This window comes from Ensifer aridi, from assembly GCF_002078505.1.
Classification (GTDB): domain Bacteria; phylum Pseudomonadota; class Alphaproteobacteria; order Rhizobiales; family Rhizobiaceae; genus Sinorhizobium; species Sinorhizobium aridi.
On the sequence record NZ_LUAV01000038.1, the window covers coordinates 1 to 113,992 of the forward strand.

Annotated in this window: 108 protein-coding genes and 1 pseudogene (1 of these 109 cut by a window edge); 32 read left to right on the top strand and 77 right to left on the bottom strand. The window is 60.0% G+C overall.

Annotated elements, in window-relative coordinates:
- Positions 1-70 precede the first annotated feature (70 nt).
- Positions 71-477, bottom strand: a pseudogene (repC, locus tag AYK65_RS28625) (plasmid replication protein RepC); the annotation flags it as partial.
- A gap of 244 nt (positions 478-721) precedes the next feature.
- Between repC and AYK65_RS28630 the strand changes: the two are divergent.
- Complete coding sequence (locus AYK65_RS28630) at positions 722-1,528, top strand: hypothetical protein (RefSeq protein WP_338031546.1); 807 nt, start codon at positions 722-724, stop codon at positions 1,526-1,528.
- A gap of 357 nt (positions 1,529-1,885) precedes the next feature.
- Here AYK65_RS28630 and AYK65_RS28635 read toward each other — a convergent pair whose 3' ends face one another.
- Entirely contained in the window at positions 1,886-2,392 is a 507-nt protein-coding gene (locus tag AYK65_RS28635) for a hypothetical protein (protein ID WP_081162714.1), read from the bottom strand.
- A 293-nt stretch (positions 2,393-2,685) separates the two neighbouring features.
- On the opposite strand from AYK65_RS28635, the gene AYK65_RS28640 reads away from it, so the two are divergent.
- Positions 2,686-3,168 (top strand): methyltransferase family protein, encoded by a 483-nt coding sequence (locus AYK65_RS28640; protein WP_081162716.1) that lies wholly within the window; start codon positions 2,686-2,688, stop codon positions 3,166-3,168.
- Between the two features lie 243 nt (positions 3,169-3,411).
- On the opposite strand, the gene AYK65_RS28645 is transcribed toward AYK65_RS28640, so the two are convergent.
- From AYK65_RS28645 to AYK65_RS28680, 8 genes are all read right to left on the bottom strand, one after another.
- Entirely contained in the window at positions 3,412-4,509 is a 1,098-nt protein-coding gene (locus tag AYK65_RS28645) for a nucleotidyltransferase family protein (RefSeq protein ID WP_081162719.1), read from the bottom strand.
- A gap of 577 nt (positions 4,510-5,086) precedes the next feature.
- Positions 5,087-5,800: a GntR family transcriptional regulator gene (locus tag AYK65_RS28650; RefSeq protein WP_081162721.1), complete on the bottom strand. Its 714-nt coding sequence runs from the start codon at positions 5,798-5,800 to the stop codon at positions 5,087-5,089.
- Between the two features lie 177 nt (positions 5,801-5,977).
- On the bottom strand, positions 5,978-6,712 hold the full coding sequence (locus AYK65_RS28655; protein ID WP_081162724.1) for an aspartate/glutamate racemase family protein: 735 nt from the start codon (positions 6,710-6,712) through the stop codon (positions 5,978-5,980).
- Positions 6,713-6,723: 11 nt separating this feature from the next.
- Positions 6,724-7,446: an ABC transporter ATP-binding protein gene (locus AYK65_RS28660; RefSeq protein ID WP_081162726.1), complete on the bottom strand. Its 723-nt coding sequence runs from the start codon at positions 7,444-7,446 to the stop codon at positions 6,724-6,726.
- A gap of 3 nt (positions 7,447-7,449) precedes the next feature.
- Positions 7,450-8,229 carry an ABC transporter ATP-binding protein gene (locus tag AYK65_RS28665; protein ID WP_046118992.1) on the bottom strand — a complete coding sequence of 260 codons (780 nt, stop codon included), beginning with the start codon at positions 8,227-8,229 and terminating at the stop codon, positions 7,450-7,452.
- Positions 8,230-8,231: 2 nt separating this feature from the next.
- Positions 8,232-9,218 carry a branched-chain amino acid ABC transporter permease gene (locus tag AYK65_RS28670; RefSeq protein ID WP_081162728.1) on the bottom strand — a complete coding sequence of 329 codons (987 nt, stop codon included), beginning with the start codon at positions 9,216-9,218 and terminating at the stop codon, positions 8,232-8,234.
- Positions 9,219-9,222: 4 nt separating this feature from the next.
- Positions 9,223-10,089: a branched-chain amino acid ABC transporter permease gene (locus AYK65_RS28675; RefSeq protein ID WP_081163094.1), complete on the bottom strand. Its 867-nt coding sequence runs from the start codon at positions 10,087-10,089 to the stop codon at positions 9,223-9,225.
- Positions 10,090-10,201: 112 nt separating this feature from the next.
- Positions 10,202-11,401, bottom strand: coding sequence for an ABC transporter substrate-binding protein (locus AYK65_RS28680; RefSeq protein ID WP_046118989.1), 1,200 nt, complete (start codon positions 11,399-11,401; stop codon positions 10,202-10,204).
- Between the two features lie 385 nt (positions 11,402-11,786).
- On the opposite strand from AYK65_RS28680, the gene AYK65_RS28685 reads away from it, so the two are divergent.
- Entirely contained in the window at positions 11,787-12,041 is a 255-nt protein-coding gene (locus AYK65_RS28685) for a type II toxin-antitoxin system VapB family antitoxin (RefSeq protein ID WP_046118988.1), read from the top strand.
- Positions 12,041-12,427, top strand: coding sequence for a type II toxin-antitoxin system VapC family toxin (locus AYK65_RS28690; protein WP_046118987.1), 387 nt, complete (start codon positions 12,041-12,043; stop codon positions 12,425-12,427). The genes AYK65_RS28685 and AYK65_RS28690 overlap by 1 nt, the downstream gene beginning before the upstream one ends.
- Positions 12,428-12,635: 208 nt before the next feature.
- Here AYK65_RS28690 and AYK65_RS28695 read toward each other — a convergent pair whose 3' ends face one another.
- From AYK65_RS28695 to AYK65_RS28710, 4 genes are read right to left on the bottom strand one after another with little or no spacing between them, the layout of a single operon-like run.
- Positions 12,636-15,281 (bottom strand): adenylate/guanylate cyclase domain-containing protein, encoded by a 2,646-nt coding sequence (locus AYK65_RS28695; RefSeq protein WP_275531698.1) that lies wholly within the window; start codon positions 15,279-15,281, stop codon positions 12,636-12,638.
- Entirely contained in the window at positions 15,266-16,453 is a 1,188-nt protein-coding gene (locus tag AYK65_RS28700) for a TfuA-like protein (protein WP_244560142.1), read from the bottom strand. Before AYK65_RS28700 ends, AYK65_RS28695 begins: the two co-directional genes overlap by 16 nt.
- A 2-nt stretch (positions 16,454-16,455) precedes the next feature.
- Positions 16,456-17,676, bottom strand: coding sequence for a YcaO-like family protein (locus AYK65_RS28705; RefSeq protein ID WP_244560143.1), 1,221 nt, complete (start codon positions 17,674-17,676; stop codon positions 16,456-16,458).
- A 4-nt stretch (positions 17,677-17,680) separates the two neighbouring features.
- Positions 17,681-17,884 (bottom strand): hypothetical protein, encoded by a 204-nt coding sequence (locus AYK65_RS28710; protein ID WP_046118985.1) that lies wholly within the window; start codon positions 17,882-17,884, stop codon positions 17,681-17,683.
- A gap of 225 nt (positions 17,885-18,109) precedes the next feature.
- On the opposite strand from AYK65_RS28710, the gene AYK65_RS28715 reads away from it, so the two are divergent.
- Entirely contained in the window at positions 18,110-18,814 is a 705-nt protein-coding gene (locus AYK65_RS28715) for an iron-containing redox enzyme family protein (RefSeq protein WP_244560144.1), read from the top strand.
- A 398-nt stretch (positions 18,815-19,212) separates the two neighbouring features.
- Here AYK65_RS28715 and AYK65_RS28725 read toward each other — a convergent pair whose 3' ends face one another.
- From AYK65_RS28725 to AYK65_RS28740, 4 genes are read right to left on the bottom strand one after another with little or no spacing between them, the layout of a single operon-like run.
- The gene (locus tag AYK65_RS28725) at positions 19,213-20,010 is read right to left on the bottom strand and encodes a 3-methyl-2-oxobutanoate hydroxymethyltransferase (protein ID WP_081162735.1); all 798 of its coding nucleotides are present in this window, start codon (positions 20,008-20,010) and stop codon (positions 19,213-19,215) included.
- A gap of 47 nt (positions 20,011-20,057) precedes the next feature.
- The gene (locus tag AYK65_RS28730; protein WP_081162737.1) at positions 20,058-21,284 is read right to left on the bottom strand and encodes an NAD(P)/FAD-dependent oxidoreductase; all 1,227 of its coding nucleotides are present in this window, start codon (positions 21,282-21,284) and stop codon (positions 20,058-20,060) included.
- Positions 21,285-21,332: 48 nt separating this feature from the next.
- Entirely contained in the window at positions 21,333-21,650 is a 318-nt protein-coding gene (locus AYK65_RS28735; RefSeq protein WP_026620402.1) for a MocE family 2Fe-2S type ferredoxin, read from the bottom strand.
- 50 nt (positions 21,651-21,700) lie between these two features.
- Complete coding sequence (locus tag AYK65_RS28740; protein ID WP_081162740.1) at positions 21,701-22,792, bottom strand: fatty acid desaturase family protein; 1,092 nt, start codon at positions 22,790-22,792, stop codon at positions 21,701-21,703.
- A gap of 209 nt (positions 22,793-23,001) precedes the next feature.
- Here AYK65_RS28740 and AYK65_RS28745 point away from each other — a divergent pair, with 209 nt between their 5' ends.
- On the top strand, positions 23,002-24,033 hold the full coding sequence (locus AYK65_RS28745; RefSeq protein ID WP_081162743.1) for a LacI family DNA-binding transcriptional regulator: 1,032 nt from the start codon (positions 23,002-23,004) through the stop codon (positions 24,031-24,033).
- A gap of 78 nt (positions 24,034-24,111) precedes the next feature.
- Here the strand turns inward: AYK65_RS28745 and AYK65_RS28750 are convergent, their stop codons facing one another.
- The gene (locus AYK65_RS28750; protein ID WP_081162745.1) at positions 24,112-24,642 is read right to left on the bottom strand and encodes a c-type cytochrome; all 531 of its coding nucleotides are present in this window, start codon (positions 24,640-24,642) and stop codon (positions 24,112-24,114) included.
- Positions 24,643-25,231: 589 nt separating this feature from the next.
- On the opposite strand from AYK65_RS28750, the gene AYK65_RS28755 reads away from it, so the two are divergent.
- The gene (locus AYK65_RS28755) at positions 25,232-25,438 is read left to right on the top strand and encodes a hypothetical protein (RefSeq protein WP_026614451.1); all 207 of its coding nucleotides are present in this window, start codon (positions 25,232-25,234) and stop codon (positions 25,436-25,438) included.
- Positions 25,439-25,478: 40 nt separating this feature from the next.
- Here AYK65_RS28755 and AYK65_RS28760 read toward each other — a convergent pair whose 3' ends face one another.
- Genes AYK65_RS28760 through AYK65_RS28785 form a run of 6 tightly spaced genes read right to left on the bottom strand, consistent with a single transcriptional unit; the run spans position 25,479 to position 30,859 of the window.
- Positions 25,479-26,378, bottom strand: coding sequence for an N-acetylneuraminate lyase (locus AYK65_RS28760; protein ID WP_026614452.1), 900 nt, complete (start codon positions 26,376-26,378; stop codon positions 25,479-25,481).
- A gap of 14 nt (positions 26,379-26,392) precedes the next feature.
- Positions 26,393-27,328, bottom strand: a complete 936-nt coding sequence (locus tag AYK65_RS28765; RefSeq protein ID WP_081162747.1) for a dihydrodipicolinate synthase family protein — start codon at positions 27,326-27,328, stop codon at positions 26,393-26,395.
- Positions 27,325-28,605: a TRAP transporter large permease gene (locus AYK65_RS28770; RefSeq protein WP_081162750.1), complete on the bottom strand. Its 1,281-nt coding sequence runs from the start codon at positions 28,603-28,605 to the stop codon at positions 27,325-27,327. Before AYK65_RS28770 ends, AYK65_RS28765 begins: the two co-directional genes overlap by 4 nt.
- Positions 28,606-29,124 (bottom strand): TRAP transporter small permease, encoded by a 519-nt coding sequence (locus tag AYK65_RS28775; protein ID WP_026614455.1) that lies wholly within the window; start codon positions 29,122-29,124, stop codon positions 28,606-28,608.
- A 33-nt stretch (positions 29,125-29,157) separates the two neighbouring features.
- A complete protein-coding gene (locus AYK65_RS28780) occupies positions 29,158-30,129 on the bottom strand; it encodes a sialic acid TRAP transporter substrate-binding protein SiaP (protein WP_081162752.1) in 972 nt (323 codons plus the stop codon).
- Between the two features lie 28 nt (positions 30,130-30,157).
- Entirely contained in the window at positions 30,158-30,859 is a 702-nt protein-coding gene (locus tag AYK65_RS28785; RefSeq protein ID WP_026614457.1) for a transcriptional regulator NanR, read from the bottom strand.
- 177 nt (positions 30,860-31,036) lie between these two features.
- On the opposite strand from AYK65_RS28785, the gene AYK65_RS28790 reads away from it, so the two are divergent.
- The 3 genes from AYK65_RS28790 to AYK65_RS28800 all read left to right on the top strand — a co-directional run bounded on the left by AYK65_RS28790 (position 31,037) and on the right by AYK65_RS28800 (position 32,940).
- Positions 31,037-31,264, top strand: a complete 228-nt coding sequence (locus AYK65_RS28790) for a CopG family transcriptional regulator (protein ID WP_139015690.1) — start codon at positions 31,037-31,039, stop codon at positions 31,262-31,264.
- Complete coding sequence (locus tag AYK65_RS28795; RefSeq protein ID WP_081162755.1) at positions 31,261-31,698, top strand: TA system VapC family ribonuclease toxin; 438 nt, start codon at positions 31,261-31,263, stop codon at positions 31,696-31,698. The genes AYK65_RS28790 and AYK65_RS28795 overlap by 4 nt, the downstream gene beginning before the upstream one ends.
- A 159-nt stretch (positions 31,699-31,857) precedes the next feature.
- The gene (locus AYK65_RS28800) at positions 31,858-32,940 is read left to right on the top strand and encodes an ROK family protein (protein WP_046117690.1); all 1,083 of its coding nucleotides are present in this window, start codon (positions 31,858-31,860) and stop codon (positions 32,938-32,940) included.
- A 197-nt stretch (positions 32,941-33,137) separates the two neighbouring features.
- On the opposite strand, the gene AYK65_RS28805 is transcribed toward AYK65_RS28800, so the two are convergent.
- The 5 genes from AYK65_RS28805 to AYK65_RS28825 all read right to left on the bottom strand — a co-directional run bounded on the left by AYK65_RS28805 (position 33,138) and on the right by AYK65_RS28825 (position 37,046).
- On the bottom strand, positions 33,138-33,611 hold the full coding sequence (locus tag AYK65_RS28805; RefSeq protein ID WP_026614461.1) for a DUF2269 family protein: 474 nt from the start codon (positions 33,609-33,611) through the stop codon (positions 33,138-33,140).
- Complete coding sequence (locus tag AYK65_RS28810; RefSeq protein WP_046117689.1) at positions 33,611-34,900, bottom strand: SDR family oxidoreductase; 1,290 nt, start codon at positions 34,898-34,900, stop codon at positions 33,611-33,613. Before AYK65_RS28810 ends, AYK65_RS28805 begins: the two co-directional genes overlap by 1 nt.
- Positions 34,901-35,164: 264 nt before the next feature.
- Complete coding sequence (locus AYK65_RS28815) at positions 35,165-35,506, bottom strand: hypothetical protein (RefSeq protein ID WP_046117688.1); 342 nt, start codon at positions 35,504-35,506, stop codon at positions 35,165-35,167.
- A gap of 62 nt (positions 35,507-35,568) precedes the next feature.
- Positions 35,569-36,009 carry a DUF2267 domain-containing protein gene (locus AYK65_RS28820; RefSeq protein WP_026614464.1) on the bottom strand — a complete coding sequence of 147 codons (441 nt, stop codon included), beginning with the start codon at positions 36,007-36,009 and terminating at the stop codon, positions 35,569-35,571.
- Between the two features lie 161 nt (positions 36,010-36,170).
- On the bottom strand, positions 36,171-37,046 hold the full coding sequence (locus tag AYK65_RS28825) for a LysR family transcriptional regulator (protein WP_081162758.1): 876 nt from the start codon (positions 37,044-37,046) through the stop codon (positions 36,171-36,173).
- Positions 37,047-37,135: 89 nt separating this feature from the next.
- On the opposite strand from AYK65_RS28825, the gene AYK65_RS28830 reads away from it, so the two are divergent.
- Both AYK65_RS28830 and AYK65_RS28835 read left to right on the top strand, forming a co-directional pair.
- Positions 37,136-37,372 carry a hypothetical protein gene (locus AYK65_RS28830; RefSeq protein WP_046117686.1) on the top strand — a complete coding sequence of 79 codons (237 nt, stop codon included), beginning with the start codon at positions 37,136-37,138 and terminating at the stop codon, positions 37,370-37,372.
- Between the two features lie 330 nt (positions 37,373-37,702).
- Positions 37,703-38,404, top strand: a complete 702-nt coding sequence (locus AYK65_RS28835; RefSeq protein ID WP_172402082.1) for an SGNH/GDSL hydrolase family protein — start codon at positions 37,703-37,705, stop codon at positions 38,402-38,404.
- Between the two features lie 94 nt (positions 38,405-38,498).
- Here the strand turns inward: AYK65_RS28835 and AYK65_RS28840 are convergent, their stop codons facing one another.
- Genes AYK65_RS28840 through AYK65_RS34005 form a run of 5 tightly spaced genes read right to left on the bottom strand, consistent with a single transcriptional unit; the run spans position 38,499 to position 39,793 of the window.
- Positions 38,499-38,696, bottom strand: coding sequence for a hypothetical protein (locus tag AYK65_RS28840; RefSeq protein ID WP_026614467.1), 198 nt, complete (start codon positions 38,694-38,696; stop codon positions 38,499-38,501).
- Positions 38,697-38,705: 9 nt separating this feature from the next.
- Positions 38,706-38,885: a hypothetical protein gene (locus tag AYK65_RS33405; RefSeq protein WP_077068107.1), complete on the bottom strand. Its 180-nt coding sequence runs from the start codon at positions 38,883-38,885 to the stop codon at positions 38,706-38,708.
- Complete coding sequence (locus AYK65_RS32655; RefSeq protein ID WP_081162762.1) at positions 38,878-39,114, bottom strand: hypothetical protein; 237 nt, start codon at positions 39,112-39,114, stop codon at positions 38,878-38,880. The genes AYK65_RS33405 and AYK65_RS32655 overlap by 8 nt, the downstream gene beginning before the upstream one ends.
- 15 nt (positions 39,115-39,129) lie before the next feature.
- Positions 39,130-39,615 carry a GFA family protein gene (locus AYK65_RS28855; RefSeq protein ID WP_338031551.1) on the bottom strand — a complete coding sequence of 162 codons (486 nt, stop codon included), beginning with the start codon at positions 39,613-39,615 and terminating at the stop codon, positions 39,130-39,132.
- Positions 39,536-39,793 carry an NAD(P)-binding domain-containing protein gene (locus AYK65_RS34005; protein WP_081162766.1) on the bottom strand — a complete coding sequence of 86 codons (258 nt, stop codon included), beginning with the start codon at positions 39,791-39,793 and terminating at the stop codon, positions 39,536-39,538. The genes AYK65_RS28855 and AYK65_RS34005 overlap by 80 nt, the downstream gene beginning before the upstream one ends.
- Positions 39,794-39,923: 130 nt before the next feature.
- Here AYK65_RS34005 and AYK65_RS28865 point away from each other — a divergent pair, with 130 nt between their 5' ends.
- Positions 39,924-40,265, top strand: coding sequence for a winged helix-turn-helix transcriptional regulator (locus AYK65_RS28865; protein WP_081162769.1), 342 nt, complete (start codon positions 39,924-39,926; stop codon positions 40,263-40,265).
- A gap of 271 nt (positions 40,266-40,536) precedes the next feature.
- On the opposite strand, the gene AYK65_RS28870 is transcribed toward AYK65_RS28865, so the two are convergent.
- From AYK65_RS28870 to AYK65_RS28900, 7 genes are all read right to left on the bottom strand, one after another.
- The gene (locus tag AYK65_RS28870) at positions 40,537-40,980 is read right to left on the bottom strand and encodes an SRPBCC family protein (RefSeq protein WP_046117681.1); all 444 of its coding nucleotides are present in this window, start codon (positions 40,978-40,980) and stop codon (positions 40,537-40,539) included.
- Positions 40,981-41,247: 267 nt separating this feature from the next.
- Positions 41,248-42,222 carry a DUF3618 domain-containing protein gene (locus AYK65_RS28875; RefSeq protein ID WP_081162770.1) on the bottom strand — a complete coding sequence of 325 codons (975 nt, stop codon included), beginning with the start codon at positions 42,220-42,222 and terminating at the stop codon, positions 41,248-41,250.
- Positions 42,219-42,632 (bottom strand): phage holin family protein, encoded by a 414-nt coding sequence (locus AYK65_RS28880; protein ID WP_026614473.1) that lies wholly within the window; start codon positions 42,630-42,632, stop codon positions 42,219-42,221. Before AYK65_RS28880 ends, AYK65_RS28875 begins: the two co-directional genes overlap by 4 nt.
- Positions 42,625-43,221: a hypothetical protein gene (locus tag AYK65_RS28885; protein ID WP_046117679.1), complete on the bottom strand. Its 597-nt coding sequence runs from the start codon at positions 43,219-43,221 to the stop codon at positions 42,625-42,627. The genes AYK65_RS28880 and AYK65_RS28885 overlap by 8 nt, the downstream gene beginning before the upstream one ends.
- Positions 43,222-43,630: 409 nt before the next feature.
- Positions 43,631-44,368, bottom strand: coding sequence for an adenylate/guanylate cyclase domain-containing protein (locus AYK65_RS28890; RefSeq protein WP_081163099.1), 738 nt, complete (start codon positions 44,366-44,368; stop codon positions 43,631-43,633).
- A 225-nt stretch (positions 44,369-44,593) separates the two neighbouring features.
- On the bottom strand, positions 44,594-44,785 hold the full coding sequence (locus AYK65_RS28895) for a DUF6494 family protein (RefSeq protein ID WP_026614477.1): 192 nt from the start codon (positions 44,783-44,785) through the stop codon (positions 44,594-44,596).
- A 376-nt stretch (positions 44,786-45,161) separates the two neighbouring features.
- Positions 45,162-46,295, bottom strand: a complete 1,134-nt coding sequence (locus AYK65_RS28900) for a flavin-containing monooxygenase (RefSeq protein WP_026614478.1) — start codon at positions 46,293-46,295, stop codon at positions 45,162-45,164.
- A gap of 170 nt (positions 46,296-46,465) precedes the next feature.
- Between AYK65_RS28900 and AYK65_RS28905 the strand changes: the two genes are divergently transcribed.
- On the top strand, positions 46,466-46,648 hold the full coding sequence (locus AYK65_RS28905; RefSeq protein ID WP_034885212.1) for a hypothetical protein: 183 nt from the start codon (positions 46,466-46,468) through the stop codon (positions 46,646-46,648).
- 161 nt (positions 46,649-46,809) lie between these two features.
- Here AYK65_RS28905 and AYK65_RS28910 read toward each other — a convergent pair whose 3' ends face one another.
- On the bottom strand, positions 46,810-48,144 hold the full coding sequence (locus AYK65_RS28910; protein ID WP_026614479.1) for an MFS transporter: 1,335 nt from the start codon (positions 48,142-48,144) through the stop codon (positions 46,810-46,812).
- 717 nt (positions 48,145-48,861) lie between these two features.
- Here AYK65_RS28910 and AYK65_RS28920 point away from each other — a divergent pair.
- Positions 48,862-49,662, top strand: a complete 801-nt coding sequence (locus AYK65_RS28920; RefSeq protein ID WP_081163100.1) for an alpha/beta hydrolase — start codon at positions 48,862-48,864, stop codon at positions 49,660-49,662.
- A gap of 70 nt (positions 49,663-49,732) precedes the next feature.
- Here AYK65_RS28920 and AYK65_RS28925 read toward each other — a convergent pair whose 3' ends face one another.
- The 3 genes from AYK65_RS28925 to AYK65_RS28935 all read right to left on the bottom strand — a co-directional run bounded on the left by AYK65_RS28925 (position 49,733) and on the right by AYK65_RS28935 (position 53,854).
- On the bottom strand, positions 49,733-50,482 hold the full coding sequence (locus AYK65_RS28925; protein WP_026614482.1) for an FkbM family methyltransferase: 750 nt from the start codon (positions 50,480-50,482) through the stop codon (positions 49,733-49,735).
- A 102-nt stretch (positions 50,483-50,584) separates the two neighbouring features.
- Entirely contained in the window at positions 50,585-51,049 is a 465-nt protein-coding gene (locus AYK65_RS28930) for a cyclic nucleotide-binding domain-containing protein (protein WP_026614483.1), read from the bottom strand.
- Positions 51,050-51,142: 93 nt separating this feature from the next.
- Entirely contained in the window at positions 51,143-53,854 is a 2,712-nt protein-coding gene (locus AYK65_RS28935; protein WP_026614484.1) for an ABC transporter transmembrane domain-containing protein, read from the bottom strand.
- Between the two features lie 283 nt (positions 53,855-54,137).
- Here AYK65_RS28935 and AYK65_RS28940 point away from each other — a divergent pair, with 283 nt between their 5' ends.
- Entirely contained in the window at positions 54,138-54,812 is a 675-nt protein-coding gene (locus AYK65_RS28940; RefSeq protein ID WP_046117673.1) for a class I SAM-dependent methyltransferase, read from the top strand.
- Positions 54,813-54,866: 54 nt separating this feature from the next.
- On the opposite strand, the gene AYK65_RS28945 is transcribed toward AYK65_RS28940, so the two are convergent.
- The 10 genes from AYK65_RS28945 to AYK65_RS32200 all read right to left on the bottom strand — a co-directional run bounded on the left by AYK65_RS28945 (position 54,867) and on the right by AYK65_RS32200 (position 67,470).
- Positions 54,867-56,027: a glycosyltransferase family protein gene (locus AYK65_RS28945; protein ID WP_081162773.1), complete on the bottom strand. Its 1,161-nt coding sequence runs from the start codon at positions 56,025-56,027 to the stop codon at positions 54,867-54,869.
- Positions 56,009-57,256 (bottom strand): glycosyltransferase family 4 protein, encoded by a 1,248-nt coding sequence (locus AYK65_RS28950; protein ID WP_046117671.1) that lies wholly within the window; start codon positions 57,254-57,256, stop codon positions 56,009-56,011. Before AYK65_RS28950 ends, AYK65_RS28945 begins: the two co-directional genes overlap by 19 nt.
- 6 nt (positions 57,257-57,262) lie before the next feature.
- Positions 57,263-58,474, bottom strand: a complete 1,212-nt coding sequence (locus AYK65_RS28955; RefSeq protein WP_046117670.1) for a glycosyltransferase family protein — start codon at positions 58,472-58,474, stop codon at positions 57,263-57,265.
- 81 nt (positions 58,475-58,555) lie between these two features.
- Positions 58,556-59,731 carry an ABC transporter permease gene (locus AYK65_RS28960; RefSeq protein ID WP_026614489.1) on the bottom strand — a complete coding sequence of 392 codons (1,176 nt, stop codon included), beginning with the start codon at positions 59,729-59,731 and terminating at the stop codon, positions 58,556-58,558.
- Entirely contained in the window at positions 59,728-60,726 is a 999-nt protein-coding gene (locus AYK65_RS28965; protein WP_026614490.1) for an ABC transporter permease, read from the bottom strand. The genes AYK65_RS28960 and AYK65_RS28965 overlap by 4 nt, the downstream gene beginning before the upstream one ends.
- Before the next feature lies 1 nt (position 60,727).
- A complete protein-coding gene (locus tag AYK65_RS28970) occupies positions 60,728-62,629 on the bottom strand; it encodes an ABC transporter substrate-binding protein (RefSeq protein WP_081162776.1) in 1,902 nt (633 codons plus the stop codon).
- Positions 62,626-64,518, bottom strand: a complete 1,893-nt coding sequence (locus AYK65_RS28975) for an ABC transporter ATP-binding protein (protein ID WP_081162779.1) — start codon at positions 64,516-64,518, stop codon at positions 62,626-62,628. Before AYK65_RS28975 ends, AYK65_RS28970 begins: the two co-directional genes overlap by 4 nt.
- A 223-nt stretch (positions 64,519-64,741) precedes the next feature.
- On the bottom strand, positions 64,742-65,707 hold the full coding sequence (locus tag AYK65_RS28980; protein ID WP_081162781.1) for a polysaccharide lyase family 20 protein: 966 nt from the start codon (positions 65,705-65,707) through the stop codon (positions 64,742-64,744).
- Between the two features lie 7 nt (positions 65,708-65,714).
- A complete protein-coding gene (locus AYK65_RS28985) occupies positions 65,715-67,064 on the bottom strand; it encodes an adenylate/guanylate cyclase domain-containing protein (RefSeq protein ID WP_081162784.1) in 1,350 nt (449 codons plus the stop codon).
- A 139-nt stretch (positions 67,065-67,203) separates the two neighbouring features.
- On the bottom strand, positions 67,204-67,470 hold the full coding sequence (locus AYK65_RS32200; RefSeq protein WP_139793383.1) for a hypothetical protein: 267 nt from the start codon (positions 67,468-67,470) through the stop codon (positions 67,204-67,206).
- On the opposite strand from AYK65_RS32200, the gene AYK65_RS28990 reads away from it, so the two are divergent.
- Positions 67,470-68,807 (top strand): nucleotide sugar dehydrogenase, encoded by a 1,338-nt coding sequence (locus AYK65_RS28990; RefSeq protein ID WP_081162786.1) that lies wholly within the window; start codon positions 67,470-67,472, stop codon positions 68,805-68,807. The two genes, AYK65_RS32200 and AYK65_RS28990, sit on opposite strands and share 1 nt — an antisense overlap.
- Here the strand turns inward: AYK65_RS28990 and AYK65_RS28995 are convergent.
- Complete coding sequence (locus AYK65_RS28995; protein WP_081162787.1) at positions 68,797-69,996, bottom strand: DUF3095 domain-containing protein; 1,200 nt, start codon at positions 69,994-69,996, stop codon at positions 68,797-68,799. The genes AYK65_RS28990 and AYK65_RS28995 overlap by 11 nt on opposite strands.
- Positions 69,997-70,348: 352 nt before the next feature.
- Here AYK65_RS28995 and AYK65_RS29000 point away from each other — a divergent pair, with 352 nt between their 5' ends.
- Complete coding sequence (locus AYK65_RS29000; protein ID WP_026614496.1) at positions 70,349-71,179, top strand: MBL fold metallo-hydrolase; 831 nt, start codon at positions 70,349-70,351, stop codon at positions 71,177-71,179.
- A 512-nt stretch (positions 71,180-71,691) separates the two neighbouring features.
- Here AYK65_RS29000 and AYK65_RS29005 read toward each other — a convergent pair.
- The 10 genes from AYK65_RS29005 to AYK65_RS29050 form a co-directional block, all read right to left on the bottom strand.
- A complete protein-coding gene (locus tag AYK65_RS29005; RefSeq protein WP_338031552.1) occupies positions 71,692-72,861 on the bottom strand; it encodes an aldose epimerase family protein in 1,170 nt (389 codons plus the stop codon).
- Positions 72,862-73,005: 144 nt separating this feature from the next.
- A complete protein-coding gene (locus AYK65_RS32835) occupies positions 73,006-73,260 on the bottom strand; it encodes a hypothetical protein (RefSeq protein WP_139812163.1) in 255 nt (84 codons plus the stop codon).
- Positions 73,261-73,392: 132 nt separating this feature from the next.
- Positions 73,393-74,439, bottom strand: a complete 1,047-nt coding sequence (locus AYK65_RS29015) for a glutathione synthase (RefSeq protein ID WP_081162791.1) — start codon at positions 74,437-74,439, stop codon at positions 73,393-73,395.
- 9 nt (positions 74,440-74,448) lie between these two features.
- On the bottom strand, positions 74,449-76,347 hold the full coding sequence (locus AYK65_RS29020; RefSeq protein ID WP_081162793.1) for a flavohemoglobin expression-modulating QEGLA motif protein: 1,899 nt from the start codon (positions 76,345-76,347) through the stop codon (positions 74,449-74,451).
- Positions 76,344-77,174, bottom strand: coding sequence for an N-formylglutamate amidohydrolase (locus tag AYK65_RS29025; RefSeq protein ID WP_081162794.1), 831 nt, complete (start codon positions 77,172-77,174; stop codon positions 76,344-76,346). Before AYK65_RS29025 ends, AYK65_RS29020 begins: the two co-directional genes overlap by 4 nt.
- 555 nt (positions 77,175-77,729) lie before the next feature.
- Positions 77,730-78,503, bottom strand: coding sequence for a polysaccharide deacetylase family protein (locus tag AYK65_RS29030; protein WP_081162797.1), 774 nt, complete (start codon positions 78,501-78,503; stop codon positions 77,730-77,732).
- Positions 78,500-79,597: a glycosyltransferase family 4 protein gene (locus AYK65_RS29035; protein WP_081162800.1), complete on the bottom strand. Its 1,098-nt coding sequence runs from the start codon at positions 79,595-79,597 to the stop codon at positions 78,500-78,502. The genes AYK65_RS29030 and AYK65_RS29035 overlap by 4 nt, the downstream gene beginning before the upstream one ends.
- Before the next feature lie 98 nt (positions 79,598-79,695).
- A complete protein-coding gene (locus AYK65_RS29040; RefSeq protein WP_081162802.1) occupies positions 79,696-81,810 on the bottom strand; it encodes a mechanosensitive ion channel family protein in 2,115 nt (704 codons plus the stop codon).
- A gap of 583 nt (positions 81,811-82,393) precedes the next feature.
- A complete protein-coding gene (locus AYK65_RS29045) occupies positions 82,394-83,212 on the bottom strand; it encodes a class I SAM-dependent methyltransferase (RefSeq protein ID WP_244560145.1) in 819 nt (272 codons plus the stop codon).
- Positions 83,213-83,573: 361 nt separating this feature from the next.
- Positions 83,574-84,752, bottom strand: coding sequence for a glycosyltransferase family 4 protein (locus AYK65_RS29050; protein ID WP_081162808.1), 1,179 nt, complete (start codon positions 84,750-84,752; stop codon positions 83,574-83,576).
- 485 nt (positions 84,753-85,237) lie between these two features.
- On the opposite strand from AYK65_RS29050, the gene AYK65_RS29055 reads away from it, so the two are divergent.
- Positions 85,238-86,080, top strand: a complete 843-nt coding sequence (locus AYK65_RS29055) for a sulfotransferase domain-containing protein (protein ID WP_026614504.1) — start codon at positions 85,238-85,240, stop codon at positions 86,078-86,080.
- Between the two features lie 159 nt (positions 86,081-86,239).
- On the opposite strand, the gene AYK65_RS29060 is transcribed toward AYK65_RS29055, so the two are convergent.
- From AYK65_RS29060 to AYK65_RS29075, 4 genes are all read right to left on the bottom strand, one after another.
- Positions 86,240-87,433, bottom strand: coding sequence for a DegT/DnrJ/EryC1/StrS aminotransferase family protein (locus AYK65_RS29060; protein WP_081162810.1), 1,194 nt, complete (start codon positions 87,431-87,433; stop codon positions 86,240-86,242).
- A gap of 94 nt (positions 87,434-87,527) precedes the next feature.
- A complete protein-coding gene (locus AYK65_RS29065) occupies positions 87,528-88,214 on the bottom strand; it encodes a PIG-L deacetylase family protein (RefSeq protein ID WP_026614506.1) in 687 nt (228 codons plus the stop codon).
- 157 nt (positions 88,215-88,371) lie between these two features.
- On the bottom strand, positions 88,372-89,058 hold the full coding sequence (locus AYK65_RS29070) for a sugar transferase (RefSeq protein WP_081162813.1): 687 nt from the start codon (positions 89,056-89,058) through the stop codon (positions 88,372-88,374).
- A 68-nt stretch (positions 89,059-89,126) separates the two neighbouring features.
- Positions 89,127-90,380: a polysaccharide biosynthesis/export family protein gene (locus AYK65_RS29075; protein ID WP_046117654.1), complete on the bottom strand. Its 1,254-nt coding sequence runs from the start codon at positions 90,378-90,380 to the stop codon at positions 89,127-89,129.
- A 306-nt stretch (positions 90,381-90,686) separates the two neighbouring features.
- Here AYK65_RS29075 and AYK65_RS29080 point away from each other — a divergent pair, with 306 nt between their 5' ends.
- From AYK65_RS29080 to AYK65_RS29100, 6 genes are all read left to right on the top strand, one after another.
- On the top strand, positions 90,687-92,042 hold the full coding sequence (locus AYK65_RS29080; RefSeq protein WP_081162815.1) for a lipopolysaccharide biosynthesis protein: 1,356 nt from the start codon (positions 90,687-90,689) through the stop codon (positions 92,040-92,042).
- A gap of 739 nt (positions 92,043-92,781) precedes the next feature.
- Positions 92,782-93,621: a sulfotransferase family protein gene (locus tag AYK65_RS29085; protein ID WP_081162817.1), complete on the top strand. Its 840-nt coding sequence runs from the start codon at positions 92,782-92,784 to the stop codon at positions 93,619-93,621.
- 3 nt (positions 93,622-93,624) lie between these two features.
- Complete coding sequence (locus tag AYK65_RS32205; protein ID WP_139793387.1) at positions 93,625-93,831, top strand: hypothetical protein; 207 nt, start codon at positions 93,625-93,627, stop codon at positions 93,829-93,831.
- A gap of 60 nt (positions 93,832-93,891) precedes the next feature.
- Positions 93,892-94,206, top strand: coding sequence for an ATP-binding protein (locus AYK65_RS29090; protein WP_081162819.1), 315 nt, complete (start codon positions 93,892-93,894; stop codon positions 94,204-94,206).
- Positions 94,203-94,862: a response regulator transcription factor gene (locus AYK65_RS29095; RefSeq protein WP_026614512.1), complete on the top strand. Its 660-nt coding sequence runs from the start codon at positions 94,203-94,205 to the stop codon at positions 94,860-94,862. Before AYK65_RS29090 ends, AYK65_RS29095 begins: the two co-directional genes overlap by 4 nt.
- 188 nt (positions 94,863-95,050) lie before the next feature.
- Entirely contained in the window at positions 95,051-96,196 is a 1,146-nt protein-coding gene (locus tag AYK65_RS29100; protein ID WP_172402083.1) for a glycosyltransferase family 4 protein, read from the top strand.
- 76 nt (positions 96,197-96,272) lie between these two features.
- On the opposite strand, the gene AYK65_RS29105 is transcribed toward AYK65_RS29100, so the two are convergent.
- Complete coding sequence (locus tag AYK65_RS29105) at positions 96,273-97,904, bottom strand: glycosyltransferase family 39 protein (RefSeq protein ID WP_081162825.1); 1,632 nt, start codon at positions 97,902-97,904, stop codon at positions 96,273-96,275.
- A 516-nt stretch (positions 97,905-98,420) separates the two neighbouring features.
- Here AYK65_RS29105 and rfbF point away from each other — a divergent pair.
- The 7 genes from rfbF (at position 98,421) to AYK65_RS29140 (ending at position 107,558) form a co-directional block, all read left to right on the top strand.
- A complete protein-coding gene (rfbF, locus tag AYK65_RS29110; protein WP_046117826.1) occupies positions 98,421-99,257 on the top strand; it encodes a glucose-1-phosphate cytidylyltransferase in 837 nt (278 codons plus the stop codon).
- Position 99,258: 1 nt separating this feature from the next.
- Entirely contained in the window at positions 99,259-100,347 is a 1,089-nt protein-coding gene (gene rfbG, locus AYK65_RS29115; protein WP_046117648.1) for a CDP-glucose 4,6-dehydratase, read from the top strand.
- Between the two features lie 21 nt (positions 100,348-100,368).
- Entirely contained in the window at positions 100,369-101,607 is a 1,239-nt protein-coding gene (locus AYK65_RS29120) for a DegT/DnrJ/EryC1/StrS family aminotransferase (protein WP_034885219.1), read from the top strand.
- Between the two features lie 185 nt (positions 101,608-101,792).
- A complete protein-coding gene (locus AYK65_RS29125) occupies positions 101,793-102,794 on the top strand; it encodes an NAD-dependent epimerase/dehydratase family protein (protein ID WP_172402084.1) in 1,002 nt (333 codons plus the stop codon).
- Positions 102,795-102,804: 10 nt separating this feature from the next.
- On the top strand, positions 102,805-103,785 hold the full coding sequence (locus tag AYK65_RS29130) for a glycosyltransferase family 2 protein (protein ID WP_081163103.1): 981 nt from the start codon (positions 102,805-102,807) through the stop codon (positions 103,783-103,785).
- Positions 103,785-104,186 carry a GtrA family protein gene (locus AYK65_RS29135; RefSeq protein WP_081162830.1) on the top strand — a complete coding sequence of 134 codons (402 nt, stop codon included), beginning with the start codon at positions 103,785-103,787 and terminating at the stop codon, positions 104,184-104,186. The genes AYK65_RS29130 and AYK65_RS29135 overlap by 1 nt, the downstream gene beginning before the upstream one ends.
- Positions 104,187-104,345: 159 nt before the next feature.
- Positions 104,346-107,558 carry a calcium-binding protein gene (locus AYK65_RS29140; RefSeq protein WP_081162833.1) on the top strand — a complete coding sequence of 1,071 codons (3,213 nt, stop codon included), beginning with the start codon at positions 104,346-104,348 and terminating at the stop codon, positions 107,556-107,558.
- A gap of 239 nt (positions 107,559-107,797) precedes the next feature.
- On the opposite strand, the gene AYK65_RS29145 is transcribed toward AYK65_RS29140, so the two are convergent.
- The 5 genes from AYK65_RS29145 to AYK65_RS29165 form a co-directional block, all read right to left on the bottom strand.
- A complete protein-coding gene (locus AYK65_RS29145; RefSeq protein ID WP_046117823.1) occupies positions 107,798-109,273 on the bottom strand; it encodes a hypothetical protein in 1,476 nt (491 codons plus the stop codon).
- 41 nt (positions 109,274-109,314) lie between these two features.
- The gene (locus tag AYK65_RS29150) at positions 109,315-110,241 is read right to left on the bottom strand and encodes a sulfotransferase family protein (RefSeq protein WP_172402085.1); all 927 of its coding nucleotides are present in this window, start codon (positions 110,239-110,241) and stop codon (positions 109,315-109,317) included.
- A 561-nt stretch (positions 110,242-110,802) separates the two neighbouring features.
- Positions 110,803-112,113, bottom strand: coding sequence for an O-antigen ligase family protein (locus AYK65_RS29155; protein ID WP_081162835.1), 1,311 nt, complete (start codon positions 112,111-112,113; stop codon positions 110,803-110,805).
- 30 nt (positions 112,114-112,143) lie between these two features.
- Positions 112,144-113,343 (bottom strand): glycosyltransferase family 4 protein, encoded by a 1,200-nt coding sequence (locus AYK65_RS29160; RefSeq protein ID WP_046117645.1) that lies wholly within the window; start codon positions 113,341-113,343, stop codon positions 112,144-112,146.
- A 238-nt stretch (positions 113,344-113,581) separates the two neighbouring features.
- Positions 113,582-113,992, bottom strand: partial view of a GumC family protein gene (locus AYK65_RS29165; protein ID WP_081162837.1) — the final stretch only. The gene runs 1,587 nt beyond the window's last position; the window shows 411 of its 1,998 coding nt (coding positions 1,588-1,998); the start codon falls outside the window, past its right edge; its stop codon occupies positions 113,582-113,584.

Here is a 113,992-nt window from a genome sequence, read left to right on the forward strand (position 1 = left end):
AGCGGCGCGGCTGATCACCTGAGACACGACTGCCTTGGTTCACCTTCCGCGGGCAGGCATCTAGCCTCAGTCATGACGCCTTCCGCCCGGCCGACGCATTCGCCCGCATCAGGGCCATTAGCATCGCCCCGAGCGAAAACTCGCCGCGCGCCGCCTTTCGCGTGAGATCACGCAGGTAGCCGCCGGCATTGTTGATATGCCCTGCCCTTTCGAGGATGCAGGCGACAGCAACCGCGGCATTCTGCTGCCCATGACCTCGCAGGCGTCCTGATAGGCTGACGGGCTGACCCCCAGCATCGATCGAACGACGACCGCCGCCGACATCAGGTCGCGCCAGCTGCCAACCGCGCCGCCCGGCCCATAATCGTTGATCTCTGGGCAAGCCTTCAGCACCATACCAGACGGGAATGCCTTTATCGGCTCGCTAGGCGGCCGGCTGGTCTGGTTCGACTTCGCGCCCTGCTCGGTTCCAGATGTCATTTGGCATTTAAACGGGTTGCCATGGCACTTAATTTGAGAATGGGCACTTAACTTGAGAATCCAACTTGGATTTTGTCACTTAATGTGAGAATCAGGCGGTCGACGTAATCGACGGTGTTTCTGCAATGAGTGACCCATTTCCCGACGAGGTCGACGAAGCGCTTGGGATGAAGCTCGCCGGCGCGCAGACGCAATTCGGGAATTCCTGAAGCACCGGACTGGCAAGATGACAGCCGGAGATGTGGCACTGCTTGCGACCGAGCTCGAAATCAGTCAGGCAACCGCGTACCGCCTTATCAAGCTGTTTCGGACCGGTGGGACGGTCATGTCGCTGGTGGACCGCAAGCGGGGCCGACCAGAGGGCCACCGGGCGCTGGATGACAGGCGGGAAGAGATCATCCGTACGACGATCAGCCGATACTACCTGACGCGAAACCGTCCGACCGTTTCGCAGTTGGTCCGGGATGTGCAAACGAACTGCATCTCGGCCGGGCTCAAGCCGCCGCATCGCCGAACGATCAATGCTCGAGTCGAAGAGATCGACCTGCAGAAGCGCGCCAAACGGCGCGGCGAAAACGAGACCGTGAAGCAGACACAGGCGGTTACTGGGGTGTTTGCCGCCTCCCGGCCTTTGCAGGTCGTTCAGGTCGACCATACGAAGGCGGATATCTTCGTCGTTGACGGGGAAACCCGGCAGCCGATCTGCCGCCCGTGGCTGACGCTGGCGATGGATGTCTGCAGCCGTATGGTGACGGGATTTTACTTGACGATGGGCGCACCTTCCCGGCTGTCGACCAGTCTATGCGTGTTGCACTCCGTCTTCGACAAATCGGCTTGGTTGCGGGAGCGCGAGATCACCGAGGCGTGGCCCGTCGCCGGTCTGCCGGAAATACTGCACGTCGACAACGACGCCGACTTCAGCCTGCCCGCCGTGGCAAGCCGACCCCCCCGGGCTCCTGCCGGAAGAACGGCTAGCTGCCGACTGCTACACCACTCCCTGGGACGTCATCGCAGGAAGCGCAAGCGTCCCGAACTTTCCCTGCCGTAGACCGGTCATTCGAGGGCATGCACCGCGGCGGCGGCAGCAAAAATCGTCTGCTGCGGGACCCATAGGAGACAGTCCCGCGACGATTATCGAGAGTCCGCTTTGCGCGGAAATCGGCCGTGCGCAGAGCCTTTTTTTGCTTTCGCCACCATCCTGCCTCGCGCGCGTGTCGCACAACACAGATAAGGTCCGGATCGTCACTGCAACGGTTCGTTGGGCAGCCGACATAAACGCGACTGTACCTCAAAAGGCGCTATCGGCTTTCGAGTGCGAGTGCGGTGCGTAGCGGTTTTCCGTCCGGAATTGCGGAGTTTCGTAGAGCTAGATTACTCCACCGTTTCAATGAAACAATGAAATGATCTAGTCGCGGGGGCTTCCGGAAGCCTCTGAGGAACGAACATCTTTCAATCCTTCTCGCTGACGCGGCAAACCCAACATAACCTTTGCCGCGATCCACCATCGGGGCGCTCTGCGTCGTCGCATGCCTTCGCTCTTTGCCTGCTCGACGTCGGCAGGCCCAGCTCTGCTATCCGTAGGCTGAGCAAGGAACTCGATCCGTTTCATAAATGCGCTTCCGTCGAACCTTTTGGACATTGTCAGTGGACCGTCGCCGGAAGGCTCTGCGTGGAAGAAAATCTCAAGATTGACGACAGGTATCGGGCGCAGGCTGCGCAGGAGATCGATCTCCGGTCGCGTCGTTACGGCGAAGGAGCAATTATCGGAACGGAGTGCATCAAAGACTTCCGGCACCGTCGACACTGCGATCGACTCATGCCCACGCTCCGCCAGTTTCGTGGCGATCATATTGGCCGCCGCCTTGGGCAGAAACACAAGGATTTTGTTGGGACGAATGGCTTCCAAAGACATGGCGAGTTCCTCATACGGAGACGAAGAATCTAGCCTTTGCCCGTACAAGAGTGTGTTTGGTTTTATTTGGTTTTGTTGCGGGCCTCGCCTACTCGTCAGAAAGGACGGGACTAAGCGGGCTTGATGATTTGCCCCCCCGAACCGGTCCGGAAGCACCCCCGTCGCTCTCGCGCGCCTCGTTGACGCGATCGGGTATAAGGCCTTGTGGAATCACACAGCGCAGCCAAAGTTACCAGCCGATTGCTTAGGCGCGGCGCCGCTCGCCGCATGACCTTCGGTAGGAAAATCCATCTGTGCCGCGAGGAACATTTATAATCCTCGTTGGGGTAATCGGGCGGATTTGGTCGATCCTCTACGTAGGCGGAAGAAAGAATTCCGAGCTCGTGACCCAAGGCCCTTATTCGATCACCCGCAACCCGCTTTACTTCTTTTCTCTGTTGGCGATCTTCGGAGTTGGGCTGGTCTTCGGTTCAATTCTGGTAGCGGCATCCTTCACAATTCTGGCGTATTTCATTTTCTTGTACACCGCGAACCGAGAGGCGGCATATCTATCGCATGTCTTCGGTAAGGACTTCGACGACTACGCCCGTTGCACGCCGCTGTTCTGGCCGGACTTTTCAGGTTTCCAATGGGGGCCGGAACGGAACTTTTCGCCCAGAGCGCTACGAGTGACTGTGCGCGACGCGCTCTTCATCGTGGCGCTCGTGCCGGTTTCCGAGTTTTTCGAGTACCTCCACAGCCAAGGCTATTTGTTGGCCGCGGTCACCTTACCCTGATCAGCAGTCGGACGCCCAAAGCCTCCCCGTGGCGGCTTCAAGGTCAGAACTTGGCGCATCATGCCCATTCAGCTCCCGTCGTCCGACTTCCCCTGTCCACCCACCCGACGATCGATGGATGGCCCATGCGACCGTCGCCCTCGGGGGTCAACTGTGCATCCGTCGCTTCTGAGTCTACAATCGCAGCAATGCCATTCATGCAAAGGGGAAACGCAGCCAAAAACCCGCCAACGAGCTTATCTGCTATTTAACGGCGGCGTCGGTGAAGCCTTCGAGTTCCGCTCCAATTGATGACAGGGCGTCTCCAAGACTTAGAACGGCCGCTGCCTTTCGTTTTTCCGGAAGCAGGCTAAGGCCCTTCTGGATCGCGGCGCGCCAGCTCTGACCTCTGCCCCAAGCTTCGGCAAAGACCTCCGCGAGTTCCTCTTGTCGGCGTGTGGCCTCCAGCGCCTCAATCAGGAGGCTGGCCTGATACACGTCCTTCTCCCGTTTCGCGATGCCGTTTACATCCGACTGCCTGCGCGAGGCGACGATCAGTTTGTGCACGGCATAGCGCTCCGGCGATGGCACGATCACGGGAACACCCGAGCGATGCAGCATGACAGTCCGGACGGGCTCATGGATCAGAAAATCGAGAAAACGCAGTGGCTGAGCCGCCGCCCCGCCAAGAGCGGGCATCGGGCTGGCATGATCGGCATAATCATCGGAACCCCGATTGGGTGTAAGGAATTCGACCCGGTATCGGGCGGCATTCTCGAACTGCGTGATCCTGTGCGGGTCTGATCGATGTGGTATCGCCCTGAAACTGGCGTCAACGCTCTTCAGAATGTCGATGACGGGCGGCAGGCTGTCTTCGACGGTCGAGGACACTGAATAATGCAGAGCGAAATCGGCGTCTCCGGTCTGCAATGAGGCTCCGGGCAGCCGGACACCCAGGTGTCCGGCATAGGTCTGGAATGCGACCGTGCCGACGAGAACACCGCGTAGTCGGAAGACGCCGGCTGCCCCCATGGCTGCGACCACGTCTCCCGTGAACCGGTCGGGACCTGCCAGCCCTGCCTCGCGGATCAGGGTCGACACCAGTTTTCGACGGCCGCGCAAATCATCCTTGATGTTCTGGAAGCTCTCCACACGTCTTGCAATCTCCGGATCATCTGCCGGACCGATATATTTGCGTGTTTTCTTTGGCTGGGTCTCCTCGAAATACCAGTAATATCTTCCCTTCACAGGAACCCGGACGAAATTGCCCGACGTGGAGAAATCTGTCTCAAACGACGCATCGAGGCTACGCTGAACGAGCTCCGCGAACATTGTTCGGTACATCAGGTCGATCGTCTTCATCAGCAAGCTCGCTATAAGATCTATGCAATTTTCTTATAACTCCACCTCGATTCGCTGGCAAGGGCCGCCCACTATAAGACGATCGTGAAAATCTTATAACGTGATCGGCTTCCCGGTGATGCATTATGCGTTTTTGTAAGCATGGAACGGGAACATCGCCGTCAATGAGGTCAAGCAGCTGTTCGGGACGCCATAGCGCAACCAGATCCGCTGCATGAGTTCGGTCCGCCAGCGGCTGCCCTGTAGATTGCGAAGCGTTTCCCGCCCCTCGCCTCCTGCATTGAGACGGCGCAGCACGCGGTCTCAATGCGCGATGTCGGCACCCGGATGCTGTCGGAACTCGTTGTGCTAAATGAGGTAGGCGACGAAGAATGGCTTTTAACGGGGCTGATTTGATTGGGACCTAGGCGAACAGTCTGTATCGCGAAAACGTTCAGGTTGACCCCCGCGTATCCTCCGGGCGCGCTCGCGACCTTCTGCGGAAGACGATAAGGGGAATCCCTGGTCGATGCGGCGATGCCGCTGATGTGATCAGGACTCGCCGAAGCAGCTTGATGTTCCGGCGTCCAGATCGAAGCTATCCGCGCAGGACATCGGCAAGGTTTTCCGGTTTGGGCTCCGGTCGTTGAAGGTCGAGTCCGGAGAGGAGATCGAAAAGATGATCCTTCATCAGTTGCGCCGCTTTGTCAGGATCATTGGCCTCAATGGCGTCGACCAGGGCGTGGTGTGCGTGGCTTTCGCACGTGGTATCCCGGCGCCTCCAATAAAGTGCGATAATCAGCGAGGAGTGTGAAACAAGATCGCGGACAAAGCCTGTCAGGACGGACTGATCGGCAATCTCGGCGATGCCGACATGAAACATGGCGGAGAGCATGATGGCATCGCTGTCGCGTCCGGCATGCAATGCCTCATGCTCCCTCTCAAGGTGACTGCGCAGCAGCCGCACATCTCCGGGCTTGGCAATCCTTGCAGCGAGCGCCGCCACTCTCGGCTCGATTAAGGCGCGGGCTTCGAAGACCTCGCGCGCCTCCTTTGTTGAGGGCTGCGCGACAAACGCGCCGCGATTAGGTTCCAGTCGAATTAGCCAGTCATGCGCAAGCGCCTGGAGGGCGGCTCGAATGACCGTACGGCTCACCGAATAGATAGAGGCCAGTTCGTCTTCTGGCAGTTTGGTACCCGGAGTCAGGCGATGGCTGACAATTGCGTCGCGAAGGTTGTGATAGATCGGCGACCAGCGCTGGGCCGGCTTCTTGCGATCGTTTTCGGGCATAAGAGTCTTCAACATGCTCATCACTTATGTCGGTTGCGCGCGCACAAAAACGCCTTCAAACGCGCTCGTGCGCCATTTCCTGCGCCTATTACGAAGCCATCCGGCGCTGCGCACTTTGGACAGTACGCATTGGCGGCCCAGGTCTCTACGAGGGGGCCTTACGCTCGATCGCACCTCGCGGAAATCACCCATGCCTGCTCACCGCGCCTTCGGAGACCACGGCGCATAGTACCCCGCATAGCGTTTGGCAAGCGGCGCGGCGTAGCCTCCGATCTTCGATGTCCTGAGGCCGAGTGCCGAAAGCGTTTCGGCAAGCCTGACCGCGCAGGCAACGCCGTCGAGCACTGGCACACCATGTTCGAGCGAGAGCGCGTGGGCGAGATCGGCCATACCAGCGCAGCCGAGTACGATGGCTTCGGCCCTGTCCCCGGCGATCGCGCGGGCGATTTCGGCGGAGACTCGGCTGCGCGCGTCGGAGCCCGGCAGTTCGAGGTCGAGTACCGCGACATCGGAGGCACGAACGTTGGCACAACGGGAAGCGAGGCCGTATTTTGCGAGGTTATGCTCGATCGCCGGTATCGAGCGCGCAAGTGTCGTAACGACGCTGAACTTGCCGGCGATCAGCGTCGCGAGATGGAAGGCCGCTTCACCGATGCCGATCACCGGCATCTCGGTGGCGCAGCGTGCCGCGTCGAGACCTGTGTCGTCGAAACAGGCGATCACGTAGGCGTCCACCGCACCCGCCTTCGCCATTTCGGCGATGATGCCCGGAACGACGAAAACCTCGTCGTAATAACCCTCGATGCTCGGCGGCCCGTCTTGCGGGTTGACCGCCACGATCTCGGTGGTCGGCGACGCCGCAGCCTTTGCCGCCTTGCCGATCTTTTCGGTCATCGAAGCGGTCGTGTTCGGGTTGATGACGAGTATGCGCATTGTCGGTCCGCCTAGAATTCACCGCCGAGATAGAGATGCCTGACCCGTTCGTCGGTCAGCAGGTCCGACGAGTTGCCGCTGATTGCCACCTGACCGGTCGTCAGCGCATAGGCACGTTTGGAGATGCGCAGCGCCATGCGCGAGTTCTGTTCAACCAGAAGGACGCTGACCTTTTCGTCGCGATTGATCGCCACGATCGAGCGCGCGATATCCTGCACGAGTTTTGGCGCGATACCGAGCGACGGCTCGTCGAGCAGCAGAAGGCGTGGGCGCGCCATTAGTGCCCGCCCGATGACCAGCATCTGCTGCTCGCCGCCGCTCATTGTTCCGGCCTGCTGAGAGTAGCGCTCCTTGAGCCGCGGAAAGCGGGTCAGCACCATCTCCATGCTTTGCTGGGTCTCGGTCTTGTCTGTGCGGGTGAAGGCCCCCATCAGCAGGTTGTCGCGCACGGTCATGTAGGGGAAGACGCGGCGCGCCTCGGGGACCATGGAGATGCCCAGACGGACGATTTCGTCGGGAGCGACACCATCGATGCGCTTGCCCCGGTAGTGGATCTGGCCGGTGCGGATCTTTCTCAGACCAGTAATGGCGCGCAGGATCGACGACTTGCCCGCGCCATTGGGGCCGATCAGCGCAACGGTCTCGCCTTCGTGGACCTCGATCGAGACGCCCTTCAGCGCATAGACATGATCATAATAGAGCTCGACGCCATCGAATTTCAGCAGTGGTTCCATGACCTACAATCCGATCGATTCGTCTTCGGCGCCGAGATAGGCTTCGATGACTTTGGGGTTCTGCTGGATTTCCGCCGGCGTGCCCTCAGCGATCTTCTGGCCGAAATTGAGCACGACGATGCGGTCGGATATGTTCATGACCGCCGGCATGTCATGCTCGACCAGAAGCACCGTGATGCCGCGCTCGCGGAGCTTCCGCACGATCTCCAATGCACGCCGGGTCTCCTCGTGGTTCATGCCGGCAAAGGGCTCGTCAAGGAGAATGATGGAAGGATCGGTGGCCAGCGCGATCGCGATGCCCAGAGCGCGTAGATGACCGTGAGGCAGGTTGCTGGCGATCTCGTTGCTCGTCGCGTCCAAACCGAGGAAGGCGAGGATCTCGTCCGCCGATGCGCCGAAGGAATCGAGATCGCTCCTTGCCGTGCTGCTGCCGAAGTAGAAGCCGGCAAGGCTTGCGCGCGAACGCAGATGATGCGCCGTCACGACATTGTCGCGCACGGTCATGTTCTTAAAGATTGTCGTTTCTTGGAATGTCCGCACGACTCCCTTGCGGGCGGTGATGTGCGGCGCGAGGCCGGATATGCGCTCTCCCTTGAAGCGCACCTCGCCGCCGGTCGGCCTCAGGAAGGAGGAGATCAGCTTGAACAGCGTCGACTTGCCGGCGCCATTTGGCCCGATGACCGAGAGAATCTCGCGTTCTCGGACGCTGAAGGATACGTTGTTCACCGCAACGAGGCCGCCGAAACGCTTCGTGAGGCCGAGGATTTCCAGGGTGTCCGGCACCGTTAGACCCTCCTCTTGCGCGGCAGGGCTAGACTCAGAAGCCCGTTCGGCAGCACCAGCATTAGCAAGATCAGCACGGTCGAGAAGATCAGGAGCTGGAACTCGCCTGTCTGGAACAGCAGATCCCAGCCGAAATAGAGGACGAAGGTGCCAATCATCGGGCCGAGCACGTAACCGAGACCGCCGAGGAAGCAGTTGAGCATGAAGTTGACGGAATCCGCGACGGTGAAGCTCGACGGATAGATAGACTGGGAAATCGACGCGAACATCGCTCCCCCGACACCGCCGAGGAAGGAAGAGAGCGCATAGGCGATGACGCGTAGATAGGCGATGTTGACGCCGATCGACGAGGCGAGTTCCTCGTTCTGCTGCAGCGACTGGCAGAGTTGCCCGATGCGGGAATGCGCGAGCCGGTACAAACCCAGGAAACACAGCGCCATCAGCAGGACGGCGACGATGTAGAAGGCGAGGCGAGGATTGGCGAGCGTCGCGAAGTCTGGAACGAGCGTGACGCCGAAAAGGCTGATTCCGGTCGGGAGCGGAATGCTGACGATGCCACTGGCGCCGTTCGTAATCGGCAGGGCAAGGGCGAGGAGGCGGGCGACTTCGGTCAAAACCAATGTGACCATGGCGAAGTAGACGCCGCGAAGGCGCAATATGGGCAGGCCAATAAGCACGCTCGCGGCAGCGCAGAAAAGGCCGGCCAATGGCAGGGTCAGCCAGAAAGACATGCCGTAATTCGTCACCAGAATGGCTGAGACATACCCCCCCAGCAGCGCATAGGCGCCCTGGCCGATATTGATGCGGCCGATATAGAAGGTGATCCACACGCCTGCGCTGATGATGCTGAGCAGCGCTACCGACGTGAGGGTGTAATAGAGATCGCTTCGCCCAGTGGCGTTGATCAGCAGCGGCACGGCCACGAGCAGGGCGATGAGGAAGAGCGCTGCCGAGATGATCTTGAGGGTGGCGGTTGAAGTCTTGCGCATGAGATCAGCCCCACGGCTTTCCCATCAGCCCGTGGGGGCGGATGCTCAGGAAGATCATCAGCAGCGCGAAGATGACGAGGTAGGTGACGTCGCCATATTCGCGCAGCACGGTGAGACCAACTGATTCCATCATGCCGAGAATGAAGCCGCCGGCGATCGCGCCGCCGACGACGCCGGCGCCGCCGATCATCACCATCAGGAAGGCCTTGATTGATATCGGTCCGCCGATGCCGGAATTGACGCCGGTGATGCTGACGAGCAACCCGCCGACGACACCGGCAAGCATGGCCCCGAGCGCGAAGCCGATCAACGAATAGCGCTCGACCTTGACGCCCATCAACTGGGCGGCGACTCGATCCTGCGCCAGCGCCCGCATGGCGCGACCGGGCTTGCTGTACTGCATAAAGAGCATGAAGGCGGCAATCATCAGGATCGCGACGACGCCGACGACAATGCGATCGTAGGGCAGGATCACCCGGTCGGAAATGAAGACGCCACTGATGATCTTCGGCACGCCGCGCTGCTTCTCACCAAAGAGCAGCAGTATGACGGCATCGAGGAAAAACGCCGTCGCGGCCGCAAGCAGCATCGTGCTTTCCTCGCGCTTGCTGCGGCGGATGACCGGCCGGAAGAGAAACTTTTCCAAAAGCGCGCCGATGACCGCGAGCGTCACCCCCGAACAGATCAGCGCGACGACGAAGGGGAGCTTGAGCTGGCCGTAAACCGAGTAGGTGACGAAGCCGCCCAATACATACATCTGCCCGTGCGCGAAATTGAGCACGTTCATAAGGGCGAAGATCAGCGTCAGCCCGAGCGCGATCAACGCGTACTGGGCGCCGAGATAAAGCCCGTTGGCAATCACCTGTTCCATGGCGGCGGATCCAGCGGTGTGCGGGTTCGGCTTGCCGAACTTCGATTGAGGCTGTCGGAGCGCGGCTGGAAGACGTTCGGCCGCGCCCCTTGCGTTCGTCAGCAAGCGAACATCAGTCCACTTCGCCGACGAACAGCGTCTGGAATTCGCCATCCTTGAATTCGGTCACCACCATCGGGACGGAGAGTTGCCGTTTCTGGCCGAAGGAGGTCATGCCGACATATTTCAGCGTGCTGTCCTTGGCATAGGGATTGGGCGCCGAGAAGGTGTCCATGGTCTTCTTGAATTCCTCGACATTGTCGATCGCCTTCGGGTTCGCCTTCAGCGTTTCGATGATGTATTCGAGTGCATAGACCTTAGTGTTGGACTCGTCGTTATATTCGCCGAACTTCTTGGTGTAGCGTTCGATGAACTCCTCCATCACCGGCGTGCGGATTTCCGGGGTCGAGGCACCGCCGACGGAAATGAAGCCGTTGGCAAGTTCGCCCGCGCCCTCCTGCAGGACGGTGGCGTCCTGGGCCGTCTCCGCCGAAATCAGGCCCTCATAGCCAAGTTCTCGGGCGGCGCGGATCAGCAGCGGCGCGTTGGCAGGCGCCACACCAGATAGGACGAGGAGATCCGGCTTCAACTGCACGATAGGTGTCAGGACCGGTGTAAAATCGCGGGTGTCGTTCTGGTAGGTATCCTTCTCTGCGACCACTTCGAGCCCGAGTTCCTTCGCGGCGGCTACGCCGCTGTCACGCTGGCTGAGCGGATCCGATTCATTGGCGGCGATAAATGCCACCTTCTTCACACCCTTGTTTTCCTTAAGATATTTGTAGATGGCTGGGCCTGACTGATAGTTGGCAACCATGCCAAGTACGGCATTCGATGCCGGCGGCGCGTAGAGCGCCTTCGGGAAGGCATAAGGAAAATATATAATCCCCTTGGATTCGGCCACGGGGCGAACGGCGGCTGCGCCGTCATCCACATTGGGTCCAACAACGTAATGGATGCCTTCCTGCGCCATCTTCTCCATGCCGGCAATGGCGCGCTTCGGATCCTTCTGGTCGTCGAAGGTAACGATGGTGATGTTATAGGTGTCGTCGCCGATCTTCACGCCGCCAGTCTCGTTCAGCCAGTCGGCCCGCGTCTGCATCGAACGTACGTTGGACGTCCCCCAGGCTGCGGCGGGACCGCTGGTTACACCGACGAAACCTATCTTGAGTTCCTTGTTCTCGGCATGCGCGGAAAAGGCTCCTCCCGCCGCGACTGCCAGGAATGAAACGGCGCCGAGCGCCAGCGATTTCAATGTCAAGCGTCTGTTGATCATCTCACTCCCCATCCCTTGGATCCGGCGCTTTCGCGATGCGGATAGATAAGGGAAGCCCTAAAAAACACTCTTGTCAACATTACAGCAGCTTTTTGTATACAAAACTCGAAGCCCCACGTTTTCTCCGTATGACTGGCAGGACGCCTCTCGCTGCCCCCCGGACATAATCATCACTGGTTCCCCTTGATACATGCGGTCTTTGAGTACACGCGAGAACATCCGCATGAAGTGTCCAAGAGGTATCGATAGTGACGGATTTTGCACCTCAAACCGCTTACCAGGCGGGATGAGCGGAGTCCGCGGGAGGTCGCAGCCAGCGCAGGAGCGCTTGCACCTGCGCCCACACTAGGTAGAATATGGACAACTAGGAACCAAGGAACCTAAAATGGCGCTCAGCATCAAAGATCTAGAGACGGAACGCCTTGCCAAGGCACTGGCTGAGAAGACCGGCGAAACCATTACCATGGCCACCCGCCGTGCGCTGGAAGAGCGGCTGCGGCGCCTCGTAAACGCGGGGAATCGCGATGTTCTTCTCGAGGAGCTTGCCGCCAGCCGAAGACGCTGGGCGAAGCTGCGGGTGCTCGACAACCGCTCTGCCGACGAGATTTTGGGGTATGACGAAAATGGACTCCCCAGCTGATGGTCATCGACACGTCCGCTATCGTTGCAATCGCGTTCAACGAGCCGGAAGCAGAAACGTACGAGCAAAAAGTCGTGGACGCTGCAGGGCGTTTCATCTCGGCCGCGACAGTCCTCGAACTCGCCATCGTCATTGAGGCTCGCCTCGGTGAGGCAGGTGCCGCAGAGCTCGACCTGTGGCTTTATAAGGCGGGCGTCGAAATCGTCGCCGTCGACGCGGAACAGATCGCCGTAGCAAGGCGAGCCTGGCGCACCTACGGCAAGGGCCGACATCCGGCAGGTCTGAACTATGGGGACTGTTTCTCTTATGCGCTTGCCAAAACACGCAGTGAACCGCTGCTCTACAAAGGCGATGATTTCTCGCGCACAGACATCGAGACGGCATGACATTGCATCCGTTGCACCGGCAGCCGTCAGAAGGAGCGTGATGGTCTGACGGACGACCGACCGCCCGCCCGCCGCGATCGGAAGCTTTCGATCGATGAGGTCTTTGCGGCAGCCAAGCCAAGTCGTGACGCGGGCTTCATTGCCTTATCCAAGCTCCGGATCTCTCGGGGCCCCTGAACAGGTCCGAAGACGTGTTTCAATCTATGCCCTAACTTGCAACGGCAGCGCGGCATGAAGAAAGTATCTCGTCCCAGTGGCGCCTAGCCCCGTCATCGGTTTTTCGGGTGAATCGCTTGTTTCCCAACGCCCTGCGGACCGCCGACACGATTTTTTGAAAATCGGCGTCGTCTGTCGGCTCAAACCGGACTCCTATGCGCGCGAGACGCCCGTCGACTGCCCCGATGATCTCTGCAGCACCCTGCCAATCCTTTTTGGCTGCGAGCACTCCGCTTATCGCTGCGATCGCAAGATTCACTACCATTGGATAGTCATATCTCTCCCCGATGGCCAAAGCCTGGCCCGCGAGCGCTGCAGCATTCCTCCAGTCACCGCTGTGCAGTCTAAAATGGGCAAGGTTTTGCAACAGGTGGCCAGGCCAATATGTGTCACCCAATTTGTCGAGGAGTTTAAGGGCATCAAGATAGTAGGCTTCCGCAGCAGGCTCGTCCCCTTCAGCGCGGGTTCCTTCCCCAATTGCAATCAGTGCCAGCGCCGTTCCATAGTCATCGCCGATGAGCCTCGACAGTTCCAGTGATTGCGTGATCAACATGCCGCCTGCCTCGGGATCGCCTGAGGTGGCTTTAGCGACGCCGGCAATAATCCCGGCATTTGCAATTCCGGCCTTATTTCCGAGTTCGCAGAAGATGCGGTGACTTTCAACGCCATAATCACGCGCCGTTTCAGGATCGCCAGACATGTACTGGATCAATGCGGCTGAGTTCAAAATCCGCGCCAGCGGCTCCGGCTCGCGCGTATCCCGCGCATGCTCCAAAGCCTTATCTGACCATGTTCTCGCTTCCGAAAACTGGCCCCTCGATATCCAGAGCCACGTCAGCGCCTCGACGAGCTTGGCGGATTGAAGGGCGCTGGTTTGCCTCATCCGCCATTCGAGGGCTACCCGAATGTTTCCAGATTCCTGCATCATATGCTCGACAAAGTCGCGCTGATTGAACCTCGTCACGTTTGGCGCGGCTGACAGAACAAGGTCGGTAAAATAGTCCGCCTGGCGGATACGCATAGATTCGTACTCGCCCGTTTTTTGCAGTTTATCGAGCGCAAAATCGCGAACCGTATCCAGCATGTTGAGGCGCGGGTGACCCAGCGCCGTCGTTTTGAACAACAAGTTCTTGTCCAGAAGAGCTTCCACGTGGTCGAATACGTCGGCATCGTCCTTGAATAAGGATTCGATGGCACGAAGATCGAACCCGCCATTGAAGACAGCCGACGCATAAAATACCCGGCGCTGGCTTTCCGTCAGGAGATGGTCGCTCCATCCGATCATCAGACGAAGGGTCCGGTGACGGGGATCAATATCCCGCGCCCTGCTTCGAAGGTCTTGCATTCTCGTTTCAAGCCTGTCCTCCAGCTCCGCCACAGTCAGCAATCCTACATGCGAGGCTGCCAATTCAAGCGCTAGCGGTAGCCCGTCAAGTCTCCGGCATATTCTGGAGATCGAAGCGAGTGTGTCGTTTGTCAATCTGAAGTCTGGCCGTTCGCGGCGCACGAAATTCTCAAAGAGCTGCACCGATGGGTTCTCCCGAATCTCATCGAAGCTCGCGCTTTCGTCGGGAGGCGTGAGCGGAGGTACGACGAATTCGGTCTCCGAGCGTAATTTGAGGGGCTCACGACTGGTGATCACAACGGTGACGGCGGGACATCTTGTGAGGATGGTATTGATGTCAGGCGCACCTTCGACCAGGTGTTCGAAAGTGTCGAGTATCAACAACACCTCAGCGCCGCCCAGCGAGTTGCACACCGTTTCTATAGCAGAGATGCCGGGTACCTCCTGCAGGCCAACGGCCTTGCAGATCTCCGAACCTATTAGATCCGGATTGTCAATTTCTCGCAGCTGTACGAAAAACACTCCACGTGAAAAGAAGCTTAAGGCTGATCTGCCAGCGTGGATCGCCAAGCTTGTCTTGCCCACACCGCCGGCGCCGGTCAGCGTAACAACTCGGCTCTGTTTATCTGCGAGGATTCGATTGAGCCGCGCCATTTCTGAGCGTCGCCCGTAGAGAATTGGCACATCGGACGGGAGGTTGGTGCGATTGGCGCCGATGGATGAGATGGGTGCAAAATCGCTTTGTAATCCCGGGATCACCAGATCGAACAGCGCTTCAGGATATCGAAGGTCTTTGAGGCGGTGGAATCCCAGATCGCGTATTTTTACATTTGCTGCGATAGGGCCTCCTGCTATCTCATCGCGAACAACGTTCGAAATGACGATCTGACCGCCGTGCGCCACCGATGCGATACGAGCCGCACGATGCACTTCTATCCCGGTTACGGCTGTTTCGTGTCTTCTCACCTTTCCGGAATGCAGGCCCATCCGGACCAGTGGCTTGCATCCTTGAGTCCATTCCTCATTGGTTAGAGCAAATTGTGCGTCGATCGCCGCCTGGACCCCTTGGGCGGAAGCAGGAAAGAGTGCGAATACAGAGTCTCCAACAACGTTTATTTCTTCGCCACCATAAGATTGGATGGCGTTGCGCAACAGCTCGTTGTGCCGAAGGAGCATCTGATCGTAGAGGTCCGGATAAGAATCCACCAGGTTTGTTGAGCCCTCAATGTCAGTGAAAAGCATGCAAACGCTGTCGCCTGTCGACTGGGGCCGGCTTTCTATTTGGGGTGCCATAACAACACCTCTCTCGGCTTTGTTGACCGGCCCTTTACGAACAAGAATGTTCGTCGAAGACATTTGGTCAAAGCAAGTTCAGTGCGATGTATGCCCAGGCGTTTAGCGTAGGACGAGCTGCTTCCTTTGCATATGAGGAGTTCATTCCATGAGCCGACACCATGAGCTTTGGCCAACTGACGTTCAGCTTGCCGGAGGTCTTCGATTCCCGGTCGAAGGCCACATCGCCGAGCTTCGGAGACAGCCCTGCGAAAGATGTCGAACCTCATCAGGTCAGCCTCAAGTTCGCCCGAGCCGCTAAGGATATTCCAAACCGACGAGGTCGGCACCGTCAATTCTCCGTTGACCCAGTTAATTTCATCGTCGAGGCGTGAATGGGCCCTCCCGGAACAGCAAAGCCATTCGATAAACTCCGCTTCGATTTGTTGCCGATCTGCGCCAGTCAGCGCAACAGGGGACCGTTCCCTGCCACCGCTTGAGAGTCCAAATAGCTGAGGTGATCTGGACGGGCGGAACGAACCTCTACCGGTCTCTAACAGTTTCAAGACCTTATTTGCGGCCTGAACGGCGTCCGCACGCTTTGTGTCTATCCCATTTAAGAAGTCGAGGATCTCGCCAGCGAGGTGCCGCCCAGCCTTCTGATAGGCACTGGCCCAGGTCCGGAGAGTAAAATGAAGCGATTGGGCCGCCGAGATGATTTCCTCGGCTTCGAACGCTCCCACGAGACCTTCCCTGGTAGCCCGTCGCAGGGCGATCCGCATGTTAATCAGCGGTTCCGTGAGCGGCGGAAAGGGCCTGTCCTCGCGGTACAGGACCGCCACTTCGTCCTCGGCGGATATTGCCCGAGCCTTGAAAAGTCGGAATATGATTCCTGCGCCATGCACACCTGCGGGGAAGCAATCTGCCGCTCGCAGCGCGCCCATGCTGGAAGCGCCGACCACAACCGCCCCGTCCTGGACAACATCGACGACTTCCCGTGGCGAAATGGAAAGGACGTTGCCAAATGCGCCGTCGAGGATCAGAAAGAACTCATGCCTCAGGATGCGAGAAGCATAGAGATCTCCCCGCCTCGCTGGAGGTCTTATGATCGCATCTGGCAAAATGGACAGGATGTCCGAAGCGGGGGCGCTTGGGCCCAAAAACACGACCGGCGGCATCCGCATCGTGCCCATTATTACAACAGGTGCCTTGCACTTCGCCAGCCAACACGGCGGCGGTCTATCGTAAAGAGCGAAAGGCCGGGGACGCGTACTCTCACAACAGGCAGGCCCAGGGTCTTTCGACTCATGTCGATTACTATGGCCTGCGTAAGTCCGACGGACTTTAGCCTCCCCAGGATAAATTCGATCTCAGTCTCGAGGTCTGGCAAGTTTGTGTCGGGAATAGCGGCGAAGTCATGCTCAGCTACGATATTTCCAGACTTCCGTCCGGTATCTCGCCGCGAGGACGGCACCTGGTTGTAAGAGTCACGGGCACCGTGGATCACCCCGAGCCGCGATTGAAAGGACTCCAGAATAGCATGTGTAACGGCGGCCCCGGCCAGAAGGTCAGCGCCCCACCCTACAACGACAAGCGGCATCGGCCCGGCGGCGCCACAAAAGGACGGGTCAATCAGCGTGCTCGAGATGACCGGTATCTCAAGATCGGTCGTCAGATCTTCCAGGATCAGTTTCAGGTTCGCTTCCTTGGCGCGCTCTGCAAGCGCCTTGGGTATGGGAGGAAGTGAACCCAGATCGATCCTGCGTCTCACAGGTCCGGCGTCTGCATCATGTCCATATTGTTCAAAGAAGTGATGCTGACTGACGGCATCCCGTTCGATAACCTCCAGAATGGCGCTGCGCACCGCGCGGCCGCGAGTGAACCCGGCAGCCAAGCCGTTGGTATCGACCTGATCCAGTACACCTTCCTTTGCAGGAGACCTCGCAAGATCGGCTAGAACCCAGATCGGAAGGGCGCTGATCAACTCCCACCCCTGGACCCACTCAAACACCGAATCGGGACGATAACCGGTCAGCGGGGGAAGATCGAAGGATAGAGGATCGGCAACGTGGGCACCCGAGGACATTAGCTCAAGATAAGTGGTATGCTGACACCCGCCCTCGAATTCCTCTGCGCAGACCCTCTCGACCGCCTCCATCACGGCACTGACGCGAGCTGCTTCCTTGTCCACCCCTTTTCCCAGATGCGTGGTCAGATCTCTTGCCAGGGGAGTGACCGTTGCAAACACAGGCGTGCCCAGGACGTCGAGTGATGTGATGTCGGCTATGCGTGTTATCGGGACTTGATCGATTGTCGATTTGAGGAGCAGCTTGTGTTTGGCCTTTTCCAAGGCGCTATAAGCCTCACGGCGGCGGTCGTACAGCGGCCACCGTTCCAGCAAGCCGGGCGACACCACGACTTCAGAATCCGCAGATGATCGAGTGGTCCTTGTTGAGATAAATGTGGGACCCAGTTTTTTTGCTAATGTTTTCGAGAACCGTGATTTCTTCGTCGGTGAGGTTTTCGATCACGTCATGCACCGCCTGCGGGAGCATATTCTCCTCCACGTCGGGAATGACATTGGAGTTCTTCAGACGGTCGAAATTTGGCTGGAAGCCCGGCATTGTGACCTCCTCAGGCTCTGAACAATTTTCGATGCTTGCTAGATTGCTGTCTTAGAAACGTGAGCCGCTGACGTCAGTAATAATAGGGTACCGGCTTCATACTTGTCCAGTACTACTCTCTAGTACTAATGGGCTATGCGCCTACGATCCGGGTCGAACTTGAACCATGTCTGGAATGAGCTAAGATATCGCCGTTTGGTTTGTTACTCACCGATTGGTGTCGCTATGGATATGCTTGAAAGACAAGCGAATAGTGACTTTGTGAGGGGTAGAATTGACCTCTGTTTGCCAGCTCTTCAGGCGGCTTTCAGCAATCTTTGGCGAACCGAACCCCAACGGGAAATGACGATCGCTTTCCTGGTCTTGCTTCATCAAATCATGCGGGCGTCGGTCCCCCTCATGCAGCGGGCGGCAGAACGATGCGATCAACTGCAGGCAACCGACAAGCCTGCGGCTTTGCTAGGAGGATATTATCGGCAGCATATTTCCGAGGAACTGCACCACGATACTTGGGCACTTGAGGACCTGAAGGCTGCAGGATGCGATCCTGAGCGAATTCTATCCATCACCCCTTCCGTCGAAGTAGCACGATTGGTCGGCACCCAGTATTATTGGGTTCATCACCATCACCCTCTCATGCTGCTTGGATACATTGCGGTTCTCGAGGCTTTTCCTCCTGCGGACAGTAAAATTGATGAGATTCGGGATGGTTCGGGCCTGCCGGATTCAACGTTCAGGACTTTGAGAATTCACGGAGACCTTGATCCGACGCATAGCGCCGAGATCGATCAGACGTTTAATACGCTGCCGTTGGATCAGAAACACTTGGAAATGGTGGGTTTGAGTGTGCTCCATAGCTGTGATGCACTCGCGGCAAGCGTGCGAGCTCTGCGCCCCCTCGACCTGTTTAGCGGATCGAAGTCCGGCTAACTTTCAAATCTCCGTCGTTGCAATGCTCCGCTTCAGACATCCGTGTCGGTAAATGTCAGCAGCGACCATTTGTTGCGACGACATGATTTGACCGGCGCTTAGGATGGCAGCTTCGATCAGAACCGCGACGTTCATTCGCCTTGAACCAAGTCGAATCGCAGACGCCGCGACGAGACCAAGCAATTCATTCGACCGGCCCGTTTGTTGCCGCACAGCAGCCATTGGCACTTCTGCTGCGAATTTCGGCTCCACCCTGATTAGTCAGTGCTTCCCTGGCATATCGCACGGGCTGCCTAGCTGGATGTCGATGTCCCACCGACCACAAAAAGACCGCCTCGACCCTTTCGATCAAGGCGGCCAGGCGGCCCCACTGGGAGGTGAGCTCAAAGGCGCGCTCTTCAGCCCCGTTCGAGTTCTGCGAGAAACGCGCTCAATTCTTTCTCCTCAATGCCGACAAGATGGCCTTTTTCCGGATAGGCGCCGGAGCGCACGTCGTGCGCGAATTCCGAGAAAGCGGCGATGCGCTCCTCTTGCAGGCGCTCGTATTCGGCGGCGAAGTTTCGGTAGGTCTTGGCATGACGCGGATAGTGGCCGCGGTTGGAGCCGAGCACGTCCTCGGCGAAGAGATATTGCGCATCGCAGCCTGTTCCCGCGCCCATTGAGAGCATCAGGATCGACGTGCGCGCGCTGATTGCGGCGGCGACCTCGCCCGGCACCACCTCGATCTCGGCGGCGAAGGCGCCCGCCTCTTCCAAGGCCTTCGTCTGGCGCCAGATCTCGAGGGCGCTTGCCGCGGTCTTGCCGACGGCGCGGAAGCCACCGGTCCAGGTGGCCTTGGACGGGATCAGCCCGACATGGCCGCAGACGGGAATGCCTTCGTCGCGCATGCGCCGGACGGTCGAAAGGCTCGCGGCACAATAGACGGCGTCGCCGCCTGCCTTCAGCGCCTTGAAAGCGGCGCCGATGTATTCCTCCGCCGTGATATAGTCGCCATATTCAAGGCCTGGAAAGGCGAAGACGGAGGGTGCTGCCTCGCGGAATTCGAGACCGAGCAGCGCCGGGGGGACGGATACGAGGTCGATCCCGGCCTTTTCGGCGGCCTCGGCCTCCTCCAGCGTCACCACGCGGAGCATCGTGAGCTGACGCTTGCCTTTCATCGACAAGAGATCGGCAACGGTCGGACGGCGGTGTCTCATCGGATTCTCCGGGGAACGCTTGGGGAAAGGGAGGGCTGTGGCGGCGCTCAGGCCGCCAGCAGCTTCTTGAGCTTGGTCTCGGGGGAGGCGAGAGCCTCGGGGTCCGGGCGGGCGCCGGCGGCGATCAGCATTTCGGCAAGCCGGATATCGCGTGCGACGGCATTGCCGGGGCCGACGCCGCTTGCCGCGATCAGCCGTCCGCCGCCGTCTAGGTGGAAGAGGATGAAGGCCCCCTCCTCCATGTCGCGCCTGACTGTCAGCGCCGCGCCATCGGCAAGTCCGGCGATCTGCAGCGTCAGCTCATACTGATCCGACCAGAACCACGGCACGCTCGCGATATGCTCGGCCCCGCCAATAAGATTGGCGGCGGCCAACGTCCCCTGGTCCTGGGCATTGCGCCAGGCCTCGAGTCGCACGCGTCGTCCGCCGTGCTGCTGGAGGGGGAAGGAGCAGCAGTCGCCCGCGGCAAAGATGTCGGGATCGGATGTGCGGAGCGTCCGGTCGACCGCGATGCCGTTGTCGACCGCAATCCCGGCGGCTTCCGCAAGCTCGGTGTTCGGCACCGCTCCGATGCCGACGACGACGAGGTCGGCGGCGATGCAGCGGCCGTCGGCAACGACGACACACGCACTCGCGCCATTGTCCTCGATTGCCGTTATCCTCGCGCCGCAGACGATCTCGACGCCTTCGCGCCGGTGCTGCTCGGCGACAACGGCTGCGATCTCCTCCGGCACGCCACGGGAGAGCACGCGCGGCAGGCCTTCTATGAGCACTACTTCGGCGTCGAGCTTGCGCGCGGTCGCTGCGAGCTCGAGGCCGATGAAGCCGCCGCCGATGACGGCGAGCTTGCGGCCGGGCGCGAGCGCGGCGCGGATCGCCAAGGCGTCGGCATGCGTCCTCAACATGCGGATGCGTTCGGAGTTTTCAGGTGCACCCGGAAAGGTCCGCGGCCGAGCGCCGGTTGCAAGAAGCAGCCGGTGATAAGTGACCGAACGGCCGTCGGCGAGCTTCACCGCCTTCCCGCTGCGGTCGATCCTTGCGACCGGCGCATCGGTCAAGACCGTGATCCGGGCCGCCTGATACCGCTCGGCGCCCGCCACATATTTCGGCTGCTCGGCTCCGGCCAGTCCCTCCTTCGAAAGCGGCGGCCGCTCATAGGGGAGATGCGGCTCGGCGCCGATCAGCGTGATCTCGCCGTCGAAACCCTTCTCCCTGAGGGCGAAGGCTGCCCTAGCGCCGCATTCGCCGGCCCCCACGATCACGATATGCCTCATGCTCTCCTCCCTTCGCCTCTCGCGTCCAGCGCGCAGGTCGCCCTATTCTTAGGAAATCGCGATGAAAACGCTGCCCGCCTCTACCTTCACGGGATAGGTCCGAAGGTTGACGCAGACGGGTGCGCCCTTGGCCTGGCCGGTCTTGTAGTTGAAGCGGCCGTTGTGCTTCGGACATTCGATGATGTCGTCCATCACCAGCCCGTCGGCGAGATGGATGTGCTCGTGCGTGCAGAGCCCATCGGTCGCGAAATACTCGTCGTCCGGACTGCGATAGACGGCGAAGGTGCGCCCCTCATGGTCGAAACGAATGACGTCTTCCTCATCGATTTCATCGGCCGCACAGACCTCGACCCAGTTCGAGCTCATCGTGTTTCCTCCATTCGATCGTTTGTTTGATTGGCGTTTCGGTTAACGCCTCACTCGGCGGCGTGAACAACGCGGTCGTTGCGGAATTCTTCGCGATAGGGCTTTGCCGTCGGCGGCAATTCGCGCTTCAGGAAATAATCCTCGTTGCGCAACTGCCTCAGGAAGGCGGGGATCATTTCACGGTAGCCGTGAAGGATCGACGGATTCGCTTCCGGCAGGTCGTGTTTGATCATCGCGTGCAGCCTCGGCAGTGCGTGATAGGGCACCATCGGGAACATGTGGTGCTCTACGTGATAATTCATGTTCCAGTAGATGAATCGGCTTACCGGGTTCATGTAGACAGTGCGACTGTTCAGCCGATGATCGGTGACGTTGTCGGCAAGACCGCCATGCTGCAGGAGGCCCGTGAGCACGTGATGCCAGGCGCCATAGAGCCGCGGCAGGCCGATGAGCATCAAAGGCAGGATCGAGCCGAGATAGACCGCAAGGCCGATCGTCGCGAGGTAGATGGCTAACCAGATGCGAGCGACGCGGATCGCCTTCGGCTGCTCCATTTCCGGAATGAAGGTCTTTTCCGCAGCGCTGATGACGCCAAAGGCGTTTCGCACCATGTCGATTACGGCATGCCATACATCGATGATGCCAAAGAAGTTGAGAATGAGCCGCAGGAGATCCGGCGGGCGCATGACGGCGATTTCCGGGTCACGGCCGACGATGACCGTGTCGGTGTGATGGCGGGTATGGCTCCAGCGCCAGGTGACCGGATTGCGCATGATCATGAAGCAGGCGACCTGATAGCAGACGTCGTTCATCCACATCGTCTTGAAGGCCGTGCCGTGGCCGCATTCATGCCAGCGGCTGTCGGAAGCCGAGCCATAGAGCACGCCATAGGCAAGGAAGAACGGCACGGCCAGCCAAGTGCCCCAGAAATAGATGCCGAGAGCGCCGAGCAGAGCCATGCTGCCAAGCCAAATCGCGGTGTCGCGGATGGCGGGGCCGTTCTCGCGCTTCATCAGTTCCTTCATCTGCTTGCGCGGAATATCGGTGTGATACCACTCCGCCGCTGCAAGCCCACTCGCAACCGCCGCCTCTGCATCACGGCCGAGCAGGCTGTAATCTCGTTTGGTCGGAACTGTCGTCATCCCTGCCTCCCCCACGGCGCCGCACCGTTTTCAGATGCGCAAAGCTGCCGTAGCGCGTTAAACCGGCGCTCTCTCCCGATCGCCGCGCCATTTCCATGAGACGAGAATAGGTTGACTTTTGATGCTTCTCAATGCAGTCATGATATATTCTCTCAAATCCTATCAGCATGATGACCTCAGATGTGAGGGAATAGTTTCAGGGAGGGATCATGACGAGGAGGCCGACCATTGCGGACCTCGCCCGGGCCGCGGGCGTAAGCGTTGCGACAGTGGACCGCGTCTTGAACGGGCGGCATCCGGTGCGCGAAGAGACAGCCCGCCGCGTTTACGATGCGGCGAAGGCGATCGGCTATCATGCCGTTGGCCTGCTGCGCCAAAGGGTCTTCGAGGATCTGCCGCAATATCGCCTGGGTTTTCTCCTGCAAAAGCCGGAGCAGTCCTTCTACAAGGCGGTGGCAAAGGAAATCGAGAATGCGGCACTTTCGGTGACCCACGCCCGCGCGGTACCGCAGGTGGACTTTACGGCGAGCTCGACTCCGAGCGGCATCATCGACAAACTGAAGGCGATGGCCGCGCGCAATCAGGCGATCGCCCTCGTCTCACCCGATTATCCGGCGGTCGCCGCTGCGGTCGAGGAGCTCAAGGAAAGGGGCATCCCCGTTTTCGCCCTGCTCTCCGATTTCGCCGCCGGCGTGCGCGAAGGCTATGTCGGTCTCAACAATCAGAAGGTCGGAAGAACGGCCGCCTGGATGATCGCCAAGGCGGCGAAGCGCCCGGGCAAGGTCGCGGCCTTCGTCGGCAGCCACCGCTTCCACGGACACGAACTGCGCGAGATCGGCTTTCGCTCCTATTTTCGTGAGAACGCGCCGGATTTCGAGGTCCTCGACACCATGGTCAACCTCGACACGCCCGAGATCACCCACGAGGCGACGCTCGACCTCATTCAGCGCCATCCGGATTTGCTCGGTTTCTATGTCTGCGGCGGCGGGATGGAGGGCGCGATCTCGGCGATCCGGGAAGAGAAGTTGGAGGGCAAGCTGCTTGCCGTCGTCAACGAACTGACGCCGGAGTCGCGCGCAGCGCTCGCCGATGAAACGGTGCTAATGGCTGTCGCAACACCCGTCCCGACTCTCGCAAAGGAAACGATCAATCTGATGATCGGCGCCATCGACCGTGGCCCGGCAAGCGTCCCCGGGCAGACTTTCCTGCCGTTCGATATCTATACGCCGGAGAATATCTGAACGCCGCTTCTGCTGCCTTAAGGTCTGCTTGCGCAACGAGGCGCGCCGTCATACCTGCGACCTCGTAGCGACGTCGACCTATTTTGGAGCCTGGGCTGCAGTTTCGCCTGGAGGCAAAATCCGGAACATGAAGGTTGTGACCTTGTCGCCTGGCTTGAACGGTCCCGGCACCTCATGACGGACTGGCTTCACGCTTTGAAGGAATGCTGCAACTGCTGTAGCGTCTTCTTCGGTGAGATGCGCAAATGCGTGCCACGGCATAATCGGCGCTAGGACGCGACCGTCGGGTCGACGGCCGGTTTGAATTGCAGCCACGATCTGCTCTCTGGTCCAATTGCCGATGCCGCTCTCCTTGTCGGGCGTAATGTTGCGGCCGACGAAAACACCTTGCCCAGGAATTTCGAAGCCGACATCCGAGCCACCCAGGAAGCGCGAGTTATCTGGTTTTCCGAAGAAATATCCCGGTGTGTGGCAATCGTTGCAGCCACCGATGGTGACGAGATATTCGCCGCGCGCAGTCTGCGCGTCATCGGCAGCGACCGCCGTAAACGCCTGCAAGCCTAGCGCCCAAGCGGCCAGAAGTGTGAATGGAAGGCTTAGCCGAGCCATCTTACCCTCCTTGAGAGATCACTCGCGGGCTGAACGATCTGAATATCACTTCGAAGTTGACCCATATATTAGCTATTTCGAATTACCAGAAATTGTCCGAAAGCCGCGGTTGGAGGAGTCGAGTGCGTGGAAGCCACGCTCCCCGGGATGAATGGTTTATGAGTTCGGCCCTCAGCAGGTGCACCTCCCCATAGTGACGCCTCACTCATAGGACCTTGGTCTGACAGATACCGCCAGAGGTCTTAGGACCGTTGCGGAATGCTTTCCTCCGTACATAGTGCGACAGGCAAGCGCCTACGGCCATGAATAGCCCCGCCCCTGCGGCCGTGGACGTGCGAGGGTCCCAGAACCGGTCATCCGACCGCTCTGAGACCCTCGCGCCTGTCTGCGCTATCCGTGCTCCGTTATTGGCCCCGCCTTGCCGAGCACTCGGGTCTTGAACCTCTTTTTGCTGTGAGCGTATTTGCAACCGGTGCGGTGTCGCTATTTCCGGAGATTGGCGTAGGCTCTCCCAATCACCGGCTGATAGCCCGGGCGCCGGTGGCTGGGAGATGATCGCGCTTTCGCCCCGCTTGAGGAGTTGCGCGCTATGCCGATATCCTGGAACTACTGTTCCCAGTCCTTCCGCCCTGGTGAGATCGATTTGCTTGGCCGGGTTTTCGAACAGCTCTTGGAAGAACGTCAACTACCGAACTGCGGCGCACAAGCGGAAGCGCTCGCAGCGAGATTGATCTCAGTTTATCAATCGGGCGCACGCGACGTGGAATTGCTGAAAAAGCTGACCCTGCACTCGTAAAGCGATGTGCAAAGCGGGCCGAGATAGGCGAGGCAGTAGACTAAGCGCCTCTCGCCGCGCGATTTTCGCGCCACGCGAGAACGGGCGCAATCGCTTCGCCAAGCGCCGCGAGATCCGAGGCTTCGATCTTTCGGAAGGGCCGCCGCGAAGGCCCGCAGGGGACGCCCATAATGCCGAGCAACGCCTTGGAACCGGGCATAACGCCTACCTTGATCAGCATCTGGATCACCTTGTTCGCCATCTCCTGCAGGCGTCGGGCTTCCTCGATCTGTCCCTCGGCTGCGCATGTTCGCAGGTCAACGAACACGTCTCCCATGAAATTATAGGTCGTGCCGATCGCACCCTGAGCCCCCATCGCCAGGCCGGCGAGGCACATTTCGTCGTAGCCGTTGTAGACGATAGCCTCAGGCGCTGCATGACGGATGCGCTCGAGCTGGAACATGTCGCTCGATGTGTGCTTGATACCGATGATATTGGGGTAGGAGAGGAGCTCGACCAGTTCAGGCAAGGTGAAGCCACTGGCGCGGGCGGGAAAATTGTAGACGATAAGCGGCAAGCCGGAGGCGTCAGCCAGCTCTCGATAGTGCGCCATAACCTCGGGCCGCGAGAAATCGTAGTAGAAGGGCGCGATCGCGGAGATTGCCTGGTAGCCGGCTTTGGCCGCGTGTTCTGAAAGCTGCAGCGCGTCCCTTGTTGCGATCGTGCCTATATGGGCGATCAGCCCGAGGCGGCCGGCCGCCGCTGCGGCGACATCAGCGAGGCAGGTCGCGCGCTCCTCGAGCGACTGCAGCATCGCTTCGCCCGAGCTGCCGCCGACATAGAGGCCGTCGACACCCAGTCCGACTTGAAACTCGACGAGCGGCCCGATCGCCTGCCGGTCGATGGCTTCGTCTTCGGAAAAGGGGGTAAGGAGGGCCGAATAAATCCCTTCGAGTTTCATGGTTCCGTTCGCTTTCAAAGGCTTGGGGGGAAAAGTTCGGGCAGTTCGCGACGGGCCGCAGCGCCAAGCTGCAGAGTAGCCTCTTGCGGGGCGGAGGCGTAAGGCCAGAGAAGCTTGGGACCGATCGGGCACCAGCCGCCGGCGGCAGCCATCGCTTTGTCGAGAGCGGCGTTCGATAGGCCGTAGCGTGCGCCAAGCGGCAGGACATGCTCCTTCATGAAGCTGACGACGCGCGCCTCGAACGCGAGGGCGGCGTTCGGATCCTCACCGAGCTGCCACCACCACCGCATGGCGCCGGCAGGGCTCAGGCACGCGACATTGGAGTACGATCCGCGGCCACCCGCAAGGCAGCCGCTCGCCATGAAATGCCCCGGAATGAAGACGGAGAGATGTGTGAGCTTCCGGCGAAGCTCCTCGTACCAGATCTCGTCGCCTCCAGGTAGCTTCGCGCCGATAAGCATGGGCACAGCCGCCTTGAGCCTTGAGATCTCGTCGAGGCTCAGCCGGCGCTTGGCATGGGGCGGATTGTAGAGGACCAGCGGAATGTCGGGTGCCGTTGCCGCCATACCGACGAGGAAACGCTCCGCTTCGTCATAGCCGGGAGCCCACCAGTCAGGCAGGGTGACCTGAACCGCGTCGGGCCGTAGCGCTGCGACGCGGTTGAGCCGCTCGCGTGCGACGCGCGCGTTCGTGTGCGAGACGCCGATCTGGAAAGGCAGGGCAACGCTGCGGCAGAAATCGGCGACCACTTGGCTCAAGTGATCGAACTCTTCCTCGGTCTGGCTGTGGAATTCGCCCGCCGTACCATTGGTATAGATGCCGTGGAGGCCACTCCCGTGAAGCACGGCTAGCTGCTCTCGCAATGCGGTCCACTCGATCCCGCCTTTTTGATCGACCGGCAGCAGCACCGCTCCCCATACGCCTTCGGGTGGTTTGGCGGGCGGACTCATCGATTGGCTCCGAGCATCTGGTCGGGAATGAAGGTGACGAGTGCTGGAAAGACGGTGATCAGCGCCAGGACGATGATGAGCGGGATGAGCAGGGGAAGTATCCCGCGGGCAAGCACGCCGAAGGGGATGTTGGCGACTTTCGAGACCACGAACAGCGCGACCCCCATGGGGGGTGTCAATATGCCGATCATCAGGTTGAACACCACCATGACCCCGAAATGGACGGGATCGATGCCGTATTGAAGTGCGGTTGGAACCAGCACCGGCACGATCAGAAGCAGGATCGCCAAGGCTTCGATGAAGGTGCCGAGCGCAAGCAGCATGAGGTTCACGAGGATCAGGAAAGTGAGGGGATCACTCGAATAATTGAGGAAGAACGCGGCGACATGCTGAGGCACCTGTTCCCGGGCGATCACATAGCCGAACAGGGACACGCCCATGATGAGAAGACCGACGGCGGCCGTATGGCTCACGGTTTCGCGGAGCACCGTCACGAGTTTGGCGAAAGTGATTTCGCGGTAGACCACCACACCCAAAAAAAGAGCATAGGTGGCAGCGACCACAGCGGCCTCGGTCGGCGAAAATATCCCCGCAAAGATGCCGCCGATGATGATGAACGGCGTTATGAGCGGGCAGATCGCGCGCCAGAAAGTAGACCAGATCCGGCGAAGGCTCGCGCGCTGATCGGTCGGGTAGTTCCGCCGCCACGCGATGACATAGACCATGACCATGAGCGAGGCCGCGCAGAGGAGGCCAGGCACGATACCGCCCAGGAAAAGACCACCTATCGAGGTGTTGGCGATCACGCCGTAGACCACGAGGGGAATGGATGGCGGGATAAGCGGCCCGATGATGGCGGACGCGGCCGTAATCGAACCGGAGAACTGTTCGTCATAGCCGGCGTCGCGCATGGCCTTGATCTCAAGCTGGCCGAGGCCGGCGGCATCGGCGACCGCCGAGCCGGACATGCCGGAGAACATCACGCTTGCCATGATGTTCACATGGCCGAGGCCGCCCCGGATGTGGCCGACAAGCGCCTTGGCGAAATCGAAAATGCGCTCTGTCACGCCGGAAAGATTCATCAGTTGAGCGGTGAGGATGAAGAAAGGGACGGCAAGCAGCGGAAAGCTGTTCAGGCCGGCGACCATGCGCTGCCCGGCAAAATTCAGTCCCGTGCCCTGCCAGAGCATATAGGCGAGCGCCGCCACGATCAGCGTGAAGCCGACCGGCATGCCGACGACCAGAAGAGCAAACCATCCGCCGAAGAGCGCCGTCATCTAGAGATACCTTTCGGAAGGTGCGTCGGCGACCGGATGGCCGCCGCTCAAAAGCGTTCGGGCATCCCGCGCCATCACAAGCATGATGCGGACAGCAGCAAGCGCCCCGAACACCGGCAAAGCTCCGTAGAGCCAGGATTCCGGCACGCCGATCGCGATCGACATCACCTTATGAGCGCGCATGGCGCCGAAGGTGCCGTAGTAGACGAGGATGAGAAGGGCTCCGAGCACCAGAAGGTCAAGAACAAGGCGCAGGATGAGCTGCGCCCGTTCGGCAAGCATCATCGGCACGATGTCCATAGTGATGTGCGTCCGCGAGGTGATACCCTCCGCCGCACCAAGCGCCACCAACCACACGAAGGCATAGCGCGCCGCCTCCTCTGTCCAGAACAACGGATCGCGGAGGATGAACCGCGTGGCGATCTGCAGCGCGATCACGATGAAGGCGAAGACCAGAAGGATCGCCGCCAGGGTCTCTTCGAGGTGGGCAAGCCTGCGCCACCGGCTTGGATTGGCCATAGCTGAAATCTCGCATTAGAGGGGCGCTGCCGCTCAACGGAGATCGAGCAGTTTCTGCACCGTGCCGGCACCGAACTTCTCGTCGAGATCCTCATAGACAGGCTTCATCGCCTCCCGGAAAGCCGCTTTGTCCGGCTCTACGACGGTGATGTCGCGCTCGCGGAACGCGTCGACGAGGCTCGCTTCCTTTTCCCTGACCAGCTTGTTGTTGAGCGCGCCGCCCGCCTCAAAAGCTTCCATCACGACCTGCTGGTCGGCTGGGTCGAGCGCGTTCCATGTGTCCTCCGACATGAGGATGAGCTGGTCCTGCACCAAGTGCCCGGTCAGCGAGACATGTGACTGTACTTCGGTGAACTTCATCGCGTCGATAATCGGCAGCGGGTTTTCCTGGCCGTCGACCTGATTGGTTTGAAGCGCAAGATAGACCTCCGCGAAAGCCACTGGCGTGGGGCTTGCTCCCATTGCCTTCGCCCAGGTGAGTAGCGGCGCCGAGTTCGGCACGCGCAACTTCATGCCGGCGAAATCGGCGGGCTTTTCGATCGGCTTCTTTGCAGTCGTATGCCGCGTCCCAAAATACCAGGAATCGACCACGCGCCATTTGTGCTCGGTTCGCATCTCCTCGACGATTCCCTTACCCCAATCCGAGGCGATGATCTTTTGAAGGTGATCGAAATCGCTGACCACATAAGCTGTGCTCGCCACCACGGCGCGGGGAACCCAAGCATCCATTCCCCCGAACGGATTGAGCGTGAAGTCAAGCTCGCCGAGCGTGACTTGCTCCATCATCTCGGTAAAGGTTCCGAGCTGCGAATTCGGGAAGATCTCCAGAGTCAGCCGGCCGCCGGACTTCTCCTTGATGATACGCGCCGCCTCGGTGACGCCCTCGAATTGCGGGTCGCCGGCAGTGCCCTGCATGCCCAGCCGCAACGTGCGCGCCTCCTGAGCGGATACTTGGGACGCCATGAGAAGGCCCGCGAGCGCGAGCGAAATCAATCCTGTTTTCATCGAATGCTCCTCCCTTGTCGTGTCGCCCTTATGGGCTTTTTCGCCTGTATTTACGTTCCGCACTCTCCAGATGTTCGCGCATGACGCGGCCGGCACGCTCCGGATCGCGGGCGCGGATTGCCTCTACGATCGCCACATGCCCCTCGAAACTCTCCCTGTTCGAAATCTCCGGCTGAACCGGCAGGGGCCGCTGGCTGATCAGCCAATCGACGAAAGCGTCGTGAACCGCGATAAAAATGGGATTTGACACCATCTCGGTCAGCGTCCGATGAAAGGCTACGTCGGTCATCGCAAAGGCGCGGGCCTTGCCGATGGCGACCTCGTTGCGGGCAAGCGCGGCCTCGATTGTCTCGATCTGCTCTGCCGTGGCGTGCGCAGCGAGGTGGCGCGCGCAGCCCTCCTCCAGAAACAGTCGCGCCTGCTCGAAATTGGCGACCCCCTCCGGCCGGCCGAGCAGCATGCGCGCGGCGCCTGCGAGCGAGGACAGGAAATGATCCGGCGTCGGCCGGGTGACCTTGGCACGTTCGCCAGTGTTGATCTTCACCAGCCCCATGCGCTCCAAGGCGTAGAGCGCTTCCCGGATCGAGGGGCGCCCCACTCCGAACATTTCCATGAGGTCGCGCTCCGAAGGAAGCATGGTGCCCAGAGGATAGACCTCCTCGCGGATCATTTCCTCGAGCCGGAGCCTCACTTCGTCGGACAGTTTCTTGCGGACAGTAAGAGTAGTCATGGTCTAACTATTAAGGTGTTATACCACGTCCGTCAAGCGGTGCCGGTAGGCCCATACGCCGCCTGCCCGTGTAAGGTTCGAACCTCTTCAAGGCGTTCGACGACGCCTTGTGAAACCCTACTTCGAGCTTTATATATGATGCGTGATGCGTGATGCGTGATGCGTGATGGGGCAGATATGAGAACGACCCTGGCGATTGATGATGATGTCCTGATCGCGGCCAAAGCCATGGCAGCTCAGCAGCGCCGTAGCGTCGGCGAGGTCATTTCCGAGCTGGCGAGGCGTTCTCTGCGCCGGCCGCGCAGCGGCGGTGAGCGCAACGGAATCCCTCTTCTTTCACCTCGACCGGATGCGCCGCCGGTGACGCTCGAAATAGTCAACGCCTTGCGTGACGAACTGCCGTGACTTTCCTGCTCGACGTCAATGTGCTGATTGCCTTGATCGATCCTGGCCATGTAGCCCATGATGATACGCACGAGTGGTTCGCAGCGACCGGACAGAGTGCGTGGGCTACTTGCCCGATTACTGAAAATGGCGTCATCCGGATTGTCGGCAGTCCCAAATACCCCAACTCTCCCGGCTCACCGTCACTTGTGATGGAGATCGTGGGCAAATTGCGGGCGCTCCCCGGCCACTGTTTTTGGCCGGATGATATGAGCCTCGTCGGGTCAGGTGATATCGCTGCCGCAAAAATCCTGACGTCGGGCCAGGTAACGGATACCTATCTACTTGCGCTCGCAAAGGCGCATGGTGGCCAGTTGGCGACATTCGATCGCAAGCTGTCAGCAGCGGCGGTCATAAGGGGCAATTCTGCCTTGCACCTGATCACCGGCAATTAGGACTCGGATGCCTTAGAAGAGACGTCGCGCATCGCCGGCATGCTGCGCCTTCCCAAAGCGGAGGCACAGGCGGAGCGACGGAACATCGCCCTACCGCCTACGTTGTAACTTCACGCTACGATCCTGTGAGCAGTGGCGAGACGTCATAGAGGAGGCAGCGTGGGCAAATCCGAGAAAGAGAAGCCGAACGGCGCGCCGCTCGGCCATGGCGCAGATGATCTGCCTTCAGTGATAGTCGACGACTACAATATGGGACTCCGCGACGGGGATAGCTTCCTTGGCGACCGGGCCAATAAATTTGCTTTTCGAGAAAAGCTCGATACGTGGCGTGAGCGGGTGCGAAAGGGTGGCGCCGATCCGCTCGGAAAGACTTCGAGCAGAGATTTATCCAAGAAGGAGATCGACGCGCTTCTCAACGGTGAGGACAAGGAGGCGGCTGCCCTCATTCTCGGAGCCGTCGACGATTTCGCGGCCGAGCTTGCGAAGGTTCTCGGCAGGTTTTTGGACCAGGAAAGTTGGAAGAATACTGAGCGCGTCGTGATCGGCGGCGGCTTCAGCGCGAGTGCCGTCGGCGAGCTCGCGATCGCGCGAGCATTGGTGCTGCTGAAGTCTCAGGGTTACGAAATAGATGTCACGCCGATCGCTCACCATCCGGACGATGCAGGACTGATCGGCGCGGCCCACCTCATGCCGCCCTGGATGCTAAAGGGTCATAAGGCGATGCTTGCCATCGACCTCGGCGGCACCAATGTTCGCGTGGGCATTGTCGAGCTTCGTTTGAAGGACGAGGCGGACCTTAGCAAAGCCAAGGTCTGGAAGTCCGACATCTGGCGTCACGCCGATGATAGACCCAATCGGAACACTACGATCGAACGTCTCGTCACCATGGTCGAAAAGCTTATTGCCAAGGCAGACAAAGCCGACCTCAAGCTGGCACCCGTAATTGGAGTTGCCTGCCCGGGTGTCATAAACGCGGACGGGTCGATTCTGCGCGGCGGACAGAACCTGCCGGGCGGCAACTGGGAAAGCGAGCACTTCAATCTGCCTCTCGTCCTGAAGAAAGCCCTACCACAGATTGGCGAAGAGGAAGCCTTTGTGATCATGCACAACGACGCAGTCGTTCAGGGGCTTTCCCAGGTACCCTTCATGCGCGACTGCTCGGACTGGGGAATTCTGACGATCGGCACGGGTCTGGGCAACGCTCACTTCCACAACAAGCGCGAAAATCGCGATGAGGCTTGAGGCTGCTGCATGTCGCACGATGCGTACAGCGTTCGACGACACGCATGCAAACAAATCGCGTCGCGCGCGTCAGCGAATTGCTTTATCGGGGGCCGCCCCGCGAAAAGGACGCTTCTGAATACGCCCGGACATCGCAGGCGGCATTGCCGGACAGACTGCCGGACTGAGATCCAACGAGGGGCGTGCAGATACTGCCGCTACCACTCGATAGCCGGCCGAGCGATCATCAGCCAGAAGATCGCGAGAACCGCCCCGAACGCCGGAAAACCAAAGGCAAACCACAGACGGAACAGCCGGTAGTAGCGCTTTGGCAAAGGCTGTTCGCTCTTGCTCGCGACTTCGGCAAGCCTGCGCATCTCCATCTGCATCCAGACGACCGGGAGCCAGAAAGCACCTGTTATCGCGTATAAGAGCAGCGACAGCAGGATCCATCCTTCCCTGAGCGAGTAGCCGACATGCCAGGCAAGCGCGATCCCGGTGACGGGCTGCAGAACAACGGCCGTGGCGGTGAACAGAAAATCTGCCACGACGACGATGCGGGCAATGGCGGCAATCGTCGCCGCGCGGCCGGTCCGGTGCGCGAGCAGCATGAAGAAGGCGATCCCCGCTCCCGTGCCGAGCAGGACCGAGGCGCCGATGAGATGTAGAAATTTGAGCAGGAGATAAAGCATCATCGCTCCTCGATGATCGCGAGAGCAGCGAGATGCAGCACAATGATGGGCCATATCTTCATCAGCGGCCCCAGCGGCTCGCTCCACAATTCAGGAAGGAGAATTGTTCCGGCGATTGCATAAAAGAGAGACAGGCCGACGGCACCATAGAGCCCGATCCGGCTCGTTCGGCGAAAGGCAATGGCGACCCCGATGACGATATCGGCTATCGCCCCGGCGACAACGCTCGGACCGGCGAGAGATCCAGCGCCGGTGCGCAGCATCAGATCGACCCCGATATCATATCCGATTGTGAGCGAGACGACGCCCGTACTGATCCAGAACAGCGAGAGAACGCCGAAGATGACCGGCTTGAGAAGGTAGAGCTTCGCAAACCATCGTTCCTGGACGGAGACGGGCGTTCGGGCGAGGGCTTCGGAGAGCGCTGATGGCTGTATTCCAGTGACCTCCACCCAAGGCCGAATATCGCCGACAGCACCCCGCACGATCTCCTTTTGCGCTGTGCTCCGCGTCGGCGGACGCCAGCCGAGCGCGCCGGCAAGATCGCTGAGCTTGTAAAGCACTGCTGCAACGGCTGGCGGTACTTTGACGGCGCGAGCAGCACCCCAGCTAAGCCAGCGGCGGTAGGCGCTTACGACATCTTGGAACGACAGGGCTTCAGGACCCGCGACCTCGAGGACGAGCCGAGCCGGAGCATTGGCGCTGAGGAGTATCTCGACGGTGCGCACAACTTCTTCGAGGCGCACGACCTGGAGCATTCCCGTATTCGGCATGAGCGGCAACACAGGCAGAGCGGCGAGCCCCCTGAAAAGTGCGCTCGCGCCAAAGGCGCCAGGCCCGAGCACGACGGAAGGACGAAGGATGACCCAGTCCAGATCACGGGCCATCAATGCCTTGTCACCCTCGAACTTGGTGCGCGAAAACGAGGAAGGCTGCTCCTTCTCGACCCCCATGGCGGAGAAATGGATGACGCGGCTTACACCTTTCTGTTCACAGGCCTGAAACAGGGCTGAAGGACCGCGCAGATGCACGGCGGACGTATCTTCGCCCGGACCATCCTGAAGCGTGCCTGCACAATTTACGACAGCGGCAACACCGGACAGATGGGGCATCCAGTCCTCAGGTCTAACGGCTCGCGCGAGGTCAATTTCCACGGCTTCGCCGATTCCATTGGTTCCCGACGCCGAGCCCGGCCGAATGACGCGCATCACTTCCATGCCGCGTTCGTGAAGCCTTGCGCATATCGCCGATCCGATGAGCCCGGAGGCGCCGACCACGAGCACTTTCATCGTTGTTTCCTACATATTCGGACAGCCGCGTATCGACCGATCCTTGCGGCCACGCAGTCGTTTCGGATGCGAGACCGCAAGGCTCCAACGATGCTGGAATGACGGATGTTCCTTTCTTCGGTCGTGAAATAAGCCGGCGACAATACGGCGCGCCGATGTGAGACGTCCGCATAGGGCAGCAAAAAGCTTGTCATCTAACCGTACGAACCGTGTCGGCTTTTATCGGTGAATCGGCGGAGCCACGCTGCGGCCATGGCTCTCTCATCACCATCCGGACCTCACCGGCCCTTCGAAAAGACCCAGATCATCGCGGCTGAATACGGCCAGGTGCCAGTGAACGGGATCGGTCGCACTTGCAGGTTGCGGCTGATAGCTCAGCCGGTCTGGACTGTCGATCCTGCGCATGGCCTCATGATCGATCACTCCGGATCTGATCACCTCCGCTGCTCGGTTCGGGTCGCCTCCGAACGCATCCGCGAGGAGCTCGCCCGTAACGATAATACCTTTGCGGGGCTCACCCCTGCCCGCGTCGCGGCTCAGCATAACCATGGCAACGCCGAGCTTTTTGCTGGTTTCCTCGTCGGCCAATATCTCGAACACCGACATCGGATTCTCCTTCGATGCCAATCCAGCCGGGGTAACGCGCGGCCGGTTACGGGACACTCGACTTAATGGCGCTCGCCCGGATCGGGCCAGAGCGCGCGCACATCTTGAGGCAGACTATCGCGGATCTTGCGTGTTTCACCTGGATCGAGGTGATGCGAGAGGACGTGAAACACCGTTTGCACCGCCTCCTTCGCATCGACAGGCCGTGTGAAGGCGAGCTCGTCTTTCACCTGGCCAAGAAACTCATCCAAGGTCCGCGACTGCGTCGGCTGTTTGGACGGCTCGTACTGATCGTAGTAGGCCCCGCGCACGAGTAGCGGCAATTGTGCTGACAAATGAGCCGCGAGATCGGCGGGCAGGCGATCGCGCACGGTGTGGAGGACCGCGCTCAGAATGTGCCATGCGCGCTGACGGTCCGGTCCCTGGTGCTCCATGATTTCGTCGAGCCAGACATTCGTGAGTTGGAGCGTTTTGTCGAATGCGGCCACGCCGGAAGCACTCATGATACTCTCCTGTTTTTTCTTTGCTTGACGACGGTCGAACCAGAAGAATGCCGCGATGTTCCGGCGTTTGATCGTTTCTCGCGGGGGGCGCCGGGATGGCAGGCACGGTGAACCGGCGCCGCCTGCTCGAACTCTGCGGACGCCAAGGACCTGATCGACACTCAAAGAGGATCACGCCCGTTAGATCCGGAGAACAGCGCGGCGTTCGCTGCAAGCAGCGCTGAAAGCCGGTCTGCAACCGTGCGCACCGACTCCCGTCCCCGTTCGTCGTCATGCAGTACGATCCATAAGTCGTGGCTCAATTCTTCAATCACTCGGCCCGCGCGGACGAAGGCTGGATCACTGTCGCCGATGAAGCACGGCACGACGCCGATGCCGGCTCCGGCCTTCACCAGATCGAACATCATCCGCGGGCAGTTCACCCAGTTTGTGATGAAACGATCCGGCTGCTCGAACGCCCACCGCTTCCACGGCTGATTGGCGACGTCCGTGCCGAGCGAAACCCAGTTGCTGTGACGGCGGTGGTCGAAGCCTTGCGCGCAGTAGGGCGCATAGGCGACCCTGACGGAACGCCGGGCAGCGACATTGCCCGTCTCCGGCCGCTCGGCGGTGAGCCCTATGTCGGCGTCGCGGTGCGTCAGGTCGAGGACGGCCTCGCAAGTCTTGAAGCACACCCGAAAAGCGTCGTTCGGCGTCCAGAGATGCCGCAAGCTTACAGCCGTGAAACATGACAGGGTGGTGTCTGACAGAAGCCGAACGATAGGCATCGAATGCGCTGTCTCATGCCAGTCGGCGATGTCCTGCGCCGCTTCGTACATCGCCCTCACACGATCCAGCAGAACGTGCCCATCCGGCGCAAGCTCATACCCGGTCCGCGCCCGTACAAACAACGCTCGCCCAGTGGCACGTTCCAGCGCCAACATGCGTCGTCCGATAGTCGGCGCACTGATGCCCGTCTTCTCGGCGGCACCCGCAAGGCCGCCTTGCTCAGCGACGTGCAAAAATAGACGAAGATCATCCCAGTTTTCGACTTTCATCTGTGAAATATGCCTTTCGTTTGCGCGCCTACATCTCAATGTCATCGCGCACCACATCCGGGGCATCACAGTATTCCCGGAGAAACGACATGCTACTTCAATGGACGATCCTATACAGAGAGCTGGTGGGCCAACAGCGGAAAAAGAGAATCGACGCCTTTGCCGATCCACTTGACGGTGCCGAATGGGAAGGGTTCGGCTGGTTCGTGAAATGGATCGAGAAGTCTGCAGAGCGTCGTTCGGAAGCGATTGAAGGCAAAGGACGACCGGTCGACGCGACGAACAGTACGAAACGACTCCAAAGCATGAGGCAAGGCTTCACTTAAGAGCGCTCCAACGCCCCCGCCGGCCGCCACGCAGAGGATCTGTGCCAGTCGGCATAGGTCGACAGCTTGAAACATTGCTGTGTTTCTTCAGGTCGAGAGTGATCGATGATCTCTGAGAGGCATGGAGACGACGACAGTAAGGATCGAAAGGAACGGACTGGGGCGAGGGCTCGAGCCTGTTGAGCCCGAATTGGCAGGGGCGGACTAGGTTCGGGGCCTTGAAGACTTTTGCTTCAAGAACCTTGCCTCACATGGTTTCACCATTAGCTATATCCTTACTGCCGGGAGAAGAGTGCCGTGAGCTTGGCATTGTCGCGTAGAGGCATTTTGATGGCGGCTGCCCTGTTGCCCGCAACCGCGCATGCCCCACTTACTTTGGCCGGGGTTTCCGCTATGTCGAACAAGGTCGTGCTTCTCGGCGATTCGGTACTTGACAACGGCGCCTATGTCTCCGGCGGTTCAGACGTTTTGAAGCACCTTGTGCGCCGGCTGCCGGCCGGGTGGTCTGCGACATTGCTTGCAACTGACGGCAGCCTCATGAAGGACGTGCGCCTTCAGCTGCAGCGGCTGCCGGCCGACGCCACCCACCTGATAGTAAGCATGGGCGGCAATGACGCACTCAGCGTCTCTGATGTTTTGAGCCTGCCCTCGGCCTCAGTGGCCGATGCGCTACTCAGGGTGGCAGAGATAAGAGAGCAGTTCTGCTCCAGTTATTTCGCCACCCTGGACACCGTTCTGGCTGCCAGGCTTCCAACTGCTATCTGCACGATCTACGACGTACGCTATGCGGACCTCAACCAAAGGCGCATTGCCGTAACGGCCCTCTCGGTCCTCAATGACTGCATTACACGCGCAGCCGCGGACCGCGGCGTGGCGCTGATTGATCTCCGCGTGGTCTGCGATGAAGACAGCGATTTCGCCAACGCCATCGAGCCTTCTGAAAAGGGCGGCCGCAAAATCGCCGCCGCCATCGTTTCATTCCTGACCCGGCATCCATCGCAAAATGGGCGTGCCGAAATGATAGTGCGCTAACTGTTCCAAGGGCGCGACGATGCCTCGCAGTTCTACGTAACGGCTAAGCGCGCGCGAGTGCCGATGATTCCTGAGCAGTGGCCGGGTTTCTGATTCAATGACCGCCTTTGCGCTTGGGGTCATGACTGTGATGGCGGTCGTGTTCGCCTCCGCCGCCGGAGACTTTGCTGCGCGTACGCCTGTCGGTTTCGGCCGGCGGCTTCGGTATTTTCAACGGAGCCTTCGCATTCTCGTGCGATGCACCGGGCCCACCTTGACGGATACTTGCCGGAGTCTTCTTGGAAGTGGACATCCGTTTTCCTCATCGATCCTGTTGGTATCCCTGATGGGTCGTATTGACTTTGGTGTTGCCCTGCTGTCCCTTCTTCTCCGGGTCAGGGGACATATCCGGCTTCTTTGACTCGGCCGCGATGGTTCCGGGTTCTCCCGTTCCCTTTGCGCTCCTATTGTCCGGAGGAACTGGCGGTGGTCGGCTACCCATCTTGATCTCCTAACGCGTCACTCGTTTGTTCTTTCAATGCCAGCCCCTTGCTGGCACCCGAGCCTAACCGGCCAGCCCAGATGATGTTCCGGAACTCGGGCTCGTGCCCGCGGTCACGCAACGTTGCCGTGCCCCGGCTGTTCGAACGCTTGCGCCGATGACGAACTTGGTTCCAGCTCGCTTCGGCGAGCGACAGCGCCTGATCGGCATCTGCCAAAATCGCGCGCATTGCACGCGCTGGCGATCAGGAGGAAGCGGAACTCTCGTCGAGAATGCCTTCCAAACGAAGCCATCGGTGTCGGCGATCGGGCCAGTGAAGCTTCTGAGGCGGCGGGAAATCCGGATCTTCCAGGCAGCCCACGGATACGGAAATCGCGTCTTTGAGCGCCTCGGCGCGCATGAAGATCACTGACCCGCAATTGACGCAAAAATGCTGTTCCAGCCAAGCTCCCGATTGCCCGATCCTGCGCCAGGATTTCGTTTCTCCTTTTCGACCAATCACAGCCGCCTCCGGGTAGATGGCGCGGTAAGAGAACGCCGTTCCGGTGCAACGCTGGCACTCGATGCACGAGCAGGCATAGACTCGCCGTGGCTCACCAGCACAAACGAGCTCCACCTGCCGGCAGGAGCACGTCGCCTTGCGAAGAGAGCTATGCATTCGCCTTCCCCATGACCTCAGAGGCGACGCCTTCACGACTGAACAACGGGGCAAGCGACGCGAAGTCGGCATTTGCGCCGTTCTGCGCGAGGGACCGGCGCGCGCTGCTCCTTGCACCCATCGTGATCAGGGCGCCGCATTTTGCCGCAGTGCGGTTCCGAATCCACGTATCGTAACCATTGTTCAGAAGCGTTGTAGTTACCGAGGAGCCCATGCGCCCCGCGCCGAGGACGCAAACTGGTTGTTTCATGATGTTTCTCCGGGCCTGTGGCCGCTTAAGTTTCTGTCTGGGCGCGCGCCGAGCGAAGTTATAAATTTCACTTGGCGTTATGAAGTACGCACTTTCAGGTAAGTGTCGAAAACTGCCAGGAGCTCGAGAGATGAGGAACAAGCAGCCGGATGACTGCGGCTTTGCCGCGGCGCTGCAGGCGATCGGCGGAAAGTGGAAAACTTCTTTGCTGTGGGCTCTGCACCTGCGTCCGCACCGCTTCGCCGAACTGCGCCGGTTGTCGCCCGGCATCAGCGAAAAAGTCCTTTCCCAGCAATTGCGGCAGATGGAGGCTGACGGCCTGATCAGCCGTCATGACTATAACGAGGTCCCGCCGCGCGTCCAATACGCGATCACACCGCTTGGTCTCAGCCTGAACGATGCCGTCACGGCCATGTCGAGATGGGGAAAGCAGCATGAGGCTTGGAAAGCTCGCCAAAAGTCAGCAGCTTAACCAAGAAAGAAATCCTTGCGCCGGCAGCAGCCCGTCTTTGGCGCGAAACTCGATCGCAAGCGGATTTGTTTTCAGACTGGCAGTGGTTGCGACCGCTCCTCACCTGCGATGGGGCAGCGCCAATGCCCGACACTCGGCCGCGTCACCAAAGCGGCCCTGCGCCGGGGCCGGAATGAACCAGTCCCACCGCCCAGCGTGGAAAGCGCCGGCGCTGGATTGCGAAGGTCGACCACGCGGTTCGATGCCGGCGCCTTTGCCTGATCCTGATGGGCTACTGATTGATTTCAGGCTCGACGAGCCGTGCCAGGTTTCGCAGCGACTCCTGCCAACCGAGATAACAGGCTTCCGGTGGAATAACGTCCGGCACGCCTGCCTGCACGATCTCCAGCTCGGTACCGACCGATACTTTCTTCAGCGTCACGGTCACCTGCATCTCGCCAGGTAGGTTGGGGTCGTCGAACTTGTCCGTGTAGCGCAGGCGTTCGCCCGGGACGAGCTCGACATATTCGCCGCCAAACGCGTGGCTTTCGCCGGTCGTGAAGTTTCGGAAGGACATTTTGAACGTGCCGCCGACGTTTGGCTCCAGATGATGCACAGTGCAGGCGTAGCCGTTGGGCGGAAGCCATTTCGCGAGCGCGTCCGCCTCGAGAAACGCGCGATAGACTTTCTCTGGGCTGGTTGCCAGGACGCGGTGCAAGCGTATGGTGCTGGGCATGATCGTTTATCCTTTTGAACTGACGGATGGATCCCATGAATTGCCGATCCATGCACGAGGACGAACGGGGCTGCGCCAGTCCGACACTGGATCTCAGATTTCTTGAAAAGCGCCAGCTTGGCTATCTGGGCTGGCTGCTTCGTGCCCGCAGCACGGGAGGCGCATCCAGGCGTGACAACGCGGCGTGCCCATCGCGGGCCGCCCGCAACCCCGCATGGTTTTGTCCTTAAATCGCTTCCGATTTAAGGAATCATCAGTAATGCCCAGTCATTCCCGAAGCGTCTCGCGCATCCGCTCTCTCGCAGCATCGTGAGCTTCGAGCGCGGCCTGACCCGCCTTGTCGAAGAGGTTCTCCGCGGTGCTCACCGCTTCACCGACCACTTCACTCGACTTCTCGGCGATGGCGTTGCGCACTTGATCCGAGGCTTCGCCCAATGCCTCGTCCTCGGCCTCCGTGCGAGGCAGGGCGGCTCCTATCGCCGCGCCAACGGCAAAAGCGAGCGCACCGCCGACGAGCGGCTGGTCGCGAAAATGCTTGAGAATGGCGGCGTTCAGGTGCGCGCCCTGGTCTTCGAGAGATCTGCCGGCGGCCTGCACACTGTCCGCGAGAGACCTCCCGGTCTCGGCAATGGCACCTGACATTCGGCTTGCCGAAGCACTCACCTCCCGCCATGTTCTGGACGCCCAGCCCGAGGCCTCATCGAAAAGCGCCCCGGCCTCGTCGCGTATATCGTCGATCTGCTGGCCTGCCGCGTCGGCAAAGCCGCGGTAAATCTTACCGGCAGGATCGACGAAGTGACCTGCCCTGCGGCCCTCAAGGTCGGTTCGCGCCCTGAAGCGGTTGCCGGCTTCATCGGCGAAATGACTGTATCGCTCGCCGAAGCTCGCCTCTACTGGGCCTGTGCGCCGCACGGAACCGGTAACGGTTGCGAGCGGATAGTCGTCCAGACCATCCTCCAGCTTTCTCACTCCGGGCGCGCGTGAGGCCGGATTGGCGATAAGCCAAGCGAGACTGATTCCCATCAAAGCGACGGGAACGGGATTACTCCTCAATGCGACACCGAGGTTGCTGAGGTACTCGGCTCCGCCGCTCGTCTTGGCATATTCGAGCAATTCGTCCATCAGTTGGCCCGGTGACATGCGCTCCTGAATCGCGTGGAGCTTTTCCTCAATGCGCTGGCGGTCGGCCTCGATCTCGCGCTGCAGTTCGGCAGCCGAGTGGGTTTCCACGGAGTCGTTCATTGTACTCTCTCCTTCACCACGTCCACGTCGCGCTGTAGCGAGGCTGCCGTCCTGTCGAACTTGAAACTGCCGCTTCTAAGCGTCGAGAGGGCCCGCGAAACCATCGCCCAAGCGAGGAGCGCCACCACGACGCCGACGATGGCGGCGGCCGCTGCATCGGCATTCGGTTCGGTCAAACCCTGACCGACGAGAAATGCGGCCAATCCCTGGACGACTGCACTCAACAGCACGCCGATGGCACCGATTGCAAAGACCAGACCAATGAGAAGGGTCTCTATGCTGCCTACGGCGCGACTCAAGTTCTCCGACGCTTCGGCCTTGGCAAGATCTATTTCCTTCCGGAAAAGGCCGGATATGTCACCTACCAGGCTCGTCATGAGTTCGGATAAGGGGCGATCATGGTTAGCCATTGCGGAACTCCTCCTCCTGTCGAACCGGCTGACCAGCCGACGGTGATCGCGAGGGGTGAAGGGAAGCGCCCCGGCTGGTACGACGCTCGGCCGAAGCGAGCAGGAACCGACTGGCCGTCAGTCCTGCAATCGCCGCCATCCCGAGAAATGCAAGCGGTTGCCTTCGGCCGAAATCCTCGGCCATCGTGGCAATTTCGCCGAGATCGCGATCCTCTATATCGCGAGCGTAATCTTGGAGCGAGCGGCCCATCTGCCGGGCATAGCGACCGAGCGCCCTTTGATCGGATGCCTCGAGCTCGGAGCCGACCTTCTCGATTGCGGCCCCCACGCCGTTCAACTGACGCGCCGCCAGGTTTTTCTCGCCTTCCGCGGTGCGGCTGACCGCCGTTTTGACCTGCTCCGTTTGTTGCTTCGCGAACTGTCGACCCTCAGACAAATCTTCGCGAAGGGCTTGTTCCAAGTTGCGCTCTGTCGCCTGCTCGCTGATGCCCGTGGCGTCTTCACCTGCCCGAGTGCCGGAACCAGCCGACGGCGTTTCCGGCAGTCCGGATGGGTCGCCCGGCCCGTGGGCACTTCCTTCATTGCTCATTTGGGTTCCTCCCGATCGGAACTGATCTTAGGTGTTACTAATATGATCCGAACAACCGAAACGGCGCCTTTGTTCCCTTTGGCACGATGGTTCGGGGCAATCACCGCAAGGAGATGATCTGGCACGTGCGACCTCCCACTCAGGCCCTTGAAATGTGTGGAAACGAGCGCCGGGCAGGTGAGGCTCGCGCCGAGACTTACGTGGAAAGGAAGGACCGTTTGCGGACTTTCAGCATCGCCGCGAAGCCTGAGACTGCGACCTGCAATGTCGTTTCGTATGCGCTGCGCAGGAGCGGTTGGCGCTCCGATTGGTAGCATGCGTCAGGCGCAGTTAGTCAGTGTGATCCTCGAATCCTCATCGGTCACCTGTCACGGCCTTACGCAAGTTCCGGCGGCAACGCCAACGATGTTCAGATTTCGTAGAGGTCGATCGGCTGCTCAAAGCCCTTCAGGTGGTATGCCCGGGCTTCGCTTTCGGCCGTTTGGCTCTGCGCCCGCTCGCAAACGGCCCTGGTGACGAGAATCCGCCCCGCTTCTGCGGCTGACTGGGCGCGTGCCGCAGTATTTACGACGGTTCCGACGGCAGTCAGGTCGCGATGCGACCGGCCGAACTCTCCGAAGCTGGCCTCGCCGGAGTCGATGCCGATACCAACAGCGAGTTCACTTCCGTCCAAGCCGATACCTTCAGCCAGGTGAAGTTCACGGCGCAATTGGCAGCGGCGCTGGACTTCTTTCGCAGCAAGTACGGCACGTTCGGCGTGGTCCTGGTGTGGGATCGGAAAGTTGAAGATCGCCATGACCGCGTCCCCGACCGTCTTGTTAAGCAGGCCGTCGAATTCCCAAATAGCCGTGGCACATTCATCGTAGAAATCATCGAGCAGCGCGGAGACGGTGTCTGCCGAAAGCGACTGCGAAAGCGTCGTATAGCCTCTCAGATCTGCAAAAAGCACAGACACATCAACAGTGATCTTGCGGGCTTTCATCACGCGCGTGAACATGAGTTCGCAAATTGTGCAGGTGTTCGGATTCATCCGGCTCGGGCGGATGCCAAAGGCGCGGAAGGGAATGGAAGCCGGTCCTCGCAGGGGCACGGGGAGACGCATCTGCTCCCAGCAGCCCTTGCAAATCCTCGATTGAGAAAAAGACATGTTGCAGCGCCCCAGTTTACGCGTCGCGCCGTGATATTCGCACATCCGGCGCGGAAAATCTTCCCGAAAGCCTGAGCACAGGAGAGAACGATCGACGGGCCGAATAGCCGCTGACGCAAGCTGCCGACGCGCCGCGTCGGACGTCTCGCTACTGCATGTCTCCTTAAACCGACCTCGGTTTACGGAGACATGCAGCAATTCAAAGTGGCTACAGCTTCGCCCGGCTTATGGAAGTTCGATCTCGCCGTCTACCACATGGTTCAGGCCGGTGCCTTCCGCCGTCAGCGTCATGCGGACCTTCAACTTCTTGCCGCCGATCTTTCCGTCGCGCACCGTCTCCTCGATCTTGCGCTGAGAGGTGACGCCGACTTCCTTCAGGAACTTGCGGATCGACATGTTGAAGGCGTCTTCGCTCATGGCGGAACTCCTTTGTGTCCGGAAGGGATTGTAAGGGAAGGCAAGTGGTCAGGGAAGCAGGCCCATTGACGCGCGATGCCATGGAAATAGACCCCGAGCCACGGAGGAGGCGTCGGGGTCCTTGAAGTTGACCGGCCCGTTGGGAGAAAGAGGAGCGGACCCGATCGACGTGTTGCGCAGCAGGAGGAGGAGATACTGCGCGTTCACAATGATGAGCATAGATTAATCGCTATCATCGAATAGTGCCCGGGGTAACAGCGCAGTCTTGCGCAAGTCAAAGCGCTTCGCTTCAAGTGAGATGCGCGCGAGACACAAGGCATCTGTCACGCTGGCAGAGAAGGCGGCGTTCAGGTCGAAGCCACGCCCGGGGGGGTGATCAAGCGCTCGCGGACTTTGACTTGGCGATCGAGCTCGCGATTTGCAGAGCCTCGATACCTATCTGGCGCAAGAGGCCGGTGGTCGCAGGATTGAAACCACAAAAGTATAAGCCATCCTTGGCCGGGTGAAGCTCGCCCCTTCGCGGCTTGACAGCACCTTGGAACCGCTCGTCGAAGTCCGGCAACAGCGTCTCGAGAGCGGGCCGGTAGCCGGCTGCCAGTACAATGGCATCGAAATCTGCGGACTCTCCGTTTGCGAAGTGTACGCGCGAGCCAACCGACATTTCGATGGCCGGGAACACCTTGATCCGGCCCTCTCTGATCTTCGCGATCGTGCCGATGTCGATCAGAGGCGTTCGGTCCCGCTCCATCATGCTAGCGAGGGGACCCTGTCGGGAACGTCTGAGCCCAAGTCCTTCGAGATCGCGATAGCGCATGTGCAGAATCGGCGCATTGACCGCATCGACCACTCTGTACGGAAAGTGTCGTTGAAGGATAGCGATTGTCGCGGTCGGCACACCTAGTAGTTCCCTCGGAACAACATTGACCGGACCACGGACCGCCATCGCCACCTCGAGACCCGCTTCGGCACATTCGAGCGCGATCTCGCCTGCCGAATTTCCGAAACCGACCACCAGAATTCGACGTGCATTGAGAGCAAGCGCGTTCCGGTATTCGCGAGAATGAATGATGTTTCCTTCGAACGTTTCTTGACCAGCCCAGTGTGGTCTGATCGGAGCGTTTGAGAGTCCGGTGGCGATGATGACGGCGCTGGATTCGAATACATCGCCATCGGCCGTTTCGACGACCCAGTCCGCAGCTTTTCGGACAGATGCGACGCGTTTGCCGAATTCGATTTGAACGTCATTTGCCCGCGCGTAATCTTCGAGGTATTCGATGACTTGCAAGCGTGATGGATATCTTGGGAAATCAGCCGGCATCGGCCTCCCCGGAAGCGCCGAGTGGGCCTTCGCCGTATGCAGACGAAGACGCTCGTAATGCCTCCGCCACGAAGCGGCGAGCGTGTCTTGCGCTTCTAGGACCACCGAGTGACAGCCTTCAGCGCGGAGCGCGGCAGCGCATGCAAGCCCTGCTGGGCCCGCACCGACGATGATCGTCTCCCCAGTTGCCACCGACGGTTCCTCTCAGTGAGCCGTTGCATCGAGCTCCATAGGCTAACGGAACTGTCACCGGATATCGACTTTGATCGTGTCCGTCACGCGATGCAGGTGGCGCTTCCGCACAAATCCTGTCCACCCGGCTCTTGACGGCGTTCGCAGATGAGAACAAAATGAGAACATTCATGGAGATTCTCATGACCCATGCAGACGAAGTGATTGAGCGCGCGCACTCGGTCGTGGCCGCTTTGCGCGCAAAAAGAGAGCGCGAAGCGGAGCGGCGCAAAGAGGTGTTTGGGCGCATCGACATCGGCAAACCGTTGCCAATGCCAAATCGTGGCATTCAGCTGAGTCTGAAATTGCAATGACCGCTCAGAAAGGAAGGCACACCGCGCCGAGCTCGACTGAGCGGTCGAGCCCTTCGCCTGCTCTGAGCAGTTCATGAAGCGAGTCACCCGTAGTTCGTCGCGCGGCTCACGGTGATCATTTTGCTCCGCGGATCCGCAAACGGCACTCCGAGGAGGACAGGTCAGCTTCGACGCGACGGATTCACCTTGTCAGTCGTGCCGCCGGCATAAGCCTTCGAGAGCCTGCGGTAATATCCCGATCTCAGTGCAAGAATCGTCACCACCACGCCGAGCACACCCGCAAGCGTGAACACCAATGCTATGCCGCGCGCCGGGCCTGTGCCGAACCAGTCGCCGATGGCCTCGCTCCCTGCCCCGTCGGTCATGAAAGGGATGACCACGAACTGGGTCAGTGGACCGATCAAGAAGGCGGTCAGGGGCGAAGCGGCTTGTTCAACCGACTGGGCAAAACCAAAGACGCGGCCTTGGCGTTCCAGAGGAACCACCTTTTGCAGGACGGTTTGCTCGGCCGCTTCCGCATATGGCGCAAGCAGCATCCAAATGAAGCATCCGCCCGCCAGCAGCCAGATGGAGGACTGGATCGTGAAGACGCAGCACACCGACCAGGTGACGAGATTGACCAGCAGCAACGTGCGCAACGGGTTCCTGCCCAACCCCCTCTTCGATATGACGATGCCGCTGATGATGAAGGCGGTCGAGAGCACGCCGAACAACAGTCCCCAGATCTGCACCGATACCAGGGAGAGGCCATAGGCATCCAACAGCGCCATGAAAATGCCCCCCAAGAAATTGTTGAACGTGGCAAAAAAGATGAGCGCAAAAAGGCCTGGCACGGCAGCAATCACCGCAACCGTTCCTCTGATGTCGACGCGTTTGGGTTCGCCGGGTTGGTCGTGTGCAGCTTCCACATGCGTTTCGCGGATCTGGATGAAGGTAAGGTGCACAAAGGCCAGGAAAGTCAAAACGAGCGCGAACGCCAGCGTCGCCACCATGCCGCCCCAGGCGACCAGAAAACCGCTGATGACCGAGGTGCTGAGAAAGCCGATGCCGGTGACCATGCCGACAAGGCCGTTGGCCTTGTCCCGCGAGCCTTCGGGAATAAGCACGGTCACCAGTGTCGGCAGGGCAATAGAACGGATATTGCCGGCAATGACACCGAGCATCACCAGCAGCACGAAAAACCACAGGTGAAAGCCGTACGGATCGGCGAAGGCGGACTGCGGCGACAACAGCAGCAGCGCCAAGGACAGCACATAAAAGCCGGCCGACACCACGCTCGAGCCGAGCATGGCCAGCTTCTTGGGATTGTGATCGACGATGCTGCCGAGCAAGAATCCGAATCCGGAGGTAAACACCAGGTAGACGCCGGCGATCATGCCGGTCGCAAACACGGATTGCGTCTCGATATAGACCCAAAAAGTCAGCGCGAACCAGACCGTGAAATTCGTGATATTGGCGATCAAGTTGTTGCCGAGAAGATGGTAAAATGTACCCATCGGCGCCTCCCTGGTTGGCCCGGCGTAGCTAGGGTGCGGGAGCCCGATGTTCAATCCACTTCCGAGATCACAAATGTCCGCCGCAGCGAGCGGGTTCTCGGTCCGTGCTCGATTTCATGAAAGCGGCTTTAGTTCAGCATTCGCCTCGGCACCGCGCTGCGGGCTACCGCCTGATTCCTTCAAACGGCAGCCGCGAATCCTGGCGGTGTGGTGCCCTCGGCTGTCTGGCGGCAGATCAAATTGCCGCTGCAGCTTCGCCTTGCCGCACAAGAAAGCCGATGGCGGCGGCATTAGCGAGGTCGATGAAGAACGCCGGCACCGGTGGCAGGAGGGCAACGGCAAGCGAGCGAATGGTCCTCACTGCAACAGGCGCAATAATCGAGTATAGTTTCCTGAGCGACTGCAGACGGAGTAAAGGGAAATGTCCGTCGACGCCGGACCGAGCAGAGTAGACGCCGAATATGCGATTGAATACCTCCAGGAGCATCCCGAAGCCGGGCTTTGCTGCGAGGATCGGCGCTGGTGGATTACGCCGAATGCAAACGAGACCGACCGGCAGATCCTACTTCTTGATGGCATTGAGGCTGAGCGGCTTAAGGATAATCCCCGCCTTCGGCTCGTGTCCGGAATAGCCCATCGAGGCCGGTCGCTCTGGATCGTCCGGAGAATGACGTAACCGGTCCCTTCATGTTCACGGAGCCCCCAGTGGATGTTGTCGTGGGTGCCACAAAACTCCTGGTAATGTTGCCGCTGGTGGCGACTTTCGCATACGTGTCGCTTGTCGGTCTGACGTATGTGTCGCAGCGCGCTCTCCTCTATCCAGGAGCAACGCTGACGCTGGCTCCGGAGTCCGCAAGCTGGGGGGAGAGCGTCAAGATCAGGACACCCGATGGAGAGACGCTTCACGGCCTTTACAGCCAGGGCAAACCCGACATGCCGTCGGTGCTGTTCTTTCTCGGCAACGCCGACCGTGTCAGCAACTACGGCTTTTTCGCGCGGGCGCTGGCCTCGCGGGGCGTCGGGCTGCTCGCAATTTCCTATCGCGGCTATCCGGGTTCAACCGGCACGCCGAGCGAGGCCGGGCTACTGACCGACGGCATCGCCGCGTTCGATTGGCTTTCGGTTCGTTCTGAAAACGAGATCGTTGTGCTGGGTCAATCATTGGGAAGCGGCGTTGCCGTGAATACGGCTCGGCAAAGACCGGCCGCGGCCGTCATTCTTGTTTCTGCCTACCTGTCTGTCCTGTCGCTCGCTCAGATGCACTACCCATTCTTTCCGGTTGGCCTTCTCATCAAGGACCCCTTCCGTTCGGATTTACGAATAGCGCAGGTGAAGCAACCAAAGCTGTTTATTCACGGTCGGCGCGACACCATCATCCCGCTGTCTTCCGGCGAGGCGCTATATGACATCGCTTCCGAGCCAAAGCAGATGCTGATCTACGACGGCTTCGGTCATAACGATCTTTGGGACGCCCGCATGGTTCACGACATTCTCCGATTTGTGGAAGCGCTGAAGTGAAGCGTCGACTAAGGCGTCTTGAGCGGTAGCAGCAGCCGCGATATAGGGCCGGATCGTCCGCCATGATCAGTCAACGGGCGATGAAAAGCAGGTCGAAGCCCTTGAGTTCGCGTTGGGCGATCGATTTGCGGATTGCCGACCAGATCGCCGAGGGATTTTCCAGTCGAAAACCGCGGAAGCTCCGGATGAGCCGGAACGTCGCCGCGGCCGTGCGCGCGAGGCGCAGGATGGCGGGGCCGGAAAGCGAGGCGGCAAGAATCTGCGGGTGGACTGCGAGGAGCACACCGGCAGTCCTCTTGCGGTCGATCGCCCGAAACTGATCGAGCACCTTGTATTCGTACCCCTCGATGTCGACCTTGAAGCAGAGGCGCTCCGTTCTCGCCATCGCCTGAAGTTCCGGAACGGTAACCGTGTTGGCCGTGATCGACATGCCGGTATCGTCGGCGATCAGCGCCGAAGTCTCGGAACTGCCGAAACCGCCGCCGACGGAGTTGAGCACCAGGCACTTGTCGTGCGACAACGCCGCGTTAACGAGCGCGACCGCTCCCGCGTTCGTGCCTCTCATCTCGGTGAGGATGCCGAAGCAGACCGGATCGGGTTCGACGGCGATGACATTGTCGGCGATCTGCGCCGCCCAGTAGGGCGTCACGCCGATCCAGCCGCCGATGTCGATGTAGGTCGTCGTCTCGTCGACGAGACGTTCGATATTGCGAAAGGTGCCGGGCTCCCATTGGCCCGCCTGCAACCGACAGAAGAAACGTGCCTTTTCGGGCTTGTCGGGAAAGTGAACCGTTCTCTGGAAGTAGGTTATGGCGCGCATCGCGCTTCTCTACCGCATGATCCCATGAGTCGGAACCGGTTTCGGCGGAAATCGCACAACGGCGAGAATGCAGCAGGCGGCTGCCAAAGTAGTTCGACGAACTCAGGCTTCCGCCCGCTGCGCGCGGCTGCGCGCTTCGGTGAGTTCGGAGGTCGTTTGGCTGAGACGGTCGGCAAGCACTCGCATGATCTCGACCGCCATCTCCGGAAAATCAGCGAGCAGCTTCAGGAAATCGTCCTTGCGGATGCGCAGGGCTTCAAGCGGAGTGGTCGTTCTGATGGTTGCCGTACGTGGTGTATTGCAGAGAATGGCGATCTCGCCGACGATCGAATTCTGCTCCACGTCCGCGACCTTCAACTGACCATTCGGCGTTGCCACCAGCACATCAGCCTTGCCCGAAAGAATGACGTAAGCCGCGTCGCCGATATCACCCTGGCTAAACAGGTTTTCCCCCGCACTGTACATCACCCGGTCGGAGGTGAAAGCCAGAAGTTTGAGCTTCGCAGGCGGCAACCCGGAAAACAGCGTTATCCGGCGCAACATTTCCACTTCGTCTTTTAGGAGCATAACCGTCCGTTTCTCCGAATGTGCCTCGGGCGCAAACACGTCCAATCCCAAGCCGCGGGGAAAATATGCTTGCCTCCCGACATCAATATTACATCAAGATGCCAGTTCCTTATAGTCGCTGTCTTTTGGCCGCTCTTCCAGCGCGTCCTCTTGGACCAGGCGGCCGTTTTCGAAATGCGCGACGCGGTCGAACAGTTCCGAGAGAGCCGGATTGGAGAGGACCCAGACGATCGCGGGCCTGCGCTCGCCTTCCCGCAGGAAAGCGAAGACGTTCCGGGTGATCTGGTCCTGCGTGCGCTGGTCGAGGGCCAGGAGCGGCTGATTGAAGATGTAGAAGTCCGAGACGCGGATGAGCGCGCGTGCCAGGTTGAGCTTTTGCCGCTGACCGGCAGTCAGCCGCTTGCCTCCGGCACCTACGTTGAAATCGAGCCCAAACGCCAGAACCTTGTTGTAGAGTCCGAGCGACTCGAAGAGATCACGCACGATCGCGCGAATCCGTTCGGAACCGTCCGTGTGCTTGTGTCCGATGCGCCCGAAGAGCACGTTATCGATGATGCTCGCCGACGCCATGTAGCGGTTCGGCTGGTAGTGCTCGATTATGCCGACGAGATCGGCCGGCAGCCCTTCGCTGAACTCGCTCCGCGCCTCGACGATCTTGTTCATCAGATCGTCAGTCAAAAGACCGAAACGGTGCCGCGGCTCGATATAGCCGAAGCACAGACGGATGATCTTGATCGTGTCCTCCTCCGAGACGTCCTCGATCGGGCGCCCCCTCACCTTCTGCAGAAGCGCTTCATAGACGGGGATATCTTCGGCCGTCATGAAGGTGAGCTGCTGGAAGAACGGATGATCCGGCGGCAAATCCCGGAACAGTTCGACGACGTTCTCGGCAATCTCCAGCCCCATCCCGTAGAAGGTCTCGTGCAGCCCGGCCCTCTTCAAGACCGTCTTGAAGAAGGGATGGCTCTCTAGCGCCTTCTCCCAGCGGACGGTGTCGGTCACCGTTCCAAAGAGCAGGTTTTCGCCGACCGTCGCTTCGACATTGTAGGAGCCCGGTTCGAAGAACACGACGAGATCGCTGAGCTTCTCCGCCTCGAGGCGCCGGCGGAGCGCAGAACGCATGGCCACGATCTCCCCCGCAAAGGCTTCATGCTCGACCGGATTGATGGTCGATCGGACGGCCAACGCCGTGATGTCGTTGGTCAGAAGGACGGCATCGAGCACGGCCTTGATCCTGGCGAAGAGGTCGTCGGGACCGGTCGCGTCCGCAGCCTCGTAGTCGATCCAGTCGCTGTTGAGGTCGAACGAAGGATTGCCGGCGAGCTTCGCTTCCAAGAGCTCCCATCGGCGATGGGCAGCCTTGTCCCCCTCATAGACCGTCTCCGTCAGCGGTGCGTGCTTCAGCCCATAGAGCAGGTTGTCGCCGAGACTTCCGTGAAAAGTGTAGACCTCCGAAGAGGCGTAGGAAATCCGCCGTCCGGTGATCGACTCGGGCAAGTCGTGGACGTCGACATCACCAACGAGGATCCTGCCGCTTGTCGGCCAGATCAGCCGGCCGAAAGCCTCGGCCAGCGCCTCGCCCCCACCCCCGCTTCCCCCGGTAACGGCAACCGCTTCACCGGGATGGACCTGGAGCGACACGTGTTCCACCACCTTGGAGCCGCCATCATCGGCGACAGTCAGGTTGACAGCGGCGAGCGGCCCCGCGAGCGGTGGTGCCGGAGCTGCGGAAACCTCCTGCACTTTCGCGTCGATCAGCGGCTCGACGCTGAACTGTTCGACGACCTGGGCGTATTTGACCTGCACGTCCTGACGAGCCTGGTCCCAATCGATCAGCTCCTTCAGCGGGCCCGGCAGATCCTTGTAGGCACCGATGACGGCGACGAGCTGGCCGATATCGAGCCGCCCCTGCAGCGCAAAGTAGCCGCCGATCGAATAAAACAAAAACGGCGTGACCTGGGCGAGGAAGTTGTTCAGGAACTTGACGAGGAACTTCCACTCGTAGAGGTCGTAGCGGATCTTGAATATCCGGCCGAGGCGCGCGGCGATGTCGGCCCTCTCATAATTCGACGTGTCATGGCCGCGGATCGTGCCGATGCCGTCGACGATCTCACTCACGCGGCCGGAGAGCTCGCGCGCCGTTAACTGCCGTTCACGGCCAAGCACCAGCAGCCGCCGGCGCATGCGCGGGATGATGACCGCCTGTACGGCAACGATGACTGCGGCGATGATCCCGAGCCAGAAGCTCTGCAGCAGGATGAAGATCAGCGCGGTCAGCGCCTGACCGCCAAGGAGTGCCGGCTGCACGAAGGCGTCGCCGGTGAAGCCGCCCATCGGTTCGACCTCGTCCTTGATCATCGTCGCAATTTCGGCAGGCTTCACACGCTTGAAATGGCCCGGCGGAAAGCGCAGGACGCGGTCGATGAGTTCGAAGCGGATACGCCGCAGAAGACGTTCGCCGAGCCGGCCCTTGTAGGTGTTGATGTAGAACTTGAAGAGACCGTTGATGATGACGAGCAGGAGAAACACGAGGCTCAGCGCCAGGAGCATTCCTTCCCGCTCGAGCTGAAAGCCTGAAAACAGATTGATCTCGCCGAAGAACGGCAGGCTGAAGGAGATCGGCAGGAAAGGCTGTGTCGAGCCTGGGCCTTCGAAACCCTGCCCCTGAATCGGTCCGTTGACGATCTGCTTCGGCAGATCAAAGGACAGGAAATAGGGGATCATCGACAGCGCCACGACCAGCAGAATCCAGAGCTGCTGCTTGCGGGTGTGAGTCCAGATGTAACGGGAAAGACGTGGTTCCATGGGCCGACAATGAGACCTAATCTAAAACTCGGGATCGCACGGCCGTCTTGCCGGCGGACGTATGCCGCAAATGGTACCCTTCCGCCTGCTCTTCAATAGCTCCGCCCCTTATCCGCAAAATCATGACTGCCCGGATTGAGAGCAGAGGCATGTTCTCTGTCAAGCACCGGACAAGATTAAGCAAACGATCACCCGTCAGAAACGGTCGGCCCCTTTCGCGGCCTCGATCCGCCCCGCGCCCATGCCGCTTGCGCTCCCTCGACCGTGAGCTTACAACAGCCGCATGACGCATGCCAGCCACTCGCCCCACCCTCCCGCAGATTGGCACGAAAACGCCTATGACCTGGCCCGGGGGCTGGCCGCCTATTCCGGCAGCAGGCTCGTGGAAGGCATAGCCAGGGTCATCGCGAAGCATCCGGAAGCGAATATCGCCAACGCCTTCAACCATAAACAGGTCGGCTGCAAGATCTGGGCCCGAGACAAGCTCCTTGAAAGCGCTGGTGCATCATACCGCCGGATCGTCGTGCTCGGCGGCTGGTACGGAATTTTGCCAGCCATGCTGCTCGAGGACCCGCGCTTCCATATCGAGGCGGCCGACAGCTACGACATCGACCCCGCGGTGGAGGCGGTCGCACGGACGCTGAACGCCGCCTTCGGCGACAGGTTTCACGCAATGACGGCGGACATGTATGCGCTCGACTATCGCGACCTGAATGCTGACCTCGTGATCAACACGAGTTGTGAACATATCGCCGACCTCGGAAATTGGCTCAGCCTCGTCCCGCGTGGCACCCGCGTCCTCTTGCAGTCAAACGACTATTTCAGCGAGCCGACGCATATAAGCTGCGTCTCTTCGCTCGAGGAATTCCGTGTGCAGGCAGGTCTCGCGCGTATCGACTTCGCGGGCGCGCTGCCCATGAAGAAGTACACCCGCTTCATGCTGATCGGGGCGGTCTGAGAGCGATCCTCAAAGTTGAAGCGGGAAGCGGGCGGGAAACCGCTGTCGCCTTGCTCACCTGCGCTTCAACACGAGGCGCTGTTGCAGGATTCTCGCCGTACCCGCCGCTCCGTCGAGATCGAGCGGCGGTATTTCCGGCTTCGGCCGCGCAAGCATCGCTCCGATCTTGCCCGCTAAAAGCGCTGGCGTGATCCCCTCCTCCGGCAGAACGCCGGCGAGGCCGAGTTTTTCCAGCCTCGCCGCACGCGAACTCTGTTCGGTTTCCCCGCCTGCGGTAAACGGGACGAGCAGGGAAGCGCAGCCGGCGCGGAGAGCGTCGCAGACGGTGTTGTAACCGGCCTGCGAAACGGAGAGACGTGCCCCGGCAAGCAGGCTTGCGAAATCCTGGCGGAAGCGGAAAAGGCCAACGCCGCTTCGTGCCGTGGCCGTGAATGCGTCGAAATCGGCGTCGGGCAGGTTGGGGCCGGTCACCAGACACCAGCGAAGCGTTGCCGGCAGGAGCTTCGTCGCCTCGAGCGCGGCTCCGATCAGCTCCCTGCCCACGGCTCCCCCGCCGGCGGAGACGACGATATCGAATATCTCGCTCGGTTCGGCCGGGGCCGGCGGGGCAACAAGGCCGGTGTAGGCCACCTTGCCTTCCACCTCGGCCGCGAGAGGAAAGGTCTCCTCGAGTCGCGCAAAGCTCGGGTCGCCGTGAACGAGCACGAGGTCGAAATGGTTCCTGACGAGGTCTACGGTTTCCTCGGCGCGTCCCGGCTTCGTCCGCTCCTGGAGGATGTCGCGCAGCGAAGTCGCCACCATCGGGCGCCGCTCCATGGCTGCGACGGCATCGAGCAAAGGCAAGAGCTCGAAGCGCATCTGACGGCGCCCAAACGGGAAGGCCTCGATGATGACGATATCCGGATCTGTGCGATGAAGCGCCTCGATCAGCAGGTTCGTGCGGTGTTCCTCGAACGCCTTCGTGACCGGATTGCCGTCGCCGTCGACGAGCCCCGAAAAGCCTTTGTCGCCGGCCGTGACTGGCGGCAAGGCGACGGTCGTGACGTCCTCTCCCGGGAATCCCGGCAACGGTGTGCCGCCCGTGACCATCGTGACCTCGAAATCGTTCTCTACGAGAGCCTTCCCGATCCGGCTCGCACGCGCCAGATGGCCGATACCGAGAAGATGCTGCACATAGAAAAAGACGCGATGTCTGCTCAAGGGGCCCTGCTCCATTCGCTTTCGAAGAGCCCGCTCAACTGGCGGACGCTCGAATGGTGATCGAACTCGGCGCGCACGCGCTGTTCCGCCGCGGCGCCGAGGCGCCGGCGCATTTCCGGATCGCGGATCAGCCGCTCGAGCGCTAACGCCAGTGCGCGCGGGTCCTCCGCCGGCACCACGAGGCCGTTTTGACCGTCATCGAGCAGTTCCGGAACCCCGGCGACCGCCGTCGAGACGCATACGAGCCGCTGGCTCGATGCTTCGACGAGGACGTTCGGCAGCCCGTCGCGATCTCCATTGGCCGCAACCCGGCACGCCAGCGCAAAGATGTCGGCTTCGCGGTAGTGCGTCAGTACGTCCTTCTGATCGAGCGCGCCGTGCCAGCGAATGCGATCCGCAAGGCCGAGCTTGCCGGCAAGCGCCTGAAGTTCGGCTGTAAGCTCCCCCGCGCCGATATGCTCAAAGCGCCAGTTGAGATCGGCGGGAAGTGACGAAAGCGCCTTGAGAAGGACGTCGTACCCCTTCTTGGCGACGGCGCGCCCGACGCTGACGATGCGAACCGGATCGATCGGGTCGGAGCCGCCCCTAGCCGAATGGCTGCCCTCGAAAGACGGAAATCGGTCGAGATCGAGACCGTGATAGCTCAGATGGACGCGGGACTTTTCTCGCGTCAGGCTCTGCAGGTGGTCGTAGCCGTTTCGCGTGCAGGTGACGGTCCAGCGGGCGCGCCCGAGCTTTTCCGAAAGCTCCCAATCCGGAGACGTCCAGATGTCCTTCGCATGGGCCGAACACGTCCAGGGAATGCCGGCGATGATGCTAGCATAGGCGGTCACCGAGGCGGGTGTGTGGATGAAATGCGCATGCAGCCAATCGGCGCCCTCCGGCCATTCGGCAACGAGCACCAGCGCCTGGCCGAAACGACGGAAGCGGTTGCGCGTCCTGTCCCGGCGCAGGTCCCGAAAGAATTGTCGGAGTGCCGGCCAGAAACCCGGTTTCGCCACCGTTTGGAAGAGCGCACGACAGACCCGCCAGGGCTCCTCGTGCAGATATTCCGGAAGGTAGTGGACAGCCGCGCGGATCTCATCATGGACGGGGTGGCGCTTGCCGTCGGTCGGCCGGCGCAGGGCCACCAGGACGAGGTCGTGTCCTGCCTTCTCAAGGCCAAGCAGTTCCTGCGCGATGAACGTCTCCGAAAGACGCGGATAGCCTTTCAGGACAACGGCAATCTTCTTGTGTGGCGCCACGGGAGTTCAGCTTGTCTTTACGATGCTCAAGTGCTCTTTCGATCTGTGATCGAGCCAGTCTCCGACGACCTCGGATATGTGGACGAGGCCCTCGAGCCTCAGTCCATTGGCGTTGCGCGACGGCGGCGCGCGTTGCGGCAGCGCCTTAAGGGCCGCGGCGAGACGCAACGGATCCTCCGCTTCCTGCGGCAGCAGCATCTCGACGAGGCCGAGAGCCGAGGCTCGCTGGGCGCGGATCAATTGCTCCTCGCGCGGCTGGAGGCGCGGCACGATCAGGGCCGGCTTGTCGAAGGAGAGTATCTCGCAATAGGTGTTATAGCCACCCATCGAGACGACGCCCTTCGCTCCGGCGATCAACTCCTCCATCCGGTTGTCAAATTCGATCATCTTGATGAAGGGGATGCGTCCGCCCTTCTTGATCAGCTTGTTGCGCTGCTTGACGGGCATATAGGGACCAAGCACCACCAGCGCCTGATGGGTGAGTTCGGGATCCTGCTGGTAGGCATGGATCACGTCATGGACAAGATCCGCACCATCGCCGCCGCCGCCCGTCGTAACGAGGATGTAGTCGCCTTCCGGCCGATGGCTCGGCGCGCCGTCGTGCGGGATGCCCCTTTGCAGGAAACCGACGAAGTTCATGCGCTCGCGAACGGCCGTCGGCACATCCAGCCCCACCAGCGGGTCGTAGAAATCCGGCGGTCCATAGACCCAGATCGAATCGTAGAACTGCTCGATCTTGCGCATCGTGTCGCGGCGCTTCCACTCCACCTCGAGCAGATGCGGCGCATCCATGATGTCCCTCAAGCCTAGCACCAATCTGGTCCCGTGCGTCTTCAGATAGGTGAGCGTGTCTTCCACCTCGCCGCGCAGTCCCATCGGTTCCTTGTCGACGATGAAGACATCCGGCTTGAAGGTTTCCGCCGTCGAACGGATGATCGACTGCCGCATCTTCAGCGTTTCATGCAGGTCGATGTGCCGGTCGAGAGATGTGTACTCGCCGTTTCTGAGCTTGATGACGCTCGGGATTTTCACGAAATCGACGCGGGCGCGATAATCGAAGGCGCCGGCGATGGTCGCGCCGGAAATGATCAGGATCTGCAGTCCGCTGTAGTCTTCGACCAGCGCATGAGCGATCGCGCGGCAGCGTCTTAAGTGACCGAGGCCGAAGGTATCGTGACTGTACATGAGGATCCGGGCATCCTCGAAACGCCGTGTCATACGAAGACCCTTTCGCTCTTCAATAGGAGTATCGAGCCTGCTGCAGCGCCCGCTTGCGATCGGACGGCGCGATACCGGGGGCTATTTGTAGGGATCGGCGGCGTCGCGCAACCCATCTCCCAGGAAGTTGAACGCCAATATCACAAGAATGACCGGTATGGTGGGGAAAAGCAGCCATGGGTAGAAGGCGATGACGCTGACGCTCTTCGCCTCTGTGAGCAGAATGCCCCAGCTCGTTATCGGAGGACGAAGCCCCAGCCCGAGGAAGCTCAGCGCCGTCTCGCCGAGAATCATGCCGGGGATGGAGATCGTTGCTGTCGCGATGAGGTGGGACATGAAGCCGGGAACGAGATGCCGCGCAATGATACGGCTGCCTCTTGCCCCCATCAACTGAGCGGCGAGAACATAATCCTCTTCTCTGAGGGCCAGCAGCTTCGAACGGACCGCACGTGCGAGGCCCGTCCAGTCGAGAAGCCCGAGGATCACGGTGATGCCGAGATAGATGAGGATCGGGCTCCATGTCGCCGGCATGATCGCCGCGAGCGAAAGCCAGAGCGGAATGCTCGGGATCGACTGAAGAACCTCGATCACCCGCTGCACGACCAGATCGAAAACGCCGCCGTGGTAGCCGGCGAGCCCGCCGATGACGATGCCGAGAACGAAGCTGACGGTGATGCCGAGAAGCCCTATCGTCAGCGAAATCCGCGCGCCATAGATGATGCGCGACAGCACATCGCGGCCGAGCCTGTCGGTGCCCAGCAGGAAGAGCTGGCCGCCTTCCGCGGGACAGACCAGATGCAGATTGCTCTCGAATAGCCCCCAGAAATTATAGCTGTCGCCGCGGCAGAAGAAGCGGATCGGTTCGATGTCCGCCGGATTGTCCGCGTAGTTTCGTTTCAGCGTCTCCATGTCCAGCGTCATCGTCCGGCCGTAGACGAAGGGGCCGACGAAAGAGCCTTCATGGAAGAAATGGACACGCTGCGGTGGCGCGTAGATGAAATCGACATTGCGCGTGTGCAGGTTGTAGGGCGCCAGGAACTCGCAGAAGAGGATCATGACATAGAGCGCCGCCAGGAAGATGCCGGATACCAGCGCCACCTTGTGCCGCTTGAACTTCCACCACATCAGCCGGAGCTGCGACGCCTGGTTCACCCGCACCTGCTCTTCAGTCATTACCTCGACGGAATAGGGATCGAACGGTGCGGTCGAAACGTAATGCGGCAGAGGCTCGCCGGGCGCCGGAATCGGGGACGTCACTTTGTGCTCCTGCCTTGCAGACGGATACGGGGATCGAGAACGGCAAGCGCGAGATCGGAGATCAGGACGCCGATTACTGTGAGAAACGCGAGGAACATCAGGAAGGACCCGGCGAGATACATGTCCTGGCTCTGCAGCGCCTTGATCAGCATCGGCCCTGTGGTTTCGAGCGAAAGCACGATGGCCGTGATTTCCGCGCCGGAGATGATCGCCGGCAGGATCGAGCCGATGTCGGAAATGAAGAAATTGAGCGCCATGCGCAGCGGGTATTTGACAAGCGTGCGCGAAGGCGAAAGCCCCTTGGCCCGGGCTGTCACCACATATTGCTTCTGAAGCTCGTCGAGCAGGTTGGCTCTCAGCCGCCGGATCATGCCGGCCGTGCCCGCCGCACCGATGATGATGACGGGAATCCAGAGATGTTCGAGGATCGATTTCGCCTTTTCCCAGCTCATCGGCTCGGAGAGATATTTCTGGTCCATCAAATGGCCGATAGAGGTCCCGAACCAGGTATTGGCGAAATACATGAGGATCAGCGCCAGCATGAAGTTCGGGATGGCGATGCCGATGAGGCCGACCAGAGACAGGCCGTAATCGCCCCAGCTATATTGGTGCGTAGCGGCATAGATGCCGATTGGAAAGGCGATGATCCAGGTGAACATGATCGTGAAGAACGAGACCAGGACCGTCAGCCACAGCCGGTCTCCGACGACCTCGCTCACCGGCAGTTCATATTCGAAGGAATAGCCGAAGTCGCCTTGCAGCATGCCGCCGACCCAGTACAGGTAGCGCAGCAGCGGCGGCTGGTCGAAGCCGTACTGCTGGCGCAGCGCCTCGATCTGCTCCATGTTGACACCTTCGCCCTGCGCCCTGATCTCGGCAATGTAGCTTTCGAAATAGTCGCCCGGCGGCAGCTCGATAATGGTGAAGACGAGCGCCGAGATAATGAGGAGCGTCGGGACCATGACCGCGATACGCCAAAGAATGTAGCGCAGCATGTCAGTTGCCCTCTTGCAGCCAGAAGGTGTCGGGCTTGTAGACGCCGAAGTAACTCGTCGGGTCGAAGCCGTAGAGCGCCTTTTCGGGGAAATTGCGCAGCCTCGTCGTAACGACGATCGGCTGCAGCGAGCCGTTGACGAGGCCGATCGAGAAGACCTGATCCGCATAGATCGACAGCATCTGTCGCCAGATGTCCGCCCGCTCGACATCGTCCGATGAAAGTCTCCAGCGTTTGAGCAAGTCGAGAAGCTCGACCACCGGCGGCAGGTCGGGCGCCTCTCCCATTTCACCATGCGAAATATAATTCAGGCCCCAAACCGGCCATTGCAGCTGATCATCGGCCGTGGGGGCAAGCTGCCCCGGATTCATGCTCGCAGTCGGCACGCCGTTGTCGATGCCGAACCACATCGACATGATGATCTCTCCTCCGACCGCGCGGCTGCGGAAGGTGTCGCGCTGAGAGGTGCGGATGAAGAGCGAGATCCCGACCTTCTGCCAATAGTCGGTTATGAGCTGCAGCACGTCCGTGTCGAGCGTGCTTTCGCCCGGCGTTTCCACCACGATCTGCGCCCTGCGACCATCGGGAAGGATGCGGATGCCGTCGCTGCCGCGTTTGGCGAGCCCCGCCGCGTCGAGGAGGGCGTTCGCCTGCTCCGGATCATGGGCGATCCAGGCACTGGCGAACTCGGGCCGGAAGAGCGGACTGTCCGGCAGGACCGTGTCGGCGCTTTCCCTCGTCAACCCGTAAAAAACCGCCATGTTGATCTCGCGTCGGTCGATCGCGAGCGAAAGCGCCCTGCGGACCCGCACGTCCCTCAGAAGCGGCCGCCATACCGGATCGGCGCAGTTGAGGTTCGGAAGCAGCGCGAGACGCGAACCCGACGTCTTCTTCCAGAGCTTGACCTTCACCGGATAGCGCTTCTCGGCATCCTTCAGGTAGGTGTAGTCGACGAAATCTATTCCCTGCGCCTGCAGGTCGCTCTCACCCGTGCCGGTCTTCGCGGGAATGAGCGCGGACGAGCTGACACTCAGCACGAAGCGGTCGATATAAGGCAGTTGGATGCCGTTTTCGTCGACGCGATGGAAATAGGGATTGCGCTCGAACACGAACTGTTCGGCCGGCAGCGGCGTGGTGTTGCGCCATGGATCGAGTGTCGGCAGGTCGGGGTTCTCCGGCCGGTACGAACGCGCCATGCGCATATGGAGTTGGCTCCACTTCTTGAGGCGCTCAGCCTTCAGGATCGCCTTGAGCTTGTCCTCTTCCTGGTACTTCTTGTGGAACTGCTTGAGGTAGGCGGCCGGCATGGCGATGACGAGGGGCTGCGGTGCCGCGAGCTTCTGCAGAAAATCCGGATTGGGCTTCGACCAGGAATAGCGCAGCGTAAGCTCGTCGATGATCTCGAACTTTGCCGCCTCGCCGTCAATGACCATCGCTGTCGGCAGGCCTGCCGGCGACAGGTCCTCGTTGAGCAGCACATCCTCGAAGCAGTAGCGGAAATCCTCGGCCGTTAGCGGCGTCCCGTCCGACCACTTGTGCCCCTCGCGCAGACGGAAGGTGAAGATGCGATCCTCGACCGTCTCGTAGCTCTCAAGGATGTCCGGGTGGAGGTTGAGGTCCTCGTCGTAGCCGACCAGCCGGGCATAGCCGTAGATGGTCATTAGACGAATGTCCTTGGCGCTGCCTATGATGCTGCGGATCGTACCGCCGTGTCGGCCGGGCTCGCGCCCCATCCCCGCGACATTGATCACGCGTGGTGTCTTCGGCAGTCGCTCGGCGAGCGGCGGGAGCTTGCCTTCCTGAACGAGCGGCGCGAGCGCGTCCAGCTCGCCCGGTGCAGCAAGCAGGACCTTCGGGAATGCCGTGGATGCAAGGATGGCAAGCGCTGTTCTTCGGGTGATCATGGGCGTAACTCCCTCGCATCCACCGATTTGCGGGCGAGGACATAATGGCCGCCGCCGAGATCGGCGGGAAAAAGCGCATTCTCCTCTCCGCCGTCCGAAAATTGCACGCCCCAGCGCTGTTGGTCCGATCCTCCGCTCGCCTGAAGCGAATCAAAATCGAGCTTCCGGTCGAGATCGGGATAGGGAATGGCCGCAAGTAGCGACCTCGTATAGGGATGGACCGGATTGCGCATCAGCACTTCGCGCGGCGCCAGCTCGACGATCCGCCCGGCGCACATGACGGCGATGCGATCGGCCATGTAGTCCACGACCGCAAGGTTGTGCGAGATGAAAAACGTCGTCAGCCCGAGTTCCTTCTGCAAATCCTTAAGCAGATTGAGGATCTGGGCCTGCACCGAAACGTCGAGCGCCGAAACGGGCTCGTCGCAGATCAGAAGCTGCGGCACGAGCGCGAGCGCTCGTGCGATGCCGATGCGCTGTCTCTGGCCGCCGGAAAAACTGTGCGGATAACGGTTGATGAAGCGCTGGTCGAGGCCAACCGCCTGCAGGAGCGAGCGAACGGTCTCGACGCGCGACTTCGGTGTGCCGCGCCCGTGAATTTCGAGTGGCTCGCTGAGGATGTTCTTGACGGTCATCCGCGGCGAAAGCGACGAGACCGGATCCTGGAACACCATCTGGATCTTTGCACGCAGCGCCTTGAGCTCCGGGCCATCGAGTTTCAGGACGTCGAGCGCCCCTTCTCCGTCGTCGAAAGTGATGGACCCGGTGTCCGGCGTCACCGCCCGCATCAGGATCTTGCTCACCGTCGTCTTGCCGGAGCCGCTTTCGCCGACAAGCCCCAGGCATTCACCGCGACGGATATCGAAGCTGACATTGTCGACCGCGCGATGACTCGACGCGGCGCCGGTGCCGAACCAGCCCGAGCTGCGCGTCGCGAATGTCTTGGATACATTGCGCACGGACACGAGGACATCCGGCCCCGAGACCCTCCGGGCGTCCGGTCTGCCGAGGAGCGTGCCGGCCTTGACCGGCACCTCGCGAAGCGCCTTCAGCCGCTCACCGGGCTTCATATCGAAATGCGGCACCGCCGCCATCAGCCCTTTGAGATAGGGATGTTGGGGATTGCGGAAGATCGCATCGACCGGCCCGGCCTCGACGATATCGCCGTGATAGATGACGACGACCTCGTCGGCCATGTTGGCGACGACGCCGAGGTCATGCGTGATCAACAGCATGGCCATGTTGAGCTTGGACTGGAGCTCCCGCAGGAGCTGCAGGATTTGTGCCTGCACCGTCACATCGAGGGCGGTGGTCGGTTCGTCCGCGATAAGCAGCGCAGGCCGACAGATGAGCGCCATCGCGATCATGGCGCGCTGCCGCATGCCGCCGGAGAGTTCGAAGGGGTACATGTCGTAGGCCCGCTTCGGATCGGAAAATCCGACATAACCCAGGAGCTGTTCCGTCCTCGCCCGCCGCTCGGACCCGTCCGCGTCCGTGTGGATCGTGAGCACTTCGGAAATCTGGTTTCCGATCGTGTGGAGCGGCGACAGTGACGTCATCGGCTCCTGGAAGATCTTGCTTATGCGTGCGCCACGGATCGCCTGGATCTCATGTCCGTCCGTGTCCAGCGAGAGCAGGTCGACCGGTTTCGTTCCAGCCTCCGGATCATTGAACAGCACCCGGCCGCCGACCTTCGCCACGCTCGGCAGGATGCCCATGATCGCCTGGCTGATCGCCGACTTTCCGGATCCGGACTCGCCCACGAGCGCAGTCACCTTGCCCGGCAAGATCCTGAAATTTGCGCCCCGAACGGCTTCCACCTCGCCGCCGAGCACCGAGAATGTGATCCGCAGACCCTCAACCCGTAGCAGGTCCGCTCCTGACGTCATCGCAACACGCTTCCCTCATTACCCCTCCTGCACAATTCCCAATCCGGAGCCGCCATGGGCAAAATCATGCAGCAATTTCAAGCGTACAGCGACACTCGCACATTCCAAAGAACGCATGACCCGCTGTAGCGTCCGCCACCACAAAAACACTAGCGTAGCTTCAACGGGCTGTCCAGCGTACCGCCGGAGAGCTTGGGGAGGCGATAGGAACGTCGGCGCTGTCTTACGAGAAGGGGCAAGCGCCGTTCGTCAGAACGTCCTCACAGCGCGGCGAGCGACGGAAGTCGTCGTAATAGAGCGTCCAGTCGGTAATATCGGCCGCACGATAGGGACCGAACTTGAAATACTGATTTTCGCCAAGACCCTTGTCCGCATGGCCTATGTGCCCTTTGACGGTGATGATCGGCTGGCCATTGGCAAAGAGCTCGATGCGGCCCGAACCGTCGGGACCAGGTTTGGTGAAGACGACGAAATCGATCCAGCCGGATTTCGGATCGGGCAAGGGATTGCCGTGATTGGTAACGGTCACCCCGTTCGTACACGAGTTGAACAGCCGGCCGTCCTCGGCCTTCCAGTTACCGTCTGTTGCCACGAGCATCCGCATTTGGTTGAGATCGGGCCGGAGCCAAACGGGCACTTCGCCGGCGCCGCAGCGCGCCGGAACGTTCGCCGGCCCGCTCGAAACGGGCGGCAGATAGTTGGTTTCTACGGTGGCGAAGAGCTTGCCGAAATTCATGCGTAATGCCAGAAAAGGGCTGAAATCGCCATCGGCCCCATGATCGATCTCGCGCTTCCACTGTGCAATGAGATAGCGATGATCGCCGCTCGGTATCGGATCGGCGAACTTGACTGAGAAGCCGTACCAGACCCCCTGGTCATAGGGCACGCGCAGCTCCGTCTTCTCCCAGATTTCCGCCCGTTCGCTGCAGCCGCCTTCGGTCGCGGGACATTTAGGGACGATACTGAGCTTCAGTCCGCCATCGCCCGTACGCTTGACGTCGCTCTGGAACGCGTAGGTGCCCGCGCTCTGCTCGGAATTCTCGCGGTAATAAAGCCCGCCCTCGGGCGCGAAATCCTCGCCCTCGAAGCCGTCGACCAGTTTCCGCTCATGGGGCGGAAGTTCCAGGGACTCGGCACAAGCGACACCTGGCGCGGCAAGCGCTGCCGCGAGCAGAACTATACGAAGCATCGACCCCTCATTGAAGCATCTTGTCAATCAAGCCGCGCGGCGCGGGCGGCCGCTTCTTGTTACGGTAGAGCAACATGACATGCTCCGCCTCGGAAAGTCCATCCTCCGTCGCGTCGTAGGCCCGCTCCTGCTCTGTTGCCGCAAGGGCGGTGTCCCGAGGGTGAAGAACGGTGAACTTCTGGCGGATACCGCGCAGTTTCTCCTGTCCGAGCGTCTGCCACTCGCCGCCGCAGTAATTGACGAAGGCTTCGCTCGCGACGACGCTATGCGCATATTTCTTCGTCAAGTTCTGCAGCCGCTGCACCTCGTTCACCGCCGAGCCGAAGACCGAGAAGGTCAGCCGGTCGCGAAGCCCGACATTGCCGAACATGACGTTGCCGACATGGAGCCCGATGCCGTAGCCGATCGCGTCGCGGCCCTGCTGCCTGCGTTCGGCATTGAGCGCGGCCATGCGCGCGGTCGCAGCACCCACGGCAGCGAAGGCCTCGCGGCTCGCCATCTCCGAGGGCTCCTTGTGCCGGCCGCAGGGATAGACGGCGATGAAGCCGTCTCCGACGAAGCTCAGGATCTGGCCGCCGTTCCGGTTGAACGGCGTGGCAATCGCATCGAAGAAGCCGTTCAAGGATTCGATATAGGCTTGGCGGCCTTCCTTTTCGGCAAGCACGGTGGACTGGCGCATGTCCGCCATGACGAGAACCGCGCGGACCGTTTCGCCGTCACCGCGCCGAACCTGACCGCTCATCACGCGCCGCCCCGCATTGGCGCCGAGATAGGTCGTCAACATGTTATCGGCCAGCTTGCCGAGCACGGCAACCTTCGCGGCGATCGCCAAGTGGTTCTGAAGTCTCAGCAGAGCGGCGATCACATCGTCACTGAAGCCGCCGTGACGGTCCGTCGTCCAGGAGCCGACCATGCCGTGTTCGGATTCGGCCCCGAGCGGCTGCATGAAGGCGATGTAGTCGGTCGCGCCCTGCTCCTTCAGTTCGTCGATGATCGGAAATTCCGACGACTCGGCCGGATCGATCCGCCGTCTCACATGGTCGAGATTGTTGCTGAGCAGATAGTAATAGGGGCTACGCAGGAACCGTTCGGGGTTGAGCGCCAGCTCCTCGTGACGCAGTCCGCTCACCTCGACGCCCTTGCCGCGCCACCAGGTAAAGCCGAGCGCGTCGTAAAGCGGATGGAGCATGGAGAAGGACAGATGAACGCGCATGAGCGGCAGACCGGCTGCGGCCAACCGTTCGCAGAAGCCGCGCACGATGGTCTCCAGCGATTCGTCGCTGAGCGAAGTCCGCATGAGCCAGTCCGCGACCTTGTCCAGGAGGATTTCAGAAACGTTCTCGTTGATCGGGCCCATGCCATGTCCTCGTCGTCGCGGTGACGGTTGCCGCCAACGCAAGGTCTCGCGGAACTGGCGATCAAGATCGCCCGATCCGCGGTAGCGCTCGACTATGGCACCCGTCGGTAAAGAAGGTTCCTGCCGCCTCCCGCGGCCGTTAACGCAGCGAACGGATCGCCGCGCTATGTTCATGCAGATATTCACCGCCGGGCGCTTTTTCCAGAGAGGCGAGCGAATTTTGATTGCTGCCGGATCGTACACGCAACCGCCCGGCGCATTGCACCCTCAAATTGCCGGGGCGCGACCGCAATTTCGCTGAAGAGGGGCGCGGCTTGACTTGGCTCTCCTTTCTCGCCAACAAAAACGGGATAATCGGCGTCGGCATCGCTGGAACCGGCCCTCCACGAGAATTGGAAGCAACCATTGACCTCCCCTCATTACGACAGGCTCGTCGAATCGATCTCCGCCCGCACCGCGCGCGTCGGCGTCATCGGACTGGGTTATGTGGGCCTGCCGCTTGCCATTGCGGTCGCGCGCTCGGGCTTCCCGGTAACGGGCTTCGACATCGATCCTGCGAAGATCGTCGCGCTCGACGCCCGCCGCTCCTATATCGAAGCGGTCTCGGACGAAGCGCTCGCGCGTGAGGTCGCCGGCGGACGCTTCCGCTCGACAACCGATTTCTCCGAACTCGCGCTTTGCGACGTGATCGTCATCTGCGTGCCCACGCCGCTCACCAAGCACCGCGATCCGGACCTTTCGTTCGTCGAAAACACGTCGCGCTCGATCGCCGCCTGCCTGCGCCGGGGCCAGCTTGTCGTGCTGGAATCGACCACCTATCCGGGCACGACCGATGGCATCGTGCGTACGATCCTGGAGGAGACGGGCCTCAAGTCGGGGACGGACTTCTTCATCGGCTTCTCTCCGGAGCGCGAAGACCCGGGCAACCGCGCCTTCGAGACGGTGAGCATCCCGAAGGTGGTGGCGGGCGATGGCCCGCTTGCGGCCGCCTTGATGGAACGGTTCTACGCCGCCGTCGTCAGGACCGTGGTCCCGGTTTCCTCGAACGCCACCGCCGAGGCGGTGAAGCTCACCGAGAACATCTTCCGTGCCGTCAACATCGCACTCGTCAACGAACTCAAGGTCGTCTACGAGGCCATGGGCATCGACATCTGGGAAGTGATCGAGGCCGCCAAGACGAAGCCCTTCGGCTACATGCCCTTCTATCCTGGACCTGGGCTCGGCGGACATTGCATTCCCATCGACCCCTTCTATCTCACCTGGAAGTCCCGAGAATACGAACTGCCGACGCGGTTCATCGAACTTGCCGGCGAAATCAATTCGGCGATGCCGCGCCACGTGGTGATGCGGCTCGCCGAAGCGCTCGACCGTCGGCAAGGCAAGGCTCTCAGCCGCTCGCATGTTCTGGTCATCGGGCTCGCCTATAAGAAGAACGTGCCCGACATCCGCGAGAGCCCCTCGCTGAGGCTCATGGAACTCATCGAGGAGCGCGGCGGCAAGGCCGCCTTCTACGATCCGCATGTGGAGGAAATTCCCTCGACCCGGGAACATATGGGCCTCAAGGGCCGTCGGTCGATCGGTTTCGACGAGCAAACGATCCGCCGCTTCGACGCGGTGCTTGTCGCAACGGATCATGACGCCGTCGACTATGCCTCGCTGTTGGACTGGGCGCCGCTGATCGTCGATACGCGCAACGTCTTTGCGCGTCTCGGCCTAACGGCCGAACACATCGTCAAGGCGTGATCGCCGAGCGAGTGTCCGCACGTTCGCGGCCTGCGCCGGAGAGGGTCGCCTTGAGGTTTTTTGCCGCCATTGCGTAACCTCCGGCCGCACCGTCGATGAAATGCATATGGTCGCGGCTCATCGGTGAGGGAACGATGCAGGTCATCAGCGCCGAATCCTGCCGGTGCAGCCCATGGCGAGATATACCCGCCGCCACTCCCTGCTTCAGCCGCTCTTCGATCCGGCGCAACCGATCGATGCTGACGTCGATCGTCATCTTCAGCCCGTCGTCGAACTTGCGGAAATCGGAGTTGTTGGCGAGGTCATGTGCGTATCGCTTGACATCGAAGGGTCCGAAATTGATCCCGAGCCTGAAGCAGAGAAACAACAAAAAGCTCTGCACGGCGATAAACGGCCACGCCAGAATGCGCCGGCCTCGCGGCGAGACGGCGCGCGACTCGATGGTTACGCCCTGGATCGAAAGGCGCGGTTCGGGCCCCTCCTCCGGAACCGGATGGCCGCCCCGTTCCTCGCCTTCGGCCAGCGCCACGATGTCGCCGATCAGCTTCTGGAATTCGGGACCGTTGCCGCGCTCGCCCGGCACCGCGATGATCGACACGATCGTTCCGTGACGCGCCACGATCGGGTTCCAGCGGCAGGAGAGCCCGGTAAGATCCGGCCTCGTCCCCGGAGGAGCGGCCTCGATCTGGTAGCGTCCCGCCTTCATTTCCGCTTCCGCCCAGCTCGCACCACCGCCGGAGAACATCGCATAGGACACTTCCTCGCTCGCCTTGAAACGTGCGACGCGCATGTCGAGCCCATGCGCGCGAACGTCGGCAACCGGAACGAGTGCCGCACGCAGCTCGAGGCCGAGCTCTTCGGCCACCCAGGTCTTGGCGGCGGCCAGCACGTCCCTCGCCTTTGCGGCCAGCGCCGCCGGCACCGCAGCGAGCGCCCCGTCTCCGCCGAAGACGAAAGGCAGGTTTCGCTCGTCGAGCCCGTTCATGAGCGCCGAGATGACGCTCGCACCGGCCATGTTGACGCTCTTGTATCGCCCCTGTGCGATCGCTCCCGTCGAATCGACGATGTCGGCGACGGCAAGCGACCAGCCTTCGGGCAACGGCCTGTAATTGGCCTCGTCAGCCACGCCTTCGAACGCCTCGAAAAGAGGAAGCCTCTCGTAAAACTCTATGTCCGCTGCCTGCGCCATGGGTGCTTCGCCCTTTGCCGTTACCAGGTGCCGAGCATAGCGCGGGACGAGGAAAAGTGTGCACGGTTTTCCGCCCGCATCCCGCGCTAACTTACGAGGATCGATCACGTTCATGATTTAGAGGAATGGCGAGCGAAAAGCGCGTCTTGCTTTTGCGTCACGGCTATGGCCCGCGGATAAGAGCATCAAACGTGAAAACAAATTTTCATCAGGCGCGTTGTACCCCAGGAAACAGGCGAACCACTGGGGCCGGATGCTAATTGCATTTGCAGGACCATCATGATCTGTGCTTGTCTAGACCTTGCGCGCAAGGCAAAGGTGCCAAGGCGGGCAGCACGAAGCCGAAACAGGAATGCAGGAAAACACCTTTCGAGTGCGGTTCTGGGGAGTAAGGGGCAGTTTGCCGGTATCCGGCGAGCAATTCCTGCGCTATGGCGGCAATACACCATGCATCGAGGTCCGCTGCGGCAGTGAGGTGCTGCTCTTCGACGCCGGTTCGGGATTGCGCGAAGCCGGACTTGCTCTGAAGTCCGAGGGCATCTCGAACTACGACGTCTTCTTCACCCATAGCCATTACGACCACATTATCGGACTGCCCTATTTCAAGCCGATCTATTCCTGCAGCACGGCGGTCCGTTTCTGGTCCGGGCATCTTAACGGTACGATGTCCACTCAGGAAATGATCACCGAGTTCATGCGTCCGCCATGGTTTCCGGTCGGTCCGACAATCTGTGAGGCGAGCCTCGACTGTCTTGACTTCCGCCCCGGCGACGTCCTTTCGCCCCGCAGGGGCGTTTCCATCCGCACCATGAGTCTCGTTCACCCCGGCGGCTGCGTCGGCTACCGTGTCGACTGGGGCGGGCGAGCCGTCGCCCTCATCTATGACACGGAGCATGAGCCCGGCATTCTCGATCCCGCACTCCTCGAGTTCATCGACGGCGCAGACCTCATGGTCTACGATTGCACCTACCTGGAAAGTGAGATGCCGGCCTATCGCGGCTACGGACACTCGACCGGCATCCACGGATCAAAGCTGGCGAAGGCCGCCGGCATTCCGCGCCTCGCCATGTTCCACCACGACCCCTCGCGCACCGACGCAGCGCTCGCCGCCATGGAACAGGAGGTCCAGACCTTTTTCGCCGGAGCCTTCGCCGCCCGAGACCATCAGGTCATCGACCTATGAGATCTCAAAGCGAGTTCTAAAGGCTTTGCTTGAGTATCCGTAACTGCTGAAACGTCGGCGATATGCGATTTACTCATCGATAGGCTTCGCATGCTTTGTGCCATTTTTCACCGGTGAGGGCGCAAACCGGGCGCAAAATGTGCGACCCGCGCGAACTGCTCGCCGTGTCGGCTGCTTCCCTGTCTTTGCCGTTGACGACATACCACATAGCATCGCGCGTGAATGACGGCGAAGCTGGCCACACTCCCGAAGGATTTCGGGCGTATCGGCTTCAAGCGAGCATTGCTGTCACTCAGCGAATTGCTGGCTAACTGTTACTTGCCACCCGTGTTGCACGGTGATGCAAGATACAGCACCAGCATAAAGGCAAGCCAGGCCTCTGGATACGCTGCCTCAGCTCCCACCAGGACGCCCAGAACTCCGGCGGCGCCTCAATCGAAATGTCCTCGCTGTAATCCCGGAACCATAGTGACCCATCGGTGCAGCGACAAGGAACGAATGCACCTGTGGCGCTACGAGGCATCGGTGGAGAACTTGTGTATCGTAGTCGATTTCAGCGTTTCGCCCGGTTTCAGCACCGTCGTCGGAAAAGACGGCTTGTTCGGCGAATCCGGGAAGTGCTGCGTCTCGAGGCAGAAGCCGTCGGTCTGGCGGTATTGCTGACCAGCAGCGCCGACGAGCGTCGAATCGAGGAAGTTGCCGCTGTAGAACTGGACGCCGGGCTCAGTGGTCGAGATCTCCATGATCCGGCCCGAGCGCGGCTCATAGACTCGCGCGGCGAGCGAAAGCCCGCTACCCGACCGGTTCAGCACGTAGTTGTGATCGTATCCGCGGCCATAGACCAGCTGTGGGTCGTTCGAGCGGATGCGTGCGCCGATCGGCATTCCTTGGCGGAAGTCGAACGGCGTGCCGGCCACAGAGGCGAGCTGCCCGGTCGGGATCAAGGTGGCATCGACCGGCGTGTAGCGATCGGCGTTGATCGTGAGGATGTGATCGTCGATCCCGCCCGTGCCGTCGCCTGCGAGGTTGAAGTAGGAATGACTGGTGAGATTGACCACGGTCGGTTTGTCCGTCGTCGCTTCGTAGTCGATGCGCAGTTCGTTATCGTTAGTGAGGGTATAGACGACCCGGACCGTGAGCGTGCCGGGATAGCCTTCCTCGCCATCCTTGCTCGTGTAGCTGAGGCGCGCTGCTGCGCCGCTCGCGCCGCCCACCGGCTCGACCGCCCAGACAACCTTGTCGAAGCCCTTCGTGCCGCCGTGCAGGCTGTTCGGCCCGTTATTGGCGGCGAGCTGGTACTGCGTGCCGTCGAGCATGAACTTCGCGCCACCAATGCGATTGCCGTAGCGCCCGATCAGTGCGCCGAAATAGGGGTTTTTGGATTCGTAGTCGGCGAGTTCTTTGAAGCCGAGCACGATGTTGCCGAGCTTGCCCCAGCGGTCGGGCACGTTTATCTCTGTGATGATGCCCCCATAGGCGATGAACTTGACGGACGCGCCCCTGTCGTTGGTGAGCGTGTAGAGATTGACGGCTTTGCCGTCCTGGGTGTTTCCGAATGGGGTCTCGTCCATAGAGCCGGCTCCAGCGCTGGTTCCCTCCAGAAGCACACCCATACCGAGCACGGCCGCGCCGAGCACTGACCTATGCCAGGTACGCGACATGTTGGGATCGATCCGCGTCATGGTTTCCTCCCTCGATTGGCCTCTTCGCCGGCGGCTTATGACGAGCCGCCCAGAAGACCAATTCTAAACTCATTGGACTATTAACGTAAGTTTCTACACGCTTGGTGTGCCCCGAAGCCCAGCAACGAAGCTGCTGCGGGAGCCTCAGGCCAACACGCATCGCCTGATCACCATTCGTTCTCGAAATTCCCAAAAGGGTAAGGTTCGGCATTTATGGAGAACGTCGGCGGTCGCCCTGGCAGGATCAGCATTCTTCGCAAGAAAATCGGCAAGCGGCCGAGAGGCGGCGATGGGGTGCGAAGATGCTCGAGAACGGCCCGGATCGACCGCGTACCTGAGGCCGCGTTCGATGTAGTCACCGGCGAAGGTGGCCGCAATTGGCGGGATGGTCATGGACATGCTCTCCGCCGAGGAGGCGGTGAACTCGTCGGTCAGTTCAACGGGATCCATGTGGTGTGGACGTAGGGGCCTTATCTTAAGGCAACAGTCGGCGTTCCGTACTGCTACGCGCAGTTCATCCAGCAGGGTTCTTCAAAGGGTTGCAAGTGCGCGATTCGACACGGCGCCGACATAGAGCTGCCGAATGCGGAGCTTGTCTTCCAGAGCGATCACCACATCCTCGCTGAAATCCACTCCGTGGATCGACGCGATCTCGGGGAAGCCGCCAGGTGTGAAAACGTTCACTTCAAGCACGGTGTTGCCGACGATATCGAGCCCGACTAGGAACATGCCGTCCTCTGTCAGTTTGGGGCGCAGCTTTTCCGCAATGGCAAGAACTTGCGGTGTGATGGTCGCCGGTTCAGCCGTGCCGCTCGCATGCAGATTCGAGCGAACATCGCCCTTTGCCGGAACGCGCCGAAAGGCGGCATAGACGCCCTTGCGCTCCAGCGGCCGTCCGTTCATCAGGAACAGACGGATGTCACCGGCGGTGGCCTCCGGAAGATAATTCTGGGCAATAAGATAGCCGGCGCCGCTCGCTGCCTCGAAAATTTGATTGAGATTCGCCTCGCCCTTGGAGCGGATCTTGAAGACATTCCTGCCGCCTGATCCCTGCAACGGTTTCAATATGACACCGTCCGGGTGATCCTCGATGAAGGCGCGGATCTCGTCGATGCTCCTGGAGATCAGCGTCGTCGGACGGACGGTTTCGGGAAATCCCTGAAAATAAAGCTTGTTCTGCGCGAGCGCCAAGCCATCGGGATCATTGACCACGATGACGCCCGCGGCCGCGGCCAGCCTCCCAAAATTGGTTCCAGCATAAACTGCCCACGGACGGCTTTCTGCATCCTCGGACGGGTCGTTCCTAAGAAAGAGCACCTGAATTTCCCGTATGTCGATCGTCACGACCTTCGCCTGTTCGCGCTTGAGGACATTAAGCAATGTTTCTGGCTTTTTCGGCTTGGAACCATTCAATGTGGTCGCGCGGATCAGCAGGCTGTTGTCCGGCCGGAGCACGAAATCGCCGGGTGTGACGTAACAGACCTCATGACCGCGTCCGAGCGCCGCAAGCGCGAGTGACGTCGTCGTATAATACGACGTCTCGCCCTCAATGGAGTTGACGAGAAAGGCGATGCGCATGTCCGGCTCCTAGTTGTCCAACAGGTCAAGCGGAGTCTTTGCCGAGCGCGCCCTGGAAAGCCGCGCCGTCGCTTCCGCAGCGTCGAGGAACATCGGACGGACCGCCGGTCCACCGAGCAGTCCTCGGGCATTCAGTTCCTGCATGACGCTGAAATGCGAGGCTGCGATCTTTCCCATCCAGAAGGGTTCGAGCGTCCCGCCATCTGCCAAATGGTCGAGCAGTTGCAAGAGCCCCCGCAGATAGATCGCATCCTTGACGAGGCCGCCGCCGCGGTAGACGCGCAGGACCACGTTGAACGCTTCCGCTTTCTGGAATTCATGCTCGTTGACGAGCAGCCGATGGGCTTCCGGCAGGGACGCGCCGTCGAGCATGGCTGCACAGGCAATTACGCGGGCAGCAATGAGCCGCAGCCGATCGGGCGTCATGCCGGCCGAAAGGTATTCTGCAAAGACGGCCAAGCCCTCCTGCATCCCTTCGTAGCCGGCGAGACCGGAACGAAACAGGCGCAGGCCCTGCGCCGAGCCGTTGAAATACGTCAGCAGGTGAACGCCGATCTCGTGACTGAGGATCGGCTCAACACGATCTTTCTCCATCACTGTGCTTCGAGCGATGAGTAGCCGTCTTCCCGAGACAAGCAAGCCGGTGGGAAGATCGTCCCGCACCTCGACACGCGCGTCGAAGTCGCTGCAACGACGAGCATATTCGGCGATCATCTCGCGTGCTCGCCTTTCGATCAGGTAGCTGTCTGCGGTCTGTTGGTAGAGACGCGCGGAGGCGTCGCCTTCTTCTGCGCGACCGTTGCTCCTGGCAAGGATGTCCCTTGCGGCTTGCAACAGCCCCGGCTCAACCGGACCATAGAGGGCGCGGCCGAATTCAACGAACTTTGCCGTCTCACGCGCGGAAAGCATCGAGAGTTGCAGATCGAGCTCCTGTTGCTTTTCGCGGTAGAGTCGATAAAGCACCGGGTCTTCGAGATGCTCGAAGGGAATGGAGAACAGCTTTCGTTTTGCTGCCTCCGCCTGCAGCGTCAAAGGCCGGTAAAGAAATCGCGGCGCACGTGAGCAATCACCTGCGGCGAACTCGTTCCAGGCCGCTTCCGCATTGATCGGAGTAACGGCAAGCAGGAAGTCGAAGCTCGCGGCCACATCGTCAATGGCTCGGTCGGTGCGCACCACTGCATCGACAAAGGCTTGCCGTCCGAGGGCGCGATGTGTCGTAATCGTTAGGCATCTCGTCGACTTTGCAAAGGCAGCGATGGCTTGCAGGCCGGCGTCAAAGATGCTGGCGATTAAGCGCTCGCGGATCTCAGGATAAATCGTGCCGGACTGGCGCTGGCGGTAGATCGGCGCAAACCGCACCCGCATTTGGGGAAAGGCGACCTCAAGCATTTTGTCCCTGCCTGCTTGCCTGTCCGGCCACTTGCGAAACTCGATTCGTGGAGTGCGGAACTTCCCCTGGATCGCCTCGACAGCTTCGACGAAGGACCTTGCGGCCGCTCGGATATCCGGTTGGTCCGCTGCCGCGATCTCGACCTTGAAGGGCGAGAGAAGCGGGGCCTTGTCGTTCAGCAACTCGTCACTGGCCAGTTCCCCAATTTCGAGCACCATGAGCGCGCCGAACCGACGTTTGAGCATGGTTCCAACGGCTGCGACGATCGGGGTGGCCGTGACTGCATCGGGGGCAATCAAATAGGATGCATTCGCTTGTGCTATTTCCCGGGCGACCGGCGAGCTATGGTCGCCCGACAAGTGGACGCAGAGAAAAGGCAGCGGCCGATCGATATGGAGGCGGCCGCCGGCTGCAAGTTCCTGGCGCACTGGCTTGCCGGCTTCGATCGCCGCGATGACCTCTGCCATCCAATCCGGAAAGCCCGCCTGTCGAGGGATGCGTGCACTCGCCAGCTTCATCGGCCCGCCTCCAAAGCTTCGACCAGCACCGGCTGTGTCGATGCGACCAGCTCCCTGAGCGCGACGAGGGGTTCCACGTGTGGCGTTCCCGTCCATTCCTCCATGAAGAACTTCTTGAATTCGACGGCGATCGCGCACCCAGTGTCGGGAAAATGTTCGTGGATGAACCGCGCTTGTTCACCGCGCCCTTGAAAGGCGATGTTTTCCCGGACGTCGAGACGCCCGCCTCGAAAATCAAAGGACCGCAGGGCTTCGGCGAAACGGTCGACCACATGCGCCCACTTTCGGCGATCCATCGAAAAAGTGCCGATGTTGACATCAGGCGCTTCGGCCGCGACCGTCGGCTCTGCCCCGGGGCCGTTGCGTCGGTGATTGTAGCTGTGCACGTCGAGCACGACGAAGCGTCCGTAGCACCGCTCGATGCCTGCAAGGAATGATTTCAGCATCTCATAATATTCATCATGCATGGCGAGCGACCGCTCGACGAGATCGTGGGGTAGCTCGCATGTCCAGACCTTGAGGCCCCAAGCCTGTTCCGGGCGAAGGTAGATGGCACCATTGCGCGACCGGTTGATGTCTACCTCGAAACGCGAGCGGTGCACGACGATCCGATTGGGAACATCGCGAATGATGAACTCGGTGAAGGGGTCTTCCTCTCGGAGGCGCTCTTCCTTGGAAAGAGCGAAACAACGCTCCACCGCATCGCGCGTCATATGACCATTATGGATTGCCGTCGCGATGATGGGGGAATCGCCGCGATGCTGAGTCCACCACTCGGCGGCCACGGGTAGCGCCAAATCCGCGAGTAAATCCGAGGTTTTGTTCATGTCATCGTTCCGCCGCATTCCATTGGAACTCAGCCCAAGCGGCCTTAAGCTACAATTCCGAAGGGACTTTTCGGTTCCAGAACTGCGCAAGCCTCGTCTGCGCGGACATATTCAGTCGCCTCGGTTGCCGTCAGCACTTGGGCCCAAACCGAAAACCTGCAAGACATCAAACGCGATGCCTGCCAGATCGAGCTGTCCTGGCGCGGTCCGAAAGGTCACTCCCTCGAGGGCGGCGACCGGGGAATTCGGCTGGTCGCGCATGCCGTTCTCGGGGCCTCTCGAGGCTGCGGCGGAACGGGCTACGGAGGCCGGCGCGAAATGCAGCGCCCATGGCGTCGCGTGGACCAGCCACCGACGCCATGGGCGCGCCAGCCGGGGGTGGTTCCTCCATCCGTTCGGCGCGCCCGCTGTGGCATTCGGGGTCGCTGTGGGCCACGGCTTTGGCGGGAAGATCCTGGATGAGATCAGCGGCCTTTATCAGTTCGGTGCGCGCTACTGTGCGCCCAAGATCGGCGCTTCGTCAGTCCCGACCTGTCTTTTGTTTAAAGCAGCAGGTCACCGATTTATGAGATCGGCGATTTTTCGCCAGCGGCAAGCCGGGTGAGGAGCGGATATCTCGAAGAGCTTCTCCAGGAACGCCCAGATGCTCTCGTCGTGAACGAGATGATGGGTCAGGATGCCCGTCGCACCTCCTCCTCCGCCCGACTGGTCCAGCCGTCGCACGATGTCGTCGACGATCTCTTCGTGGTCGCGGCACCCGCGCGCTCCATGCCAATCGATTACGTCCACATGCGTGTTGATGATCGTGAGCTCCGGATGCGCAAAGGTCCGATGCGGTTTTCCGCCCGTTTCGGGCCCGAAGACCGAAAGCGCTGTGAAGCCGATGGGAGGGAGGCCGGCGATCAATCCGGCGTCGATCCGGTTCCACGGCGGGACGAGCAGCGGCACGAAGGCGGAGGGATGGAGTGCCCGAAGGCGTGTGTAACCGACGCTGAGTTCGCCCAAGACCACCTCTCGCGGCCGGTGGGCGCCGAGCTCCTGGCTTTTTTCCCCCATAGGCGCGTGGTTGCGGTGCGACCAGCCATGGACGGCGACACTGATATCGCCGCGGCCGGCGAGGTCATATGACAGCCGCTCGTCAGTACCGGCCGGAATGACGGCGAGGGTCGCTGGTACGGTGAAGCGCTCCGCCAGCTCGAGCAAGCGATCCAGCGCCGCCGTCGGCTCGACCGCATCGTCGTCGCGGAGCCAAAAATCGAAGGTCTTTCCGGCCGCCTCGCACCGGTCCAGCCGATCGATGAGCGGTTGCCAGATGGATGCCGCTTTCATCTTCCCATCCCGCCAAATTCGCTGAGAATCTCGCCGAGACGCGCGGCAGCAGCCGGAAGCGAGCGCTCTTCAAATACGAAATGCCTCGCGCGCCCGCCGAACTGTACCCGCAGCGCCTCGTCGCTGAGAAGGCGTCGGATGGCCGCGGCGAAAGCTTCGACGTCTCCGGCCGGCGTCAGCAAACCCGTTTCCTCATCCCAGACGACTTCCGGCACGCCCGCGGTCCGCTGCGCAACGACGGGCATCCCGGCCGCTTCAGCCTCCAGATAGGAGAGACCGTAGGCCTCGCCGCAGCCCGGCCAGACATAGAGATCGCCATCCGCGAGAATTCCCGGGATTGCCTGCGGCTCCACTTCGCCGCGCCATTCCAGCCGTTCTGCCGGGAGCCCAGCAAAGATCTCGTGCACCTCGGCGCGAGCAGGGCCGTCCCCGACGACCGTCAGCCGCCACGGCAGATCGACGACGAGCGTCAGGGCGCGCGCGAGCATCCTGTAGCTGTCCATCTTGTCGCCCGAACGCATCATTGCAACAGCGAACAGCCGGCACTCATCGACCTTCGTCCTCCGCAGCTCGCGAAACGGCGAAACATCGATAAAGGGAGCAAGCATCGCATAGCGCGCGCTTGGTATTGCCTCTTGCAGCCCCTCTCGATCGCGGTGGGTGAAGCAGATGTTTACGGCGGCTTGCCTCGCGCCGGCCGCGACCTCGTCCTGCGCAAGCCTCCAGGCGTCCGTGTTGCGCCGGTAGGAATAGGAGCTTTCCGCCGTGATGTAGGGAATCGCAAATTCGGCCGAGAGGCGGGGGCCGAGCAGATCCGGAGCCTTGTAATAAGGATGATAGCAGAACCATGCCTCAGGCGGCCCCTCCCGCCGCCATAGCTCGCGAACACGCACGATCTCCCGCTCAGCTTCACTGCAGAGGGCCGCAAAGGCCGCCTTGGAAGCGTCGCGCGAGAATGTGCGCAAATCAGAGGCGATGATGATTTCGTGCCCGGCCAGGCGCAGCGCCTCGATAAGCATGCGTGCCATCTGCCTGTCACCCGAGGGCACAGGGTGATCAGGAGATTTCAGCGGCGCGTGGAAGGCAATCTTCATTCGAGGCGAATGCTATCCTGCCTTCCTATCCTGATGTCAACACGGCGCGTATGTCGTTTCGAATGCTGGAGCATCCGTCGGTCCCGATGCCGCGCAGACTATTCCGCCGCCGCCTCGCCAGGCGCCGCGGCCGCGTTTCTCTTGGCGATCGCGTCGCGTGTCGCGGCAGCGGCGGCCGTCGACGCCTGCGCCTCGTCGGCCGCGACCTGCACCGTCGGCGAGGCAAACTGGATGCCGTGGGTCTTGAACGCCTCCTTGATCAGCGCCTGCGCCCGCCGCCGGACCTGCGTCTGGTGTCCCGGCTTGGTGGTCATAGCAAAACTCAAGGTGATACCATAATCGCCGAATTGCTCGACGCCCTTCATTTTCACCGTTTCTATGATGAGCGGCGCGAGCTCCGGATCATCGAGCAGTGCCTGTCCCACGCCTTTCACGACCTTCTTCACCTTCGCGACATCGGCATCGTAGGAAACGTTGATCATGAACTTGTCGATGACCCAGTCGCGGCTCATGTTCTGAACGGCGCCGAGTGAGCCGAACGGCACGGTGAAGACGGGGCCGCGATGGTGGCGCAGCTTCACGGAACGGATGCTGAAGGACTCGACCGTGCCCTTGTAGCTGCCGCTCTGGATATATTCGCCAACGCGGAAGGCGTCGTCCATCATGTAGAAGATGCCGCTGATGATGTCCTTGACGAGTGTCTGCGAGCCGAAGCCTATCGCAACGCCGAAGACGCCGGCGCCGGCGATCAGCGGACCGACCTCGACGCCGAGGCCGGAAAGCACCATCATGCCGGCAACGACGGCAATGAAGGCGGCAAGAAAATTGCGCAGGATCGGCAGCAGCGTGCGCAGGCGCGTATTGCGGGCAAGCTCAGCCGGATCCGCGACGTCGACGCTCGCCTGTTTCACGCGGACGTTGATGGACTCCTTCGCCAGTTGCCAGATGAGATCCGCTGCAAGCAGGATGACAACGCCGGCCAGAACGCCGCGGAAAACCCGGTTGAAGACATCATCCTGTAGCATTGCGCTGCCGTTGACCTGGAAAACAACGGCAAGCCAAGCCGCCGCGAGCGCGATGATGACGAATCTCGCGCCGCGGTCGATCAGAACATTGCGCATCACGCGCACGTAGTCGGCTGCTTCGGTATCCTGCATCGCCCTCGTCGCCGCGCTCGTGAAGCGCAACAGCGGCGGCAATCCGAGAACATAGACGCCGATCCAGAACAGCACCTTCATGCCCGCGACCCAGACGAGCCACAACAGGATGAGGAACGCTGTGAGCAGCGTGTTGCGCAGGATGCGCCGCCCGGCAGCCATGTCCGGGGCGGGCCGGCGCAATGCGGTATCGATCGCCAGCGCCAAAACAAAGAAGCCGAGACCGGCCGTCACCAAGTTTCGGACATCTTCCGGAAACGAGAGCGCCTGCATCATGTCGCCGACGGCCCAGATGAAGGCGAAGGCGCAGACGAATAGGACGGATCGCTTGTACCAGAAGCGGGCGGCATCTGGAGCAAGCGTGACGGGCGCTTCCGGCGCATCCGCTGCCGCAGCCTCTTCGGAAGGTTTCAGCGCTGCGGATGCGATCGCAATCAACAGACGGGCCACGATCCACGCGATCAGCAGCGGCGCGACGGCGGCCTCGAGCTGGTGCGGCCAAGCGGCAAGCACGAAAGCGGTGATGGCAGCAACCGCGAAGACGGCGAGCGGCGCGATGCGAAGAAGCGCCGTGAGCCCATGGCCGGGCCTGGCGGCGTTCCGCGCAACGATCCGGCGTAACAGGTAGCGGAGCAGGAATTCGGCGCCATAGCCGATGAAAAGGACGATGGCGAAGCCCCTGAGGACAGGGGTCGTCCCATAGGCTTGCATGTCAACGGCAATGCGCGCTCTCGCCGCGTGCCATTCGGGCATCACGCGCGGCACGGCGTTCCCGAGATCCGAAATATGCTTCCGGATCGCTGCTATCCAACGTGAGGCAAGTCCCCCCGCAGGCGTGGTCGCGGCGGGTGCCGGAGCCGCCTGCTTGGCCGCGAGCCATTGACGGACTTCCGGATCGTCCAGCAACTCGATCAACTGCTGCACCTTGGCCGGCGGCGCGGCCGTCACCGGCTCCTGGGCCGCCAAAGGAGCGGCAACGCCGAAGATCAGCTGGAGAAAGAGAGTGACCGAAACGAAGACGATGCTTCGTCTGCCACGCCTTGAACCTGCGCTCATGCGAACTGCCCCCGGTCTTTATACATGCCGCATACATACCGCCCGTAGCGATATTCGCATATCGAGCATATGTGCGTCACGCGGCAAATCACACGCCATTCCACTTCGGCTCACCGCCGAATCCGGCGATCCATCCCAGATGGTTGAAGCGGTGGGTGCAACGGTGGGGAGCTCGGTGAAGCATCCCCATGCTCGAAAGGATCAAGGCGGCGCAGCTTGCATAGCAAGCGCCTTTTGTTCCGCGCGTAATGGAGTCTCTATCGGAATGACCGCAGCTCAAAACCGCCGATGACCCGCTCCGCCAACACGGCTCAAACAATCGTAGCGAAGGGCACGCGCGAATTTTCCGGCGTCATAAGGCACCTGTCAGTTCATCCGCGACCCACTGTCCAATGCGCAGGAGACCAGCACATCGCGACTTAGGGCACTCATAGGCGACCGTCTAGGGGCGACATTGTTGTCGAGCCTTCATGAGTCCGCGGCATCATCCAGGAGCAAAAGAGCGTTCGGCCTCTCCCGTACAGGCATTCTGAAACGTCGCTGCCGCCGAACCGCGCAGTGGCGGAGCTGCCTTTTGTTCTCGTCACTTTATAAATACATACTCGTTACAGCCGTGCCGCCCACCTACCGTCTTGATCTGATCCAATTGGTAGCCCTTCTCGTGATAGAAGTCGAAAACTTCTTTGGGAGTGGAAACCTCGAAGGGATAGCCGCCGAGCCAGTCAAGGTGGTCGTGCCAAAATGACATTCCCCTTGGAGGTTTTCGCGCCTCAAAGTACCGGATAACCACACTCGGTAAGGCAGGATAGAGAAAATGAACGAAGATGAGCACAGGACGTGACATAGGATGCTTGTTGTATAACTTCTTCGCAAACACCCAGTATGTGCTGATGATCGGCTGGCGATTGTAGAGTGCAAGAAACAGCTTTCCGCCTTGCTTCACATTGCTGTCGACATTTTCCAGTGCCTGCCACATCGCTCCGGTATGGTGCAAGACGCCCCATGAATACACAACGTCGAACTGGCCGAGGCGACGGAGATAATCTGCGTCCAACGCAGATCCTTCCTCGATTATCCAGTCCTCACACTTAGGGAAGTAACGCTGCTTCAGCGCATGCGTGCAAGCGACTGATTGTGGGTCGCAGTCGAAAGAATATACACTGGCGCCAAGCTTTTTGGCGGCCAGTGAGAATAAGCCGCTGCCGCTGCCTATATCCAAAAAGGTCCTGTCGTGGAGATCGTCGACCCTCAGCATTGCTTTCAGGCTGTCGACCGCGCTTGCAAGACGGTCGTCGTCCACGACACCCAGGAAGCTGCTCCAATTTCGGCCGAATTCAAATCGCCTGCCCTGTGCAATTTCGCGAATTATTTGCGCCATGGCGACCACCATGTCTTGACTCAATGCATTTTCCCAATTGTGCTGCGGTTGCGTCTGAACTCGGCGGTTCGAAGCTGATCGTTTTGTTCGATAAAGATCAATCGAGGACGGATTAAACCGGATGAGCCGCACTCATCTCCTCACGGCTAAATAGCAATGAGTTTTGGTCGCATGACCAAAGCAAAAAGCGACCAACTGATAATTAGAGCGGAATGTGGGGCGAACCGAGCCCAGCTTTTCCGCACGGGTTGACATAGTGCCTTTCGATCGCGAGTTTGCCCAAAGGGCCGACGCAGCCGAGGCTTCAAGCATAGTCCAAAGCGGCCCTAAAATAAAGCTGCTTTGGTAACGCAATGGAGCTCGCAACGCGAGGCAAGCGCGGCCATCATGCTGTTTTTTGCGCCACCTGCAACCCAGTCTGCAATTTATGATTTAAGGCGCAGGAGGCCAGTGCGTCCCACTCGGAGAGAATCCGCTCTGGCATGTACCGCTGAGCGCTGACCTCAGCCCTCGCCCCCAGTCGTTCCCTAAGCTCACGATCGGCGAGTACCCTGTCAAGCGCCTTTGCAAGGGCTTCAACATCCTCGCTTGGCACTAATATGCCGTCGCTCTCATGCGTAATCATGACGCTAGGGCCCCACTCGCATTCAAAGGAAACAACAGGCAGACCAGCAGCCATTGCTTCCAGCAAGACAATTCCCCACCCCTCGTAGCGCGACGACAGAACAAATGCATCTGCGGTTTCAATCCAAAGGCCGGGCCGTTCGGTCACGCCAGGCATATCTACTCGTTTCTGTAGTCCGAGTGCGTCGCGCAGCGCCTCCAGACTGCGCCTTTCATCGCCCTCTCCCCAGATTACCAACTGCCACTCTGGATACGTGCTGGCGATTTTTGAGAAGGCCTCCAGCAACAGGTCGAAGCCCTTTTGGCGGGTCAATCGACCGACCGCTGCAAGAATGTTCTTTCCGCGTCGATCCCGCCAGCCCGTAGGCAAATCAACCGGATTGGCGATAACCCTTCCAATGCGGCGTATCTTCGGTGAAAAATGGTCTAATGCCCCCTGGGTCATCGTGACGAACCCGAATGCTCGCGGATAGAGGATTGCCTGTAGCCACTTCCAAAACGCTCCGACCGGCTGCAAAGCCGGGTTATTGCGCTCGGAGATGATGACCGGAACGGCCAGTCCGACTGTAGCTAGGAGCGTCAAGACGTTCGTTCGCGTGAGAAAGCTTAAGACGAGGTCCGGCCGCGAATGTCGGATAGCGGTTCGAAGCCGTTGAAATCGCTGAAACACGAGGAAGCCGGAATGCATCTTCGAAGCTCGACGAGGAGGCACCCCCAGGCGTACGACCGCAATCTTTGGATCGAAGTTGTAGTAGGGCTGCGCATCCGGTGGCTCGAGCGTGATGATAGTCACCGTACAGCCGAGCGCATTCCAGTGGTTACTGAGGATGTTCACCACGTGCTCGGTGCCGCCCGCTCCAAGGCCCGCGATGACGATCGTGATTCGCGCGCCGCCAATCTTCGACATTTCAAAGGTCCGGGAATCCGCACTCTCATTCATATCGAAATGCCCCTCCCCCGATTGTTCAAGGATCGGGGCGAATCTCGTGTCTTCGTGACGGGTAACCAGGATTTCCGACCTCGGCACGGACGCCCCCCAGGCGCAATGGAGAGTGTGTTGTAGATAGGATGCAAGCTTTTCGTTTCAGAATCAACTAACCGAATTGATTTTCAGCAATCTTGTTAATAGGATCTAATTCATTTCCGAACTTTATTTGGTGATGTTCTGAGAATCAATAGTAATCTCTCTCTGCTACTCACCAACATTAAAAGCATCTCGCGAAGAGATCCGGTAACAGATCGAAATCGCCCTTCAAAAGCGCGGAACGAATATTTTTTCGCCTGCTGATTGTTTCTGCCCATCCGGAACTATCGATCACCTGATCAAAGCTGAAAATAATATGAAATTCAATATATAGGTTTATGGTCCCCTAAAGCATCGCGAATTATGCCATTTTTGAGCAACGGCGGGTTGTGGAGAATTTGATGGCCAGCATTCTAAAGCGAGCATGGCGTCGGGTGGAGAAGCGGGTACGGCTAACTGCACATGCGGCCCGAGCCGACAGCTTCCTGGTTTCCTACCCGAAATCGGGCCGCACTTGGTTCCGCTATATTCTTTCCCACTATCTCGCTGCGATCGCCGGCGTTCCCCAGCCTGTAGACCTTCACAACATGTTTTCGATCGTGCCAAATTTCGACCTCGATCCGGTGCGCGGGATTCCCGGCTACCGTTTCCGCAGCGCGAAGGGCGTGATCCCCACGGTCCTAGTCAGCCACCTGGACTATCGCGCAAGTTTATTCCTTAAACGTCCGGTCATAATGATGGTTCGGGATCCGCGCGATGTGGTCGTTTCGGCCTACTTTCACGCGACGCGCCACAAACACCGTTTCGCGGGCAGCCTTTCAGATTTCATAGCCGACCGTGATCAGGGGATGCCCGCCATGATCGACTATCTGAACGGTTGGGCCGGCGGTTTATCCAATCGCGCTCACATCGTTCTGAGCTATGAGGATCTCTCTGCCGACGCGGAGCGGCAAACGCAGGCGGTCCTTGAATTTCTCAGTTGCCCGATAGATCGAAACGCGGTTCGGGCAGCAGTCGAGGCCGGCCGCTTCGAGTCCATGCAGGCTCGGGAACGTGCAGAAGGCATCCCGGCCCATGACTATGACCGAAACGACGTCGAAAGCCTGCGCATGCGGCGCGGCAAGGCGGGCGGGTTCAGAGACTATCTTGACGATGCGCAAGTGGCGCAAGTCGAGCGCTTGTGCGCAGCGAATCTGACGACAGCTGCCAAGCGCCTTATCGGCCGCACCGGACTACAGCTCTGAAAGAGGCAGCGGCACACCGGCGTCTCAGGTCGAGCGAAAACCGCTGAACGCGAGAGGATAGACAAGGGGCAAAGCACTATGGCGTCTCGTTGCGTTCACTTGAACACACGGCCGTAGTGGTGGCTTCTCTACCGCGACCTTGGCTGCCCTTGCTGCCGGCTACGACGTTCGCGCGGCATAAAGCGCTTCGTTGGCGTGGCTGGCACTCGCAAACACCCCGCGTAGCACGTGTACCGCCTTCTCCATCGCGGCCGAGTCCAGGGCGGGATCGACGAGAAACGTCAGGCTCGTCTCACCGAGTTCCCGCGCGTTCGGTAGTCTCTCGACGGGGGCCATGCCGACATCGGCAAATGCCTTCTCCAGATAAATCTCCGAGCAACTGCCGCTGAAGCAGGCGACCCCCGCTCCGTTGATCTCCGCGACGATCCGGTCCCTGCTCCAACCTGATTTCAGAAGCTCCGGCCTCAGGAAGGTATAGAACCGATACCATGCATGTCGGATGCCGCGGGGCGGCAAAGGCGTACGCAGGGCATCGATCTCCTCTGCGGCCCTGGCGAGGATGGCGGCATTATGCGCCCTGATGCCGTGCCATTGCTCGAGGCGCTGCAGTTGCCGTGATCCCAACACCGCCTGGATGGACATCATGCGCCAGTTCGTCCCGAAGGTTTCATGCAGCCAGCGGAAGCCCGGCGGGTGCTGCCTGTGGTAAACGGCATCATAGGACTTGCCGTGATCCTTGCGGCTCCAGGCCTTCTGCCACAGTTCGTCATCGTTCATGGCCACCAGGCCGCCCTCCCCTCCGGTGGTGATGATCTTGTCCTGGCAGAAGGAGAAAGCCGCGACATCGGCGAAGCTGCCAACCGGTCGACCGTCGATTTCGGCACCGTGCGCCTGGGCGCAATCCTCGATCACCCACAGCCCGTTCTCGCGGGCGAACGCCATGATCGCCGGCATGTCGCAGGGCCAGCCCGCGAGGTGGACGGCGATGATGCCTTTGGTCCTCGACGTCAGCTTCGCTCTGATGGTTTCGACAGTGATGTTCTGGCTGTCGCGATCGACGTCAGCGAAAACCGCAATTCCGCCCGCCATCGGCACGGCGGAGGCCGAAGCGATGAAGCTGCGCGGAGTAACGATCACCTCGTCGCCGGGCTGAAGCCCGAGCGCAAAGAGCGCGAGGTCGAGCGCCACCGTTCCGTTCGCCACGGCCACCGCATGCTGGACACCAAGATAGCGCTCATATGCAGCCTCGAAGTCCCGGACATGCGGCCCTGTCCAGGCATTCACCTCTCCCGATCTTAGGATGGACACCACATCCTCGATCTGCTCCTCATCGTAAACCGGCCAGCGCCCCATTTATCCCTCCAGTTCTGTATTGATCTCCGGCTTTGGCCGGAGGAGCATCAGATGGTCGGAACCGACCGACGCGCGTCGGCCCGTTCTACAAAGCTCAAACGACTTGCCGAACCAGGACGAAAGCTTCGGCTGCCTGGGTCATCACGGTTGCGCCGCGCAGCGTGGCAAGTGCTCGCAGCGTCGCTATGGAACGCTCGTGCGGTGGTTGGCGTAGTTGCGAGGCGAACAACTGCATTGCCTCCAGTTTCGCCTCGAGGTGACCAGTGATGTCGACGAAGACATTTGGCAGGAACCCCGGAGACAAATAGGGAGCATTCCAATTCGTTTCGGAAAGGGTCTCGTAAGCGAGAATCAGCTTCGGAAACTCCGCCTGGTGCGGCCGACATGCCACTAGCGCCGAGGTGAAGGTCAGCTGATGATCCATGTGCATGTCGCCTACGAACGGGACGAGCACCGTTTGTGGCGACAGGCGGCGAACGAGTTCAAGCAGAGCGCCGTTGACGATCGCGTGCGCTGTCTCCGCGAGCTGGGCGGCCGGCAACCGCAACCAGACGGTCTCCTTCACCCCGAGCGCCCGATGTGCCTCTGCGGCCTCGGCCTGTATCCTCGCTGTCTGCGCTGGATCAAAGGATGGGGGCTTCCCCTCCGTCACGATTGCGACGAAAACCTCCTCGCCCTCGGAGGCAAGCCTCGCGATCGTGCCGCCGGCACCGAGCACTTCATCATCGGGATGCGGAGCGACAACCAGAGTGCGTCCGAAAGCGATCTTCGAGCCAGCCATAAAACCTCCGGAAAACATACCTTGACGCTACGCGGGCGTTTCAACCAGAGCCGCACGCCGTCGCGAATTAACCTAAGAAGATGCTACCGGCGTTGCGACTTCGCGAGGTCTCCCCAGCGCCCCTCACCTTCAGTCACCGGATCCGTCACCATGCCTACTATCGCGTCATCGCTTGCAACCGCCCGCAAGGGTAATGCGAGAGAAACGCGTGGGCCATTTTCAGGCGTTCTGCATGCACCCGCTCACCTGTAACGATTGTTTTCACCGTCAGCAGGAGGATCCACGCGTCGAGCCAGAGACTGGCGTGCGCGACATACCAGAGATCGAGCGCGATTTTCTCATCGTCCGACAGTCGCGTATTGCCGTTCACTTGCGCCCAGCCTGTCATGCCGGGGGCAACCAAGGAGCGCATGCGACCGAGCTCACCGAAGGCCTCAACCGTGACTAGGGGAAGCGGGCGCGGGCCGACCATCGACATGTTGCCCGCGAGGACGCAGAGCAGTTGCGGCAACTCGTCGAAGCGAAGCCTCCGCAACAACGCCGTTGCAGTGGTCTGTCGCACCCCATCCGGCAGCAGTGCGCCATCGCTCCCGCGCGCATCCGTCATCGTGCGAAACTTGGAGACGGTGAAGACCTGCATCCCAGCGCCGGCGCGTGCCTGGGCAAAGAACAAAGGCGAGCCGAGGCTCAGCCAAACGACCAAAGCCGTGAGCGCCATCAGCGGTAGGCACAGGACGACGAGGGCTCCGGCAACCACGCAGTCGAGGACGCGCTTGAGACGGCTTGATCCGGAAAAGGCGGTCAGATCAATATTGGAGACGGCGTGCTCTTGATTGGGCTTCAACTGAATGTCCCTTTGGCGCCTGGAACACATTTTTTAGTATCACTTGTAATATTAAGTGCCGATGATGCTCACATGCCGGCGATACCGACCACGACTACATCGCCCGGGAGCAATTCGGTCATTAGCGATGCCTGTATGCTGGTCGGCTTGCCGCCGACCGGATTTCGGCGGATCTCATATGTATAGGAAATCTGATTTTTCTTTGTTTCGTCTTCGGCCACGGCGGCCATGAGGAGCATTTGCTCTTCAGCTGAGTGCTGGTTTGCAATCAGCTTCTTGATGGTGATTTCACGCTCCTGGAGCTGAGTTAGAATCTCCTTCTCCCTGTCGGCTGCAAGCTTTGCTAGCTGCAGCTTCAGCTCGCTCAACTCCTGGCGCGACCGCGCAAGGGTTGCGAAGGTCTCAAGGAGCTGGGCCTTTTCTCCTAGTGCGTTGTTCTCTGCGCGCGAGAGCTCGCTTTCGGTGTTCAGCCCGCGCTTGCGAAGCACGCCGATGCGCTCCAAATCTTCCTCGCTGTTTTGAACGACGTCCCTTTGCTGCTGCACCAACTCGTTCAGGATCTCGATGCCGCCCTCGGATTGCGCAATCCCTTCCGTGAGAATTTGTGCCTGGGACTTGTTGGCTGCGAGATCCGCCCTGAGGATTTTCTCCTCGAGCTCAATGACGCCATCAAGGGGCGCGCCGTCGACATATTCGCGCGCGATCTCCGGGACGTCATTCAAGTCGATCTTGTCACTGGATTTCAACTGCGCCGCGAGCCTTGCTGCATAGACGGCTTCGTGGACAATCTCCGCGCTGGCGGCCTCTATCTCCGCCCGCAGACGGGCGCGCGCGAGGACCCGGTCGGATGCGCTCGTAGCAACAAACTGCATACCGCCCGCCAGACCGATGGCCTGCTCGACCGTTAGGCCGCTGTAAAATGGAAACGAACCAGGGCTCTTGACCTCGCCGAGAACGAAAATCGGCCGGAAAGTTGAAATGTTGAGGGATATTTTTGGATCGACGAGGATCTCGCGGCTGCGGAATTCGCCGCGAAGCTTATCCAAGGCCTCCGGTATCGTGAGACCTACGACGTTAATTCCGCCGATAAGGGGGAACTGCGCTTCGCCGTTGCCGGAAATGGTCGCGGTGACCGGCAATTCGGCATCATCGAGGAAGTCAAAGGTCAGAACATCGCCTGTGTTGAGCCGATATTCGCCCGCATCCGCGCGCGATGACAGGCCCATCGAAAACGCGACCACCAACAGCGCGATCACCATAATGTACGCGCCCCAGGTGCGCAGCGGCCAGCTCATGCCTGTTCCTGTCGGTGATTTCCCCATCTCAACGGAACTCCAAAAAGCAATAAAGAAAAGGCTACCAAAAATATATGCGTGACTATATTCTCCGTCGCACTGTCACGTCAAAGGATTTTAACCATTTATTGCGCTGGGGGCGGCGACCGACCATAGTCGAGGCGTTTTCACTAAGGCTATCCACGGATGATCGTCGGAAGCCGCGGCGGGCTTTTCCCGTGCGGTATCAGTCCACTCCCCCAATAAAACCAATAAGGGCATCGACTGCGTGCTGCGGCCGTAGGAAGGCGCCTCTTCCATCAGGCGGCCTCGTTGGGAGGCGGGAGGTCTCGTTTGGCGATCCGGAAAAAGCTAGCCAAAAAGGTCAACGGCTTGCGCAAAGTGCTGGCTCGGGAAGAAAGCTTGAAGAGCCGCCTGCAGAACATCGGGCACTTACTTACTGGGAACGCGCTCACTTCGCTGATCGGTCTCGTGGGTTTTGCCTTGACGGCAAGGGCGCTCGGTCCTTCTGACTATGGCATTTTGGCGCTCTGCTTCACCTACACAAGCGCCGTAGAACGCCTCGTGAACTTCCAGTCGTGGCAGCCCCTGATCAAATTCGGCGCGCAATCGAAGGAGCCGGAAACACTTAATTCGTTGCTCAAATTCGGGCTTCTACTTGACGTTTCCGCCGCGGCGACCGGCTTCTTGATCGCTGTGACGCTCGTGTGGGCCTTCGGCCGATGGTTCGGGATTTCGCCCGAGATGTCCGGCCTCGTCACCCTTTATTGCGCGGTTCTGCCGTTCCAGATCTCCGGCATGCCGATGGCCGTGCTACGCCTGTTCGGAAAGTTCCGATCCATCGCCTATGGCCATGTCGCCTCCAGCATCCTGCGTGTCGGACTGTGTGCGATTGGCTTTGCCATCGGGGGCGGCTTGTTCGAATTCGTGCTGATCTGGATGGCAGCTCAGATCGCCGCCTCGCTCACCATCCTCACGCTCTCGCTTGCGGAATTGCGCAGACGGGGAATGTTGGCAGGTGTGCTCAAGGCTTCTGTTCGAGGAATTACCTCCCACTTTCCGGGTCTATGGAAGTTCGCGATCTCGACGAACTTGTCATTGACGTTACGTTCGAGCGCCAATCAGATCGACACACTTTTCGTCGGGTATTTGGCTGGCCCGGCCGCTGCGGGTCTTTATCACATAGCCAAACGAATTGGCCGGCTTGCACAGCAGGTGGGGGACCAGGTCCAGGCGGTCCTTTTCCCCGACTTGGCTCGAGCCTGGGCAGCCAGCGCGCTTGATGAGTTTCATCGCGCCGTCACACAGATGCGTGGCATTCTTCTCGGCTTCGGCATAGTGCTGGTCGGCGGGATCTATCTGACGATCGGTCCGCTGCTAAGATTTGCTGTCGGTTCGCAGTTCGAGGCGGCAGCGCCGCTGGTTGTCGTCCAATCCATTGCCGTCACAATGATGTTGTACGCCACCGTTACCCGGTCGGCGCTTCTGGCGATGGGGCGGGAAGACCGTGTATTACGGGGCGTGCTCGTCGCAACGATTGCATTTCATGCCACGGCGCTGACGCTGATTCCGTGGGTGGGCGCCATGGGCGCCAACATCGCTCATATCGTCATGGCCACAATTTGGTTATCGATGATGACCGTCGCTTATCGCCAGACCCCGGGGATCCGGCAAGACGAACATCTTTAAGCCTAACTCCTCATCGCCACGCAGTTTCTCGACGCCCAACACCGACCTCTTGCTCAACCTGCGGGCGTTCACTATTATGAGACCGCTCGTTTCCTTATTGATTAATGCTCTTTGCCTTTGCGACGGCGGGAGAATTTTCCTTCGCCGACATCCAAATAGAAGACATACTCAAATGACTTTCATCACCTGGCCGGGAGAAGAACATGCTCCTTTCAGCTTCGAAAAGTCTAATAGCCTTTCCTTGCTCGGGAAGATGAACTGGGCGGCCGCTATGTATTGTGCCAAGTGATACGTGCGACATGGCCTAGATCAACGAGCCGCACCGGAAGGTGCTTCGCGGGAAGAATGCGAATTCGGGTGAGATATCTCATGAACAGTCGCCGCATGGCGTCTTGCATAAGCGGCCCGATACTTGCCGGACTGGCGCAGACAGAGCTTCGGGGGCCCCGGCGGTGCTTTCGGGAACGGCGGTCGCCGCGGCCACCAAGGGCGGAGGGGATCCGGAGCACGATGATGGGCCAGCGAATGGTGAAGACCCGCATCGTCGGTGCCGTCGCTCGAACGCTTTGGGTTCGACGGAGAACACTGCGAGCGGGATTTAGAAGCGGGCTCTTGTCGACGATGCAACATGGTGCATGCTGAAGGGAAAAGCCGGCTGTATGAGAGGCTGGTGTCGCGTATCACGCCGGCGCCGCGCAACTATCCTTAGACGGCACGGAAGGCTGTGAAGGAGCACAACATGAAGATGCACGAGATCGATTTCCTGATCATTGGCGCGACCAAGGCTGCCACGACCTGGCTTCAGCAATCACTTCAGCAGGACCCGCGCATATACATGCCGGCTCCCGAATTGCATTATTTCAGCCGCTACTATGATCGTGGGGACGAGTGGTACCTCTCAAACTTTGAAGTACAGAAGGACCAATGTCTCGTTGGTGAAAAATCCAACTCCTACATGGACACGGAGGGCGCTGCTGAGCGGATAAAAGAGAAGCTTCCCAAGGCGCGGCTGATCGCGCAGTTGCGTAATCCCATTGAGCGGGCCTACTCGGATTACTGCATGCTCTACCGCAGGGGCGAAGTCGGCCGAGACATCGCGACATATCTTGACCCCCGCAACGGCGCCGGCGGACGCTTCCTGAACGGCGGCCTCTATTTTCAGCAATTGCAAGCCTATCTCGATCGATTTCCGCGCGATCAGATTCTCGTCGTGCTTTATGAGGACATGAAGATCGATGCGGGTGCGCAACTCGACCGCGTCCGAAAGTTCCTGGATATCGCTGACGACCTGCCGCCTCGCCCTCTGGCCAAGAAGGTCAAAGACAAGACCGAGCCGGTGATCCACCCGACCTTGCGTCGCCTGCTGCGCCCGCTGAAGCCGATCGTTGCTCCTTTCAGGCAAAACGCTGCCTTCAAGAAGCTGCGTTCGATCGCCGCCGCCGAAGTGCAGTACGCTCCGTTGAGCCGGGACCTGCGTGAACGCATGAGCGACTTCTACGCCATGGAGGTAGAGAAGCTCGGTACGATAGTCGGCAGGGATCTGAACGGATGGCTGAGAAATGGAAGCGCTCGGCAATAACCGATGGACACGCTCGGTGAACTGATTTTGGGCGCCGACGAAGTGGCCAATGCCGGAGAGAGCTGGGTCTCACCTTCCAGGCGCTGTGCTATTACGACTAATGCGGCGCTTCCTAAAGTTGACGCGCCAGAACTATCTGTTATGCTCAAACCTACATCGCAATGGCATGATTTTTATTTATTGTTTTTCCCGGTCCACCATGACCGATGACTATAAATCAGCGGATTGGTGAACAACTAAGTTATATGTCTTGACGGAGTAACTTTTGTCATGACGAATTCATACGGCAATTTCCCGTTGACAAAATATGCGATAACGACGTCGCTGCTGACGGTGCAAATGAAGCACCTGCAGCATTGTCCCGCCGCAACTGTTGAGGACCACGAGGTTGGATTGGATCGCCCGCCAACGGCGATCGTCCCAGGGGCGCGTAGCCACACCGGCATTGCCGGCGTGCAGGATCGGATGGCAAAGCTGGGGGGCGTTCTGACCGGCGAAGATCGAGGCCGCCGAGGCACTCGGCTAACACCGGCAATTCCCATGCAATTCTCCCCGGCTGCGCTCCAGAAAGGAGCGCCAGCATGAAGTCGCCCATCCGCACCTTTATCGTCGATGATCACCCGCTGGTGATTGTGGGCGCGCGAACGTTGATCGAGACCTCAGGCGATATCCTCTGCGTCGGCGAAGCCAGCACCGGCGCCGAGGCCATGACCCAGATGGGCAAGGCCGCACCGGATGTCGCCATATTGGATGTGTCACTCCCGGACATGAGCGGTCTCGAACTCGCCGAAAAGGTCATAGCCAACAGCCACGCCGCTCATGTGGTGATAATGACCCATTACCATGCTCGATCATATGTTCAGCAAGCGCTGCAGATCGGGGCCAAGGGGTTTGTTCAGAAATGCTCGGCGGCGGAGAATCTGCTGCTTGCGATACGCTCGGTAATGCTTGGCGGGCTGTTTTTCGACCCTCCGACTGCGCGCGAGATGGCGACCTCGGCCACCGAGCGTAGCCCGGCACGTCCGCCTTCGATCGGTGCGCTGGGGTTAACCGCCCGCGAACAGTCCGTCCTGCGACTAGTCGCGCTCGGCTACTCGAACAAGGAGATCGGCGCCCACACCAATATCAGCGTCAAGTCGATCGAGACCTACAAGGCACGAGCTACAGAAAAGCTCAATCTGCGTTCGCGGGCGCAAATCGTGCACTTCGCTTTGACCCACGGCTGGATGAGCGTCAATTGATGCCAGTTATCCTCGGATGACTACCGTAGGATCAGGGGGGCAATTGTGCTAGATACAAACCCGAAGTGGCCGCAACTATTCTCCAGCGAGCCCACATTGTTCACCCGACCAATAGAACCGACCGGAACTGCGCCCCCGGCGAGAGGCCATTTGCGAGATGGTTCTGGGGTAAAACATTGGAGGTTGCCGTGCGGATAGCATTCGTCCTCTCGGGGCTCGGCGCGGGCGGCGCGGAAAAAATCGTCAATCTCCTTGCGCACCATCGCAATGCACAAGGCGATAATGTCCACGTTCTCGCAGTCAACGCCGATAGCCCGAAATCCTATTTCCCCTATCACGGTTCCATAAAGATCGAGACGCTCGGAAGTTCGACTCGCGCCATCCCACGCATCGCACAAGCCGTACAACGACTGTCGAGGCTTCGCCGCCGACTGATGGCGCTCAAGCCGGATCTTGTCATCTCCTTCCTGACCAAGGTGAATGTACTGGCCGGCTTGGCTACTCGCGGCCTCGATACGCCGATCATCATGTCGGAGCGAAACAACTTCACGTCCCAGGAAACTCATCTTCTTTGGCGGCTCGCTCAGCCGTTTGCTGTCAGAAGCGCAACGAGCTTGATTATGCAAACTCAGGATGCCTTTCAATCTCTGCCACCGAGGTTGCGCGGGAAGGCAGAGATCATACCCAACCCGGTGACGCTCCCGCCCAATGTTGCACGAGTTCCAAGCCAAGGCACCCGCGTGGTGGCCGTTGGGCGCCTGGAAAGGCAGAAAGGCTTCGATTTGCTTCTCGAAGCATTCAGCTACGTAGCACGATCCGTTCCGACAGCCCAGTTGACCATATTTGGCGAAGGGTCTCAGCGTTGCGCCCTCGAGCACCTCGCGCGAGATCTCGGCATTGGCGACAACGTCAAAATGCCTGGCGTTACAAAGTTTCCGCTTGAGTGGGTTGGAGCGGGCGACATCTTTGTGCTGAGTTCTCGTTTCGAGGGCTTTCCGAATGTGCTTTTGGAAGCGATGACCGCAGGGCTGCCGTCGATCGCGTTCGATTGCTCGTGGGGGCCGTCGGAAATTCTCAGCAGTCCGGATGCCGGGGTGCTTGTCCCCTCCGGAGACGTTCGGAGGTTGGGCGAGGCAATTCTCTCCCTGGTGACCGACCCGGCCTTGAGAAACAAGCTTTCCACCTACGGCGCGGCGGCCGCCTCGGCGCGATATGCGACTTCATCCATTCTGCAGCAGTGGGATAACGTGATCGCCAGATCCGTCAACCCGCCGTCGCTCAAATCGAGCTATGGCGAAAGCGCTGAATCCCCTCGCGCGGAACGCCACGCCTAAAGCCCTAATCCATGCGCAGCCGTTTGCGGCAACCGCATGCACGACAGGGACGTAGTGCGTCGCGAAGTGGTTTAGATCATTGCGGCGGAGGCCTCAGATAGAGGACTGGACTGCCGTATCGATCTTTGAAGCCAAGGTCGGTTGAAGGCAGATAGCCATTTCGCCGCGCATAGTCGAGCATCGGTCGCTCGAGAACCTCGTCGAAGCCGAGCAGCAGGGCTCCGGGCGGATCAGCGTCGAACATGGCTGCAATGCGGTCGGGCGACGTCATCCTATACCACGTGGCAAGATCCTGACTGGTGAATTCCGCGGTTCGATAGGCGAAGGGCCCCGTCGCCAGTTCTGGATAGACTTCGAGATGACCCTCTAACGGATAGATCGGCGACAGCGTGGCCACCTTTCCTTGCGCGCCTGCCGCCGCAATCCGCTGCGAGATAGCAACGCCAGCCTCGTGAACCCGCGTTACCGTCCACCGGTCCGGCCGGACAGCCGTGCCGATATGCTGGGCAAGACGCGGCGCCTCGATCACCAGAACCACCATTGTCGCGCCGACGAACACTGGCTGGAGCCGTGTTCGCGTCTCGGGCGCTAAGCTGCCGAAAAGCAGAGCGAGCCCCAAGGGGAGACAGATCAGCGGCGGCGCGAAATATTGGGGAAAGCTGGGCGTGGGCAATAGGCTCATGGCCGCGCTGCACACGAGCGCGCCCGCCACGACAAGGAGCGGACCATTGAGGACGCGCGAGAGCCGGCTTTTCCCATAATCGGCCGGCGCCTGGAACGCCGTCAGCAGCAGCGCGAGCAGAAGGGTGATCACCACGGCGCCTGCCGCGGAGAACCATATATCCTGTGCGAGCAACAGCTTCGCCATCAGCGATACAGCCTGCTCTTCGCCGGGTGCATTTGCCGTTCGCCAGTACTGCAGATGCGGGCCGGTGTGATATTGCGCAACATGGGCAAGGAATCTCTGCGGCGCAGCGAGCAAGGGTATGAGAACCGGCATTCCCCCCACAAGACCTCCCGCAGCAAGAGGCGCAACGACGTGCAGCAGGCGATCCCGGAAGCGGCAAGTGCGCGGCAGCAGTAACGCTGCGATCGCCACCGGCGGGATGAATGCCACCGCACTGATCTTGAAGACCGCGGCAAGCGACAGACAGAGGCCTGCGATCGCAATCAGGAAAGGCTTGGGATGTCCTTCTCGGACAGCGAGCACAAACAAACCGAGACCGATGAACGCGAAGGGCAGCGGTAAGAAATTGTTTGTCGCCGCCATGCCTGTCTGTGTCAGGAAAAGATCGTTCGTAACAGTGAGCGCGGCAACGCACCAACTGATCAACCCGGATCGCGTCAGCGAGTAGGTGATGGCTCCGATCGCCGCCAGGAATAACATCCAGGCCAGAAAGACCGACAGCCGGCCGCTGAACAACAGATGGTCCGACCCGATAGTCGCGCCGATCCAATGGAATAGCCAGGCCGAGCCGGGCGGATGATTGTAGAAGAAGTCCTCATAGAGGCGGTAGTTATCAAGGAGCCTGATCGGTGGCACGTATAGCTGCTCGTCCTTGCGCATTTCGTAGTTCATCAAGCGCAATAGCAAGGAGAAGAGAAGCAGTGCCGAGAGAATGACGATCGCGGCACGGGACAGGAGCGTTTTCAAATCCGCCGAGGGCATGGCAACGCGTGATGGAGCGACCTCGTCAATACCCGCCATTCGAATTCCTCCGACCTAAAGGAAACTCCGACACAATTGCGATATCGATCACGTTTGTCGCCGCCCCCTTTGGCGCCACTGCTCGCCCTAGGTTTTATCTGTATCGGACGCGATTGCTCGCCGCCATCCGGGGTTATTCCTGACAGCACCGTAGGGATTATCCTGACACGGCGCAGCTTGCGGATTTAGAGAAGGATGGATAGCATTAGTTTCTAATGTAAATACCGAAATAATTTCGGAGAACTATAGCTTAGTTGCACTCACTTTAATACTGAAATCTTGCACCTGCTTTTTCCTTCGGTCCGGCAGATGCCTTTTTTTATAGATGCGTTTCTGCACTCGCGTTTACTGCACGGGTCCTTGGACAGATATCGGCTTAAGGACGAAGCACACGGCAAGTTTGGCTGTTTGCGACCTTTGCGTCTGAAAAGGCGCACAGCGACGAGACGCATCATGCGCGACACCGATTGGACAATCCCATCGGATTTGCCGTCGCTAAAGCTTTTGGAGGCCGTCATGAAAGTCGTGTTATTCGCCGGAGGTCTCGGATCCCGCCTTGCGGAGGAGACCACCCGGATTCCGAAGCCCATGGTGGAGGTCGGTGGCAAGCCGATCATTCTCCATGTGATGGATATCTACAGCCGTTGGGGCTTCCACGATTTCGTCGTCGCCGGCGGCTACAAATGCATGTTCATCAAGAACTTCTTCCACAACTTCCACCTGTCGACAGCCGACTTCACGGTGGCACTTGGAAACGGGTCCATGGTGCTGCGCCCCGTGCATCCTCTGGATTGGAACGTCTCGGTGGTCGACACCGGTCTCTCGACGATGACGGGCGGCCGCCTGCTTCGCCTGCGTGACTGGCTCGACGGCGAGACCTTCATGGCCACCTATGCGGATGGCGTCGGCAACATCGATATCGAAGCGCTGCTCGACTTCCATCGCTCGCATGGCCGCCTGGCGACAGTCACCGCGGTGCAGCCGCCGGCAAGATTTGGCAATCTGGAGATCGAGGGCGACAAGGTCGCCGAGTTCACGGAAAAGGTGCGCAAGCACGAAACCTGGATCAATGGCGGCTTTTTCGTCTTCGAACCCGGCGTTCTGGATTACATTTCCGGCCCGTCAGACCCGTTGGAAGGGTCGCCGCTGACGAATCTGGCCCGGGATGGCGAGCTCTTTGCCTACAAGCACAAGGGCTTCTGGCATCCGATGGATACGATCCGCGACCGCGATTACCTCAACGGCCTTGCGGAAACCGAGGATCCGCCGTGGATGCAATTCGAGCGTAGCGCTTCACCCCCGTCCGCCGCGGTGACTGAGCTGCCGCTGGCAAATTCTAGGCGGAGCGGGTGACGTGAACGAGTCGGACCTCTCCCGGATTCTTCGCGGCCGCCGCGTCCTGGTCACCGGGCACACGGGGTTCAAGGGCGGATGGCTATCGCTCTGGCTTCGCCGTCTCGGCGCACATGTGGTTGGCGTTGCGCTGCCGGCATCCGCACCCTCGTTTTCGTCTGCCATTGATCTCGACGGCCTCGTCGACGGGCGCATTGGCGACATTCGCACCGAGGCGGGCTTCAGCGAAAGCATCGGCGGTCAGGATTTCGACCTCGTCATCCACATGGCGGCGCAGGCCGTGGTGCGGACCTCCTACGAGAGGCCGGTCGACACCTATATGACCAATGTCGTCGGGACCGCCGTGGTGCTCGAGGCAGCACGCCGCATGCCATCCTTGCGCGGCATCGTCGTCGTCACGAGCGACAAATGCTACGAAAATCGGGAATGGGTCTGGGGCTACCGGGAGAACGATCCCATGGGCGGCCGCGATCCCTACAGTTCCTCGAAGGGGTGTGCCGAACTGGTGGCCGCGGCCTACCGCTCCTCCTTCTTCAGCGATCCCGGCGGCCCGCAGCTTGCCACAGTGCGGGCGGGCAACGTGATCGGCGGCGGAGACTGGGGCGCGGACCGGTTGATTCCCGACCTGGTGCGCGCCGTCGAAACCGGCATTCCGGCGCGCCTGCGAAATCCCAAGAACGTGAGGCCCTGGCAGCATGTTCTCGAGCCGCTGCGCGGCTATCTCATGCTGGCTGCCGGCCTGATCGAGACCGGTGCACGCTTCGCGGGCGGCTGGAACTTCGGCCCCGAAAAGGACGCGACGGTGAATGTTGGCACGCTCGCGGAACTGGTCGTTTCCCATTGGGGCGGTCCGCCACCCGAATATGTCGCCGAACGCCGGGCCGACGAGCCGGCCGAATCCGCCGTCCTGCGCCTCGACAGCACGAAGTCGCACGTCGAACTCGGTTGGAAACCTTTGCTCGGGCTGGACGAGGCGGTCGGAATGACCGTCGCCTGGTACCGCAAATACATGGAAGATCCGGCCGACATGCGCCGGTTCTCACAGCAGCAACTTGACGAATACGCAGCACACTGGGTCAGAGCGGCCTGAACCGCAGATGGAGAGCATGACATGCGTGTCAACTATGGGCAGTCCGTTTACGGAGAGAAGGAAATCGCAGCCGTTGTCGATGTCATGCGGACGTCGACGCAGATGGGCCGCGCGGTGAGAAGCATGGAAGAGCGCGTCTCAGCGCTCTTCGCCAAGCGGCACGGCATCATGGTCAATTCCGGATCCTCGGCCAACTACCTGGCGGTGGAAATGCTGCAGCTGCCGCAAGGCGCGGAAGTCATCACCCCGGCCCTGACCTTCGCAACAACCGTCGCGCCGATCGTCAGGGCAGGTCTCGTGCCGGTGTTCGTGGATGCGGCGGAAGCGACCTACAACATCGACGTCGATGCGATCGAGCGCATGATTTCGCCAAAGACGCGCGCCGTGATGATCCCGTCATTGATCGGCAATCTTCCGGATTGGGATCGAATTCGTGCGATTGCCGACGCCCACGGCCTGTTCGTCATCGAAGACAGTTGCGATACCCTCGGCGCCACCATCAAAGGCGTCAGCACCGGCAAGCGCTCCCATGTCAGCACGACCAGCTTCTACGGCTCGCACGTGATAACGGCGGCCGGAAACGGTGGCATGCTCTGCGTCAATGACGATGAACTGGCGCGACGCGCAAGGCTGATGCGCTCCTGGGGGCGCACGTCGTCACTGTTCGTCGATTCCGAGTCGGTCGAAAACCGTTTCAACATCGACATCGACGGCTTCTCCTATGACGCGAAGTTCGTGTTCGAGGCGCTCGGCTTCAATTTGGAGCCGTCCGAGATGGGTGCCGCCTTCGGGCTCGTTCAGCTCGACAGGCTCGAAGAAAACATTGCCGCGCGGGAGCGCAACTTTGCCGCCCAGTTGGCCTTCTTCAAACAATACGAAGACTGGTTCATTCTGCCGCGGCAATTGTCCGAGTCCCGAACCGGGTGGCTTGCCTTCCCGCTCACGATCCGGCCGGATGCGCCGTTCACCAGGCGCGATATGCAGATCTTCCTCGAACGCAGGGATATTCAGACCCGCCCCGTTTTCACCGGCAATATCCTGCGTCAACCGGCCATGAAAGACGTCAACAGCCGGGTCTCTGACAAGGGCTACCCGGTGGCGGACGACGTGATGCGCGGCGGGATCTTGCTCGCCTGCCATCACGGCCTCACGCCGGAGCAACTCGACCATATCCATGCGTCGTTCTGCGACTTCGTCGACAGTTTCTCGACGAAACCGAGGATGCGTGCACCGCTGCAGGCGAGTGCTGTAGCAAGCTGACAGGACGAGGTGAGAAGGTGTGCACGGTTGTCCGCCTCTAAGCTATCGGCGTCGGTCCTCGGGCCGACTCCACTATCGCATCGGGAGGCGCTGAAACATGCGTGAAGCAGCTCAAAGAGCAGATGGCGCTTCGCAGCTCCCGAGCGGCATTTAGGCTTCGCAGCAAGGGTAGGTGGGTTCAAGTCGTGGCGCGTATTCTTATCACCGGTGGCGCAGGTTTCGTCGGCTCTCATCTAGCGAGGGCTTGCCTTGCGGCCGGTCATCAGGTTCATCTCATCATCCGCCCGGGCTCCGACGACACGCGGGTCCAGGATCTACGCGGCGGCGTCGTTCGGCACAATTTTGACCTGCAATCAGAGACCGCGCTCAAGCACTGTCTTTCCGATGCAGAACCCGAGTACATATTTCACCTCGCGGCCCGTCCGCGCCGGCCGGAAGCCCCTGACCTCTCCGACGCTCGGGATGGGATGCGCGAGCAGGTGCAGGTATTGATCGGCTTGCTGAGCGCCGCCGCAACGGCGCCCCGTCCCCCGAAAATCATGATCCGGACGGGCTCGCTCGCCGAATATGGCTCCGCACAGGCGCCATTTCACGAGGACACGCGCGAAGTTCCGGTCAACGCCTACGGCGCCGAACTGGTCGCTGCCACGCAGCTGGCTGGCGCCCTTCAGCGCCGGCTGCCGTTCCCGGTCATTACCGCCCGGCTCGCCCTGGTCTACGGCGCCTTGCAATCCACTGCCTATCTCCTGCCATGGCTGATCACCCGTTGCCTGGCCGGAGAGACTTCGATGGTGCGACATCCGGAAGATCGGCGCGACCTGATCTATATCGACGACGCCGTTGACGGGCTTCTCCATGTAGCAGAGGCGCAACTGTCTGGCGGCACGATCATCAATATCGGCACCGGCTTTGCTCCGACGATGCGCGACGTGGCGCGACTGATAATCGCGGAAACGGGCGCCGATCCGACGCTCGTCGAGTATGGCCCGGCGGATGGTTCGTCGGGCATTCCGGACTTCCGCGCCGCCACGGCGTTGGCACGCAGCCTTCTCGGATGGAGCGCATCCACTCCATTGGCAGAAGGTCTCGTGCAGACCGTCGCATGGTATCGCGAGCACGCGCGCCTGCAGGAGCCGCCGAGCGAGTTGCCGGCAACGTCGCGCCGAGAAAGAACGGGAGCTCCATAAGGTGGCCGAGATGAAGCCGTTGATTTCTGTTCTGATACCGGCGTTCAACGAGGAAGCGAACGTCCGGCGAGCCTATGCCGCCATTGTGGAAACGTTCCGCGATCTTCCCGGCTACAATTATGAGATCATCTTCACCGATAATCATTCCACGGACCGCACCTTCCAAATTCTTCAGGAGATTGCACGCGAGGATCGCCGCGTCCGCGTCATCCGTTTCAGCCGTAATGTCGGATATCAGCGCTCGCTCCTCATAGCCTACAAGGCGGCGACCGGCGATTGCTCTGTCCAGATCGATTGCGATCTCCAGGATCCGCCGCACCTGATCCCCCAGATGGTGGCGCTCTGGCGACAGGGCCATCAGGTCGTCTATGGAATTCGCCGCTCGCTTACGGATGGGTGGTTCACCGTCTTTGTAAGACGCACATTCTACCGGTGCATCAATGCCTTGAGCGAAGACGACCTGCCCCTGAACGTCGGCGAATTCCGCTTGGTCGACCGACGCATTCTGGATGAACTGCGCCGGGTCGACGACACGTCGCCCTATCTGCGCGGGCTGATCAGCGCGATGGGCTTCTCGCAAGTCGGTTTCGAATATGACCGCGAGGCCCGGGTCGCGGGCGAAAGCAAATTCCCGTTCAGGGCCATGTTCTCATTAGCCGTCGACGGCATTCTCAATCATTCTCTGACGCCGTTGCGGATAGCCTCGATGACGAGCCTGATCATGGGAACGGCGACCTTTCTGTTGCTCATCGGCTATGTCATCGGCAAGCTGGTTTTCGGTCAGGAATGGCCTGCAGGTTTCGCAACGACAACGATCCTGATCCTGCTCTCCATCACGCTAAATGCGATCTTCCTTGGGATCATAGGCGAATATATCGGGCGGATATTCATGCAATCCAAACGACGCCCGACCCCGATAATCGAGGCGAGCCTGAATGACGAGTTCGATGCGCATTCTGAGCGCGCGCCGTCGAGAATGGGTTCAGGCTGATGCGCTCTTTGCTCGCCCGCTATGCCTTCGGCCGACAGGAAAGCCTCGACAGATTGCTGCGCTTTGCCACCGTTGGCTCTATCACGACGACTTTGGATTTCGTGCTCTTCACCGGCTTCGTCGCCATCGACGCGGCACCAGGCCCCGCTAACATTCTGTCCTATTCGTGCGGCATTCTCGTAAGCTATGTTCTCAACCGGTCGTGGACCTTCCGCGCCCGGCACAGTCACCTTCAGGCGTTGAAGTTCGTCCTCGGCACTCTCACCGGTCTCGTGATCTCGACCTGCTTAGTCGCCCTGCTGGCGAGGTGGCTCCCCGCGCCCCTTGCAAAGATCTTAAGCGTTCCCCCGGTCTTCGCCTGGAACTATCTCGTCGCACGCCTATGGGTCTTTCGGACCTGATAGCCGGCGCCGAATTGCGCAACCTTTTGCGCTGACAATCATGTCACGACAACAAAACAAGGAGCTCACCGCGAGGAAGCACTGAAACATCGAACATTAAAGCAGGTTCCCTGCCCCGCGCTTCGCGGTCTTAACAGGGAGTGGCACGGAGGACTGGCCATGGCAATCATCAACGGCACATCCGGAAACAATATCCTCATCGGCACGGATCAAGAGGACACGATCAGCGGCCTGGCCGGTGACGATCTCCTTCAGGGATTGGGAGGGGCCGACGTCATCAACGGCGGCTTGGGAGTCGACACGGCCGACTATCGGGACAAGACGGCAGGGATCAGCGTCACGCTCAACGGGATCAATGATGCGGTTGTTACGGTCGGTGGCATTGACGAAGATATCCTCCGCAGGATCGAAAATGTCTACGGCGGTTCAGGGGACGACACCATCACCGGGGATGCCGAAAACAACCTTTTCAGAGGCGGGGGCGGAAGCGACGTGCTCGACGGCGGAGCCGGGATCGACACGGTCGACTTTACCGACAAGACGACATCGGTCGTGGTCACCCTAGGGGGAGCCACTCCGACGACGGTCTTCGTGAATGGTCTTGCCGAGGATACCATCAGCAATTTCGAGAACGCTTACGGCGGCTCGGGCGACGACATCCTGACCGGCGACGATCGGAACAACGTCCTGCGCGGCGAAGCCGGCAACGACACCCTCAATGGGGGCAGTGGCGACGACGCCCTGTTTGGTGGTGCTGGCGACGATGAGGTCGATGGCGGCGCCGGTATCGACACCTTCGACATCCGGGAGAAGACTGCTGCGGTCGTTCTTACACTTAACGGCGCCAATGCCGCAACGGTCTTCGTCGGCGGAGTTGCGGAGGACACGATCCGCAATGTCGAGAACATCGTCGGCGGGTCGGCGGGCGACACGCTAACGGGCGATGCCGCGGCCAACAAGCTTTCCGGCGCGCGCGGCAATGACTGGCTGAAAGGAAGTGGCGGGGCAGACATCCTGGACGGCGGCGAGGACATCGATACGGCCGACTACAGCGACAAGACAGCCGCCATTGCAGTGACACTGAACGGCAGCAGCCTCGCCACCGTGACTGTCGGCGGCGTTGCTGAGGACTCGATCGCGAAGATCGAGAACGTCGTCGGCGGCTCGGGCGGTGACACGATGACCGGTGACGCGGCCGGCAATACGTTCCGCGGAGGCTCCGGTGCCGACACATTGGACGGCGGCGATGGCAGCGACACCGTCGATTTCAGCGACAAGACTCAATCCGTTCTCCTCGCACTCAACGGTGCGACCAACGCGATCGCGACTATTGGCGGGACAGCAGAGGATACGGTGCGCAATATCGAGAATATCATCGGCGGCTCAGGCAACGACCAATTCACCGGCGATGCCGCTGCCAACACATTCCGCGGGAGCGCCGGTTCCGACGCGCTGGACGGTGGCGCCGGCAGCGATACTGCCGACTATAGCGATAAGACGGCATCCGTGGTCGTAAGGCTGGCCGGGGCGAGTGCTGCCACGGTGTCCGTGGGCGGGGTGGCGGAGGACACGCTTCGCAACATAGAGAACATCATCGGCGGCGCGGGCAACGATGTCCTCGCTGGCGACGGCTTTGCAAATGTGCTCGATGGCGGTGCCGGCAGCGATACCGTCGATTATTCCGCATCAACCAAACAGATCGCGCTCACGCTCAACGGCGCCAACAGCTCAACGGTCTTGGTCGGCGGTGTTGCCGAAGACAGCGTCCGCAACATCGAGAATGTAACCGGCGGCGCCGCTTCCGACGTGATCACCGGCGACGCGCAGGCGAACATCATCATTGGCGGTGCGGGGGACGACCTCCTTAAGGGCGGAGGCGGCCTCGACGTCATTGACGGCGGCGTCGGTTCCGACACGATTGACCTCAGCGACAAAACCGCCGCGATCGTCCTGACATTGGGTGCGGCTAGTGCGATTGCGACCGTCGGCGGCGTGGACGAGGACACGGTCCGCAACATCGAGAACATCTTCGGAGGCGCCGGCGCCGACGTGCTGACTGGCGACGGCGGCAGCAACACGCTACGCGGGGGCGGGGGTGCTGACACTCTCGACGGCGGAGCGGGCGTCGACACGGCCGATTACCGGGACAAGACAAGGTCCGTCGTCCTTACGCTCGACGGAGCCAATGCCGTGATCGTCAAAGTCGACGGCGCGAACGAGGACACGATCCGGAACTTCGAGAATATCTCGGGGGGCTCCGCCGGCGATACGCTCACCGGCGACAAACTGGCCAATACACTGCGCGGCAATGACGGCAACGACACGCTGACGGGCGGTTTGGGCAGAGACGTGCTCGACGGCGGCAACGGAATCGACGCGGCCGATTACCGGGAGAAGACCGAGGCGATCAGCGTTACTCTCAACGGCACGGCCAATGCGAGCGTCGTTGTCGCCGGCATAGCCGAAGATACTATTCGCGGCATCGAGAATATTTTGGCGGGGTCCGCCGCCGACACGCTTGTTGGCGACAGCGCAAACAATCTGTTCCGCGGCGCCCTCGGGGCCGATTTCATCGACGGCAGCGCAGGCGTCGACACGGCGGATTACCGCGAGAAGACAGCCTCGGTCAGGGTCACGCTCGACGGAGGAAACGACAGCTTCGTCTTCATCGGAGGTTCCGCGGAGGACACCATCCGCAACATCGAGAACGTGTTTGGTGGCAAGGGCAATGATACGCTCACAGGCGACGGCCTCGACAACAGGCTCGATGGCAATGACAACAAGGACCTGCTCACGGGTGGGGGCGGAGCGGATACCCTCGATGGTGGTGCGGGCGTCGACACGGCAAGCTATCGCGACAAGAGCGTGTCGGTATCTGTCACCCTCAATGGCGCCACCACTGCAACCGTCACGGTCGGAGGCGTGGCCGAGGATACGGTCCGCAACATCGAGAACGTGTGGGGCGGGACCGGCAACGACGATCTCAGGGGCGATGCGAACGCCAATCTCCTGTCGGGCGGCGGCGGAAGCGACGTGCTCTTCGGTAATGCCGGTGCCGACACTTTCCAGTTCGATTTCGCTCTTGGGGCGACGAATATCGACACTATCTCGGACTTCGGCGCGGGAGACAAGCTCGCCCTATCGACGACCGTCTTCACCGCGCTGAGCGCCGGTTCGCTGGCAAGCGCGCAATTCTACGCGGCCGCCGGCGCGACCGCGGCGCAGGACGCCAACCACAGGATCATCTATGATACGACGACGGGCACCCTCTACTATGATGCAGACGGCAGCCTTTCAGGTGCTACGGCCGTGAAGTTCGCGCTGCTCTCGACGCAACCGGGCCTGACGACGGGAGATTTCCTCATCGTGTGACGAGCACTATTGTGCCGACAGGCTGGTCAAGGCAATCACCGGCTATCGGCCGCTCGCTCGGAAGGCGGAGCTGATTTTTAAGGAGACATATAGTAAACGTCACCGGGACGCCGCCAATGTGCGCCCTCAAGAATGCGAACAAAAAGGAATACGCAGCTCAGGCGAAACGTACCGAAGCATGTGCGTCATCGCTGATGGAAGGCTTCGTCGCTGATTAACAAATGTAAGCGGCAACCAAGTCATTCTTGATCCGGCGGAATTTCGCCTCCGGGATCTCCGGCCATGAAGTGGAGGAACTCCTCGAGGTTTGTCCATCCGTCGTTGTCCATATCCTGCCGGCCGTCGTTGGTGTCTGCCGCGTCCATGCCATTTCTGACTTCCCAATCATCTGAAATGCCGTCCACATCACCATCCTGGTACGGCACCCCGGCATCAAGCTCCGGCCACCCACCGACGTCCTCCGGATCCGTTTCGAGCAATTGCCCTCTGCGATTCTTGACGTCCTCGATAATTCGTCTGTCTACTGCATCTCGTTCGGGCTTTGTGGCGCCGGCATTCGCCAGGACATCTTCGTAGGCAATCATAGGCTCGAAGGTGCGGATGGCCGGGACATCAAAAGGTGTTGCTACGACAAATCGTCTCTGATCCTGCGCTAGAACCAAGCTGTCATCTTGGCCGGCTTCCGTACGATAGGGCTCGTCGTAATTGTCCTTGACATAAATCGAGTGCCCAAGCCCACTTTCATCGAAAAGATGCACCATATGGTCGTTGCGCAACTTCTCGCCTGCGATCTTGTAGTTGCCGACAACATTGGCCTGGATACGCGCAAATTCATCACCAAAGCTCACCACATGTTCCCACTTTGGCGAGAAGAAAACGTTATTCACGACATCCGCGACTGCGCCCTGAATTTTCATCTTTATCTGCGGATTTCTGAATTTGCCGAACGCGAACAGGGAGTGGTGAACCGAGACGTTGCCGCCCTTGGTAAACAGCATATTGCGTGCGCGATTCTTTTTCCCCGGCCCACCTCGCAGGAGCGGCTCGCTGGTAATTCCCCACTGCCAAGTGAAATTGCTGGCATCTTCGGAATCGATCGTTTCGTCGGATCCCCAACTGGCGGAGATATGATCAAGCATGATGTTTTTCGCCGCCTCTGAATACAGCCCGAGGCCCCCGGAACAACAAGCTTCGCGCGCGTGTGGACCAGGGCGAAGACGAATGTGTCTTATGATCACGTCATTGGTTACAATTTCAATTGACGGCCGGGCTTGCATCTTACCGTTCCGGATAGCGATACCTCCGCCCGGCGCAGTCTCTCCGGCAATGGTCAAAAACGGATTTCGAACTTTCAACGGTCGTTCGCGAAGAACAATGGTGCCCCCCGTGCGGAAGATGCAAATGCGCGGCCCGGACGCTTCGATGCAGTCACGCAAGGAACCTGGACCCGACTCATTCGTGTTTACGACATAGATCACCTTCCCCCCTCGGCCTCCAACAGCGGCGGCCCCGAAGCCTTCGGCCGTGGGAAAGGCGCGTTGTCTACCGTCTGGAAGCTTGGGTGAAATAAGCTCCTCGAGTGCCGTTGCAGCCTGCGCGACAGCCTCGCGCGGATGGACGAGCCACCATGCGCAGAGCAGCCCCGCGAACACCAGACAGGGAGCGACGCCGAAACGAAATGCGCTCAGATCACGCGACTGCGTGATTACCGTCATGCCCGCCATATGACCTCCGCCGAAGACATAATGCTGACCGGTCACAGGTAGCCGTAACGTTTGAGCATCCAACCGCCCAGTCTCTCAAAGGAGACTTGCTGCTCGGCTGGCATCCTTGTTCGCCACGACTCGTCTTTGTTGAGTGCGATCGATGCATCCATACGCAATCGATTACCTGCTACCTGGTGCCCTGGTGCAATGGGATGGCCGTCTTGAAGAGAAGAACCGATGTGACTGAGGTCCAGTTCAAGAAATGCCCCGATTTGCTGCATAAGTGCGACCGGATGAGACGCAAAATCCTCATATCTCACACGCATGACCTTTTGCCGGCCGAGCTTTCGTGAAAGATATTCGACTGCAAGATTGACGATGCTCCATCGCAAAGCTGTCCGGAATACGGATCTTGGCTTAATTTCCTTCTGCAGACCTGATTTTGCGTCGCGCTCATAGCCCTTCAGCAGTGACCATGCCACTCCGCGCCCGTCACGCACCAGATGGATGACGCGCATGTCAATTCCCGGGATCTGCGCAAGCGCCATGGCTCTTCCCGGCAGCTTCGATGAATCGACAATCATTTGGGCGTCGGAAGCCAACAGCATTGTGTCGAATAGGCGCTTTGTATGGAGTGCATATGGCGCAAGCTGCTTTCCCAGACCAACGCCGCAAAGTATCTTTATGAACATTGGCAACCCCTCAAATTTCCGCTGGAGTGCGCCGTATTCCGACATCAAGGTCGAGTCCCAACCTTTCGACCACTCCTGCAAAACTGTGCTCCAGAAGGAGCAGTCGCGAATTGGATGGCCGCATGCACAATATTCATTGTTGCGCCAAACGTGCCGTGTGAGCGACGTTACCTCCCCCGCCCCAATCACCGCAGGATGTTGCCCCAGTGCAATGTCGAGAATGGTTGACCCGCTGCGTCCGTAACCTGCGATATAAACAATGCGGGTTGATTGCGAGGGCATCATACGGGCCTTTCATTAGCTAGCGCTTTTACTGTGATATCTTGAGCGTGGCCTTCGATCTTGTGCACATGCGATTGGCATCCAATTGGAATACGCTCACTCTCCCGCTGAATACTGGCCCTGCCGAGCTGACCAGAACGCAACGTGCTTGGCCGACGATCACGGGCCTCGAAGTATATCCGGCCGTGGTCACTGACGATCCGAGCACATCTACTTTTCCATCGACTGCTGCCGCACCGCCTCTGGGGTTATACCAAGCAGGCAGAAGTCACAGTCTCGTTGACAATCTGATCGACGCCGCGAATGACGGACTAGTAGCTTACGCGAAAATTAGAAAACAAAAATATATCAACGATGAATGCTGGACTGTCGGCAACAGTCCGATTTACTGCCCACTTTACGCAACTGTACTTCATTATTATCTCCTCGCCAACCTTAGACTCCGCGATAGAAGCCGAGGAGGCGCTTGTGTGCGTCAGCAACTCTACGTTTCGAAGTGCTCTCCGGACTGCTGCCATCATCGCAGCCTCAGTTGCTGCGGCATGCAAGCATCGCCGATTTCGCTCACCTCAATCTCGCACCGGCGTTCGACCTCTTCTCGGCTTGCACTTGGCGCGTTGCCTGCCGCAGTTGCGCAAGACCGAGTCCAAAGCACAAAAGAACTGGTATCGTCCAATATCTCGCATACATGTGCGGATTGAATAAAGCGATCGTCAGGAAGACGACGACAGTCGTAATCATCGCCGCAAGCGCATGTTTATCTCCCCCAGCCATTCTGACCCCGAAGGCAAGCAGCACACCGACACCCGAAAACATCATCCAGCCAATAAGCGCGAGCAATCCGCCTTCAACCCAGAGGAGAAGATACAGATTGTGAACAGGAGCAGCTTGTACGCTTCTCTCGCGGAATTGGTCGGCGCCAACTCCCACGACCCAAATCGGTTCACCAGAGATGATCTGAACTGCTTCTTCCATAAGTGCCGCTCTCGACACGAAGGTTCCCGCTTCTGATATGTCACCCGAGGAAAGCGCGCCCAAAACGCGCGTCTGGAACGTCTTGGGCAACATGTCTTTGCTGCCGAATAGCCCCAAAGCTCCAACAACAACGGCGGCTCCAAATGTCAAACGTAACAGCAACCGCGGGGTCGAGATGAAGGCAACGAAAACCGTCAAGCAAATCGCCATTACAAACAGTCCGCTGTTTGAGCTTGTCAGGACGACCGTGACGAGAAAAACTGCAAGTGCGGGCAAAGCGACGTACGATTTAACCCGGCCCGTGGACCAGAAATAGAGGAGAATTGGTAGTGTCAGCCCGTTTATCGCCGCTGCTAGATTAGGATTTCGCAGCACGGTGGCCAGACGCTTCCCCCCCGTTACTATGCCCCCCCTTCCTTCTCCAGGTACATATCCGACCGCGTAGAAAGTAATGATACCGTGAATATCGATGAGAATTACGCTCACCAGGAAAATGGCGGCCAACCGATACGCTTCCTTGGGGTCGTCACGGATCAGGATGATCATTAAGAGTAAATATGCGAAGAGATACTGCGCCATAACAATCAGCCCTCGATGAGGGTTGCTGTGAAGAAGGCTGCCAATCATCATTCCGAGGAACAAGAGCGTGAAGGCGACAAGCCAAAGTCCGGTTGCTTGGCCGAGCGGCTTGTTCCAAATCCGTCCGCAGATCAAAAGAAGGAAGAGGCTCAAGCAAAAAAAGAAATCGCTGACCGTAAAGAAAAGATCAGAAAACCGGAAAGTCGCGTAGGGTGCTAGAAAGACAGCCACATAGACGATAGCGCGCTCAACCGCCGCTAGGTGGATGTGCAATTTGGGAGAATGTAGTTCGGCTGCCGTTGTCATGCCGGTCCCCGACACTATTACCTCACACTAAATATCTCCCGCCGATCACAGCTTATCGGGCTGCCCTCGCAGGAAGCTGAACACCGTTGTACCTATGAGCTCTTCGTAGACCGATGTAATTGCATGCACGTGGCGCTCGACACTGAAGCGCACGCGAGCTTCGATGCGCGCTGTCTCCACCATGTGGTCGTGATAGGCAGAATTGTTGAAGAGCGCTAAGCAAGCTTTGGCGAATTCATCCGGATCGTCCGGCCGAACGAGCATGCCGGTCTCGCCATCCTCAACCACTTCCGGATTTCCACCGGAGTCAGTCGCAATGACTGGTGTGCCTAACAGCATCGCTTCGACAAGGGTTCTTCCCAGAGGTTCATTCACGGCCGTGACCAGAAGGGCATCGAGCCCTGCAATCCAGGGCTCGCCCGGATAGCGAAAGCCCATAAAGTGAATGCAATCGGCAACCCCAAGTGCTTTGGCGCGCGATCTTGCAGCGTCGTCAAGCCCGTTGAGCGCGTTCCCGAAAAACAGTCCTGCAAACTTGATCTCGGGCGCCAATCGCCTTAGAGCCGCGAGGGCCTCAACGAACAAGATTGGTCTCTTCCGGTCCACAAGGGTTCCCACATATCCGAGAAGCTTTGTCTCGGGCGGACAACCAATCTCCGCGAGCACCATCTTCCGAGCGTCTTGGCGCTCGACGCTGATCATTTTCATGACGTCGAATGGACTATGAACGACACTGCACTTGCCTGCAGCCGAGAAAAGGCCGGGGCGGGGGGAGGCAAATTTTGATACTGCTACGACACGGTTGGGGAGCCAGGGCGCGACGCGTCGTAACCCAAACGAAGATGTGTCGCCGCGATGGTGCCAGAGGTGCTTCGACCCGGCGAGTCGTGCTGCAAAGCCCCAGACGAGATGTGTGCGGCCGTCGTTCGTGTGCACTATTGTCGCATTTTTGGCTCTCAAAAATTTCACGAGTGCGGGGAGCGTTCGCGCTACATTGAGAACCGCAGTGCCGTTGCGCGCGTCCGCCCGCTTCAAACGGTTTGAAACGGGGGCGGCTTCAAAGTCGATACCCTCTCGCCGAAACAGATCTGCAACCGGCCCATCAGTATGATGCAGCACAACCAATGGAGTGAACTGCGATCTAGGAATATTGCGTATCAGGCCAAGAGCGGACATGTGGCTTCCGCCAATTAAATCCCCTATGAAAGGAAAGCATACAACCGGTGGAGTGCCGCATGTCCTCATGATGAACGCCCGCCGTCAGAAATACTTTTAGAGAAACTCGGTTGCAGAGCTTGCATTCTGTACTATCTTTTTCAAAAAAAATTCTATTAAGATTCATTGAGCAAGCTTATGCTAGCCGCTTGCATACACTACTACATAAATCTGCAAAACGCTTCACGATTAATCAGCGCTTATATTAAGTGACTTTACTATCCGTCGGATTTAAAGCGAGAATGACCCAATCCTTGAAACCCCAGTTTCACCCGACGTGCGTTGAAGAGTTGTGCGGGGCTCTTGCCGAAGGGGGCGGAGAGGTTTTCGTTTCTGTATCGACGCGATTGGGAGTTTCGCGAATCCTGTTGGTGCCACTCTGAATCCAACCACTCGCTGGAATGCGCTTGGAAGTTATGACAAAGCCCCCATAGTGGTGGCGTTTGTGAATTTCGGGATTAACTTGGTTGATTACCGTGCCAATCAAAGCCGCATGATTCATCCGGAGCTGGGATACACTATCCAGCAACTGCTCTTCAGTTGTCTTGCCCCAAGACACCAACAAAATGACGCCATCCACAAAGGGCGAGAGCCAGTTTGCATCACCAGAGGTGAGGACCGGCGGAGCATGAAGCACAATGAAATCATACCCGCTCTGTCTGAGTGCCAAAATCAGCTC

Excerpts from the sequence above, each read along its gene's own strand:
- AYK65_RS28635 (WP_081162714.1), bottom strand. The coding sequence starts at position 2,392 with ATGTCTTTGGAAGCCATTCGTCCCAACAAAATCCTTGTGTTTCTGCCC.
- AYK65_RS28645 (WP_081162719.1), bottom strand. The coding sequence starts at position 4,509 with ATGAAGACGATCGACCTGATGTACCGAACAATGTTCGCGGAGCTCGTT.
- AYK65_RS28650 (WP_081162721.1), bottom strand. The coding sequence starts at position 5,800 with ATGAGCATGTTGAAGACTCTTATGCCCGAAAACGATCGCAAGAAGCCG.
- AYK65_RS28655 (WP_081162724.1), bottom strand. The coding sequence starts at position 6,712 with ATGCGCATACTCGTCATCAACCCGAACACGACCGCTTCGATGACCGAA.
- AYK65_RS28660 (WP_081162726.1), bottom strand. The coding sequence starts at position 7,446 with ATGGAACCACTGCTGAAATTCGATGGCGTCGAGCTCTATTATGATCAT.
- AYK65_RS28670 (WP_081162728.1), bottom strand. The coding sequence starts at position 9,218 with ATGCGCAAGACTTCAACCGCCACCCTCAAGATCATCTCGGCAGCGCTC.
- AYK65_RS28675 (WP_081163094.1), bottom strand. The coding sequence starts at position 10,089 with ATGGAACAGGTGATTGCCAACGGGCTTTATCTCGGCGCCCAGTACGCG.
- AYK65_RS28680 (WP_046118989.1), bottom strand. The coding sequence starts at position 11,401 with ATGATCAACAGACGCTTGACATTGAAATCGCTGGCGCTCGGCGCCGTT.
- AYK65_RS28685 (WP_046118988.1), top strand. The coding sequence starts at position 11,787 with ATGGCGCTCAGCATCAAAGATCTAGAGACGGAACGCCTTGCCAAGGCA.
- AYK65_RS28690 (WP_046118987.1), top strand. The coding sequence starts at position 12,041 with ATGGTCATCGACACGTCCGCTATCGTTGCAATCGCGTTCAACGAGCCG.
- AYK65_RS28695 (WP_275531698.1), bottom strand. The coding sequence starts at position 15,281 with ATGGCACCCCAAATAGAAAGCCGGCCCCAGTCGACAGGCGACAGCGTT.
- AYK65_RS28700 (WP_244560142.1), bottom strand. The coding sequence starts at position 16,453 with ATGGGCACGATGCGGATGCCGCCGGTCGTGTTTTTGGGCCCAAGCGCC.
- AYK65_RS28710 (WP_046118985.1), bottom strand. The coding sequence starts at position 17,884 with ATGCCGGGCTTCCAGCCAAATTTCGACCGTCTGAAGAACTCCAATGTC.
- AYK65_RS28715 (WP_244560144.1), top strand. The coding sequence starts at position 18,110 with ATGGATATGCTTGAAAGACAAGCGAATAGTGACTTTGTGAGGGGTAGA.
- AYK65_RS28725 (WP_081162735.1), bottom strand. The coding sequence starts at position 20,010 with ATGAGACACCGCCGTCCGACCGTTGCCGATCTCTTGTCGATGAAAGGC.
- AYK65_RS28730 (WP_081162737.1), bottom strand. The coding sequence starts at position 21,284 with ATGAGGCATATCGTGATCGTGGGGGCCGGCGAATGCGGCGCTAGGGCA.
- AYK65_RS28735 (WP_026620402.1), bottom strand. The coding sequence starts at position 21,650 with ATGAGCTCGAACTGGGTCGAGGTCTGTGCGGCCGATGAAATCGATGAG.
- AYK65_RS28740 (WP_081162740.1), bottom strand. The coding sequence starts at position 22,792 with ATGACGACAGTTCCGACCAAACGAGATTACAGCCTGCTCGGCCGTGAT.
- AYK65_RS28745 (WP_081162743.1), top strand. The coding sequence starts at position 23,002 with ATGACGAGGAGGCCGACCATTGCGGACCTCGCCCGGGCCGCGGGCGTA.
- AYK65_RS28750 (WP_081162745.1), bottom strand. The coding sequence starts at position 24,642 with ATGGCTCGGCTAAGCCTTCCATTCACACTTCTGGCCGCTTGGGCGCTA.
- AYK65_RS28755 (WP_026614451.1), top strand. The coding sequence starts at position 25,232 with ATGCCGATATCCTGGAACTACTGTTCCCAGTCCTTCCGCCCTGGTGAG.
- AYK65_RS28760 (WP_026614452.1), bottom strand. The coding sequence starts at position 26,378 with ATGAAACTCGAAGGGATTTATTCGGCCCTCCTTACCCCCTTTTCCGAA.
- AYK65_RS28765 (WP_081162747.1), bottom strand. The coding sequence starts at position 27,328 with ATGAGTCCGCCCGCCAAACCACCCGAAGGCGTATGGGGAGCGGTGCTG.
- AYK65_RS28770 (WP_081162750.1), bottom strand. The coding sequence starts at position 28,605 with ATGACGGCGCTCTTCGGCGGATGGTTTGCTCTTCTGGTCGTCGGCATG.
- AYK65_RS28775 (WP_026614455.1), bottom strand. The coding sequence starts at position 29,124 with ATGGCCAATCCAAGCCGGTGGCGCAGGCTTGCCCACCTCGAAGAGACC.
- AYK65_RS28780 (WP_081162752.1), bottom strand. The coding sequence starts at position 30,129 with ATGAAAACAGGATTGATTTCGCTCGCGCTCGCGGGCCTTCTCATGGCG.
- AYK65_RS28785 (WP_026614457.1), bottom strand. The coding sequence starts at position 30,859 with ATGACTACTCTTACTGTCCGCAAGAAACTGTCCGACGAAGTGAGGCTC.
- AYK65_RS28790 (WP_139015690.1), top strand. The coding sequence starts at position 31,037 with ATGAGAACGACCCTGGCGATTGATGATGATGTCCTGATCGCGGCCAAA.
- AYK65_RS28805 (WP_026614461.1), bottom strand. The coding sequence starts at position 33,611 with ATGCTTTATCTCCTGCTCAAATTTCTACATCTCATCGGCGCCTCGGTC.
- AYK65_RS28810 (WP_046117689.1), bottom strand. The coding sequence starts at position 34,900 with ATGAAAGTGCTCGTGGTCGGCGCCTCCGGGCTCATCGGATCGGCGATA.
- AYK65_RS28815 (WP_046117688.1), bottom strand. The coding sequence starts at position 35,506 with ATGTCGGTGTTCGAGATATTGGCCGACGAGGAAACCAGCAAAAAGCTC.
- AYK65_RS28820 (WP_026614464.1), bottom strand. The coding sequence starts at position 36,009 with ATGAGTGCTTCCGGCGTGGCCGCATTCGACAAAACGCTCCAACTCACG.
- AYK65_RS28825 (WP_081162758.1), bottom strand. The coding sequence starts at position 37,046 with ATGAAAGTCGAAAACTGGGATGATCTTCGTCTATTTTTGCACGTCGCT.
- AYK65_RS28830 (WP_046117686.1), top strand. The coding sequence starts at position 37,136 with ATGCTACTTCAATGGACGATCCTATACAGAGAGCTGGTGGGCCAACAG.
- AYK65_RS28835 (WP_172402082.1), top strand. The coding sequence starts at position 37,703 with ATGGCGGCTGCCCTGTTGCCCGCAACCGCGCATGCCCCACTTACTTTG.
- AYK65_RS28840 (WP_026614467.1), bottom strand. The coding sequence starts at position 38,696 with ATGTCCACTTCCAAGAAGACTCCGGCAAGTATCCGTCAAGGTGGGCCC.
- AYK65_RS33405 (WP_077068107.1), bottom strand. The coding sequence starts at position 38,885 with ATGGGTAGCCGACCACCGCCAGTTCCTCCGGACAATAGGAGCGCAAAG.
- AYK65_RS32655 (WP_081162762.1), bottom strand. The coding sequence starts at position 39,114 with ATGCGCGCGATTTTGGCAGATGCCGATCAGGCGCTGTCGCTCGCCGAA.
- AYK65_RS28855 (WP_338031551.1), bottom strand. The coding sequence starts at position 39,615 with ATGCCGACTTCGCGTCGCTTGCCCCGTTGTTCAGTCGTGAAGGCGTCG.
- AYK65_RS34005 (WP_081162766.1), bottom strand. The coding sequence starts at position 39,793 with ATGAAACAACCAGTTTGCGTCCTCGGCGCGGGGCGCATGGGCTCCTCG.
- AYK65_RS28865 (WP_081162769.1), top strand. The coding sequence starts at position 39,924 with ATGAGGAACAAGCAGCCGGATGACTGCGGCTTTGCCGCGGCGCTGCAG.
- AYK65_RS28870 (WP_046117681.1), bottom strand. The coding sequence starts at position 40,980 with ATGCCCAGCACCATACGCTTGCACCGCGTCCTGGCAACCAGCCCAGAG.
- AYK65_RS28875 (WP_081162770.1), bottom strand. The coding sequence starts at position 42,222 with ATGAACGACTCCGTGGAAACCCACTCGGCTGCCGAACTGCAGCGCGAG.
- AYK65_RS28880 (WP_026614473.1), bottom strand. The coding sequence starts at position 42,632 with ATGGCTAACCATGATCGCCCCTTATCCGAACTCATGACGAGCCTGGTA.
- AYK65_RS28885 (WP_046117679.1), bottom strand. The coding sequence starts at position 43,221 with ATGAGCAATGAAGGAAGTGCCCACGGGCCGGGCGACCCATCCGGACTG.
- AYK65_RS28890 (WP_081163099.1), bottom strand. The coding sequence starts at position 44,368 with ATGTCTTTTTCTCAATCGAGGATTTGCAAGGGCTGCTGGGAGCAGATG.
- AYK65_RS28895 (WP_026614477.1), bottom strand. The coding sequence starts at position 44,785 with ATGAGCGAAGACGCCTTCAACATGTCGATCCGCAAGTTCCTGAAGGAA.
- AYK65_RS28905 (WP_034885212.1), top strand. The coding sequence starts at position 46,466 with ATGGAGATTCTCATGACCCATGCAGACGAAGTGATTGAGCGCGCGCAC.
- AYK65_RS28910 (WP_026614479.1), bottom strand. The coding sequence starts at position 48,144 with ATGGGTACATTTTACCATCTTCTCGGCAACAACTTGATCGCCAATATC.
- AYK65_RS28925 (WP_026614482.1), bottom strand. The coding sequence starts at position 50,482 with ATGCGCGCCATAACCTACTTCCAGAGAACGGTTCACTTTCCCGACAAG.
- AYK65_RS28930 (WP_026614483.1), bottom strand. The coding sequence starts at position 51,049 with ATGCTCCTAAAAGACGAAGTGGAAATGTTGCGCCGGATAACGCTGTTT.
- AYK65_RS28935 (WP_026614484.1), bottom strand. The coding sequence starts at position 53,854 with ATGGAACCACGTCTTTCCCGTTACATCTGGACTCACACCCGCAAGCAG.
- AYK65_RS28940 (WP_046117673.1), top strand. The coding sequence starts at position 54,138 with ATGACGCATGCCAGCCACTCGCCCCACCCTCCCGCAGATTGGCACGAA.
- AYK65_RS28945 (WP_081162773.1), bottom strand. The coding sequence starts at position 56,027 with ATGGAGCAGGGCCCCTTGAGCAGACATCGCGTCTTTTTCTATGTGCAG.
- AYK65_RS28955 (WP_046117670.1), bottom strand. The coding sequence starts at position 58,474 with ATGACACGGCGTTTCGAGGATGCCCGGATCCTCATGTACAGTCACGAT.
- AYK65_RS28965 (WP_026614490.1), bottom strand. The coding sequence starts at position 60,726 with ATGCTGCGCTACATTCTTTGGCGTATCGCGGTCATGGTCCCGACGCTC.
- AYK65_RS28970 (WP_081162776.1), bottom strand. The coding sequence starts at position 62,629 with ATGATCACCCGAAGAACAGCGCTTGCCATCCTTGCATCCACGGCATTC.
- AYK65_RS28975 (WP_081162779.1), bottom strand. The coding sequence starts at position 64,518 with ATGACGTCAGGAGCGGACCTGCTACGGGTTGAGGGTCTGCGGATCACA.
- AYK65_RS28980 (WP_081162781.1), bottom strand. The coding sequence starts at position 65,707 with ATGCTTCGTATAGTTCTGCTCGCGGCAGCGCTTGCCGCGCCAGGTGTC.
- AYK65_RS28985 (WP_081162784.1), bottom strand. The coding sequence starts at position 67,064 with ATGGGCCCGATCAACGAGAACGTTTCTGAAATCCTCCTGGACAAGGTC.
- AYK65_RS32200 (WP_139793383.1), bottom strand. The coding sequence starts at position 67,470 with ATGGTTGCTTCCAATTCTCGTGGAGGGCCGGTTCCAGCGATGCCGACG.
- AYK65_RS28995 (WP_081162787.1), bottom strand. The coding sequence starts at position 69,996 with ATGGCGCAGGCAGCGGACATAGAGTTTTACGAGAGGCTTCCTCTTTTC.
- AYK65_RS29000 (WP_026614496.1), top strand. The coding sequence starts at position 70,349 with ATGCAGGAAAACACCTTTCGAGTGCGGTTCTGGGGAGTAAGGGGCAGT.
- AYK65_RS29005 (WP_338031552.1), bottom strand. The coding sequence starts at position 72,861 with ATGACGCGGATCGATCCCAACATGTCGCGTACCTGGCATAGGTCAGTG.
- AYK65_RS32835 (WP_139812163.1), bottom strand. The coding sequence starts at position 73,260 with ATGTCCATGACCATCCCGCCAATTGCGGCCACCTTCGCCGGTGACTAC.
- AYK65_RS29015 (WP_081162791.1), bottom strand. The coding sequence starts at position 74,439 with ATGCGCATCGCCTTTCTCGTCAACTCCATTGAGGGCGAGACGTCGTAT.
- AYK65_RS29020 (WP_081162793.1), bottom strand. The coding sequence starts at position 76,347 with ATGAAGCTGGCGAGTGCACGCATCCCTCGACAGGCGGGCTTTCCGGAT.
- AYK65_RS29025 (WP_081162794.1), bottom strand. The coding sequence starts at position 77,174 with ATGAACAAAACCTCGGATTTACTCGCGGATTTGGCGCTACCCGTGGCC.
- AYK65_RS29030 (WP_081162797.1), bottom strand. The coding sequence starts at position 78,503 with ATGAAAGCGGCATCCATCTGGCAACCGCTCATCGATCGGCTGGACCGG.
- AYK65_RS29035 (WP_081162800.1), bottom strand. The coding sequence starts at position 79,597 with ATGAAGATTGCCTTCCACGCGCCGCTGAAATCTCCTGATCACCCTGTG.
- AYK65_RS29040 (WP_081162802.1), bottom strand. The coding sequence starts at position 81,810 with ATGAGCGCAGGTTCAAGGCGTGGCAGACGAAGCATCGTCTTCGTTTCG.
- AYK65_RS29050 (WP_081162808.1), bottom strand. The coding sequence starts at position 84,752 with ATGAATGAGAGTGCGGATTCCCGGACCTTTGAAATGTCGAAGATTGGC.
- AYK65_RS29055 (WP_026614504.1), top strand. The coding sequence starts at position 85,238 with ATGGCCAGCATTCTAAAGCGAGCATGGCGTCGGGTGGAGAAGCGGGTA.
- AYK65_RS29060 (WP_081162810.1), bottom strand. The coding sequence starts at position 87,433 with ATGGGGCGCTGGCCGGTTTACGATGAGGAGCAGATCGAGGATGTGGTG.
- AYK65_RS29065 (WP_026614506.1), bottom strand. The coding sequence starts at position 88,214 with ATGGCTGGCTCGAAGATCGCTTTCGGACGCACTCTGGTTGTCGCTCCG.
- AYK65_RS29075 (WP_046117654.1), bottom strand. The coding sequence starts at position 90,380 with ATGGGGAAATCACCGACAGGAACAGGCATGAGCTGGCCGCTGCGCACC.
- AYK65_RS29085 (WP_081162817.1), top strand. The coding sequence starts at position 92,782 with ATGAAGATGCACGAGATCGATTTCCTGATCATTGGCGCGACCAAGGCT.
- AYK65_RS32205 (WP_139793387.1), top strand. The coding sequence starts at position 93,625 with ATGGACACGCTCGGTGAACTGATTTTGGGCGCCGACGAAGTGGCCAAT.
- AYK65_RS29090 (WP_081162819.1), top strand. The coding sequence starts at position 93,892 with ATGACGAATTCATACGGCAATTTCCCGTTGACAAAATATGCGATAACG.
- AYK65_RS29095 (WP_026614512.1), top strand. The coding sequence starts at position 94,203 with ATGAAGTCGCCCATCCGCACCTTTATCGTCGATGATCACCCGCTGGTG.
- AYK65_RS29105 (WP_081162825.1), bottom strand. The coding sequence starts at position 97,904 with ATGGCGGGTATTGACGAGGTCGCTCCATCACGCGTTGCCATGCCCTCG.
- rfbF (WP_046117826.1), top strand. The coding sequence starts at position 98,421 with ATGAAAGTCGTGTTATTCGCCGGAGGTCTCGGATCCCGCCTTGCGGAG.
- AYK65_RS29120 (WP_034885219.1), top strand. The coding sequence starts at position 100,369 with ATGCGTGTCAACTATGGGCAGTCCGTTTACGGAGAGAAGGAAATCGCA.
- AYK65_RS29130 (WP_081163103.1), top strand. The coding sequence starts at position 102,805 with ATGAAGCCGTTGATTTCTGTTCTGATACCGGCGTTCAACGAGGAAGCG.
- AYK65_RS29135 (WP_081162830.1), top strand. The coding sequence starts at position 103,785 with ATGCGCTCTTTGCTCGCCCGCTATGCCTTCGGCCGACAGGAAAGCCTC.
- AYK65_RS29140 (WP_081162833.1), top strand. The coding sequence starts at position 104,346 with ATGGCAATCATCAACGGCACATCCGGAAACAATATCCTCATCGGCACG.
- AYK65_RS29145 (WP_046117823.1), bottom strand. The coding sequence starts at position 109,273 with ATGACGGTAATCACGCAGTCGCGTGATCTGAGCGCATTTCGTTTCGGC.
- AYK65_RS29150 (WP_172402085.1), bottom strand. The coding sequence starts at position 110,241 with ATGATGCCCTCGCAATCAACCCGCATTGTTTATATCGCAGGTTACGGA.
- AYK65_RS29160 (WP_046117645.1), bottom strand. The coding sequence starts at position 113,343 with ATGAGGACATGCGGCACTCCACCGGTTGTATGCTTTCCTTTCATAGGG.